This window comes from Cellulomonas sp. URHB0016 (genome assembly GCF_054057935.1).
Genome location: NZ_JBSRZU010000001.1, coordinates 3,088,007 through 3,202,856, shown reverse-complemented (window position 1 = coordinate 3,202,856; position 114,850 = coordinate 3,088,007). Strand labels below are relative to the sequence as shown.

101 protein-coding genes, 2 tRNA genes, 3 pseudogenes and 2 riboswitches (1 of these 108 only partly in view) are annotated in these 114,850 nt (G+C 71.7%); of the genes and pseudogenes, 44 read left to right on the top strand and 62 right to left on the bottom strand.

The annotated features are described in order from the left end of the window. Positions 1–4: 4 nt before the first annotated feature. Positions 5–1,480: a S1 family peptidase gene (locus tag ACVW07_RS14745; protein ID WP_456819985.1), complete on the bottom strand. Its 1,476-nt coding sequence runs from the start codon at positions 1,478–1,480 to the stop codon at positions 5–7. A gap of 127 nt (positions 1,481–1,607) precedes the next feature. Between ACVW07_RS14745 and sthA the strand changes: the two genes are divergently transcribed. Further along, positions 1,608–3,071, top strand: coding sequence for a Si-specific NAD(P)(+) transhydrogenase (gene sthA / locus ACVW07_RS14740; protein WP_456819984.1), 1,464 nt, complete (start codon positions 1,608–1,610; stop codon positions 3,069–3,071). Here the strand turns inward: sthA and ACVW07_RS14735 are convergent. Further along, positions 3,068–3,433 (bottom strand): VOC family protein, encoded by a 366-nt coding sequence (locus ACVW07_RS14735; protein WP_456819983.1) that lies wholly within the window; start codon positions 3,431–3,433, stop codon positions 3,068–3,070. The two genes, sthA and ACVW07_RS14735, sit on opposite strands and share 4 nt — an antisense overlap. Positions 3,434–3,638: 205 nt before the next feature. Between ACVW07_RS14735 and ACVW07_RS14730 the strand changes: the two genes are divergently transcribed. The 5 genes and pseudogenes from ACVW07_RS14730 to ACVW07_RS14710 all read left to right on the top strand — a co-directional run. Further along, positions 3,639–5,201, top strand: coding sequence for a phytoene desaturase family protein (locus ACVW07_RS14730; RefSeq protein WP_456819982.1), 1,563 nt, complete (start codon positions 3,639–3,641; stop codon positions 5,199–5,201). 64 nt (positions 5,202–5,265) lie between these two features. Beyond that, positions 5,266–5,350 (top strand) — tRNA-Ser (locus ACVW07_RS14725). Positions 5,351–5,563: 213 nt separating this feature from the next. Then, positions 5,564–6,655 carry a hypothetical protein gene (locus ACVW07_RS14720; protein ID WP_456819981.1) on the top strand — a complete coding sequence of 364 codons (1,092 nt, stop codon included), beginning with the start codon at positions 5,564–5,566 and terminating at the stop codon, positions 6,653–6,655. 185 nt (positions 6,656–6,840) lie between these two features. Beyond that, complete coding sequence (locus ACVW07_RS14715; RefSeq protein WP_456819980.1) at positions 6,841–7,059, top strand: hypothetical protein; 219 nt, start codon at positions 6,841–6,843, stop codon at positions 7,057–7,059. Between the two features lie 32 nt (positions 7,060–7,091). Next, a pseudogene (locus ACVW07_RS14710) lies at positions 7,092–7,598 on the top strand (DUF6584 family protein); the annotation flags it as partial. A gap of 94 nt (positions 7,599–7,692) precedes the next feature. Here ACVW07_RS14710 and ACVW07_RS14705 read toward each other — a convergent pair. From ACVW07_RS14705 to ACVW07_RS14685, 5 genes and pseudogenes are all read right to left on the bottom strand, one after another. Next, positions 7,693–8,163 carry a nuclear transport factor 2 family protein gene (locus ACVW07_RS14705; RefSeq protein WP_456819979.1) on the bottom strand — a complete coding sequence of 157 codons (471 nt, stop codon included), beginning with the start codon at positions 8,161–8,163 and terminating at the stop codon, positions 7,693–7,695. A gap of 135 nt (positions 8,164–8,298) precedes the next feature. Continuing rightward, positions 8,299–9,285: an NAD(P)/FAD-dependent oxidoreductase gene (locus ACVW07_RS14700; RefSeq protein WP_456821088.1), complete on the bottom strand. Its 987-nt coding sequence runs from the start codon at positions 9,283–9,285 to the stop codon at positions 8,299–8,301. A gap of 94 nt (positions 9,286–9,379) precedes the next feature. Continuing rightward, positions 9,380–9,529 (bottom strand): annotated as a pseudogene (locus tag ACVW07_RS14695) (FAD-dependent monooxygenase); the annotation flags it as partial. A gap of 106 nt (positions 9,530–9,635) precedes the next feature. Continuing rightward, complete coding sequence (locus ACVW07_RS14690; protein ID WP_456819978.1) at positions 9,636–10,676, bottom strand: hypothetical protein; 1,041 nt, start codon at positions 10,674–10,676, stop codon at positions 9,636–9,638. A gap of 43 nt (positions 10,677–10,719) precedes the next feature. Further along, complete coding sequence (locus ACVW07_RS14685) at positions 10,720–11,238, bottom strand: flavodoxin family protein (RefSeq protein ID WP_456819977.1); 519 nt, start codon at positions 11,236–11,238, stop codon at positions 10,720–10,722. A gap of 296 nt (positions 11,239–11,534) precedes the next feature. Between ACVW07_RS14685 and ACVW07_RS14680 the strand changes: the two genes are divergently transcribed. Beyond that, positions 11,535–12,116, top strand: a complete 582-nt coding sequence (locus ACVW07_RS14680; protein ID WP_456819976.1) for a DoxX family protein — start codon at positions 11,535–11,537, stop codon at positions 12,114–12,116. A gap of 100 nt (positions 12,117–12,216) precedes the next feature. On the opposite strand, the gene ACVW07_RS14675 is transcribed toward ACVW07_RS14680, so the two are convergent. Beyond that, a complete protein-coding gene (locus ACVW07_RS14675) occupies positions 12,217–13,752 on the bottom strand; it encodes an ATP-dependent DNA ligase (RefSeq protein WP_456819975.1) in 1,536 nt (511 codons plus the stop codon). A 570-nt stretch (positions 13,753–14,322) separates the two neighbouring features. On the opposite strand from ACVW07_RS14675, the gene ACVW07_RS14670 reads away from it, so the two are divergent. After that, complete coding sequence (locus tag ACVW07_RS14670) at positions 14,323–15,345, top strand: hypothetical protein (RefSeq protein WP_456819974.1); 1,023 nt, start codon at positions 14,323–14,325, stop codon at positions 15,343–15,345. A 62-nt stretch (positions 15,346–15,407) separates the two neighbouring features. Here ACVW07_RS14670 and ACVW07_RS14665 read toward each other — a convergent pair whose 3' ends face one another. From ACVW07_RS14665 to ACVW07_RS14635, 7 genes are all read right to left on the bottom strand, one after another. Continuing rightward, positions 15,408–16,244 carry an ABC transporter permease gene (locus tag ACVW07_RS14665; protein WP_456819973.1) on the bottom strand — a complete coding sequence of 279 codons (837 nt, stop codon included), beginning with the start codon at positions 16,242–16,244 and terminating at the stop codon, positions 15,408–15,410. Continuing rightward, positions 16,241–17,119 carry an ABC transporter ATP-binding protein gene (locus ACVW07_RS14660; RefSeq protein ID WP_456819972.1) on the bottom strand — a complete coding sequence of 293 codons (879 nt, stop codon included), beginning with the start codon at positions 17,117–17,119 and terminating at the stop codon, positions 16,241–16,243. The genes ACVW07_RS14665 and ACVW07_RS14660 overlap by 4 nt, the downstream gene beginning before the upstream one ends. Positions 17,120–17,172: 53 nt before the next feature. Further along, positions 17,173–17,553, bottom strand: a complete 381-nt coding sequence (locus ACVW07_RS14655) for a YchJ family protein (RefSeq protein ID WP_456819971.1) — start codon at positions 17,551–17,553, stop codon at positions 17,173–17,175. Between the two features lie 76 nt (positions 17,554–17,629). Then, positions 17,630–19,267 (bottom strand): ABC transporter permease, encoded by a 1,638-nt coding sequence (locus ACVW07_RS14650; protein ID WP_456819970.1) that lies wholly within the window; start codon positions 19,265–19,267, stop codon positions 17,630–17,632. Next, a complete protein-coding gene (locus ACVW07_RS14645; protein WP_456819969.1) occupies positions 19,264–20,208 on the bottom strand; it encodes an ABC transporter ATP-binding protein in 945 nt (314 codons plus the stop codon). The genes ACVW07_RS14650 and ACVW07_RS14645 overlap by 4 nt, the downstream gene beginning before the upstream one ends. A 79-nt stretch (positions 20,209–20,287) precedes the next feature. Further along, the gene (locus ACVW07_RS14640; RefSeq protein ID WP_456819968.1) at positions 20,288–20,986 is read right to left on the bottom strand and encodes a TetR family transcriptional regulator; all 699 of its coding nucleotides are present in this window, start codon (positions 20,984–20,986) and stop codon (positions 20,288–20,290) included. A 206-nt stretch (positions 20,987–21,192) separates the two neighbouring features. After that, positions 21,193–21,765 (bottom strand): isochorismatase family protein, encoded by a 573-nt coding sequence (locus ACVW07_RS14635; RefSeq protein ID WP_456819967.1) that lies wholly within the window; start codon positions 21,763–21,765, stop codon positions 21,193–21,195. Positions 21,766–21,877: 112 nt separating this feature from the next. On the opposite strand from ACVW07_RS14635, the gene ACVW07_RS14630 reads away from it, so the two are divergent. The 3 genes from ACVW07_RS14630 (at position 21,878) to ACVW07_RS14620 (ending at position 24,091) form a co-directional block, all read left to right on the top strand. Then, a complete protein-coding gene (locus ACVW07_RS14630) occupies positions 21,878–22,324 on the top strand; it encodes a MarR family winged helix-turn-helix transcriptional regulator (protein WP_456819966.1) in 447 nt (148 codons plus the stop codon). Between the two features lie 341 nt (positions 22,325–22,665). Next, complete coding sequence (locus ACVW07_RS14625) at positions 22,666–22,869, top strand: cold-shock protein (RefSeq protein ID WP_456819965.1); 204 nt, start codon at positions 22,666–22,668, stop codon at positions 22,867–22,869. Between the two features lie 142 nt (positions 22,870–23,011). Beyond that, positions 23,012–24,091, top strand: coding sequence for a fatty acid desaturase family protein (locus tag ACVW07_RS14620; protein WP_456819964.1), 1,080 nt, complete (start codon positions 23,012–23,014; stop codon positions 24,089–24,091). Between the two features lie 175 nt (positions 24,092–24,266). Here the strand turns inward: ACVW07_RS14620 and ACVW07_RS14615 are convergent, their stop codons facing one another. Further along, entirely contained in the window at positions 24,267–24,731 is a 465-nt protein-coding gene (locus ACVW07_RS14615; protein ID WP_456819963.1) for a hypothetical protein, read from the bottom strand. Between the two features lie 203 nt (positions 24,732–24,934). Between ACVW07_RS14615 and ACVW07_RS14610 the strand changes: the two genes are divergently transcribed. From ACVW07_RS14610 to ACVW07_RS14590, 5 genes are all read left to right on the top strand, one after another. Beyond that, positions 24,935–25,408 carry a hypothetical protein gene (locus tag ACVW07_RS14610; protein ID WP_456819962.1) on the top strand — a complete coding sequence of 158 codons (474 nt, stop codon included), beginning with the start codon at positions 24,935–24,937 and terminating at the stop codon, positions 25,406–25,408. Positions 25,409–25,481: 73 nt separating this feature from the next. After that, entirely contained in the window at positions 25,482–25,778 is a 297-nt protein-coding gene (locus tag ACVW07_RS14605; protein ID WP_456819961.1) for a type II toxin-antitoxin system VapB family antitoxin, read from the top strand. Next, the gene (locus tag ACVW07_RS14600; protein WP_456819960.1) at positions 25,775–26,410 is read left to right on the top strand and encodes a LytR C-terminal domain-containing protein; all 636 of its coding nucleotides are present in this window, start codon (positions 25,775–25,777) and stop codon (positions 26,408–26,410) included. The genes ACVW07_RS14605 and ACVW07_RS14600 overlap by 4 nt, the downstream gene beginning before the upstream one ends. Before the next feature lie 216 nt (positions 26,411–26,626). Then, complete coding sequence (locus tag ACVW07_RS14595) at positions 26,627–26,821, top strand: hypothetical protein (RefSeq protein WP_456819959.1); 195 nt, start codon at positions 26,627–26,629, stop codon at positions 26,819–26,821. Positions 26,822–27,008: 187 nt separating this feature from the next. After that, positions 27,009–28,316, top strand: coding sequence for a glycosyltransferase 87 family protein (locus ACVW07_RS14590; protein ID WP_456819958.1), 1,308 nt, complete (start codon positions 27,009–27,011; stop codon positions 28,314–28,316). Positions 28,317–28,502: 186 nt separating this feature from the next. On the opposite strand, the gene ACVW07_RS14585 is transcribed toward ACVW07_RS14590, so the two are convergent. The 7 genes from ACVW07_RS14585 to ACVW07_RS14555 all read right to left on the bottom strand — a co-directional run bounded on the left by ACVW07_RS14585 (position 28,503) and on the right by ACVW07_RS14555 (position 36,943). After that, entirely contained in the window at positions 28,503–29,723 is a 1,221-nt protein-coding gene (locus ACVW07_RS14585) for a hypothetical protein (RefSeq protein WP_456819957.1), read from the bottom strand. Between the two features lie 131 nt (positions 29,724–29,854). Continuing rightward, the gene (locus tag ACVW07_RS14580) at positions 29,855–30,571 is read right to left on the bottom strand and encodes an HAD family hydrolase (RefSeq protein ID WP_456819956.1); all 717 of its coding nucleotides are present in this window, start codon (positions 30,569–30,571) and stop codon (positions 29,855–29,857) included. Between the two features lie 9 nt (positions 30,572–30,580). Further along, on the bottom strand, positions 30,581–30,841 hold the full coding sequence (locus ACVW07_RS14575) for a hypothetical protein (RefSeq protein ID WP_456819955.1): 261 nt from the start codon (positions 30,839–30,841) through the stop codon (positions 30,581–30,583). A gap of 224 nt (positions 30,842–31,065) precedes the next feature. Continuing rightward, the gene (locus tag ACVW07_RS14570; RefSeq protein ID WP_456819954.1) at positions 31,066–33,219 is read right to left on the bottom strand and encodes a glycosyl hydrolase; all 2,154 of its coding nucleotides are present in this window, start codon (positions 33,217–33,219) and stop codon (positions 31,066–31,068) included. Then, complete coding sequence (locus tag ACVW07_RS14565; RefSeq protein WP_456819953.1) at positions 33,216–33,947, bottom strand: HlyD family efflux transporter periplasmic adaptor subunit; 732 nt, start codon at positions 33,945–33,947, stop codon at positions 33,216–33,218. The genes ACVW07_RS14570 and ACVW07_RS14565 overlap by 4 nt, the downstream gene beginning before the upstream one ends. Then, a complete protein-coding gene (locus ACVW07_RS14560; protein WP_456819952.1) occupies positions 33,944–35,644 on the bottom strand; it encodes a glycosyltransferase family 2 protein in 1,701 nt (566 codons plus the stop codon). The genes ACVW07_RS14565 and ACVW07_RS14560 overlap by 4 nt, the downstream gene beginning before the upstream one ends. Before the next feature lie 354 nt (positions 35,645–35,998). Next, a complete protein-coding gene (locus tag ACVW07_RS14555; protein WP_456819951.1) occupies positions 35,999–36,943 on the bottom strand; it encodes an LLM class F420-dependent oxidoreductase in 945 nt (314 codons plus the stop codon). A 175-nt stretch (positions 36,944–37,118) separates the two neighbouring features. On the opposite strand from ACVW07_RS14555, the gene ACVW07_RS14550 reads away from it, so the two are divergent. Further along, the gene (locus tag ACVW07_RS14550) at positions 37,119–37,772 is read left to right on the top strand and encodes a DUF1684 domain-containing protein (protein ID WP_456819950.1); all 654 of its coding nucleotides are present in this window, start codon (positions 37,119–37,121) and stop codon (positions 37,770–37,772) included. 23 nt (positions 37,773–37,795) lie between these two features. On the opposite strand, the gene ACVW07_RS14545 is transcribed toward ACVW07_RS14550, so the two are convergent. Next, positions 37,796–38,725 (bottom strand): Fpg/Nei family DNA glycosylase, encoded by a 930-nt coding sequence (locus tag ACVW07_RS14545; RefSeq protein ID WP_456819949.1) that lies wholly within the window; start codon positions 38,723–38,725, stop codon positions 37,796–37,798. A 9-nt stretch (positions 38,726–38,734) separates the two neighbouring features. Further along, positions 38,735–40,642: an AAA family ATPase gene (locus ACVW07_RS14540; protein ID WP_456819948.1), complete on the bottom strand. Its 1,908-nt coding sequence runs from the start codon at positions 40,640–40,642 to the stop codon at positions 38,735–38,737. Between the two features lie 252 nt (positions 40,643–40,894). Beyond that, a riboswitch (SAM riboswitch) is annotated at positions 40,895–41,008 on the top strand. Between the two features lie 15 nt (positions 41,009–41,023). On the opposite strand from ACVW07_RS14540, the gene ACVW07_RS14535 reads away from it, so the two are divergent. Both ACVW07_RS14535 and ACVW07_RS14530 read left to right on the top strand, forming a co-directional pair. Next, on the top strand, positions 41,024–41,596 hold the full coding sequence (locus ACVW07_RS14535) for an NADPH-dependent FMN reductase (protein ID WP_456819947.1): 573 nt from the start codon (positions 41,024–41,026) through the stop codon (positions 41,594–41,596). Continuing rightward, entirely contained in the window at positions 41,593–42,183 is a 591-nt protein-coding gene (locus ACVW07_RS14530; protein ID WP_456819946.1) for a flavin reductase family protein, read from the top strand. Before ACVW07_RS14535 ends, ACVW07_RS14530 begins: the two co-directional genes overlap by 4 nt. A gap of 295 nt (positions 42,184–42,478) precedes the next feature. Here the strand turns inward: ACVW07_RS14530 and ACVW07_RS14525 are convergent, their stop codons facing one another. The 7 genes from ACVW07_RS14525 to ACVW07_RS14495 form a co-directional block, all read right to left on the bottom strand. Beyond that, positions 42,479–43,675 (bottom strand): LLM class flavin-dependent oxidoreductase, encoded by a 1,197-nt coding sequence (locus ACVW07_RS14525; RefSeq protein ID WP_456819945.1) that lies wholly within the window; start codon positions 43,673–43,675, stop codon positions 42,479–42,481. Beyond that, positions 43,672–44,805, bottom strand: coding sequence for an FAD-dependent oxidoreductase (locus ACVW07_RS14520; protein WP_456819944.1), 1,134 nt, complete (start codon positions 44,803–44,805; stop codon positions 43,672–43,674). The genes ACVW07_RS14525 and ACVW07_RS14520 overlap by 4 nt, the downstream gene beginning before the upstream one ends. A gap of 171 nt (positions 44,806–44,976) precedes the next feature. Continuing rightward, a complete protein-coding gene (locus ACVW07_RS14515) occupies positions 44,977–45,978 on the bottom strand; it encodes an ABC transporter substrate-binding protein (protein WP_456819943.1) in 1,002 nt (333 codons plus the stop codon). A 54-nt stretch (positions 45,979–46,032) separates the two neighbouring features. Further along, complete coding sequence (locus tag ACVW07_RS14510; RefSeq protein WP_456819942.1) at positions 46,033–46,800, bottom strand: amino acid ABC transporter ATP-binding protein; 768 nt, start codon at positions 46,798–46,800, stop codon at positions 46,033–46,035. Beyond that, on the bottom strand, positions 46,797–47,861 hold the full coding sequence (locus tag ACVW07_RS14505) for an amino acid ABC transporter permease (protein ID WP_456819941.1): 1,065 nt from the start codon (positions 47,859–47,861) through the stop codon (positions 46,797–46,799). The genes ACVW07_RS14510 and ACVW07_RS14505 overlap by 4 nt, the downstream gene beginning before the upstream one ends. A 5-nt stretch (positions 47,862–47,866) precedes the next feature. Then, the gene (locus tag ACVW07_RS14500) at positions 47,867–48,493 is read right to left on the bottom strand and encodes a GNAT family N-acetyltransferase (RefSeq protein ID WP_456819940.1); all 627 of its coding nucleotides are present in this window, start codon (positions 48,491–48,493) and stop codon (positions 47,867–47,869) included. Then, positions 48,490–49,665, bottom strand: a complete 1,176-nt coding sequence (locus ACVW07_RS14495; protein WP_456819939.1) for an LLM class flavin-dependent oxidoreductase — start codon at positions 49,663–49,665, stop codon at positions 48,490–48,492. Before ACVW07_RS14495 ends, ACVW07_RS14500 begins: the two co-directional genes overlap by 4 nt. Positions 49,666–49,913: 248 nt before the next feature. Beyond that, positions 49,914–50,037, bottom strand: a riboswitch (SAM riboswitch). A gap of 199 nt (positions 50,038–50,236) precedes the next feature. On the opposite strand from ACVW07_RS14495, the gene ACVW07_RS14490 reads away from it, so the two are divergent. Next, the gene (locus ACVW07_RS14490) at positions 50,237–50,860 is read left to right on the top strand and encodes a class I SAM-dependent methyltransferase (protein ID WP_456819938.1); all 624 of its coding nucleotides are present in this window, start codon (positions 50,237–50,239) and stop codon (positions 50,858–50,860) included. 15 nt (positions 50,861–50,875) lie between these two features. Here ACVW07_RS14490 and ACVW07_RS14485 read toward each other — a convergent pair whose 3' ends face one another. From ACVW07_RS14485 to ACVW07_RS14475, 3 genes are all read right to left on the bottom strand, one after another. Further along, positions 50,876–51,031, bottom strand: a complete 156-nt coding sequence (locus ACVW07_RS14485; protein ID WP_456819937.1) for a hypothetical protein — start codon at positions 51,029–51,031, stop codon at positions 50,876–50,878. Positions 51,032–51,129: 98 nt separating this feature from the next. Next, entirely contained in the window at positions 51,130–54,516 is a 3,387-nt protein-coding gene (locus ACVW07_RS14480; protein WP_456819936.1) for a hypothetical protein, read from the bottom strand. A gap of 213 nt (positions 54,517–54,729) precedes the next feature. After that, complete coding sequence (locus tag ACVW07_RS14475; RefSeq protein WP_456819935.1) at positions 54,730–55,275, bottom strand: SRPBCC family protein; 546 nt, start codon at positions 55,273–55,275, stop codon at positions 54,730–54,732. A gap of 122 nt (positions 55,276–55,397) precedes the next feature. Between ACVW07_RS14475 and ACVW07_RS14470 the strand changes: the two genes are divergently transcribed. Further along, a complete protein-coding gene (locus ACVW07_RS14470; protein WP_456819934.1) occupies positions 55,398–56,270 on the top strand; it encodes a L,D-transpeptidase family protein in 873 nt (290 codons plus the stop codon). A 5-nt stretch (positions 56,271–56,275) separates the two neighbouring features. After that, entirely contained in the window at positions 56,276–56,704 is a 429-nt protein-coding gene (locus ACVW07_RS14465; protein WP_456819933.1) for a TIGR03668 family PPOX class F420-dependent oxidoreductase, read from the top strand. Here the strand turns inward: ACVW07_RS14465 and ACVW07_RS14460 are convergent. Beyond that, entirely contained in the window at positions 56,682–57,515 is an 834-nt protein-coding gene (locus tag ACVW07_RS14460) for a hypothetical protein (RefSeq protein ID WP_456819932.1), read from the bottom strand. The two genes, ACVW07_RS14465 and ACVW07_RS14460, sit on opposite strands and share 23 nt — an antisense overlap. A gap of 499 nt (positions 57,516–58,014) precedes the next feature. Here ACVW07_RS14460 and ACVW07_RS14455 point away from each other — a divergent pair, with 499 nt between their 5' ends. The 3 genes from ACVW07_RS14455 (at position 58,015) to ACVW07_RS14445 (ending at position 65,112) form a co-directional block, all read left to right on the top strand. Further along, a complete protein-coding gene (locus ACVW07_RS14455) occupies positions 58,015–60,654 on the top strand; it encodes an alpha/beta hydrolase (protein WP_456819931.1) in 2,640 nt (879 codons plus the stop codon). 71 nt (positions 60,655–60,725) lie between these two features. Next, positions 60,726–62,048: a COG1470 family protein gene (locus ACVW07_RS14450; RefSeq protein WP_456819930.1), complete on the top strand. Its 1,323-nt coding sequence runs from the start codon at positions 60,726–60,728 to the stop codon at positions 62,046–62,048. 319 nt (positions 62,049–62,367) lie between these two features. Continuing rightward, positions 62,368–65,112: an Ig-like domain repeat protein gene (locus ACVW07_RS14445; protein WP_456819929.1), complete on the top strand. Its 2,745-nt coding sequence runs from the start codon at positions 62,368–62,370 to the stop codon at positions 65,110–65,112. A gap of 94 nt (positions 65,113–65,206) precedes the next feature. On the opposite strand, the gene ACVW07_RS14440 is transcribed toward ACVW07_RS14445, so the two are convergent. Next, complete coding sequence (locus ACVW07_RS14440; RefSeq protein ID WP_456819928.1) at positions 65,207–65,392, bottom strand: hypothetical protein; 186 nt, start codon at positions 65,390–65,392, stop codon at positions 65,207–65,209. Positions 65,393–66,442: 1,050 nt separating this feature from the next. On the opposite strand from ACVW07_RS14440, the gene ACVW07_RS14435 reads away from it, so the two are divergent. After that, on the top strand, positions 66,443–67,744 hold the full coding sequence (locus ACVW07_RS14435; RefSeq protein WP_456819927.1) for a DNA sulfur modification protein DndB: 1,302 nt from the start codon (positions 66,443–66,445) through the stop codon (positions 67,742–67,744). Positions 67,745–68,061: 317 nt separating this feature from the next. On the opposite strand, the gene ACVW07_RS14430 is transcribed toward ACVW07_RS14435, so the two are convergent. Beyond that, complete coding sequence (locus ACVW07_RS14430) at positions 68,062–69,600, bottom strand: DNA cytosine methyltransferase (protein WP_456819926.1); 1,539 nt, start codon at positions 69,598–69,600, stop codon at positions 68,062–68,064. A 102-nt stretch (positions 69,601–69,702) separates the two neighbouring features. Here ACVW07_RS14430 and ACVW07_RS14425 point away from each other — a divergent pair, with 102 nt between their 5' ends. The 4 genes from ACVW07_RS14425 (at position 69,703) to ACVW07_RS14410 (ending at position 74,070) form a co-directional block, all read left to right on the top strand. Next, entirely contained in the window at positions 69,703–70,131 is a 429-nt protein-coding gene (locus ACVW07_RS14425; protein WP_456819925.1) for a very short patch repair endonuclease, read from the top strand. A 258-nt stretch (positions 70,132–70,389) separates the two neighbouring features. Beyond that, positions 70,390–72,258 carry a hypothetical protein gene (locus ACVW07_RS14420; protein WP_456819924.1) on the top strand — a complete coding sequence of 623 codons (1,869 nt, stop codon included), beginning with the start codon at positions 70,390–70,392 and terminating at the stop codon, positions 72,256–72,258. Further along, positions 72,255–73,196, top strand: a complete 942-nt coding sequence (locus ACVW07_RS14415; RefSeq protein ID WP_456819923.1) for a hypothetical protein — start codon at positions 72,255–72,257, stop codon at positions 73,194–73,196. Before ACVW07_RS14420 ends, ACVW07_RS14415 begins: the two co-directional genes overlap by 4 nt. Then, a complete protein-coding gene (locus ACVW07_RS14410) occupies positions 73,189–74,070 on the top strand; it encodes a hypothetical protein (RefSeq protein ID WP_456819922.1) in 882 nt (293 codons plus the stop codon). Before ACVW07_RS14415 ends, ACVW07_RS14410 begins: the two co-directional genes overlap by 8 nt. Positions 74,071–74,166: 96 nt before the next feature. Here the strand turns inward: ACVW07_RS14410 and ACVW07_RS14405 are convergent, their stop codons facing one another. From ACVW07_RS14405 to ACVW07_RS14365, 9 genes are all read right to left on the bottom strand, one after another. Continuing rightward, positions 74,167–74,553 (bottom strand): hypothetical protein, encoded by a 387-nt coding sequence (locus ACVW07_RS14405; RefSeq protein ID WP_456819921.1) that lies wholly within the window; start codon positions 74,551–74,553, stop codon positions 74,167–74,169. Continuing rightward, complete coding sequence (locus ACVW07_RS14400; RefSeq protein ID WP_456819920.1) at positions 74,550–76,538, bottom strand: hypothetical protein; 1,989 nt, start codon at positions 76,536–76,538, stop codon at positions 74,550–74,552. Before ACVW07_RS14400 ends, ACVW07_RS14405 begins: the two co-directional genes overlap by 4 nt. Before the next feature lie 596 nt (positions 76,539–77,134). Further along, positions 77,135–78,166 (bottom strand): PfkB family carbohydrate kinase, encoded by a 1,032-nt coding sequence (locus ACVW07_RS14395; protein WP_456819919.1) that lies wholly within the window; start codon positions 78,164–78,166, stop codon positions 77,135–77,137. Between the two features lies 1 nt (position 78,167). After that, a complete protein-coding gene (locus ACVW07_RS14390; RefSeq protein WP_456819918.1) occupies positions 78,168–78,674 on the bottom strand; it encodes a hypothetical protein in 507 nt (168 codons plus the stop codon). 75 nt (positions 78,675–78,749) lie between these two features. Continuing rightward, positions 78,750–79,256 (bottom strand): hypothetical protein, encoded by a 507-nt coding sequence (locus ACVW07_RS14385; protein WP_456819917.1) that lies wholly within the window; start codon positions 79,254–79,256, stop codon positions 78,750–78,752. A 25-nt stretch (positions 79,257–79,281) separates the two neighbouring features. Continuing rightward, positions 79,282–81,165: a hypothetical protein gene (locus ACVW07_RS14380; protein ID WP_456819916.1), complete on the bottom strand. Its 1,884-nt coding sequence runs from the start codon at positions 81,163–81,165 to the stop codon at positions 79,282–79,284. Beyond that, positions 81,165–82,286, bottom strand: coding sequence for a phosphoribosyltransferase-like protein (locus tag ACVW07_RS14375; protein ID WP_456819915.1), 1,122 nt, complete (start codon positions 82,284–82,286; stop codon positions 81,165–81,167). The genes ACVW07_RS14380 and ACVW07_RS14375 overlap by 1 nt, the downstream gene beginning before the upstream one ends. Continuing rightward, positions 82,283–84,199: a hypothetical protein gene (locus tag ACVW07_RS14370; protein WP_456819914.1), complete on the bottom strand. Its 1,917-nt coding sequence runs from the start codon at positions 84,197–84,199 to the stop codon at positions 82,283–82,285. The genes ACVW07_RS14375 and ACVW07_RS14370 overlap by 4 nt, the downstream gene beginning before the upstream one ends. Before the next feature lie 439 nt (positions 84,200–84,638). Continuing rightward, the gene (locus tag ACVW07_RS14365) at positions 84,639–85,085 is read right to left on the bottom strand and encodes an NUDIX hydrolase (RefSeq protein WP_456819913.1); all 447 of its coding nucleotides are present in this window, start codon (positions 85,083–85,085) and stop codon (positions 84,639–84,641) included. Between the two features lie 59 nt (positions 85,086–85,144). Here ACVW07_RS14365 and ACVW07_RS14360 point away from each other — a divergent pair, with 59 nt between their 5' ends. The 6 genes and pseudogenes from ACVW07_RS14360 (at position 85,145) to ACVW07_RS14335 (ending at position 89,751) form a co-directional block, all read left to right on the top strand. Beyond that, positions 85,145–85,963 (top strand): GntR family transcriptional regulator, encoded by an 819-nt coding sequence (locus ACVW07_RS14360; protein WP_456819912.1) that lies wholly within the window; start codon positions 85,145–85,147, stop codon positions 85,961–85,963. 85 nt (positions 85,964–86,048) lie between these two features. Further along, positions 86,049–86,474 carry a plasmid replication, integration and excision activator gene (locus tag ACVW07_RS14355; RefSeq protein WP_456819911.1) on the top strand — a complete coding sequence of 142 codons (426 nt, stop codon included), beginning with the start codon at positions 86,049–86,051 and terminating at the stop codon, positions 86,472–86,474. Continuing rightward, entirely contained in the window at positions 86,474–86,860 is a 387-nt protein-coding gene (locus ACVW07_RS14350; protein ID WP_456819910.1) for a hypothetical protein, read from the top strand. Before ACVW07_RS14355 ends, ACVW07_RS14350 begins: the two co-directional genes overlap by 1 nt. Positions 86,861–86,922: 62 nt before the next feature. After that, complete coding sequence (locus tag ACVW07_RS14345; protein WP_456819909.1) at positions 86,923–88,140, top strand: FtsK/SpoIIIE domain-containing protein; 1,218 nt, start codon at positions 86,923–86,925, stop codon at positions 88,138–88,140. 48 nt (positions 88,141–88,188) lie between these two features. After that, positions 88,189–88,533 (top strand): annotated as a pseudogene (locus ACVW07_RS14340) (tyrosine-type recombinase/integrase); the annotation flags it as partial. A 48-nt stretch (positions 88,534–88,581) separates the two neighbouring features. Next, positions 88,582–89,751, top strand: coding sequence for an IS481 family transposase (locus ACVW07_RS14335; RefSeq protein ID WP_456818611.1), 1,170 nt, complete (start codon positions 88,582–88,584; stop codon positions 89,749–89,751). 36 nt (positions 89,752–89,787) lie between these two features. Here ACVW07_RS14335 and ACVW07_RS14330 read toward each other — a convergent pair. The 5 genes from ACVW07_RS14330 to ACVW07_RS14310 all read right to left on the bottom strand — a co-directional run bounded on the left by ACVW07_RS14330 (position 89,788) and on the right by ACVW07_RS14310 (position 93,355). Next, a tRNA-Ser gene (locus tag ACVW07_RS14330) sits at positions 89,788–89,877 on the bottom strand. A 64-nt stretch (positions 89,878–89,941) separates the two neighbouring features. Continuing rightward, positions 89,942–91,072, bottom strand: coding sequence for a hypothetical protein (locus tag ACVW07_RS14325; RefSeq protein ID WP_456819908.1), 1,131 nt, complete (start codon positions 91,070–91,072; stop codon positions 89,942–89,944). After that, positions 91,069–91,644: an ABC transporter ATP-binding protein gene (locus ACVW07_RS14320; protein WP_456819907.1), complete on the bottom strand. Its 576-nt coding sequence runs from the start codon at positions 91,642–91,644 to the stop codon at positions 91,069–91,071. The genes ACVW07_RS14325 and ACVW07_RS14320 overlap by 4 nt, the downstream gene beginning before the upstream one ends. 41 nt (positions 91,645–91,685) lie before the next feature. Beyond that, positions 91,686–92,759 carry a peptidoglycan-binding domain-containing protein gene (locus ACVW07_RS14315; protein ID WP_456819906.1) on the bottom strand — a complete coding sequence of 358 codons (1,074 nt, stop codon included), beginning with the start codon at positions 92,757–92,759 and terminating at the stop codon, positions 91,686–91,688. Further along, positions 92,747–93,355, bottom strand: coding sequence for a hypothetical protein (locus tag ACVW07_RS14310; protein WP_456819905.1), 609 nt, complete (start codon positions 93,353–93,355; stop codon positions 92,747–92,749). Before ACVW07_RS14310 ends, ACVW07_RS14315 begins: the two co-directional genes overlap by 13 nt. 446 nt (positions 93,356–93,801) lie before the next feature. On the opposite strand from ACVW07_RS14310, the gene ACVW07_RS14305 reads away from it, so the two are divergent. Further along, positions 93,802–94,680, top strand: a complete 879-nt coding sequence (locus ACVW07_RS14305; RefSeq protein WP_456819904.1) for an NAD-dependent protein deacetylase — start codon at positions 93,802–93,804, stop codon at positions 94,678–94,680. Positions 94,681–94,955: 275 nt separating this feature from the next. Here ACVW07_RS14305 and ACVW07_RS14300 read toward each other — a convergent pair whose 3' ends face one another. After that, the gene (locus tag ACVW07_RS14300) at positions 94,956–95,459 is read right to left on the bottom strand and encodes a nucleoside deaminase (protein ID WP_456819903.1); all 504 of its coding nucleotides are present in this window, start codon (positions 95,457–95,459) and stop codon (positions 94,956–94,958) included. Between the two features lie 62 nt (positions 95,460–95,521). Here ACVW07_RS14300 and upp point away from each other — a divergent pair, with 62 nt between their 5' ends. From upp to ACVW07_RS14285, 3 genes are all read left to right on the top strand, one after another. Continuing rightward, positions 95,522–96,157 (top strand): uracil phosphoribosyltransferase, encoded by a 636-nt coding sequence (upp, locus tag ACVW07_RS14295; RefSeq protein ID WP_456819902.1) that lies wholly within the window; start codon positions 95,522–95,524, stop codon positions 96,155–96,157. 295 nt (positions 96,158–96,452) lie between these two features. Further along, positions 96,453–96,728 carry a hypothetical protein gene (locus ACVW07_RS14290; RefSeq protein WP_456819901.1) on the top strand — a complete coding sequence of 92 codons (276 nt, stop codon included), beginning with the start codon at positions 96,453–96,455 and terminating at the stop codon, positions 96,726–96,728. 95 nt (positions 96,729–96,823) lie between these two features. Next, entirely contained in the window at positions 96,824–97,489 is a 666-nt protein-coding gene (locus tag ACVW07_RS14285; protein WP_456819900.1) for an NAD(P)H-binding protein, read from the top strand. Positions 97,490–97,547: 58 nt separating this feature from the next. Here the strand turns inward: ACVW07_RS14285 and ACVW07_RS14280 are convergent, their stop codons facing one another. Then, positions 97,548–101,579, bottom strand: a complete 4,032-nt coding sequence (locus ACVW07_RS14280; protein WP_456819899.1) for a sigma-70 family RNA polymerase sigma factor — start codon at positions 101,577–101,579, stop codon at positions 97,548–97,550. Between the two features lie 202 nt (positions 101,580–101,781). On the opposite strand from ACVW07_RS14280, the gene ACVW07_RS14275 reads away from it, so the two are divergent. After that, positions 101,782–102,546 carry a hypothetical protein gene (locus ACVW07_RS14275; protein WP_456821087.1) on the top strand — a complete coding sequence of 255 codons (765 nt, stop codon included), beginning with the start codon at positions 101,782–101,784 and terminating at the stop codon, positions 102,544–102,546. Between the two features lie 219 nt (positions 102,547–102,765). Next, positions 102,766–103,536 carry a phosphotransferase gene (locus ACVW07_RS14270; RefSeq protein WP_456819898.1) on the top strand — a complete coding sequence of 257 codons (771 nt, stop codon included), beginning with the start codon at positions 102,766–102,768 and terminating at the stop codon, positions 103,534–103,536. A 174-nt stretch (positions 103,537–103,710) separates the two neighbouring features. Here ACVW07_RS14270 and ACVW07_RS14265 read toward each other — a convergent pair whose 3' ends face one another. The 6 genes from ACVW07_RS14265 to nrdH form a co-directional block, all read right to left on the bottom strand. Next, positions 103,711–104,139: a ChaB family protein gene (locus ACVW07_RS14265; protein WP_456819897.1), complete on the bottom strand. Its 429-nt coding sequence runs from the start codon at positions 104,137–104,139 to the stop codon at positions 103,711–103,713. A 5-nt stretch (positions 104,140–104,144) separates the two neighbouring features. After that, positions 104,145–104,453 carry a DUF1540 domain-containing protein gene (locus ACVW07_RS14260; protein WP_456819896.1) on the bottom strand — a complete coding sequence of 103 codons (309 nt, stop codon included), beginning with the start codon at positions 104,451–104,453 and terminating at the stop codon, positions 104,145–104,147. A 359-nt stretch (positions 104,454–104,812) separates the two neighbouring features. Beyond that, positions 104,813–105,793: a class 1b ribonucleoside-diphosphate reductase subunit beta gene (nrdF, locus tag ACVW07_RS14255; RefSeq protein ID WP_456819895.1), complete on the bottom strand. Its 981-nt coding sequence runs from the start codon at positions 105,791–105,793 to the stop codon at positions 104,813–104,815. A 59-nt stretch (positions 105,794–105,852) separates the two neighbouring features. Beyond that, the gene (nrdE, locus tag ACVW07_RS14250; RefSeq protein WP_456819894.1) at positions 105,853–108,000 is read right to left on the bottom strand and encodes a class 1b ribonucleoside-diphosphate reductase subunit alpha; all 2,148 of its coding nucleotides are present in this window, start codon (positions 107,998–108,000) and stop codon (positions 105,853–105,855) included. After that, positions 107,970–108,386 (bottom strand): class Ib ribonucleoside-diphosphate reductase assembly flavoprotein NrdI, encoded by a 417-nt coding sequence (gene nrdI, locus ACVW07_RS14245; RefSeq protein ID WP_456819893.1) that lies wholly within the window; start codon positions 108,384–108,386, stop codon positions 107,970–107,972. The genes nrdE and nrdI overlap by 31 nt, the downstream gene beginning before the upstream one ends. 180 nt (positions 108,387–108,566) lie before the next feature. Further along, a complete protein-coding gene (gene nrdH, locus ACVW07_RS14240; RefSeq protein ID WP_456819892.1) occupies positions 108,567–108,812 on the bottom strand; it encodes a glutaredoxin-like protein NrdH in 246 nt (81 codons plus the stop codon). Positions 108,813–109,291: 479 nt separating this feature from the next. Here nrdH and ACVW07_RS14235 point away from each other — a divergent pair, with 479 nt between their 5' ends. After that, on the top strand, positions 109,292–109,699 hold the full coding sequence (locus ACVW07_RS14235) for a DUF5684 domain-containing protein (RefSeq protein ID WP_456819891.1): 408 nt from the start codon (positions 109,292–109,294) through the stop codon (positions 109,697–109,699). A gap of 119 nt (positions 109,700–109,818) precedes the next feature. Next, complete coding sequence (locus tag ACVW07_RS14230; RefSeq protein ID WP_456819890.1) at positions 109,819–113,052, top strand: BTAD domain-containing putative transcriptional regulator; 3,234 nt, start codon at positions 109,819–109,821, stop codon at positions 113,050–113,052. 102 nt (positions 113,053–113,154) lie between these two features. Here ACVW07_RS14230 and ACVW07_RS14225 read toward each other — a convergent pair whose 3' ends face one another. Together ACVW07_RS14225 and ACVW07_RS14220 are read right to left on the bottom strand one after the other, a co-directional pair. After that, positions 113,155–114,000 (bottom strand): ABC transporter permease, encoded by an 846-nt coding sequence (locus ACVW07_RS14225; protein ID WP_456819889.1) that lies wholly within the window; start codon positions 113,998–114,000, stop codon positions 113,155–113,157. Then, positions 113,997–114,850, bottom strand: the 3' portion of a protein-coding gene (locus ACVW07_RS14220) for an ATP-binding cassette domain-containing protein (RefSeq protein WP_456819888.1). It continues 124 nt past the right edge of the window; the window shows 854 of its 978 coding nt (coding positions 125–978); its start codon lies beyond the right edge, outside the window — the gene reads right to left on this strand; its stop codon occupies positions 113,997–113,999. Before ACVW07_RS14220 ends, ACVW07_RS14225 begins: the two co-directional genes overlap by 4 nt.

Genomic DNA, 114,850 nt, shown 5'->3' with positions numbered 1-114,850 from the left:
GGCGTCAGGGCGTCGTGGCACCGAGGGTGTAGGCGCCGGAGCCCGCGTAGGCGTAGACGGTGTACCGGTACTGGCCGGCCGTCCCGTTGTAGCTGAGCGTCTCGTCGGCGCTCGCCGACGTGGCCGACGCGACGCTCACCCACGACGACCCGTTCCACCTCTGCAGGTACAGGTCGAAGTCCGTGCCGCTCGGGCCGTCGAGGCACACCCGGATCGTGCCGCTCGCGTTGACGGTCACGTAGCTGCCGGTCGGCTGGACCGCCTGCTGACGGGCGCCGAGCGAGCCCGTGTAGGTCCGGGCGTAGCCGGTGCACCCGGTCGGCGTGCCGCCACCCCCGCTCGAGGTGAGGAGGGTCAGCCCGAACGCACCGAGGGCCTCGTTGACCGGCTGGAAGTACGTGGTGCCACCGGACGTGCAGCTGCCGGACCCACCCGACGTCATGCCCTGCGCCTGGTTGCCGGCCAGCAGCGAGCCGCCGGAGTCGCCGGGCTCGGCGCACACGTTGGTCCGGATCAGGCCGGAGACGCTGCCCTCCGCGTAGTTGACCGTGGCGTTGAACGCCTGGATGGTGCCGCAGTGCCACCCGCTCGTGGAGCCCGACCGGCACACCGAGGCCCCGACGGCCGCCGGCGTGGAGCCGGCGACGGCGACCGTGCCGCCGCTGTAGTTGTTGACGGCACCGACCGGGGTGCTGCCGGTGGCGACGCGCACCCAGGCGTAGTCGTTCCCCGGGAAGCTGGAGCCGGCGAAGACCCCGGACGGTGTGGTGGTCGTCGCTCCCGTGGCCCCGCAGTGCCCGGCGGTGACGAAGCCGCCGCTGACCGCGAAGCCGACCGAGCAGCGGAACTGGCTGTTGATCCGGTAGGCGTTCCCACCGACCACGTCGGCGAGCGTGCGGGGCGCCTCGGTGGTCTCGACGACCTGCACGGCGTCGTCCGGCACGCCGGCCGCGAGCGCGAGGTCCCGCGCCTGCGCGGCCGCTCCGACGGTGGCGTTGACGACGACCGTGTTCGTGGTGACGTCGACGTACCAGGAGGGCACCGCCGACGCGACGGTGCCGAGCGCGCCGTCGAGGGCCGCCTTCCAGGCGTCCAGGTCGGCGAGCGAGTGCCGGGCGGCCACCGGGTGCGCGCCGGCTGCCTGCACGGCGGCGGCGCCCGCCGCGTCGACGACCCCCACGTGCAGCACGTTCTTCGTGGTGTCGAACCAGGCCCCGGCGTAGCCGGTGCCCAGCCGTGCGGCGAGGTTCCGCTCGACGTCGGTCGCGCCCGCCTGGAAGGCCAGGCGCTCGCCGGCCGCGGCCTTCGAGAGGCCGAGGTCGCGCTGGAGCGCGCCGAGCACGCCGGCGGGGACCTTGGCGGCGGTGGTGGGACCGGGTGCACTGACATCGGGGTCGGACGTCGCCCAGCCCGCCGTGGGGGTGAGGGCCAGTGCTGCGGCCAGTCCGATCGTGACGAGGGCGCTCCCGCGTGCGCTCATGTCGCCTCCCCGTCAGTCTGACGATGACTCGTGTCATCAGTTGAGTCACGGATGCTACCCGCGGGTAGGCCCTCCCGGAAAGAGGCAAACGGCTGCCAGGTCCGACCGGCCGCGCCAGACTGCGAGCATGGCCACCACAGCCGTCCCCGACCCGCAGCCCACGGCACCGGGCGCTCCCGAGCCGCGGTACGACTACGACCTCGTCGTGATCGGCTCAGGGCCCGGCGGGCAGAAGGCCGCCATCGCCGCGGCCAAGCTGGGCCGCCGCGTCGCGGTCGTCGAGCGCCGGCACATGATGGGCGGCGTGTCGGTGAACTCCGGGACGATCCCCAGCAAGACCCTGCGCGAGGCCGTCCTGTACCTCACCGGCATGGCGCAGCGGGACATGTACGGGGCGAGCTACCGCGTGAAGAGCGACATCACGGTCGACGACCTGTTCGCCCGCACCCAGCACGTCGTGGGCCGCGAGATCGAGGTGGTCCGCGCCCAGCTGCTGCGCAACCACGTCGACATCCTCCAGGGCACCGGTCGCTTCCTCGACCCGCACACCATCGAGGTGCTCGACGACGACGGCCGCCGCGCCACCGTCACCGCCCTGTTCGTCGTCGTCGCCACGGGCAGCACCCCGCACCGGCCCGACACCGTGCAGTTCGACGAGCGCACCGTGGTCGACTCCGACGGAGTGCTCGCGCTCGACCGGGTGCCCGGCTCGATGGTGGTGGTCGGCGCGGGCATCATCGGCATCGAGTACGCCTCCATGTTCGCCGCCCTCGGCACGCGCGTCACGATCATCGACAAGCGGCCCACGATGCTCGAGATGTGCGACCCCGAGGTCGTGGAGTCGCTGAAGTTCCACCTGCGCGACCTGTCCGTGTCCTTCCGGCTGGGCGAGGAGGTCGCCGGTGTCGACTCCGGCGCGCACGGCACAGTGACCCGGCTGGCCTCCGGGAAGAAGATCGCCGCGGACACCGTCATGTACTCGGCCGGCCGGCAGGGCCAGACCACGGCCCTGGCCCTCGAGGCCGCCGGGCTGTCCGCGGACGCACGCGGCCGCATCACGGTCGACGCGGACTACCGCACCCAGCAGCCGCACATCTTCGCCGTCGGCGACGTCATCGGCTTCCCCGCCCTCGCCGCGACCAGCATGGACCAGGGCCGCCTCGCCGCGTACCGCGCGTTCGAGGAGCCCGCCCGCGAGCTGGCGTCCGTGCAGCCCATCGGCATCTACACGATCCCCGAGATCTCCTACTGCGGGCGCACCGAGGACGAGCTCACCCGCGACGTCGTCCCCTACGAGGTCGGCGTCGCGCGGTACCGCGAGCTCGCCCGCGGCCAGATCGTCGGCGACTCCTACGGCATGCTCAAGCTCCTCGTCCACACCGAGACGCGCGCGCTGCTCGGCGTCCACATCTTCGGGACCTCCGCCACGGATCTCGTGCACATCGGGCAGGCGATCATGGCCTGCGGCGGCACCGTCGACTACCTGGTCGACACCGTCCTCAACTACCCGACGTTGTCCGAGGCGTACAAGGTCGCGGCCCTCGACGCGACGAACAAGATCCGGGCGGTGGCCCGGTTCAGCGAGCTCTAGCCCGCGTCCGTGGAGCCCTCGTACAGGCCGATCTGGTTTCCCTCGGAGTCCTCGAACGAGGCCCACCAGCTCGTCGGCGAGATCTCCACCTTCTCCTGGACCGTCCTGCCGCCCAGCTCCGCGACCTTCTTCAGGGTGTCGTCGATCGAGTCGACCTCGACGTAGCTGCGGGTGACCTGGAGGTTCCCGTCCCGCTGCCCCAGGCCGCCGCCGCTGATGCCGTTGGGGGCGCGCCACATGGGGTAGCCCTCGTAGCCGGGCGTCTCGTGGATCTCCCAGCCGAACAGCTGCGAGTAGAACCCCACGGCCCGCTGGAGGTCGTCCGCGGGGATGTCGATGTGCGTGATGTCGCCGTGTGCCATGACTCGCTCCTCGTTCGCGTGGTGGCCCGCCGCCGTCGGGCGAGCCCGGACCTTCGCAGGCTAGGACCGACCACCCACAGAGGCACCCGACGGGGTCGACGGTCCGGTCCCGGCAGGACGTCGGCGGCAGCATGGGGTCGCCGAGCTGCGTGAGGACTCCGTCCGGACTCAGAGCAACGGGACACCGGACGGTTAGCGTGACCCCGTGGAACGGAACCGCTACGACGCGGTCGTCGTCGGCGGCGGCCACAACGGGCTGACCGCCGCGGCCTACCTGGCCAGGGCCGGCCGCAGCGTTCTGGTGCTGGAGCGCGCGGACCGGCTCGGCGGCGCCACCGGGTCGTACCACGCTTTCCGGGGGGTCGACGCCCGGCTGTCCCGGTACTCCTACCTCGTCTCCCTGCTGCCGCGCGCTGTCAGGGACGAGCTCGGGCTCTCGCTGGAGCTCCGGCGCCGGCGCGTCGCCTCGTACACGCCGCTGCCCGGTGACCCGGCCCGCGCTCTGCTCGTCGACACCGGAGACACCGGCGCGACGCAGCGGTCGTTCGGCACCGTCGGCGCAGCGGCGGACCATCGCGCCTGGCAGGAGCTCGGCGCCCGGACGCACGCGCTGGCACGCTCCGTGTTCCCGAGCGTCACCGGGCCGCTGCCGACCCGCGCAGAGGCTCGCGCGGCCATCGGCGAGCGGTGGTGGGCGGACCTGCACGCGCCCGTCGGGGAGCTCGTCGAGCGCTCGTTCGGCCACGACCTCGTCCGCGGCATCGTCCTCACGGACGCGCTGATCGGGACCTTCGCCGGCGCCCACGACGCGTCCCTGGCGCAGAACCGCTGCTTCCTCTACCACGTGATCGGCGGCGGGACGGGCGACTGGGACGTCCCCGTCGGCGGCATGGGAGCCGTCGTCGACGCGCTCGCGGACGCGGCCAGCTCGGCGGGCGCGGAGCTGCGGACCAGGGCCACCGTGCACGCCATCGACCCGGACGGCGGGGAGGTCGCGTGGACCGACGGCGACGGCACCCGCCGCTGCGTCGCCGCGACCCACGTGCTGGTCAACGCCGCGCCGCACGTGCTCGACCAGCTCCTGGGTCTCGAGCCCGACCAGGGACCCGAGGGCAGCCAGCTCAAGGTCAACATGGTCCTGCGCCGGCTGCCCCGCCTCCGGGACACGACGGTGGACCGGAGGACGGCCTTCGCCGGAACGTTCCACGTCAACGAGTCCGCCGAGCAGCTCGCCGCGGCACACGCGGAGGCCGCCGCCGGCCGGATCCCGACGCTGCCGCCCGCCGAGATCTACTGCCACACCCTGACCGACCCGTCGATCCTGGGCGCCGACCTCCGGGCGACGGGCCATCACACCCTCACGCTGTTCGGCCTGCACATGCCGGCCCGCCTCTTCCGCGCCGATTCCGACGGGTCGCGGGCCGCCGCACTGGCGGCCACGCTGCGGTCGCTGGACTCCGTGCTCGCCGAGCCGGTCGAGGACTGCCTCGCGCTGGACGCGGACGGCCACCCGTGCCTGGAAGTCCGCACGCCCGTCGACCTCGAGCAGGAGATCGCGCTGCCCGGGGGCCACATCTTCCACCGCGACCTGCAGTGGCCGTGGCGGGAGGACGACGGGCCGACGACCCCGGCCCGTCGATGGGGTGTCGCCACCGCGCACGAGCGCGTCCTGCTGTGCGGTGCGGGCGCCCGACGGGGCGGCGGCGTGAGCGGGATCCCCGGGAGGTCTGCCGCCATGGCGGTGCTCGAGTCGACGCGGGGCCGCTGAACCCGGTTTCAGGATGGCTCCCGGGGTCCGGTACTCTTGTGCGGCCCCCCAGGGGGCACGGCCTGGAGGATTCGCCTAGTGGCCTATGGCGCACGCTTGGAAAGCGTGTTGGGTGAAAGCCCTCGGGGGTTCGAATCCCCCATCCTCCGCCGGTGAAGGGCCCGTGACCTGCAGCGATGTGGGTGGCGGGCCCTTCGACATGCACCCGTCGCCAGCCGCTTTCACCCGGCTCCATCGCGACATATCGGAGTAAACCGGGCATGGTGGGACAGGTCGAGGGTGCGACTTCGCGGGCCACCCGTGGACCTCCGGTTTCCTCGCCACCTTCCGACACTCGTCCGAACCTCACCGTGGAGGACCACGTGCGCGTCCCGGTCGTTCTCTCCTGCCTGGCGCTCGCGAGCGCCTCCGTCCTGGTCGCCGGGCCCGCGAGCGCGGCACCCACCCCTCCTGCGTGCGGGTCGACGCTCACCGTCGACACCGTGCTGCGGGCCGACCTGGTGTGCGCCGGTCCAGGCCTGGTCCTGGGTCCTGACGTCAGTCTCGACCTGCACGGTCACACGCTGCGGGGCACGGCCGGCGGCGTCGGGCTGGCGGTCACGAGCACCGGTGAGGCGACCGTCCGGAACGGGACGATCACCGGGTGGGACACCGCGGTGCGCACGCTCGTGGACTGGGACGGTCCCGGGAGCGGACCGCTGCACGTCGACCGTCTGGCGGTCGACGGCAACGGCACGGGGATCGACGGTACGGGCGACGGCGGCATCGGAGCCAAGAGCGTCACGGTCACCCGTTCGACGTTCACGAACAACCACGTCCTCGCTCTGAGCGCCCAGTCCATCACGGTCGACCTCGACCACACGATGTTCGCCGACAACGCGGTCGGCTACTGGGGGGACACCGGTTCGAGCGCGTCCGTGACCGACGTGCGGTTCGTGCGCAACGACCGCGCGCTCATCGTCACCGAGGGGAGCGCCACGGTCGACCGGTCGACGTTCGTCGACAACCCCGCCGCCGTGTCCAGCGGCGGCATGATCAGCGGGCTCGAGCTCACGAACAGCCGGATCACCGGTTCGGACCTGGCGGTGGACGGCATCGCAGCGGTGAGCCGGATCAGCGGCTCGACGTTCGTCGGGAACACGACGGCGGTGCAGGTCGGCCAGTGGGGCGCGACGATCACCGCGAACACGTTCCGGGCGAACCAGACCACGGTGTCGTTCGCCGTTGCCCCGGCGGAGAGCGACGGCGGCTCGGTCGTGCAGGACAACACCTTCCGTCTCAACGGTGACGGCCTGCGGCTCGAGAACGCGGACGCTGCCGTCAGCATCGGCGGCAACGACGCCCGGAACAACACCGGCTGGGGAATCTACGCCCCGGGTGCCACCGACCTGGGCGGGAACACGGCCAGGCACAACGGCAACGAGCCGCAGTGCGTGGGGGTCGTCTGCCCCTGACCGTCGGGCCCTCGCCGACGCCGCGCACGGGCCGGTATCGGGACGATGCGCGCGCCGGACCGTGAGGTGCCTGGTCGCCGAGAACGGCCGCACCGGCCGGCGTCTGGCGGGGGCCGGCACGCCGCGCGACACTCGACCTGCACGATGCCGGAGCCACCCGACGTCGCCGCTCATCGGAGGTGCCCGTGCGGAACGGAGCCCGCATCGCGCTCGGGGTGCTGCTCGCGGTCATCGGGTCGATCTGGACGCTCCAGGGACTGGGGTACGTCGCCGGCAGCGCGATGACCGGGGTGACGGTGTGGGCGATCATCGGCCCGGTCGTCGCCATCGCCGGGGTGATCCTGGTCGTGCGGTCGTTCCGGGAGCGCCGGCGCGGTCGACGTCCGGCGGACGACCTCAGCTGAGGTCGCCTTCGTTCGGCGCCCTCGGTCGTCCGATGCGCCTCGACGGCAACTGGCGGGGGCCGCCTAGGGTGACCGGCGTGACTGTGGAGCAAACTCTGGCGCGGGTCGACGAGGACCTTCTCAAGGGCGACGTCACGATGGCGCGGCGACGTCTCACGAGCCTCGTCGGAAGCCTGCCGCACGCGCTGGCCGCTCGTGAGCGTCTCGCCGACGTCTGCCGTCTCGAGGGGGATCGCGTCGAGGCCGGGCGCTGGTCGTATCTCGGCGAACGGCGCGAGCCGGACGAGGTGGCGGCGTTCGAGCGTGCCTGCGGCCATGACCCGGTCAGGATCATGCGTGGACTTCGTTGGCTGGGGTCCGAGGACGAGGCGGCGACGGAGGTTGCTCGGCAGCGACTTCTGGACGTCCGAACGCGCGCCGAGGCAGCTGCCGGCAGGACGCTCGACTGGTCGGCTCGCGGACGCGACGTCGGCGGGCCCTGGTGGGAAGACGCATTCGCGGTCGGCTGTCTCTTCGGAAGCCTGGTGCTGGTCGCCTTGGCGGTCGCGGGCGGCAACGAGCCGCAATGCGTCGGGGTCGTCTGCCCCTGGCCGACGAGAACCGCAGCCTCGACCCGGCCGCGACGACGCGGCCTCAGACCAGGTCCCCGTCCTGCGGCCCCCGCGCGAGCGCCGCCGCCCCGTCCAGGCCGACGAACCGCACGATCGGGTCTGCGTGCCTGTGCACCAGCACCCAGCCGCGACCGTCGCGCCGGTACACCTCGGTGACGCGCACGGACCAGTCCTGGTCGGGGAGCCCGCCGACCTCCCCGTGCTGCCGCTCGACCATCGCGATGACCACCGTGTCGCCCCACGCCTGGGTCTCGACGGATTCCAGCGTCGCCTCGCCGCGGGTGAAGTAGCCCGCCGCCGCCCGCACCCCCTCCGCGCGGTCCTCGAACCGGACCGGAGGGCCGCCGAACGGCGGGACCAGCGTGTATCCCGGCGCGTGGTCGACGAGCTCGAGGTAACGGTCCATGTCGCCCCTCACGTACGCCGCCGCTGCGGCACGTACCCGGTCGACCAGCGCGGCGACCTCGCCCTGCGTGACGCTCCCGTCGTCCACGGCGGCCTCCTCGGTCTCGAGACAGATGCCTGGTGCCGGATCCAGCATCCCCGGTGACCTCGGACCCGTCCAGCGCGACAATGCCGCTGACGTGCGGGGACGCACCCGAGCTCGGCCGCATCCGCGGTGCGGCGGTCAGCGCTCGCCGTCGCCCTGGAGCCGCGCGAGAGCGCCCCGCGCCGCCAGCACACCGGTGCTGAACGTCGCCTGGAGCAGGTAGCCGCCGGTGGGCGCCTCCCAGTCGAGCATCTCGCCCGCGACGAACGTGCCCGGCAGGCGCCGGAGCATCAGCGACTCGTCGACCTCGGACCACGCGATCCCCCCGGCCGTCGAGATCGCGCGCTCGATCGGCATCGTCCCGGTCACCACGACCGGCACCGCCTTGACCAGGTCGGCGACGTCCGTGGGCTCGTCCGGCAGTGCGCCGCCCAGCGACTCCCACAGCAGCGCGACGGCGACGGGGTCCAGGCCGATCGAGCGCCGCAGCCAGCTGGAACGGGTGTCCTTCGGCCGTCGGCGCCGCAGCCGCTCCGCGAGGTGGTCGACGGTCAGGCCGGGCCGGAGGTCGACCTCGAGCACGCACCGCCCGTCGGCGTCGAGGGCGTCGCGGATCGCGGCGCCGATCGCGTAGACCGGACCGCCCTCGATGCCGGACCGGGTCACCATCGCGTCGCCGCGTGCCGGCCCGCCGTGCCCGCCACGGACGCTCAGCCCGATGTTCTTCAGCGGGGTCCCCTGGAACCGGTCGGCGAAGACGTCGGTCCACGGCACCCGCGCGCCGACGTTCGCCGACCGCAGGGGAACGACCTCCACACCCCGGTCGGCGAACATCTCGACCCATCCACCGTCCGAGCCGAGCCGGGGCCACGACGCACCGCCGAGCGCGAAGACGGCCACGTCGCTCGCGACGACGTTCGTGACACCGTCGGTCCCGACGAACCGCAGGGCATCCTGCGCCTCCCACCCGGTCCACCGCTGCCGGCGCTCGACGCGCACCCCGAGCTCGGTCAGCCGCGCCAGCCAGGCCCGGACCAGCGGCGTCGCCCGGAACGACTGCGGGAACACCCGCCCGCTGGAGCCGACGACCGTCGGCTCGCCGAGTCCCGCGCACCAGTCGCGCAGGTGGTCCTGACCGAACGCGTCGAGGGCGGGGTCGGAGCCTGTCCGTCGCGCGGCCGTACCGTTCCGCGAAGGCGTCGACGGCTTCGGTGTGGGTGATGTTAAGCCCGCCGTGGCCTGCCAGGAGGAGCTTGCGGGCGGGCGACGGCATCCGGTCGTACACCGTGACGTCGACGCCGCCCCGGGCCAGCACCTCCGCGGCGATCAGCCCGGCCGGCCCACCACCGACCACGCTCGCGGTGCTCATCTGCGGGCCCGGGTGGGCTGCGCGGTGCGTGTCGGCACCGGGCGAAGATACCCGACGGCCGCGCGCAGGGCGGCGGCCGAAGCCGCGCAGCAGGATGCGGCGCGGCTCACGAGGCCGTGGCCGCGGTGGGGCCGGGCGCGGCTGCGACGCGTTCCCGCAGGTCATCGAGGGCCGAGCCGGGGAACAGCTGCGCGGGATACACGACCCAGGTCCGCGTCGCGCGCTGCTGGAGGAACAGGAACCCGCCGCGGACGCGCACCCTGGTGATCTCGCTGTACCGCTTCTCGGTCGTCACCACGGGCCCGGCCAGCCAGAGACCGTCGTCGTCGGCGGCGGCGAGGTAGGTCGAGCCGGCGGGCACGTCGGCGGCGACACGCCGCCGCAGCCCCACGTAGGCGCGCCACCACATGGCGGCCATCGCCAGGGGCAGCAACAGCACGACGGTCATGACGGCGACCACGCCCTTCGTGCCCGCCACGGCGGTACCGACCAGGGCGACGGCACCCAGCACCCCCAGCTTCACCGGGGTGAGGACCAGCTCGCGGAACGTCGCGCGCGTGAGCCGCTGCGCGAACCCCTCGTCCGTCGTGTACGTGGCGATCCGTCGTCCCTCCCTCGCCCGGGAACCGGACCTTGCCGCACGAGCCGCCGAGGGCACCCCGGGGGCCTGCGAGGTCCGGACCCGCCGCCGGAGCTCGTCGAGCACCGGACCCGGGAACAGCACCAGCGGGAGGACCATGACCTGTCCCCCGCTCCGCAGCTCCAGGACCACGAGCCGACCGCGCACGGTGACGTCCTTGAACGCGGAGTAGTGCACCTCGGCTTCCTTGACGACCGGCCCTCGCACGTGGAGGTGGTGCGTGCCGATCGCCGCGCTGATGACCGTGCCGGTCGGCACCTGGCGGACCGCCCGGACGTACCCGAGGACCACGAGCCCGGCGACGACGACCACCGCGCCCGCGAGGAACAGGCTGGGCCCGCCGGGGTCGACGACGAGCGCGGCGACGACCACCGCGAGCAGCGCGGTGAGCAGCCACACCCGCCTCCCGGCGAGGTGCCGGTACTGGGTGCGGGTGACGGCACCCACGTAGCCCGGCTCGGTCCGGCACGTGTGCCACTCCAGCGACGGGGGCGACGCGATGTCCACGGGTGGAGCGTAGGGGCACGGCGCACCGCACGGGGGTCGGACGTCAGTCGGACGGCCGGGCCGCGGCCTCCGCCAGGTGGATCCCCCACTCGCGCGCCCGCTCGAGCTCGCCGGCGGCCAGCGGACCCTTGGTCCCGGTGACCCAGAAGCTCTCCACGTCGTCCACGTCGTAGCCCGCCCGGCGCAGGCGCTTTCCTGCGCCGGAGGCCGCGGAGCCGGGCACGTGCGGGTTCTGGATGCGCGTGTCGAACGCGGCGGCATGCACGGTGCGCCCAGGCCGGTCGAGGTGCCAGAGCCACTCGCGCACGCCCGTCGTGCTGGGCTCCGGCGGCCGGCCGGCCTGCACGGCGGCGTCGGCGCGCGTCCGCGGACGGCTCAGGCCGAACGCGTGCGTGGGCGCGCCCACCACGAGCAGGTCGACCGCGTCGGGAAGGTGCTCCGGTGCCGCGCGGACCTCGACGAGCTCGACGTCGGGCCGTCGGGCGAACATCCCCGCCCACACGGCCCTGGCGAGCTCGGCGGTGTTCCCGAACGACGACTCGTAGACCACCAGCGCGGTCACCGCTCTGCCCTCGTGCCCCGTGCCGGTCCGTCGGTACGCATCTCGGGAGCCTCCTCGATCCCTCGGCAGGCACCGTCCGCCGTCTGAGGACGAGCTGTCCGATGCGCCCAGCCTCCTCCTCGACGCGCCGGCGCGTCGAGGGACCTCCGTCCCGAACGTCCGGCCCGGATCCCCGGCCCGGGGCCCCGGGACCTTCGACCCTGGGAGCGGCCGATGTGAGGGAGTTGTGTAGGGATCGTCAACAGCTCCACACACACAGGGCCCGACGACGAGCCCGCTGACGAGGGAAGACAGTCATGGCCATCCACCCTGAGGTCTCGACAAGCACCCAGCCCGCGACGTTGGTCGAGGACGACCTCGTCACCACCGGCACCGGCCGGCGCGTCCTGGCCGCCACCCGCCTCGCGACGGGCTTCATCTTCCTGTGGGCCTTCCTCGACAAGACGTTCGGCCTGCACTACAGCACAGGCGCACCCGTCGCCGAGGGGGCACCGAGCCTCGCCTGGATCAACGGCGGCACCCCCAGCCAGGGGTTCATGAAGTTCGCCGCCATCGGCCCCTTCAAGGACCTGTTCGCCTCGATGGCCGGGCCGGTCACGGACTGGCTGTTCATGCTCGCGATGCTCGGCGTCGGGGTGGCGGTGATGCTCGGCATCGGCCTGCGGGTCTCCGCCGTCGCCGGATCGTTGGTCATGCTGCTCATGTGGGTCGCCGAGTGGCCCCTCATCCAGGGGTCGAACAACCCGCTGGTCGACTACCACGTCATCTACGCGCTGGTCCTCGTGCTGTGCGCGACGCTGCTCGCCGGAGACACCTGGGGCCTCGGCCGCCGGTGGGCGAGGCTGCCGATCGTCCAGCGGAACGGCTGGCTGCGCTGAGCCGGACCGCACCCACCCGCGCGAGCGGGCCGACCGCCGACGGGCCCATTCCCGTCGGCGGTCGCATGCGTCAGCCGGTCCGCCGCGGGTCGGCCGCCGGTCAGGCGCCCGCGAGCGCGCGCACGGTCTCGATGGTGTCCGCCTCGGCGGCGGTCTTGTCGTCGCGGTACCGGACCACCCGCGCGAACCGCAGCGCCAGGCCGCCCGGGTAGCGCGTCGAGCGCTGCAGCCCGTCGAACGCGATCTCCACGACCTGCTCGGGCCGCACGTGCACCACGTACCCGTCGCTCGGGCCGTCGGCGAGCTCGGTGAACCGCTCGGTCTGCCACCGGAGCATCTCGTCGGTCATGCCCTTGAACGTCTTGCCCAGCATGACGAACCCGCCGCTGCCGTCCCGGGCGCCCAGGTGGATGTTCGACAGCAGCCCCTGCCTGCGCCCCGACCCCCGCTCGACGGCCAGCACCACGAGGTCGAGCGTCTGCCGTGGCTTGACCTTGAGCCAGGCCGCGCCACGACGACCGGCCTCGTACGGGGCGTCGACCGCCTTCACGACGGCCCCCTCCTGGCCGGCTCCGACGACGGCGTCGAACCTGGCCTGCGCGGCCGCGGGGTCGTCGGTCACCAGCCGGTCGACGGCGAACGCGCCGGCCACCGCGTCGAGCGCCTCCAGACGGCACAGCAGCGGTGCGTCGAGCAGGTCCTTGCCGTCCACGTGCAGGCAGTCGAAGAAGAAGGGCGTCAGGGTCGTGACCGCCGCGACGTCCGCGTCGCGGGTCGCGCTGCGGGCGGACGTCTCCTGGAACGGGCGCGGTCGGCCGTCCGGTCCCACGGCCAGCGCCTCGCCGTCGAGCACCACGTCCGTGGCGGGCAGGCCGCGGACCACGGTCACGATCTCCGGCACCCGGACCGTGATGTCGTCGAGGCTGCGGGTGAACACCCGCACGTCGTCGGCCGAGCGGTGCACCTGGATGCGGATGCCGTCGAGCTTGGTGTCCACCACGACGGGACCGCCTCCCAGGGCCGTCAGCGCGGCGGCGACGTCGGGTGCGGACTGCGCGAGCATCGGCCGGACGGGACGACCGACCACGAGCCCGAACTCGCCGAGCGCGCGGAGCGCGAGGTCCGGCGTCGACGCCCCCAGCGCCGCGACGGCCACGGGCTCCGTCGCGCCCGCCATCATCGCCGCCCGGCGCACGGCCTCGGGCGGCACGCCGGCCGCCTCTGCCACGGCGTCGAGCAGCAGCGCGTCGAGCGACCCCTGCCGGAGCTCGCCGGAGACCAGGCCGGCGAGCAGCCGCTGCTCGTCGGCCGTGGCGGCCCCGAACAACGCGTCCGCCTGGGCCGCCCGGGCGGTCCCGGACCCCGACCCGGCGAGCCGTGACATCCGCTCGAACGCGGCGTCGACCTCCGCCACGGTCAGCGTCGGCTCCTCGGCCGGCGGCGGCAGGCTGCTCAGCGAGCGCCAGCCGAGCCCGGTGCGTCGCTGCCGGAGCTCGCCCCCCAGATAGCGGGAGACGACGGCGACGTCCTCGGGCGGCGTGCGCCGCAGCACGTCGACGAGCAGTGCGCGCTTGGCCAGCCGCGAGCGCGTCGTGGCGAGCGCGGACGATGTCGCCGCGAGGTCGGCCAGCAGCATGCCCGCATCCTGCCGCGCCCCACCGACACCCGCCCGTCGGCACCTGCCCCTCGGCACCCGCCCGTCGGCACCTGCCCCTCGGCACCTGCCCGTCGGCACCTGCCCGTCGGCACCTGCCGCCGCCGGGCCGGCTCTCCGAAACGGTCGGTGCGCCGGAGCCGCCAGGACCTTCGTCGCCGGAGCCGGACATCGCCCGAAACTACCGGGTGCTCGCCGCTCCATCGGCTGCCCGTCCGGCCGCCCGATCGGGCACAGACCCCCTCTGACCTGCTGCGTACCGTGTCAACGCACCCCCGACCGACCCCCGACAGCCCCGTGACACCCACGCCACCCATGACGTCCGGGAGGGCCGCCATGCCGAGGACCGCGGGCTCGTCTCACGACGCGGCGCACGACGGACATGACCCGAGGTCGGTCCCGCCCGCCGTCGCCCGTCCCCAGGACCGAGCCGCTGCGACGCCGGGCCCAGCGCGGACGGATCCGGCGCTGACGGCGACCCCCGGACGCTCAGCCCCCGGGTTGACGGCGCCCCGCTTGACGGCACTGCAACGGTCCGCCGGAAATCGTGCCGTGACCCAGCTGCTCACCGCGCAGCGCCACGGACCGCCGCCGGTGCAGCGCGCCATCGAGAACGCGACCTACGCCGCCGACATGTCCGCCGCCGACCGCGCAGCCGTCGATGCGTTCTACAACGAGTTCGAGCGGTTGACGCGCGAGGCGTACGAGTCCGTCCTGGCGGTCCCGTCGCTCGCGAACGCGCTGGCGCTCAGCTCGAACGGGACCCTGCCGCACTGGGTGAGGGTGTGGAACCAGTACCTGTCCGGCCAGGTGACGGGACAGATGGCAGCGGCGTTCGGGTACGCCGTCGAGACGATCGCGTGCGAGGTGCTCCCGCAGGTCGCACCCGCGGGCTGCTACCTGTCCTACCAGGTCTCCACCGGGGGAACGCGTCCCGACGTGGTCCTCCGTCGCACCTCCGACTCGAAGATGCTGGCGTGGATCGACCTCACCGCACAGGCCAGCGCCGGCCACATCTTCACGAAGGACAGCTGGCACACCAAGGTCGCGTCGTTCGCGGAGATCACGTACCCGTCGCTCGACGCGGGCACGCTCGCGGTGATGAAGGCGAACGCCGCGAACACCGGCCCGATCAGCACGACGGCCCTGGCCGCGCAGAAGGCGGCGGCGGACGCGGCGTACCGCCAGAAGAAGGAGGAGTGGCACGGGTGGGGCGAGCAGTACACGCGCAGGAGGAACAGCGAGTACCTGCGCAACGTGCCCGAGTACATGCGACCGTGGTTCGTGCAGGAGGCCCTGAAGAAGGACTTCGGCACGGAGGCCCCGGAAGATCTCGTGCCCAGCATCCTCAGGGCGATGGGCGTCGACCCGGGTCCCTGGGGCTACACCACCGGCACCACCGAGAGCATGAGCGCGGGCGACGCATGGCTCGACACCCACCGACGGGTGACGCAGAGCCGCGCGTGGGTCCGGGAGTGGCGTGACCTCTACGTCCCCAGGCCCGAGCCCGCCGGCTCGGGCGGCGGCCCGATCCGCCGGGGCGCCGACCGCAGCAACCGGGGTAAGCCGTACTGACCCCAGCAACCGGGGTAAGCCGTACTGACCGCCGCGTGCCCGGACCAGGCCACGGACCGCGCTCAGCCGTCGTCGCGCCGCATCCACCGGAACGTGCGCGTCCCCCACACCAGCCCGACCACGAGCCACGCCACGAGCACGGCCGCCGTGGCCGCGTGCTGCCACGACCCCGACACCTCCCAGCTCTCGGCCGAGGGCGGCAGGAACACGGACCGCATGCCCTGCGCCATCCACTTGAGCGGGAACACCGACGCGACGGACTGCATCCACGGCGGCAGGTCTTGGAACACGAAGAACACGCCGGAGATGAACTGGAGCACCAGCACGACGGGGATGACGACGGCGCTGGAGGACCGCCCGGAGCGCGGCACCGACGAGAACGCCACGCCGAGCACCGACCCCGTGGCCGCACCGAGCACGAACACCCAGGCGAACGTCCCCCACGCGGCCGCCGTCGCCGGCATCGGCACCGAGAACAGCACCGCCGCGACCACCAGCAGCAGCGCCGTCTGCAGCAGCGACGACATCAGCACCCCGCCGGCCTTGCCGAGGAAGTACGAGATGGCGGGCAACGGCGTGCCGCGCAGCCGCTTGAGCCCGCCCTCGTCACGCTCGACGGTGATCGCGATGGCCAGCGACTGGAAGCTCGACAGCATCAGACCGGTCGCCACCATGCCGGGCAGGAAGTACTGCGCGAACGGGATGCCTGGCTCCGGCCCGACGGTGGCGCCGTCCTGCCCGAACACGGTCGCGAAGATCCCCAGCATGATCACCGGGTAGGCGAAGCCGAACACGACGGCGTCGCGCTCGCGGAAGTACAGGCGCAGCTCGAGGCCCGCACGGGCGGCCCCGAGGTGCAGCGCCCCGGGCAGGGTGGACCGGACCGCGGGGGCGGTCACCCCGCGACCTCCAGGAGGTCGGCGTCGCCCACGTCGCCGATCAGGTCCAGGTACACGTCCTCGAGCGTCGGCCGGACCACCTCGAGGCCCGCGACCTCCCCGCCCGCGGTGGCGGCGAGACGGGTGACGACCGCGGTCGGCGTGTCCGTGCGTTCCTCGTGCCGCGTCCCGTCGCTGCTCCACCGCACCACGGCCTGACGGGCGGACCGGCCGCCGAGCTCGGCGGGGGCGCCCTCCGCGACGACCCGACCGTCCCGCACCACGACGACGCGGTCGGCGAGCGCCTCCGCCTCCTCGAGGTAGTGGGTGGTCAGCAGGATCGTCGTGCCGTCGGTGCGCAGTCCGCGGACCAGATCCCAGAACGCGCGGCGCGCCTCGGGGTCGAACCCGGTGGTCGGCTCGTCGAGGAACAGCAGCTCGGGCCGCCCGATGATGCCGAGCGCCACGTCGAGCCGCCGCCGCTGGCCGCCGGACAGCTGCCGCACCCGGGTCCGCGCCTTGTCCCGCAGGCCGACGGCGTCGATGACCTCGTCGGCGTCGCGCGCCGTCGGGTAGTACCGGGCGAAGTGCCGCACGAGCTCGCTGACGGTCGCCTCGGCCAGGTCGTTGGCGCTCTGCAGCACCACGCCCACGCGTGCCCGCCACGCACGCCCTGCGGCCTCCGGGTCCTCGCCGAGCACCCGGACGTGCCCGTCGTCACGGCGGCGGTAGCCCTCGAGGATCTCGATGGTCGTGGTCTTGCCGGCTCCGTTGGGCCCGAGGACGGCGACGATCTCGCCGTCGGCCACCGTCAGGTCGAGCCCGTCGACCGCCTGCTTGGTGCCGTAGCGCTTGCGCAGGCCGCGGACGTCGATGGCCGCATCTGTCGCGTTCATGGCGACATGCTCCCCTATGCCCCGCTTCGCCGGAAGGGACCAAAGGGCACGCTCTACGCGTCCACCACACCGTCGACGTACAGCCACCGGCCGTGCTCACGGACGAAGCGGCTCGTCTCGTGCAGGCGTCCCCGACCTGCGGGTTCGGCGTAGTGGGCGACGAACTCGACGAGCCCGGCGTCGTCCCACGGGCCGCCTGCGTCGGTGCGGAGCACCACGAGGCGGCGCCAGGTCACCTGCTCGTCGAGGTCGAGGGTCTCCGGGCGGGTGCTGTCGTGCCACGTCGCGAGCAGGTACTCGGCGTCCCGGACGGCGAAGCCGCTGTACCGGGCGCGCATGAGCGCCTCGGCCGTGGGAGCAGGGTGGCGGCCGGCGTGCAGGGCACCGCAGCAGGCGTCGTAGTCGTCGCCGGAACCGCACGGGCAGTCGCTCATGGCCGTCCTCCTGGTCGCCCGGACCTGCGTCGCCCCCTGTGGCATCACGGTAACAACGCGGCGCCGGCGGGACGGCTCAGGCGACGACGTCGCGACGCCGGAACCCGAGGACCCCGAACGCGGCGAGCACCACGGCGATGCCGGCGAGCACGAGCAGCGGTCCAGCCGTGACGTCCTCCAGCGGGTACCCGGGCACGTGCGCGAACGGGGAGAGCTGCTGGAGCCAGGACGGCAGCCCGAGCAGCTCGCCCAGCAGGCCGACGAGCACGGACCAGACGACCAGCGCCCAGCCGAGCACGACGAGCCGCGGCACCCAGCCGTACAGCGCGGTCATGAACCCCACGACGACGAGCACGGCCGGCACCTGCACGAGCCCCGCACCGACGATCGGCCAGAACGACGACCCCCACGTCCCGGCGACGATCCCGTACCCGGTCCCCATCGCGAGACCGGCGGCGAGCGCGAGCACGACGGTGCCGACGGCGACCACGACCACGTTGACCAGCAGGTACGTGGCCCGTGGGACCGCACGGCCGAGCAGCAGCTCGGTCCGTCCGGCGGACTCCTCCCCGTGCAGCCGGGCGAGCGCGGCGACCACGTAGGCGGCGGCGGCCAGCCCGACGAAGCTCATGATCGTCACCACGAACACGTCCTGGAGGGCGCCCTTCCCGCCGATCTGCTCGACGATCTGCTGCATCTGCGGGCTGTCGCCGGCGATGTCGTCGACCGAGTCGAGGATGAAGCCGACGAGCAGGGTGTACGCCGCGACGGGCGCGACCCACGTGCCGAGCGTCGTGCCCTGCAGCCTCCAGGTCAGCGCCGAGACGGAGCCGAGGCGCGGGTCGCCGGCCGGGCCCGGACGATCCGCGATCAGACCCGCGCCCAGGTCGCGGTGCAGGGCGATCCGGTAGGCCACGCCCGCACCGACCAGCAGCGTCGCGACGCCGAGCAGCACGAGACCGAGGCGGTTCTCGCCGAACGGGTCGATCTTCTGGCCCCACCCGATCGGGCTGAGCCACGCCATCCACGAGAGCGGGTCGGAGAGGTCGGCGACGGCCCGCAGCACGTACGTCAGGGTGAGCACCGAGACGGCGATGCTGCTCGCGGTCCGTGCCACGGACGCCACCTGGACCGCGACCGCGGCGACGGCGACCCCCGCCAGGCCGGACACGAGGTTCTGAAACGCGAACGCCAGCGCGCCCTGCGCCCCCTCGCCGAGCACCGGGACGGCGACGGCGAACGAGGTCACCGTGACGAGCACGAGGGCGGTCAGCAGCCCGGCGGTGAGGGCGGCGAGCCGGCCCACCCGCAACGCCCCGACGAGCTCCAGCCGGCCGGCCTCCTCCTCCCGGCGGGTGTGCCGCACCGTGGTCATCGCACCGAGGATGCCGACGACGAGCGCGAGGAACGCACCGATCCGCCAGCACGCCATCGCGGCGAGGGACTCCGGGTGCAGTGCGGGGCCGAGCAGGGCCAGGAACGCCGTGTTGGTGCTCACCGTCGCGGCGAGCGCCTGACGCTGCTCGGCCGTCGGGTAGGCGGTCTCGATGGCCGAGACGGTCGCCGCCATCATCAGCACGAGGATCGCGACCGTGACCGGCAGCCGGACCCGGTCACGGCGCAGCGCGAGCCGGAGCAGGAGGCCCGTCCCGGTGAGCAGGCCGCCGGACCTGCCGGGTGCCGCGGCCGTCGGCGCGAGCGCGGTGGCGGTCATCGGGACGTCGCCGTCGCGTCCGGCGCCGGCTCGCCCTCCAGCGCCGCCAGCTCGTCGCCGTACTCGCGCAGGAACAGCTCCTCCAGGGACGGCGGCGTGATGGTCAGGGCGGAGGGCGCCAGGTCGGCCAGGGCCCGCGTGACCTGCGGGAGCGCGTCGTTGTCGACGTGGAACGTGACGTGGCCGTCGCCCGTCGCGAGGTCGTGCACGCCGGCGAGGGCAGCCAGGGCGTCCGTCGGGCCCGCGACCACGGCGCTGACCCGCGCCCGGGTGAGGTGGCGCAGCTCGGCGAGCGTGCCGTGCTGGACCGCCTTGCCCTGCCGGATGATCGTCACGGTGTCGCACAGCTCCTCCACCTCGGCGAGGATGTGGCTGCTGAGCAGCACGGACGCCCCCTCGGCGGTCGCCTCCCGCACGCACCGCTGGAACACCGCCTCCATGAGCGGGTCGAGACCCGACGTCGGCTCGTCGAGCACCAGCAGCTCGACGCCGGGGGTCGCCAGCGCGGCGACGAGCGCGACCTTCTGCCGGTTCCCCTTCGAGTAGGTGCGCGCCCGTTTGGTGGGGTCGAGCTCGAAACGCTGCAGGAGCTGGTCCTTGCGACGCTGGTCGAGCGGGCGGCCGGACAGCCGCACCAGCAGGTCGATCGCCTCGCCGCCGGTGAGGTTCGGCCACAGGGTGACGTCGCCCGGCACGTAGGCGAGGCGGCTGTGCAGCGCGACCGCGTCGGCCCACGGGTCGCCGCCGAGCAGGCGGACGGTGCCGCTGTCGGCCTTGAGCAGGCCGAGGAGCACGCGGATGGTGGTCGACTTGCCCGCGCCGTTCGGGCCGAGGAAGCCGGCGACCTGGCCGGCGGGCACGACGAGGTCGAGCCCGTCGAGGGCGTGCGTGGTGCCGAACGACTTGTGCAGCCCGGCGACCTCGATGGCGAGGGTGGTCATGGTCGGTTCCTTCGGTGGACGGCTCGGGGTGGCGGGATGGTGGTGACCGCTCACGGTGGCGAGGTGCGGCGCTCCGCCCTCACGGTGGCGCAGGCCGGGCCGCGCGCGGGTCGGTGGCCGTCGCCGGCGCCCGTCCGTCGACGGCCGCGCGGTACTCGTCGAGCAGGTCGCTCGAGGTCAGGAGGCCGTACGTCATCATCTCGAGGGCGGGCACGAGGGTCGTCCGCCAGATCTCCTGCAGCGCCCCCGCCGGGTCCACGGTCGGCGAGACACCACGGCCCGCCTCGGCCTCCAGCTGCGCGACGAGCAGCATGCCGACGCTCGTGGCGATGAGATAGCGCGCACGTCCGGCCGGGTCGGTGGTGGGCCGGACGGTGCCGCTCACGACGGCCTCCTCGAGGTACGACTCGGCGTCGGCGACCAGCCCCTCGACGAACGTCGCCGCGACCGCACCGCCCTCGAGCAGCGCGCGGACCACGTAGCCGAAGATCGTCGCGTACCGACCCGGGTCGTCGATCGCCCCGACGACCTGCATCGGCGACCACTGCGTCATCGCCTCGGCCTTCTGCTCCCGGATGGTCCGGAGCACGTAGGCGTCGCACTCGGCGCGCAGGGCGTCCTTCGAGCCGAAGTGGTGGATGACGAGCGCGGGGCTCACGCCGGCGTCTGCCGCGACCGCGCGCAGCCCGGCGCGGAAGCCGTCCCGCCCGAAGCGGGCGATCGCGGCGTCGCGGATGCGGGCGCGGGTGGTCAGGTCGTCGGTGTCGACTGAACGCACGTTCACCACTCTAAACGCGCGTTCAGCCGACTGCCAAGGGATGCGCGAGGCCGGTCGTCATCGATGAGACGAGGTGTTGCCCTGTCTACCGGGAAGGGACGCGCGGCTACACCCACGCAGGCAGCCGCCGATGTTCACACATTCCGTGCCGGCGACCGTCCGGAGCCGGTCTGCACCGGACGGTCGCCGTCGCGGCCCGGCGGGCCTCACCCCGCGAGCAGCGCCGCCAGCACGTCCGCGGACTCCAGCCGGGCGATCCTCGGAAGGATCACGTCCAGGCTGCGGGCGTGCGCCGAGGCGACGAGGTCGGTCACGGCGTCGTGCGCGACCACCACCTCGTACCCGAGCTCGCGGGCCGTCCGTGCGGTGGACTCCACCCCGATGCTCGTCGCGATACCTCCGACGACCACCGACCGCACGCCACGCCTGCGCAGCCGCGAGTCGAGCTCGGTGCCGGTGAACGCGTCCCACCCGCGCTTGATGACCTGCAGGTCGCCGGCCGCCTCGGGGACGCGCGGATCGAGGTCGGCGAAGTCCGCACCGGGCGTGATCGCCGGCCCCGGCGAGTCGGTGCGCCCGCGGAGCAGGTCTCCCCCGTCCGGGGAGAACTGGACGCGGACACGCACGACAGGGCGGCCGCCGCGGTGAGCGGCGTCGGCGAGAGAGGCCGCGCGAGCGACCACGGCTGCGGCGTCGTGGACGGTCGGAAGCGCGGTGATGCCCTTCTGGAGGTCGACGAGCACGAGGGCGGTGGCGGGGTCGAGGGTGTCGACGGGCATGGGGGGCTCCTGGCTCGGGGCGGTGAATGACAGCAAGACTGTCTATTCGTCGCGGTCTTGATGTCAAGCCAGCCTGCACAGTTCTGCTGTGCACCGGGCTAGGCTTCGCCTCATGGACGACGCCGCGCTCGCCGCCGACCTCCGGCTCCAGCTGGGTCGGCTCGTCCGGCGCGGGCGGGCCGAGGACCCTCGACCGCAGGCGGTCACCGCCGTGCTCGGGCTGCTCGGGCGAGACGGCGCTCTGACCACCAGCGAGCTCGCCGCCGCTCAGCGGGTCCGACCCCAGTCCATGGCCCGCACGGTCGGCCTGCTGGAGACGGAGGGGCTCGTCGAGCGCTCCGCGGATCCGCGGGACGCCCGCAAGTCGCCGCTGGCGCTGACGGCCCAGGGTCGAGCCGCGCTGGAGCAGGAACGGCGACGGCGGACGGACTGGCTCACCCTCGCGCTCGCGGAGGCGCTCGACCCACCGGAGAAGGAGACGGTCGCGGCCGCCGTGCCGCTGCTCGCCCGCATCGTCGCCTGGGACGAGCGTCGCTCGGAGCGGCGCCCCGGAGCCTGACGGTCGGGCCCCGGAGCGGTCGCGGCGCGGTCGCCCTGCCCCCGCGCGCCTCGCGGACTCGTTGGTCCTGGTGGCAGGGCCGCATCAAAGCAGGACATATCGGGCGACCAGGCGTCGAAAGTGCCCTCCGCGGCGAACTGATCTGCGGAGGATCTTTCCCATCTGGGGCATCCGTGCCGTAGGCTCAGTTCCGTAGTCGCTGTGCATCGCTTGTCATGACCGCCGCGGGAGACCCGGCACGACGTTCTCGAGGTTTCCTCGTTGGACGGACGACGACCACCGTGATCACCGGTCCCGGTCAGACGGGGTTGTCAGTACGCATCCTGAGAGAAGAGAGCATCATGCCTGTTGGCACCGTGAAGTGGTTCAACGCCGAGAAGGGCTTCGGCTTCATCGCCCCGGAGGACGGCGGCCCCGACGTCTTCGCGCACTACTCGGCCATTTCGACGAGCGGCTACCGCACGCTCGAGGAGAACCAGAAGGTTCAGTTCGACGTCACGCAGGGCCCCAAGGGCCCGCAGGCCTCGAACATCACGCCTCTGTGATCCACGCTCACCACTGAGCATCCGTACGAGACCCCGGCCCGCGCGGCCGGGGTCTCGTCGTATTCAACCGGACGACGAGGCTCGCACGTCACGAAGTCCACACCTCCCAGGGCCCTCACCAGGGACGACAGGACGGACAGCTATGACGATCGACACCACCGTCGAAGCACCGATGCGGCCTCGTGACCGCGCGGTCAGCGACTTCACCGAGCTCACCCGCTCCGTCCAGGCTGCAGGCCTCATGCGCCGCCGGCCGGGTCACTACACCGCGCGGATCAGCGCAGCCGTCCTCGCGATGGCAGCCCTCATCACCGGGATCGTCCTCGTGGGCGACTCCTGGTGGCAGGTGGCTCTCGCGGCCGGCGCCGCCGTGGTCCTGACGCAGGTCGCGTTTCTCGGGCACGACGCCGCGCACCGGCAGATCTTCACGAACGGCAAGGCCAACACGTGGACGAGCCTGGTGCTCGCCGACCTGTTCGTCGGCCTGAGCTACGGGTGGTGGCAGCACAAGCACACGCGGCACCACGCCAAGCCGAACCAGATCGGCGCCGACCCCGACATCGACCTCGAGGTCATCGCCTTCACGCCGGACGACATCTCTCGGCACCGCAGCCCGCTGTCCCGGTGGTTCCTCAGCAAGCAGGGCTGGTTCTTCTTCCCGCTGCTGTTCCTCGAGGGCCTCGCGCTGCACGTCGCGGCCATCAAGCGCGTGGTCTCGCGTGAGCCGATGGAGCGCCGCGGCGTCGAGATGTCGATGCTCGCCGTCCGCCTGCTCGGTGGCCTCGCCCTGGTGCTGCTCGTCATGTCGCCCGTCAAGGCCCTGGTGTTCCTCACCGTGCAGATGGCCCTGTTCGGCTTCTACATGGGAGCCTCGTTCGCCCCGAACCACAAGGGCATGCCGCTGATCCCCAAGGACGCGCGCATCGACTTCCTGCGCCGCCAGGTGCTGACCAGCCGCAACATCGGCGGTGGCCGTTGGGTCGACGTCCTCATGGGCGGCCTCAACCACCAGGTGGAGCACCACCTGTTCCCGTCGATGCCGCGGCCGAGCCTGCGCAAGGCGCAGCCCCTGGTGAAGGCGTACTGCGCGGCGCACAACATCCCGTACGCGTCGGTGTCCCTGCCGAAGTCGTACGCGATCATCGTCCGGCACCTCAACAGCGTCGGTCGCCCGGACCGCGACCTGTTCGCGTGCCCGATCACCGCCGCCTACCGCGTCTGACGAACCACCGAGGCGACTGCCGGCCAGCACCGTGCCGATCGCCGCGCCTGGCGGTCCGCCGAGGCTGACGGTCGGCCCAGACGTGCCGCACCGTGGAACGGCCGAGCCGCGTGGTCACTCACCAGACCGCGCGGCTCGGCCGTTCCTCGCGCTCCGGGGCGAGCCGCGCCGTCACTCACCAGACCGCGTGGCTCGGCCGTTCCTCGTGCTCCGGCGCGAGCCGCGCCGACACCCGCATCGTGAGCACCGAGCCGCCGACGACCGCCGCACCGAGCGCGACGAGCGACATGAGCGCGAGCAGGACGGCCCCCGTCGGACGCCCGTCCAGGCCCCCGACGCCCTCCGCCACCGCGGTGACGGTCGCGGACCAGCCGAGCAGCAGCACCGAGGCCGTGGCCCCGACGACACGCGACGTCCACCGGCCGAGCGCCCCGCCCACGGCGGCCGGTCCCATCCCCACCACGAAGAACAGCACGATGAACGCCGACGCGAGCACGCTGAACGTCGGCCGCTCGCCGAGCGCCACGGCGAGCACTCGCATGAGGGCCCGCGCGACGACGCCCGTGGCGGCGCCGACCACGACCGCCGCGCCGGCGGCCGCGCCCAGCCGTGCACCCAGCCGTGCACCCAGCCCGTGCATGACGTCGCCCCCTCGGTCCTGCTGCTCGTCGCCTGTCGGTCGACCACTGCCTGGGAGGAGCCGCGCGACCCCGGCCGGATACGCGGGCCGGAGGACGTGCGCCGTATCAGGGCCGCCTTCGCCGACCTCCTGGGGCATGGGCGCCGACCGGTGCCCCGTGGTCCGGGCACCGGCCCGGACCTGCTGGGACGAGGAGGACGACGATGGCGTTGACCAAGGCGGCGATCAGTCTGATCGGCCGCATCCACCCGGAGATCTTCGACATCCTGGGCAACCCGTACGGACCGTACGGCCACGTCGGCGGGCTCCACGCCGGGCTCCAGCTCCATGCGGCGCACGCGGCCACCGAGCTCAACCCGCAGCCGCTCCCGCCGCTCGCGGTCGGCTTCCAGGCCGGTCAGGACCTGTTCCGGCTGGCCCGGACGGCGAGCCAGCTGCGGGTCGCCTTCGACCCGGACCTCGACGACTGGTGCCCCACGCCGCCGCGGCCGCCCGGCGGCTGGGGCCCGTGGCCGATCGGCCCGCGACCCGAGCCGTGGCTCGCCGAGTACAACCTCGGCCTGGCGCTGTTCCTGGAGGCGTCCCAGTCGGCATGGGAGCAGACCGACGCCGCGCGCGCCCTCGAGAAGGCTCACGACATCGCGTTCGACGCTGCGCAGCAGGGCCTGGCCGGGTGAACCCGGGCACCCGTCGGTCGGCTCACCCTGGAGCGGGCCGACCGACGGGTGCCCGTCCCCCTAGACTCCCCCCGTGATCTTCAAGGCGGTGGGCGAGGGCAGGCCCTATCCGGACCACGGGCTCGAGACCCCCAAGCAGTGGGCCGAGGTCGCTCCCAGGGTGGTGCGCCTCGACGAGCTCGTGACCACCAAGCGCACGCTCGACCTCACGGCGCTGCTGGCGGAGGACTCCACGTTCTACGGCGACCTGTTCGCGCACGTCGTGCAGTACAAGGGCGTGATGTACCTCGAGGACGGTCTGCACCGGGCCGTCCGCGCCGCGCTCCAGCAGCGCCCGGTCCTGCACGCACGGGTCCTGGTGGTCGAGTGAGCGAGCAGGACCGCGGGCGCGCCCTGCGCCGCCGACACATGCACGAGCGGCAGGCGGTGATCTTCGGCGTGCTCCTCGCGGGGCTCGCCGTCGCCGCGCTCGGTGCGGCCGCGGTGTACACCGGCAAGCTCGACCTGCCCGTCGTCGGCCGCGGTTTCAGCACGGCACCCGCGACCGCCACGGTGGCGAACGCGGCCGGCCCGTGCCCCCCGGAAGGTGCGGCGCCGGTGCCCTACGACCAGATCACCGTCAACGTCTACAACGCCACCAGCCGCGTGCGCCTCGCGGCCGCCACGGCCGAGGCGCTCGCGGAGCGGGGCTTCCACGTGGGGACGGCGCAGAACGGGACGCCCTACTCGGGGGTCGCGCAGATCTCGTTCGGCCCGGCCGGCGTCGCTCAGGCGTACACGCTCGCCGCGCACGTCGAGGGAGCGACCCTGCTCCTCGTCGCCAAGGACCCCGCCGACCCCAGCGTCGACCTGGCGCTCGGCAAGGAGTACGGCGAGCTCAAGCCGATCGACACGGTGCTGCTCGACCCGGCGGTGCCGTTCATCCCGCCGCCGGGCTGCACCCCGCTCAGCGAGGCCACGCCCGCGGCGCCGCCCACGCCCACCGCCGCACCGGCCGGCTGAGCGCGCGGTCCGGGACACGTCCCGGGAAGCGAGCATGCTCGCCAGCCGAAGCACGCACGCTCGCCGGGCGCAGCACGCGCACGTCGGGCGCAGCACACGCTCGTCGGTGCAGCACGGGCGCTCGTCGGGCGCGCGCCGGGTCGTCGTGCCACGGTGTCCTTGAGGGCGGCGCCCGACCAGCGGTGCCGGCGACCCGCGACACGAGGAGGACCGATCGTGACCGACGACCAGATGCGACCGCCGCCACGCGAGGTGGTCCCGGGCGGAGCACCCGATCCCGTCAGCGACACGGCACCGAGCGCACCGCCACCGCCTGCCCAGGAGGTGCACGGGTCTGTGCTCAGCGACGAGGAGAACTCCGAAGGCCTGCCTCCCGCCTTCCCGCCCGTGGCCGGCAACAGGGTCACGTAGCCGCGCACGCAGGCGGCACGACCCCGTGCGGTCACGCCCGTCGGTCCGCCCACGGGCGTGACCGCCAGGTCACAGGCGCGCGGGCTACTCTGACGTCTCCTGATGCCCGCCGCGTCGACCCGGCGGCCCTTCCCGCCGGAGGCGCACCCTGTTCTTCCGACTGTCACGCTCGCTCACCGCCGTGTGGGTGGCCTTCCTCCTCGTGCACGGCTGGCTCATGTACGTGGGCGTGGTGCTGATCCCCCAGCGCGCGTTCTGGGACCTCGAGCTGTACCGCTACTGGGTCTACCTGGGCGTGCACGACGGCCAGTGGCCGGTGCTCTCGGGCTCCTGGGTGTACCCGGCGGGCGCGGTCGTCCCGCTGCTCGTGGCCGGGGTCGGTGGCATCGGCGACGGGTCCGGGTACATGGTGGCGTGGTCCGTCATGGTGACAGCCCTGGACGCCGCCGCGCTCGGCGTCCTGCTGCACGCGCCGCGGATCGCCCGGCCGGTCGGCGCGCCCTCGGGCCGCGGCGCCGGCGCTCGGGGTCCCTCCGCTCACGAGCCCCGGACCACGGCGGGCGCGTGGTGGTGGATCGGGTTCCTCCTGCTGCTCGGACCGATCGCGATGGGCCGGCTCGACGCCGTCGTCGCCCCGGTCGTGGTGGCGGCGCTCGCCGTGACGCTGCGGCACCCGAAGGTGTCGGCCGCCCTGCTGACGGCAGCCGCCTGGGTCAAGGTCGCGCCGGGTGCGCTGCTCCTCGCGGTCGTCGTGGCGGTGCGCAGGCCGTGGCGGGACGTGGTGGTGCCTGCGGCGCTCGTCTCGGTCGGCGTCGTCGTGGCGGTGGCCGTGGGCGGCGGGCTCTCGCACGTCGCCTCGTTCCTCCTGGAGCAGGGCGAGCGCGGCCTGCAGATCGAGTCTCCCGGCGCCACGCCGTGGCTCGTGGCAGGGCTGGGCACCGACGACGTGGTGCGCTACCTCAACGAACCGATCGTCTCGTGGGAGATCCGTGGACCCGGCACGGTCGTCGCGGCCGACGTGCTCGGCACCCTGTTCCCGTTCGGGCTCGTCGCGGTGACGGTCCTGCTGTGGTGGCGGCGGCGGTCGCTCGGGTCGGGGTTCTGGTCGGACCCGGTCGCGCAGCGCGAGCTCGTGGTGCGCGGAGCGCTGCTGCTGACCCTCACCATGCTCGTGCTCAACAAGGTCGGCTCGCCGCAGTACATGGGGTGGCTGGCACCGCCCGTGGCGGTCGCGCTCGCGCTGCGGCTGCCCGGGTGGCGGGCCACGGCCTGGTGGGTGGCCGGCGTCGCCGCCGCGACGCAGGTGGTGTTCCCGTGGGGGTACGACGAGGTGCTGAACGCGGGCCCCGGCGTCACTCTCGTGCTCGCCGCGCGCAACGTGGCCCTCGTCGTCCTGGTCGTGATCACCGTCCGGGCGCTGCTGCGGCACCCGGTCCGCGTGCCGGACGAGGCACCGGTCGTGACCTCCGGCGTCGAGGCGTCGGTCGTCCCCTAGGGCGCCTCCCCACCGTTGTCGGCTCACATCGGCCGGTCCCGATCCACGTCAGCGTGTCCGAGTTCTGTCCGCTGGCCGTTTCCGGGGAGCAGGTCGCCGTTCAGGTCACGCCCACGACGGTACGGGGCTCGCCTGACAGCGCCTTCGGACGCGCCCGGAAACGGTCGCCTCACGTCGCCCTTGCAGCTAGGCCGGGCCGTGGGCGACCGTGACCTGCGGGAAGCGACGGGCGACGGCGGCCGGGTCCACGCTCCCGTCGTCGTGCACCGCGCGCTCCAGGAAGCTCGTCACGATCGCCGTGGTGATGTCCAGGACCTGCCCTCGGGGCAGCGAGCCGACCGGGAGCAGGGCTCGCAGCGGCCAGGCGAGCCGGTAGACGGAGTAGTCGCTGAAGTCGAAGTGGCGGGCGTCGCCCAGGGTGACGGTCCAGGCAGGGCCGGTGCCGGCGGCCAGCAGCGCCCGGCCGGTGCGCTCGTCGCTGCGATCCGCGTCCGACGCCGGTGTGCACGTCCCGGTGAGGCAGCCGCGCTCGCTCGCCATCAGCAGGTACGGGTGCGTCAGGCCGGTGGTGACGACGTCGCCGAACTGGGTGCCGTCGAGATCGACGGCACCTGCGCACGACGGGTCGCGCCGGCACGCCTCGAGCGCGGTGGCGCCGCCGAACGAGTGCCCGACGTAGGCCGTGACGTCCGGGGCGACGTGGTCACCCAGCGTCGCGTCGTTCCGTACCGTGCCGGCGGCGAACAGGGCGTCGTCCGCCCACACGTCGAGCAGGTGGTCCGCCGCGCGCTGGGGGCCGGGGGCGTGCAGGTCGGTTGCGTCGAAGGCGGCGGGGTTCCCCGCGGGCGACGCCGTGACCACTTGGTCGCCGACGACCGCGGTGTTCGCGCTGTAGGTCGGCGTCACGCCCACGACGACGTACCCCCGGCTCGCGATCGCCTCGGCCAGGACCGTGTACTGCGGCGCCGCGAGCCCGAGCCCCGGTTCGAGCACGACGACCGGGAACGTCCCGTCGGCGGGGGTGGCGTCGGCGCGCGAGCGGGTGGTGATCGCGGTGAAGGCCGTCTCGCCGCCACCGATCGGCAAGGGCAGGTGCTGCTGCTGCCATGCTCCGGGTGCGTAGGCGGCGACGTCCCCGGTGGACCCCTCGGCCGGGTACCAGAGCCACACCGGCAGCGAGCGGTGGCCGGTGGGCGTGGGGGCGAGCTCCTCGGCGCGGGCCGTGTCGGTCCAGGTGGTCGTGCTCCGGCCGACGGCGAACGGCCCCTCGGGCTCGGGCAGTGCGACGGCTCGGCGCCCGGTCTCGGCGACGTAGGCCGCGTACGCGCCGACGACCAGGACGCCCACCAGCGCGACGACGCCGACGACCCGCCACCGGCGCCGCCGCCGGGACCGCTTGTCGCTCACGTCCACGACTGTGGGGGACCCTCGCTGAGGGGACCCTGAGAACCGCGGGTTGCGCACGTCGTCGCCACCATGGCGGTGAGCGCTCTGCGTCCCGTCGACCGGGGTAGTCCGCTCACCGCCGCAACCGCCGCTCAGTCGCGTCCGAGCAGTCCGTACAGCTCCCGCAGGTCGGTCACGACGGTCTCGGGGCGCTCGGACGGCTGCTCCGCCGCGGTACCACGGTCGATCCAGACGGGGCGCAGTCCGGCCGCGCGTGCTCCGTGGACGTCGGCGACGAGGTTGTCGCCCACGTGCAGCGTCTCCGACGCCGTCGACCGCAGCCCGGAGAGTGCCAGCGCGAAGATCGCGGGATCGGGCTTGGACACCCCGTGCTCTCCCGACACGATCACCACGTCGAAGGCGTCGTCGATGCCCGTCGCGACCAGCTTGGCACGCTGCAGCCCGCTCGGGCCGTTGGTGATGAGGGCGGTCGGGACACCCCGCTCGCCGAGCCGCCGGAGCACCTCGGCGGACTCGTCGTACAGGCGCAGCGCCGCGGTCTCGGTCGCAGTGTGCAGTGCGTGCGCCGCTGAGGCAGCAGCTCCATCAGTGATCCCCACCGTGGCGAGCGCACGCCGCCAGACCTCCGTCGGCAGCGACTCGGGATCGATCTGTCCCCGCATCCAGGAGTCGCCGACCTCAGGCCAGTACTCCCACCAGGCCGTCTCGTTCGCGGCGGCGAGCGCCTCGGCGTCGACCCCGAAGCGTTCGGCCAGGCGCTCGGACACCGCCCGCACGACACCGTCAGCATGGTCGTCGCGCAGCAGCGTGCCGTCGAGATCGAGGCAGACCGCTCGCGGCAGGCTCATGCCCTCGACCTAGGCACGTGCCCGGTCCGACCGGCGCGCAGCACCCAGAGCGCCGCACACGACGACGCCGAGGACCCCCGCCAGGAACACGACCCAGGGCAGCACGTCCTCGGCGGTCGACTGCGTCACCTCCGGGTTGTCCGCCCGGTAGCCGGTGACCGTCAACGCGACGACGCCGACGAGCAGCAGCCCGGCGAACACCGCACCCACCACCCGCAGCCGGCGTCCCGCTGGATCCGGCCGGGCCCCTGTCGTCACGTTCTCCGTCATGTCGCTCCTCCGAGCCTGGCCGGCCATCACCCGCACGGGCGGCTCCGCTCGGACCGCGGCCCTGCCAGGCGTCAAGGTTCCACGTGGCCTCGAGATGCGCGAACCGGTCCCGGTCCGTGGTGCGGCCGAGGGTGGCGTGCTCGTCCGTCCCGAGACACGGCGACGCCCGCTCCCGGGGGCGGTGGGAGCGGGCGTCGCTTCGTGCAGCCGGTCGTTGCTGCTGGTCAGCGACCGGCGGTCGGGTGTGCCTGCGCCGAGGCGATGAACGCGAGCGTCGCGGACCGCGAGGTCCCGTCGTCGATCGCCGTGTCGGGCAGACCCGTCGCCTCCGTCCAGGCAGCCGCCGCGTCGTCCGCGCCGGCCAGTGCCTGGTACATCGCCAGGTACCCGCCGAACTGGACGTCGAAGCCCTGCGGCGTGGCCTCCTTCACGGACGCCCGGATCTGCTCCGGGTCCACGCCGGCAGCCAGGTACGTCTGCACCGGGCCCATGGGGATGAGCTGGATGCCGAGGATGGCGCTGGGCTCGGGACTGAACCACGTGGCGTAGTCCCGCTTGCCGCCCCAGTTCAGCGACACCATCGTGTGGTCGAACCCCTCGAACTCGCTCAGGTCAGGGTCCGTCCAGTAGGTCCGAGCCGTCGAGGCCTCGGTCGACGCGAGCCACGTGGCCTCGGTCGAGAGGGCCTTCTGCCCCGATGCCTGCGCCCACAGGCCCAGGCCGTTCCAGGCGTTGACCGCCTCGGACGACGACTCCTGGTTGTTCCCGTCGGCGAACGGGGACGTGCCCGACGCCCACGAGTGGCCGGCGTACGGGTCGAACGACCGCAGCTGCGGCAGCTCGTCCGTCGCCTTCGCGGCGGCGATGTCCTGACCGAGCAGGTTCATCACGGGCGCCAGCTTCTTGGCGAGCGACGCGTCGTCCTTCGCCAGCAGACCCGCCGCGGCCAGCAGGTAGCCGTAGTGGAAGTGGTGGTCGTTGAGCTCGTCCGACCCGAAGGACGGCGTGAGCCCGATGGCGGAGGCGGCGGCCGCGTCGTAGACGACGCACCGGGCGTCGCGCTGCGTGCACCCGTCCGTCTCGGTCCACTCCACGAGCGCGTCGACCGTCTTCTTCTTGAGGTCGGCCACCTCGTCCGGCACCCCGAGCTGCTCGCCGAGCACCACCAGCGACGCCGCGCGGTTGAGCGCCTTGCCACCGAAGTACGTGTCGGACGGGAACGCGGGGGTCGCCGCGACGTCGGCCTTCAGGGCGTCGACGATCGCCGACTTCTGGTCGGCCGAGATGCCCTCCAGGTTCAGCTCGCCGGCCGCCGGCAGCGCCGGCGCGAACGACGTCAGCTGCGAGCCGGTGCAGAGCTCCAGGTCCCCGTACACGCTCGGGTACGCGCCCAGGTCGCAGCCCTCGCGGTCCGGCTGGTCGCCGGTGCGGTGGTGCGGCATGGTCACGTACGCCGTGGGCGAGCCGCCGGCCGTCTTGTACGTGAGGGTGGTGCGGGCGACGTCGTCGCCCACGCCGTAGGTCACGTCCACTCCGGTGACCGGGTCGGCCGCCGCCGTGGCGAGGGCCTTCTCCGCCGCGGCGGACGCCTTCGGCGGCAGGGCGTACCAGGAGGCCGACTCGCCCTTGCCGAGCGACGTCGAGCCCCCGTCGGTCTTCCCGCCGACGAGACCCCACTGCGACGTGCCGGCGTCGGCCGTGGCCGCACCGTCCGAGCCCGCCGAGAAGGAGCCGCCGGTGACGGCCGACGAGAGCGTCACGTCCTGCTCGGCCGTGAAGCTGACGAAGGGCGAGCCCTCCGCGAGCACCACGTGGCCGAGCACCGCGCCGGACGCGTCGAGCAGGTCGACGGTCACGCTCACCGGGTCCGCGGCACTCACCTGGGCCGAGGCGGCCCCGGCGTCCACGGTCACGGCCGGCACGTGCGGCGCGATGATCGTCTTCTCGCTCACCGTCGGTGCGGGGAGCCCGAGCGTGAAGCCCGAGCCCGTGAGGCCGAACGAGAGCGGCTCGGCGAACACCGGCTGCGGCTCGTCGCCGAACACCAGGCCGCTGTACCAGCGGTTGGTGGGCGGGACGACGCCCTCGGCGAGGCGCACCGGCGCGATCTTGGCGACCTGCTCGGCCGGCACCGCCGCGACGAGCGCGGCGGTGTCGACCTTCGGCGGTGTGGCGTCCTGCGGCCCGGCGACGTCGCCCGCGGGGGCGGAGCCGTCGCCGTCGGACGCGGTGTCGTCCGCGGCCCAGGGGGCCCAGAGAAGGACGACCGCACCGAGGACCAGCACGAGCCCTGCGGCCACCGCGGCGACGAACCAGCGCCGCCGGGAAGCGGGCGGGGGACGCACCTCTGTCGTAGGTTCCGTCAGGCGTGTCGTCATCCGAAGATTCCTCCCAGGTAGCCCTTCACGTCAGCGGCCGTGCGGGTCACGAACCCGTCGTTCTGCAGCTGCAGCTCGGCCGTGACGGGGGTGCCGGCCGAGACGAGCCCGTTCTGGGCGCCGTCCTTCAGCGCGTCACCCGTGAGGGTCATGACCGCCTGCGCCTCGCCGGCGACCGTCTCGACCTTCACCTTGTCCACGTGGGCCGTGACGGCCCGCTGGTTCGGGAGCACCACCTTCACGGCGGCGTCGTCCTTCACCCGTGCGTACTCCTTGGCCGTGAGCGTGTACTCGGCCTGGACGTAGAGCGTGTTCGCCTTCTGCACGGTCGCGAGCTCCGTGGCGGACTGGACGAACGTGCCGCGCTCCGAGGCGATCTTGGTGACGGTGCCGTCACCGGTGGCCAGGACCACGAGCCGGCCCTGGTCGTCGATCTGCGTGGCCTCGGTCGCCGGCTTGGCGAACCCGTTCTTCACGTCGTACTGCAGGGTGGCCGAGTCGATCACGAACAGCGGCTGACCCGTGGTCACCTTGTCGCCGACGTCGACCTTCTGGTCCACGACGAGGCCGGCGTACGGCGTGCCGACGGTGTACTCCTTCGCGAGGATCTGCGCGGAGTCGCTGGCCGCGACCCCCTTCGTCTCGTTGAGCTTGTAGGTCGCCAGTGCGGCGAGGACGAGCACGAGGATCGTGCCCACGATCAGTCGGATTCGGCTGGCCCAGGTCATGCGGCACCTCCGGTCAGTGCGGTCTCGATCTCGGGGACGGCGTCAGGGCGCGGTGCGCGCTCGGCCTTGGCGGTGGCACGGGCCTTGCGGCCCTCCCGCCAGGCGGTGACGACGAAGCTGCCGAGGATGACGGTGTTGGTCGCGTTCCAGGCGACGGCCAGGCTCGGATACCCGTTCCCCATGTCCTTCCACACCCCGACGACGGTCGTGATGAGGAGGAACTGGAAGAACAGGATCTGCGGGAGCATGAACGCGAACGGTGATCGGTACGCGCCCTTCTGCCCCGTCACGTGCCACTTCTGCTCCTTCTTGAAGATGGCGTTGATGAGTGCCCGGGTGTAGATCGGGAACGACACCGCCGCCAGCAGGAGCACCTGCCACCGGAACGAGCCGAGGGTGTAGAACGCCACGAGGATCTGCATCACGTAGAAGCCTGCGTAGTACAGGAACCACTGGAGCGGCGTGATCGTGAGGTTCATCGGCGTGAGGTTGAAGTAGATCTGCAGCGGCGGCACCAGGATCAGCAGCAGTGGTGCGATACCCGTGAGGTAGTGCGTGGCCGTCACGAGGTACTGCAGCCGCTGGTCCATCGTGAGCGTGCGCTTCCGGGACAGCGGGTTGTGGGTGAGCATGATCTCGAACCCGCCCGTGGCCCAGCGCAGCTGCTGCTTGGTGTACGCCTCGACCGTCTCCGGGGTGTCTCCCACGGCGAGCTCGGTCGGGATGTAGACGGTCCGCCAGCCCTTCTCGTGCAGCATCAGGGACGTCCACACGTCCTCCGACTTGGAGTCGGAGTAGATGCCGCCGATCGAGTCGGCCGCCGTCCGCCGGTAGATGACGTTGGTGCCCACGGAGAACGCCGCGTTGAACCGGTTACGACCCGGCTGGACGAACTTGTAGAACACCGACTGCATGTACCCGGCACCCTTGGAGATGACGGAGTGCAGGTTGCCGTACACCTGCGGCGTCTGCACGAACGCGACGTCCTCGCTGGCGAAGAACGGCACGGTCTCGTGCAGGAAGTTCGGCTTGGGCACGAAGTCCGCGTCGAAGATGACGAAGAAGTCACCCTTCGCGAGCGTCAGCGCGTGGTTGATGTTGCCCGCCTTGGCGCCGTTGCTCGACAGCCGGCGGACGTACCGGGCGCCCAGCTCGGCCGAGAGGTCACGGACCTCGTCGGACCGGCCGTCGTCGAGCACCCAGGTCTCGTGCTTGCCCTGCATGGCGACAGCTGCGGAGACGGTCTTGCGGATGGTGTCCAGGTCCTCGCCGTACGTCGTGATGAACACGTCGACGGTGATCGGCCACTCCTGCAGGTACATCCGCCAGTCCGACGGCGTCTTCTCGTTGCCGTCGCGGAGGATCTCGCCGACGTCGTACAGCCGGTCCTGCGCGTGGTGGAACACGAACCCGCGCGGGTTGTGGCCGCTCGACAGCACGGTCCACATCGCCAGCAGCGCGTGGGCCACGAGCACGGACTCCGCCAGCATGACCAGCACGTACGGCAGCCAGTCGCCCCGGTTGGCCGGGTTGAGGAGGAACACCGCGTAGATGATGACCCCAGCGCAGGCCAGCAGGACCAGCAGCATGAGTGACGGGCTCTGGGACGACTCGTTCTCGTTCATCCCGGTCGACTTGATCTTGACTTGCTCGGTTCTTCTCGGCTCCATGACGAGCCTGTCGAACGTGGTTGCCACGTCCAGCCCCCTTCGGTCGTCCGGTCGGACGGCCGGGCGGCCCAGAGAGGGGCCACCTGACCGATGCGACGGCGACGTTGGCGCCGGGCGCACAAAAGGCGACGGGCCGCGAGGACCTTGGGGCGCGGTCTGCGTCCCTGTCCTCGACGGGCGTCGCCGCCCCTGTGGGATGCCTCTAACCTACGAACCCCTCCTCGGGGGAGTCGAGGCCCACGTGGAGTGCGTCCCGTCACACCGGGACGGAGGTCCCGGGTGAGAGGCCTGTCTTCGCAGGTGGGGGCACACGGCGGGACCGCTCCCATGGACGGCGAAAGTCTCGAACTGCACGGCCGTCCATCTCGCGATATGGGCGCTTTACCTGATCTGGGGGGCTACCTGACTCGCCACCAGCTCGAGGTGATCCAGGTCACCCAGATCGAGAACCTGCAGGTAGACGCGGGAAACGCCCTGAGCGGCCAGCTCGCCGAGCCGGTCGACCGCCTGCGCCACCGAACCCGCGATCCCCTGCCCGCGGACCTCCTGCGGGTCGCGTCCGATGGCCCCGGCACGACGGGCCACCTCGGCGTCGTCCCGCCCCACGCACACGACCAGCGCCACCGACAGCGTGAGGCTCGCGGGATCCCGGCCCGCCTCGTCGCACGCCCGCCGTGCGTTCGCCAGCTTCTCCCCCACCACGTCGAACGACGGGAACGAGAGGTTGAGCTCGGCGGCGAACCGGGCCGCGAGCGCAGGGGTCCGTCGCGGCCCCAGGCCACCGATGATCAGGGGCACGCCGGGCTTCGTCGGGTCGAGCGGCGAGCGCTGCACCGGCTTGGGGAGCGCCGGCGAGTCGACGAGCGTGTACTCCGCGCCGCTGTGGCTGAACGTGCCACCGACGGGGGTCCCCCACAGGCCGGTCACGACCTCGAGCTGCTCCTCGAGGAGCCCGAACCGCTTCTCGGGGAACGGGATCCCGTACGCCTCGTGCTCGCGGGCGAACCAGCCGGTGCCCAGCCCGAGCTCCACCCGCCCGCCCGACATCTGGTCGACCTGCGCCACCTGCACCGCGAGCACCCCCGGGTGCCGGAAGGTCGCCGACGACACGAGCGTCCCCAGCCGGATCCGGCTCGTCTCACGCGCCAGGCCCGCGAGCGTCGTCCAGGCGTCGGTGGGCCCGGGCAGACCGTCCCCGCTCATCGCGAGGTAGTGGTCGGACCGGAAGAAGGCGTCGAACTCGAGGTCCTCGGCGGCCCTCGCGACGGTGAGCAGCTGGTCGTAGGTGGCGCCCTGCTGGGGCTCGGTGAAGATGCGCAGATCCATGCGGCACACCCTCGCACGAACCCGCACGGCACGTGCGCGGTCGGCAGGGGACGACGCAGCGTGCCGGCATCCGGCCCCGGATGCGCTGCGACGGCGGGTACCCGCCGACGGGCCGGGCCCGTCCGCGCGTACCCGCTGACGGGCCCGGCCCGGCCGTCCGTGGCACGGTGGGCCTGTGCCCCACCGACCTCGCACGTTGCCCGGGCCTGCCGCCGACGCCCTGGCGGTCGCCGACTGGCGGCGCCGGGTCGCGGAGGCGTACGCGGACGTGCGGCACCTGGCGTCCCACGACCCCGCGCAGGCCCACGCCGTGTGGGTGCAGCGCCGGGACGAGCTCTTCGCCGAGCACCCCGCGTCGCCGCTCGACGCCGCCGCGCGGGCGTTCTTCGCCGGTCTCGACGTGGCCCCCTACGACCCGGCGTACCGGTTCGAGGTGGAGGTGCGGCCGGCCGAGCCCCAGCGCCTCGAGATCAGCACCGAGACGGACGGCCTGATCTCCTACGAGCGCATCGGCACGGTCGAGCTCGGCGACCTGGGGCATCTGGCGGTGTGGGCGCTGCACGGCTACGCCGGCGGCCTCTTCCTGCCCGTGCGGGACGGGCTGGCCGGGCACGACGGCGGCACGTTCGGCGGCGGCCGCTACCTCCTCGACACCGTCAAGGGTGCCGACCTCGGCCTGTCGCACGGGCTGCTGGTCGTCGACCTCAACTTCGCGTTCAACCCGTCGTGCGCCTACGACCCCTCGTGGAGCTGCCCGCTGGCCACGCGCGCCAACACGATCGCCGCACCGCTGCCGGTCGGCGAGCGGGTGTTCGCAGCCGCGGTGTGAGCGGCGCGCGCTCCTGACACGGGTCAGCGCTGGCACACCGGGCAGCGGTACAGCTTGCGCCCGGCCATCTCCTCGACGACCACCGGCGTCCCGCACACCCGGCACGGCTCGCCGCCGCGCCCGTACACCCAGTGCCGCAGCGCCGGGTCGACGACCGCCGCCACCCGGCCCTCGTCGTCGAGGTCCTCCCGCGTGAGCATCACCCCGGTGCGGATGCCGTCCGCGAGCAGCACCGCCCAGTCCTCCCACAGGGCCCGCCCGACCTCCCGAGGGACGAGCCGGCCAGGCGTGTGCGGGTCGAGGCGGGCGCGGAAGAGCAGCTCGGCGCGGTAGATGTTGCCGATCCCGGCGACCACCGACTGGTCCATGAGCAGCTGGCCCACGGCGACGGACCTCGACGTGAGCCGGTCGACGACGACCTCGCCCGCCGCCGCGAGGTCCGTCGCCGTCGCCGGGTCCGGACCGAGGCGATCGACCGCGGCGCGGGCCGCGTCGGGGTCCAGCACCTCGCAGGCCGACGGCCCCCGCAGGTCGGCGACCGTCTCCGTGGTGGCCAGCCGGACACGCACCTGCCCCACCGGGTCCGGCGGGAAGTGCGCGAGCAGACCGCCCTCGGCGGACGGCTGCTCGCGCTCGTCCTCGCCCATCCGGACCGCCCGGCGCAGGCGCGGGGCGCCCATGCTCCCGGAGGAGTCGCCGTCGCCGACCGACGAGACCGTGCCGTAGAAGTCCCACGCGCCGTACAGGCCCAGGTGCACCCGCAGCACGTCGCCGGACGCGAACGCGCAGAACAGCTGCTTGCCCACGGCCGACGCCCGCACGAGCTGCTGCCCGTCGAGCCGTCGTGCGCCCGCAGCGAACCGGCCCTGCGGCGAGGAGACGGCGACCTGCCGGCCGACGAGGTCGCGCGTGAAGCGGTGGGCGATGCGGTGGACGGTATGACCCTCGGGCACGCCCGCAGGCTAGTTCACGAGCGAGCCGCGCAGCCCTCCGGCGGTCGGCGCGGCCGACGAGGCCGCCACCCGGACCCGCTCGAAGGACGACGCCTCCTCGAGCTGCGGCACCGGCGGCAGGTCGCCGCCCGTGAGGTGCGCCGCGAGCAGCACGTCCGTGATCTCGTCGCCCAGCAGCTCGTGACGCTCCAGGAGCGCGTCACGCAGCGCCTCGACGAGGTGGCGGTTGCGGGACAGGAGCCGGCGGACGCTGGACCGGGCGTCGTCGAGCACGGTCTCGAGCTGCTCGCGTGCCTTGCCGTCCGCCAGGACGGCGTTGACGAGCGGGCGGTCCGTCGCGAGGAACGACACGAGCGAGCCCGTCATCCCCGCGGCGCCGACCATCTGCGCCGCCGTGCGGGTCGCCGCGGCGAGGTCGCTGGCCGGGCCGGTCGTGGTCTGACCGAAGAACAGCTCCTCGGCGACCCAGCCGCCCATCGCGATCTGCACGAGCCCGCGCAGGTCGCCCTCGGACCGGGTCCACACCTCCTCGCAGTCACCGTGCGCGAGCAGCCCGAGGGCCTCGCCGCGGCGGACGATCGTCAGGACCTCGAGGTGCCGGTTCGGCGCCACGAGCCACGCGGTCACCGCGTGCCCGGCCTCGTGCGTGGCGATGAGGCGTCGCTCGCCCTCCGTGTAGCGGACGGGCTGCCCGATGCCGACCATCTCGGTGATCCGTGCCGTCTCGACGTCCGCGAACGACATGGTCAGCGAGCCGCGGCGCAGCGAGTTCACCAGGGCCTCGTCGAGCAGGTGCTCGATCATCACCGGCGTCCAGCCGTTCGTCGCGGCCGCCACCCGGTCGCGCGCGACCGGGTCGTCGAGCTCGGCGTCGTGCGAGCGGCGGGACAGGAAGTGGTCCACGAGGGCCCGGCGACCGTGCGCGTCGGGCGACACGAACGTGAGGTGGCGGTCGAACCGGCCGGGACGCAGCAGCGCCGGGTCGAGCGAGTCGGCGCGGTTGGTCGCGGCGATGAGCAGGATCGGTGCCTTCGAGGGGCGGCTGCGCGGGATCTGCCGGTGGGCCGGGAGCAGCAGGTTGATGCGGGCCACCAGCTTGTCGCCGAGCTTGGCGGCACCGGTGGGCTCGTCGAACGACTGCATCTGCACGAGCAGCTCGTTGACGACGCCGCCGGTGCCCTCGCTCGTCATCAGGTTCAGGACGGACCCGCGGTGGGGGTCGGAGCCGCTGGCCGACACGCCGGCCGACGAGCTCGCCGACTGCATCCCGCCACGCCGCAGGCCGATCGCGTCGATCTCCTCGATGAAGCCGATGGCACCGCCCTCCGCACGGGCCGCCTTGCGGAGCGCCTTGAAGTACGCGCGGATCTTCTTGGCGGTCGCGCCGTAGTACATGGACTGGAACGACGTCGCCGACACGAAGAGGAACGGCACCCCCGCCTCGGCCGCCATGGCCTTCGCGGTCATCGTCTTGCCGGTGCCGGGCGCTCCCTCGAACAGCAGCCCACGACGCGGGGTGCCGCCCATCTGGTCCGCGAACTGGCGGTGCGTCTGGAACAGGTCGATCGAGCGGCGCACGTCCTCCAGCACCGGGTCGATGCCGATGACGTCGTCGAGCCGCACGTCCACCTGCTCCGGCCGGTACATGACGTGCGGTGAGCGCGACGTGCCGACGGTCGTCAGGAGCATCACCCCGAGCAGGCCCGCGAAGAACAGCGCCGGGACCAGCACCAACGGGTCGACCGCGGGAACGGCCGGCACGATCGAGCGGCCCATGAGGGCGCTGACGATGACGTAGGCCTCCGCGGCGATCAGGACGGCGGCGAGCCGGTACACCCGGCGGCGGCGCATCCGTTCACGGTCGACGGCGATGTCGTGGGCGCCACGGCGGATCGGGGAGACGAGCTCTTCGTTCACGGGGGCGCCTTTCACGGTCCGGCACGCATGAGCGGTCGCGCATGCGGGTCGCCGCACGACGAGCGCGGCCAGCCCATGGTGGAACCGGGCGAACCGGACAGCAATGCGGGAGGAAACGGACCACTCGAACGGCTCAACGCCCCATGCGGTGCCGCGCACCGTCCGCTCGGACGGCCTTCCGGGTGTCCGCACTGCGAGACATCCCGCACAAGCCCTTGCCGCCGCCGCAACCGCTGGTACAAACCGCGGCGAGGTCACGAGCACCAGCGCGAAGCCCCGGCTCGCTGGTCAGCAACCCCTGTCACGACGGGGTGCTCCGGGAGATGACCTGGTCGTACCCCACCCGGGGTGCGGCAATCGTGATCGTGAAGGAGCTGCACCGTGGTCCACCCCCATCCGTCCGTCGTGGCGCTGGTCGGCAACCCCCGACCGGGGTCGCGCACTCGCGCCGCCGCCGAGCACCTCGCCCGGCGGCTGGGTCCGGCGCTCGCCCCCGACCCGTCGGACCTGTCCGGCCCGGCGGTGCCGTTCGCGACCGTCGACCTGGCCGACCTCGCACCGGAGCTCTTCGCCGCCGACCGGCCGCGCGTCGACGAGGCGCTGCGCCTCGTCGCGTCCGCCGACGTGCTGCTGGTCGCGACGCCCGTGTACAAGGCCTCGTACACCGGGCTCCTCAAGTCCTTCCTCGACCTCTACGGCCCCGACGGGCTCGCCGGGGTCGCCGCCGTGCCCGTCGTGGTGTCCGGCAACCCCGCGCACGCGCTCGTCGGGGAGGTGCACCTGCGCCCCCTGCTCGTGGAGCTCGGCGCGACCGTCCCGGCCCGCTCGTTCACCGTCACCGAGGCCGACCTGGCCGACCTCGACCCGGCCGTCGACCGGTGGATCGACCGCGCCGGCGAACCCCTGCGCCGCTCCCTGGGCGGTGTCGCGACCCTCGCGGAGGTGCTCCGATGACCACCGAGATCCTGCGTGCCCTCGACGCCGACCTGGCCGAGCAGGACGAGCCGCAGCTCACGCCCGACGAGTACAAGGACGTGTTCCGCCGGCATCCCGCGGGCGTCGCGGTGGTGGCGCTCGTCGACACCTCGCCCGAGTCCGACGACGGCCGTGACTCGTTCGAGGGCGTCGACGGTCCCGGCCGGCTCGTGGGCTTCACCGCCACCTCCGTGATCTCGGTGTCGGCCGAGCCGCCGCTGCTCGCCTTCTCGCTCGCGTCCACGTCGTCCTCCTGGCCTGCGGTGTCCCGGGCCCGGACGCTCACGATCAGCTTCCTGTCCGGGTCCCAGGACGACGTGTCCGCCCGGTTCGCCACCCACGGCATCGACCGGTTCGCCGCCGGCGGCTGGACCGCCCTCGACACCGGGGAGCCCGTCATCGACGGGGCCGTGTCGTGGGTCCGCGGCCGGGTCGTGCAGCGCACGCCCGTCGGCGGGTCGTACCTGGTGTCCGTGCGGGCCCTGTCCCACGGGACCCACGACGTCAGGCCGCTCGTCTACCACGACCGGACGTACCACCAGATCGGCGACGACTACTCGATCTGACCGCCCGACCCACGACGCCCGCCCCCTGGCCGCACGGCCGGAGGGCGGGCGTCCCGCTTCCCACCAGCCACCCGCACCCGGCCGCCCGGCCACCGGGCCACCCGGCCGCCCGGCCACCGGCCGCCCGGCCCACCGCCCGCCCGGCCCACCGGCCGCCCGGCCCACCGGCCGGCCGTGACACCGGTGCTTGGTGGTGAAGGGCGGCAGGAACTGCCGGTCTTGCCCCCCTGTGCCGTTCTCACCAGCGACGTGCCGCGGCCGGCCCAGGGCACGCGCGGGTCCGCGGAAGCTGGCGTCAGGCGGTCGTGGTGGCCAGCGGGCGGGTCGACGTGGCCGGCCAGGCGGCGGCGAGGAGCTCGTACGAGCGTGCCGTGTCGGCCGGGTCATGGGTGATGGTGGTGAGCAGGAGCTCGTCGGCGGCGGTCACGCGGGCCAGCGTGGCCAGTCCGGCAGCGACCTCGTCGGGCGTCCCGACGAAACGGGTGTCGACGCGGTCACGGACGAGGTCCTGCTCGGCCGCGGGGCGGTCCGCCCACCGGGTCGTGGTGCCGGGTGCCGGGTACGGGATCGCGCCCTCGCCGCGCCGGATCGACAGGACCCACTCGGCGAACGGGTCGGCGAGCGCGTGGGCCCGCGCCGCGGTGCCGGCGGCCAGCACGTCCGCCGAGACAACCACGTAGGGCTCGTCGAGCACGCCGGGCCGGAACGCGGCACGGTACTGCTCGACGGTCTCCAGGACCGTCGACGGGGACACGTGGTAGTTCGCCGCGAGCGGCAGGCCCAGCTCACCGGCGACCCGGGCGCTCTCGCCGCCGCTCGACGCGAGGACCCACAGGGCGAGGTCCGAACCCTGGGCGGCGGGGACGGTGGCGGGGCGGCCGACGTCCGTCCGGGCGGCGCCGCGCACCACGTCGAGCACGGTCGAGAGCTCGGCGGTGAACGACCCGGCGGCGCGACCCGCCCCGACGAACCGGACCTGCGCGAGGATCCGCTCGAGCAGCGGACCTTCGTCGAACGCGACGGGCGGTGTCGCGGGGACCAGGAGGCCGTCGACCACGCGCTCGGGCGTGGGTGCCGGTCGGGTTCTGCGGGCGGTCGGTGCCGCACCCGCACCGTCCGCGGTGCCGGCCGGGGCCGGCGGCGGGAACGACGACCGGCCGAGGCCCAGGTCCACGCGGCCGGGGTGCAACGCCGCGACGGTCCCGAACTGCTCCGCGGCGACGACAGGGCTCGTCGAGCCCAGCAGCACGGCCGCGGACCCGACCCGGATCGTCGACGTGGCACCCGCCACGAGCGCCGCGAGCACGGCCGGCGCGGCGGACGCCACCCCGGCCGCCAGGTGGTGCTCGGCGAACCACACGCGGCGGTAGCCGAGCCGTTCGACGAGCCGCGCCCGGTCGACGGCGGCCCGGAGCGCCTCGGCACCGGTGCCGCCCGCCCGGACAGGGGCGAGGTCGAGCACGGACAGCGGGACGGGGCGGTGGCCGGTCATCGGTTCTCCAGGGGGGCGGTGCTGAGCGAGCGGACGGCGCCGGCGGTGCTGACGCGGCGGACAGGGCCCGCGAGGCGGGCGGGGCGGACGGCGCCGGCGAGGCGGGCGAGGGCGAACGCGGGGTGTGCGGCGTGCGCGGGCTCGTCGGCCGGTTCCGTCGCGAGGTCGGCCAGCAGCCGGCCGACGGCGGGTGCGAACTTGAACCCGTGGCCGGAGAACCCGGCGGCGACCACCACGGGCCCGCGGCGGTCGAGCACGAAGTCGCTGTCCGGTGTGGTGGTGTACGTGCAGGAGACGGGCGCAGGGACGGTCGGGTCGACGCCGGGCAGCCACAGCTCGGCATACCTCTGCAGGTCGGCAAGCTGAGCGGGCTCGGCCGTGAACGACCGGTGGTCGGGGTCCGTGACGGGTCCCACGCCGTGGAAGCCCACCTTGATGCCCTCACCCGGCGTGGCGAGCCCGTAGGTGCCGCTCGGCCAGGGCGCGGGGTCGAGGGGCTGATGGGTGAACGACGGCCACGCGCCCTCGTCGGGTGCGCCGGGCAGCAGCGGGAAGTGCGCGGGCTGCTCCTGGGTGACGATCAGCGACGGGGCCAGGTCGAGCCCGAGCAGCGGCCCCACGAGCCCCGCCGTCCACGCGCCCACCGCGACGACGGCCGAGCGTGCCCGGACCGCTCCGGCGGACGTCTCGAGCAGCACGCCGGACCCGTCGGCGACGACCCGGTGCACCTGGACGCCGTGCCGGACGTCGGCGCCGTGCGCGCGCGCGGAGGACTGCAGCGAGGTGACGGCACGGTCCGCGTGGAGCCGTCCGGCGGTGGCCGTCTCGTGCAGCACGGACCCCTCGAACCGCAGGCCGGGCCAGCGTTCCTGCGCCGCCGCCGGTGTCAGCCACTCGTGCGGCACGCGTCGGGCCGCGAAGGACGCCGCGATGCCGTCGTGCCGCACGCCGTGGCTCACGCCGCCGGTCAGGGTGAGGACGGTGGGATCGTCGAGCGTGCGCCACAGGTGGAGCGCCTCGACGGCGAGGTCCACGTACTCGGGCCGGTCGTAGGTGGTGCGGTAGATGCGCGACGCCCCGTGCGAGGCACCCCGCACGTGGCCCGGCTCGAACCGTTCGAGCAGCAGCACGTCCCGCCCCGCGCGCGGCGAGCTGCCAGGCGGCGGCGGATCCCATGACACCGCCGCCGACGACGACGTGATCCACGACGTGCACGAGCTCCTCCGGGCGTTCGCGAGAGAGAAAGGTGGTCGGCCGGGTGTCCCCCGACTCCGGCCGACCACCGCGAGCGACCGGTCGGGTCACTCGGTCTTGGGGAGCCCCGGCGGGTTCGTCTCGGGCTTCTCGATGGCCTCGGCGGTGAGACCCCAGCGCGCGAGGACGTCGGCGTACGTGCCGTCGTCGAACGCGTGCTGCAGGGCCGCCGTGACCGCCGGTGCGAGCTCCGAGCCCTTGAGCGTGGCGACGGCGATCTGCGCCGTCAGGGGCCAGCCGCCGTTGAGCGTGCCGACCACCTTGTACTGGTCCGGCGCGGTCGCGGCGCTGTAGGCGAGGCTCGCATTGGGCCCGACGTAGGTGTCGAGGCGGCCCGACTGCACCGCCAGCAGCACGTCCGAGTAGGCCTCGTAGTACTCGGGCTCGCCGCCCTTGATCGGGTCGAGGCCGTTCTTGATGTTCTCCTCGTTCCAGGCGAGCAGGATCTTCTCCTGGTTGGTGCCCGAGCCGACACCCACCGTGAGACCGGCGATGTCCTTCGGCTCCTTGATCTCCTTGATCTTGCTGTTCGCCGCCGTGATCCAGCCGAGCTGGTCGTTGCGGTAGGAGGAGAAGTCGTACAGCTCCTTGCGCTCCTCGGTGACGGTGACGTTGGAGACCACCGCGTCGACGTCGCCCGACTGCAGGGCCAGCGGCCAGTCGGCCCACGCCTTCTGCTCGAGCTCGAGCTCGAGCCCGAGCGCGTCGGCGACGAGGCTCGCGATGTCCGTCTCGTTGCCGATCGGCGTCTTCTCGTCGTCCGCGAGGAACCCGAGGGGCGGCGCGGCACCGGCCGTCGTCGCGACCTTGAGGACGCCGGACGCCTTGACGTCGGCGGGCAGCAGCGCGACGGCGTCGTCCGCGACCGTGGTGTGGATGCGGTCCTGGTCGGGGCTGGTGTCGACCTGGAGGCCGCCGGCGGCGGCCGGGCTCGCGGACGAGCCGGCGGGCTCCTCGGCAGCGCTCGATCCCGCGCACGCGGCGAGCGCCAGCAGGGGCACGACCGCGAGCGCGGTCAGGAGCCTGGTGCGTCGGAAGGGGGCAGTCACGGGGGTGTCTCGCTTTCCTGGGGTCGATCGGGGGGCGATCGGGGGTGGGGGCGGTCAGAGGACCTTGTCGAGGAACGCGCGGGTGCGGTCCTCCTGCGGGTCGTCGAGCACCTGGGCGGGGCTGCCCTGCTCGACGATCCGTCCTTCGTCCATGAAGACGACGGTGGTGGCGACCTCGCGGGCGAAGCCGATCTCGTGGGTGACGACGACGAGGGTGGTGCCGGTCGCCGCGAGGTCGCGGATCACGTCGAGCACCTCGCCGACGAGCTCGGGGTCGAGCGCGGACGTCGGCTCGTCGAACAGCACGACCGACGGCTTGACGGCGAGCGCGCGGGCGATGGCGACGCGCTGCTGCTGCCCGCCGGACAGCTGGCGCGGGTAGGCGTCGACCTTGTCGCCGAGCCCGACCCGGACGAGCAGGTCACGGGCCTCGACCTCGACCTCGGACCGCCGCCTGCCCTGCGCGGACACCGGCGCCTCGACGACGTTCTCCAGGGCCGTGAGGTGCGGGAACAGGTTGAAGGACTGGAACACGAACCCGATGCGGGTCCGCTGCCGGAGGATCTCCTTCTCCTTGAGCTCCTGGAGCGCACCGTCGGACCGCGTGCGGTACCCGATGAGCTCGCCGTCGATCTCGATGAACCCGCGGTCCACCTTCTCGAGGTGGTTGATGGCCCGCAGCAGGGTCGACTTGCCGGAGCCCGACGGCCCGAGGATCACGGTCACCTCGCCGGGACGGACCACCAGGTCGATGCCGTCGAGCACCTCGAGCGTGCCGTAGGCCTTGTGGACGCCGCGGACCTCGACGAGCCCGGCGCTCATCGCGCACCCCCGACCTGCGCGGAGCGGCGGGTCCGGACGAGCGCGCTGCGGGCGGACCGCGAGCCGTAGCCCGGCGGGAGGCCGGCGGGCAGCGGCGCACCGGTGACCCGGGACCAGCCGACGCCGAGCCCCCACCGGGCACGCTGCAGCGGGGTCGGCGGGAGCTGCCGCAGCGCCCCCTTCGCGTAGTGCCGTTCCACGTAGAACTGGATCACCGTGAGCACGGTCGTGATGACGAGGTACCAGATGCCCGCGACGACGAGCAGCGGGACGACGCGCTGGTTGCGGCCGTAGATCACGCCGACGATGTAGAACAGCTCGTTGTACGCGAGGACGTAGACGACGGACGTGCCCTTGACCAGGCCGATGATCTCGTTCACGGCGGTCGGCACGATGGTCCGCATGGCCTGCGGCAGGATGATCCGCCGCTGCTGCACGGACCGCGGCAGGCCCAGCGCGGCGGCGGCCTCGTGCTGGCCCTGGTCGACGCCGAGGATGCCGGCCCGCACGATCTCCGCGGAGTAGGCGGCCTGGGACAGCCCGAGGCCGAGGATCGCGGCGCCGAACTTGTCGATCACGTCGAGCGTGTCGAAGCCGGTGAACGACGGGCCGAAGGGGACACCGAGCGTGATCGTCGGGTAGAGGTACGCGAGGTTGTACCAGAGCAGCAGCTGGAGGATCAGCGGCACCGACCGGAACACCCAGGTGTACGCCCAGGACACGCCGCGCAGCAGCGGCGACCGGGACAGCCGCATGAGCGCCAGCACGGTGCCGAGGCCGAACCCGATCACGGCCGCGGCGGCGGTCAGGCGCAGGGTGCCCCACAGCCCTTCGAGCACGGAGGGCCAGGTGAGGTACTGCCCGACCACGCCCCACTCCCACTTCGAGTTGGTGAGGAGCGAGCTCAGGACCATCGCGAGCAGCACACCGACGACGGCGGTGGCGACCCAGCGGCCGGGGTGGCGGGCGCCGACGACGCGGGGCTGGTCCGTCGTCGGGCGGGCGGGGGTGCGGTCGACGACCGTGCGCGGCTCGTCGTGCGGCAGGGAGACCGTGGACACGGCGGTCACCTCTCGGTGGGCTGGGGGTCGGGGACGAGCCACTTCTCGAACGGGAGGGGGCCGATCTGCTCCGGGTCGGCCGCGGTGTCGAACAGCGGCGTGTAGCCGGCGCGGACGTACAGCGCCGCCGCCTCGGGCTGCCGTGGCCCGGTGGTGAGGTAGAGGCGCGGGTAGCCGGCCGCGAGCGCCCGGCGCTCCAGCTCGGCCAGCACCCGCCGGGCGAGGCCACGCCGCCGGTGCGCGGAGTGGGTCCAGATCCGCTTGAGCTCCGCGGTCGGCACGACCGGGACGCCACGCTCGTCACGTCCCCCGGGCCGGGCGGACCGGGCGATGTCCCCCAGCTCGGGCTCGGTGCGACGGCGGAACGCCCCACCGGCGACCGCGCCGCCGTCCTCGACGAGCAGCACCAGCTCCCCGCGCGGCGGGGCGAACTCGTGGGCGGGGTACCGCTCCAGCTCGGCACGCAGGTCCGCGACGCGCAGCCGGTCCGCGTACCTCGACGCGTACTCGACGGCGAGCTCGTCGAGCATGGGGCGCACGCTCGGGTGGTGCAGGGGCACCGACCGGAACTCGGGCGCGGTGCCAGCGTCACGGGCGATCTCGGTCGCGGTCGCCCTGGTCAGGGTGCTCATCGGGCGGCCGCCGAGCGACCGGCGCCGACCCGCGTACCCGCACCGGACGCGGCGGCAGGCCGCGCGGTCCTGGACGCCCGCTGCACGGTCACGCCCGCACGGACACCGGCGCGACGCACCGGCCGGGGCAACCCGAGGGTCCCGCGCAGGGTGCCGCCCCGGGGGTACCTGTCGCGGAACACGCCCGCACCGCGCAGCCGCGGCACGACGGCGTCGACCAGCCCCGGCAGGTCGGTGTGCACCGAGGCCGGCCGGAACGTGAACCCGTCGGCGGCACCGAGCGCGAACCACTCGGTGACGAGCGACGCGACGTCGACCGCCGTGCCGAGGGCCACGAGCACGCCCGCCTCGGGCCGCACGTCGCCGATCTCGGCGAGCAGCTCCAGCCGGGCGCGGGCGCTCGCGGCGTCCGGTGCCAGCAGCAGGAACGCGTCGACGAGCACACGCACGGCGTCGGGGTCGCGGCCGTGCGCGACGGCGGCGTCACGGACCCGCCGCCGCACGGCCGCCGCGACGCCGCGGTCGTCGACCCGGACGCGGACCACGTCGGCCACCCGCCCCGCGATGTCGACGGCGTGCGCGTCGATCCCGTCGGTCGCGTCGAGACGGACCACGACGGGTGGCCGTCCCTGCGGCGACCGCGACGCGCGCTCGGCCTGCGGGGCCGCGAAGTGCACACCGTCCACGTCCACGAACCGGGTGCCCCGCCCGTCGACGGGCTGCGGCACCTCGCGGACGGGGCCGTCCCACTCGCCGCCGACCGCGTCGACGGCGACGTCGTCGAGCGCCCCGATGCCGACCTGCCACGCCGCCCGCCCACCGCTCGCGCGGTCGATGGTCGCGACGGCCTGGGCGACGTGGCCCGGCTCCGTGCGGGTCGCGTCGAGCTGGGCGACGAGGCCGATCCCCGAGCTGCGCGGGGCGAGCCGCGCCGCGACGAGCGCTGCGTCGAGGCGCCCCTGCAGCGTCGTGTTCCGGCTGGGGTGCAGCGCGAAGGACTCGTCGAACACGACGAAGTCGAGGGTGCCGCGCTCGGCGACGGCCACGTGGTCCGTGAGCTTGTCGAGGTCGAAGAGGCGCTGGCCCTGCGAGCCGTGGTCGCGCCAGGCGGCGGCGCGGGCGCCGGTGTCGCTGAGGTCGATACCGATGTGGGCGTGTCGGGAGAAGGGCACGGCGAGGGTCCGTTTCGCTGCATGGGGGTGCGTGGGGTGCGCGAGGTCGCTGGAGCGGCGCACGTCGGTGCGCTCAGGTGCGCCGCGCCGAAGGAAGCGGGCGCGGCGTCAGGGGGCCGGCGGCGGTGCCGGCGCGCTGCTCAGGTCAGCGGCGACAACAGGACGGGCACGCGAGCGTGCGGGTGCTGCTCACGGAGCGGGGAACGCTCATGGTCCGTCCTCTCGTGCACCGGCGCTGCCGGTGCGATTCGCGTCGCTTGCCGCGGTCCGGGCGTCACCGCCCGTCCACGACCAGGTCCTCACCCGGGGCACCCCGCCGCGCGGGAGGGTTGCCGTCCAGCAAGCCGGGGCTTCGCGCTGGAAATCTTGACCTTGTTAGTCGGAATTAAACGCCGGACGTCCTCACTGGTCAAACCGGCGTTCGCATGATGAGACGGCATGATGGACCGATGCCCGACGCCGGCTACTTCGACACCTGGTACTCGAACATCGAGCAGTTCCCCACCCGCGACCGCCTCCAGGCCCAAGCCCTGGGCCTGCCGCCGGGCGTCCAGACCGACGGCGTCCTCACGTGGTCCGCGGTGCCGACGGTCGCGGACGCGCTCGCCCTGCGACCGGGCGACACGCTGCTCGACCTGGCCTGCGGGCGCGGGGCGCCTGGGGTGTCGAGCTCGCCGCCCGCTCGGGAGCGGACCTGGTCGGTGTGGACTTCTCCCGCGTCGCCCTGTCCGTCGCCTCGCGGCGCGCTGCCGACCGCGGCGTCGCGGCGCGCTTCGTCCTCGGGGGCCTCGACGCCACCGGGCTGCCCGACGCCTCCGTCACGGCCGCCGTCAGCGTCGACTCCGTCCAGTTCGCGGAGCCGCTCTCCGCGGGTCTCGCCGAGCTCCGCCGCGTCGTCGCACCGGGCGGCCGCATGGTGCTCACGGGCTGGGTCGCACACGACCTCGACGACGAGCGGGTGTCGCCGCGCCTGCGCCAGGACGTGCGCGCGGAGCTCGTCGCGACCGGGTTCACCGACGTCGTGGAGCGGGACGAGCCCGGGTGGCGGCGCTTCGAGCAGGCGATGTGGCAGGCCGCCGCGGCGCACCCCGAGGACCCGGCGGACCCGGCGCTCGTCTCGATGCAGGGCGAGGCACGTCGCTCGCTCGACGTGTTCGACCGGATCCGCCGGTCCTGGTGGGTCGCGCGGGCCTGACGCCCACGCTCCCTCTCAGACCCGGGTACGTCCGCGGTTCACCAGCGACATGATCAGGCTGACGACGAGCAGGACGATGCCGATCCACAGGAGGACCTTCGCTGCGGTCACCGCGACGCCGATCACGATCATCACGACGCCGACGATGATGAGAATGAGCCAGAGACCCATCAGGGCCACCTCCTCGGGGGGACGGCCGACGGGGTGACGACCGTCCCCGCATCGTCCCAAGACCGTCCGGGTCCGGCATGTCGACCGCAGCGGGCTCCTCAGGCGGGCAGCTCGACCTCGATCCGCACGACGTCACCCGTCCGGCGGAACACCTGCCCGCTGACCTCGCCGTCGAGCGCCCCACCGGTACCGGCGACCTGCGACCCGTCCGCGAGGTTGGCCACCACCCGCAGCACGGCACCGCGCCGGTACACGACGGGCACCTGGCAGAACGTGAACGCCAGCGACCCGGCCGGCAGCACCACCGACTGCCGCCGCTGCGCCACGTCGAGGTACCGGAACACCTCCCGCCCAGCCGTCCACTCGGAGGCCCGCAGGAGCACGGGCCGCACGACGACCCGACCGTGCTCCACGCGCAGGCCGAGCTCGCCGAGCCGGGTGAGGACCTCCTCCTTGACCTGGCCGGTCATGCCCGGCTGCCGCGCCCCCCGGCCCGCCGGGGTGTGCGAGTACGGGTCCACCGGGAAGGCGCCGTACACCTCGGGCGTCTTGCAGTACCCGAGCCCGAGCCGCACGTCCTCGTAGGCGTCGCGCAGGCCCTGGACGACGTCGGGACCGGCCCCTGCGGCCACCGCCCGCTCGACGTTCTCCTGCACCGCGAGCAGCAGCTTCGACACCATGTGCCAGTAGATGCTGCCCAGCCCCTCGTAGGCGAAGAACGACCCCGACCGCCCGGTGAACTCGGCATGCCGGAACACCTGCTCCCACACGTCGAGCAGGGCGGCCCGCCCCTGGTCCACGGCGTCCGACGGCGGGAGCGCGTCGAGCCCCGCCTCGACGTCGCGAGCGTTGTGCAGCCCGGGCGCGAACCGGTGGTCGCCGCGCACGTCACGCAGCACGAGCGACGTGTCGCCGGCGCGCACGAGCGCGTCGACCAGAGGGCACGCCGCTGCCTGCTCGGCGGTGATCCGGTTCCGCTCCAGGAACGTCGGCAGCACCTTGTCGGGGTACAGCGTGTAGCTGTGCTGGTCGGCCCGGTAGAGCCGGCTGCGGCGCACCGCCTGCACCAGGTCGAGCGCCTCCTCCGGCGACAGGAGCCCCGCGGACAGCACCGCGACCTGGCCCTCGATCATCTCCTGCAGCCGCCCGACGGCGGCGCGGCCGTCACGCAGGTCGAGCAGGTTGTACGAGTGGTACAGCCCGTCCTCACGGCGGTTGGCGCGCAGCGCGGCGTCGACGTACCTCTGCGCGACGTCGAGGAACGCCTGCACCGTCCCGGCGTCGACCGTCGTGCGCCGGCCGTCGAACCCGGCGTACACCCGCGTCCGGTACTCCGTGCCGGCGGCGCCGAGCGCGTCCATCACCCGGCGGCGCCCGTGGTCGTCGAACCCGTGGTCCACGGCTCCGACGTGCGCCTCCAGCGCGGCGTGCACGTCGTTCAGGAGGCCGGCGAGCTCGGTGGTCACCGTCAGGTCGTCGCCGAGCAGGTCCCGGGCCAGGGCCAGGAAGCGCCGCACGTACCCGAGGGTGACGACCGAGAGGCCCTTGCCGACGAGCGCGTTGTTCGCGTCGTTCCACTCCGGGCGCTGGGTGTTCATCCAGATGCCGCCGTCGGGCACGAGGTTGACGACCTTCGCCAGGAGGAGGAGCAGCAGCTTCTCGCCGAGCGTGACGCGCACGAGGTCGCCGTCGAACCCGTGCACGAGGCGGCCGTCGGCGCCCTCCGTGACGATCCGGGCCTCGACGCGCTCCTCGGTCACCGTGTCGAACGCGATGGTGTCGACCGGGTCGCGCAGCGTGTCGGTGTAGGACGCGATGCGGTACGGCACGTCGGCGTGCGTGAAGACCGCACTGTCCACGAGCGCCTCCAGCCGGCCCGGGTGGAACCGGCGCGACGCCTCCAGGAGCTTGACCAGGTAGATGACCTGGTGGTCGCTCCAGTAGCCGATGTTCGCCCACGGGTTCGACGGCTCGGGAACCTCCCAGTCGATGCCCGACCGCGAGATGCGGTAGGGGTTGTAGCCGTCGGCCGTGGTGGCGTCGAGGAACACCGCGGCCATCGACTCGACGTACTCGGGGAACGACCAGGCGAGCGCCTCCCAGTTCTGGAAGATGTCCCGCCAGTTGCCCTGGAAGTCGACCCGGGGGCTGCCGTGCTCGTCGGTCAGCGCGATGCGGAACTTGTTCCAGGGCCGGCTCGGGTCGCCGTGCCGGCGGCTGAACGTGAGCGGCAGGTACTCGCGCACGAGCCGCAGCAGGTCCGGGTCGCCCGTGCCCTCGGCCCGCTCGACGAGCGCGTCGATCTGCTCGGTCTCCGGCAGCGCGGCGAGCGCGGCGGCGCAGCGGGCGGCGGTCCTCGGGCTGCGCTGCGCCACGAACGCGCGCAGGTCCGCCGTCTGCACGGTGTACCCGTCGACCGGGACTCCCCCGCGCATGATGTTGAAGAGCACGTTCGCACCGTGGTGCGCGGCAGCCAGCTCCTCGCCGGTGAGCTGCGCGGCGTCGGCGGTCGCGACCAGGCCCTCGAGGTCCTCCCGGGTGCGGTCGACGTCGGCGGTCAGCCGCGCGGCGAGCTCGTCGCGGTCGGCCAGCTCGACCTGGAGCCGCACCACGTCGGCGGCGCTGTGGTCGACGTCCGCCACCACCCGCCAGCGCCGCTGCTCGCCCGCCGCCAGGGTGAGGCGCGCGTGCACCAGGTGGGCGCCCTTCTCCCCCCGGACCTCGCGCTCACCGGTCACCGGGCGGCCCGCCGTGAAGGCGCCGACCTGACGCGTGGACAGGAGGTGCTCGACGGGGGCGAGCCCGACGTGCCAGGAGACCGTCGCGGCGAGCGACTCGCTCGGGTCGGACTTGTCGGTCAGCGAGGAGTTCATGTACAGGATGCCGAGGCCGGTCGCAGGGTCGATCTCGGCCCGCTTGTAGGCGTCGATGAGCACGCTGAACTCGTTCTGCGTCTGCGCCGTGACGCCCGAGGGCAGCAGGTCGACGAAGCCGTCGAGCACGTCCACGTCCACCGGGCCGTCCGTCAGCGACGTCAGCTCGACGCCCCGGACCACGCCGTACCGCGCGCTGGTCTGCCATGACACCCGCGCGCGCAGGCCGAGGTCGGCACGCTGCTCCTCGAACACGAGCGTGCTGCCGAGGAAGTCCTTGTAGAGATGGCGCTCGACGTCCGGGTCGCCCGGGCGGCGCTCCGCGAAAGGCTGCCAGAGCAGGGTCTGCCCGGCGGGCGTGGACACCCGCAGCAGCGTGAGGCCGCCCGTGCGGCCGGCGCCGTGCGCGACCTTGTCCTCGGTCGTGTACGGGAACAGCGCCCGGTCGGACTCCTCACGGCCCGCCGTCACACCACCGGTGCTCGAGATGAACAGCCACAGGTCGCTCGCGCCGATGAGGGTCATGAAGAACGGCGGCAGCTCGTCGTACGCCGTGATCCGGTAGAACCGGCGCCCGTCGAGGTCCACGGGCCCGCTCATCGGGAGATCCATGCCCTCAGCGTGCACCTCCGCTCCCGGAGCAGAGTGGGCGGACGTCATTGTCTGCGACGACATGCGGTGTCCTTCGCTCGGGGACGTCGCTGCGCTGGTCCGTCCCGGCCGGGCGCGCGGCCGCCGGTGGACGCGCTCCCACACCTTTGCACGGTTGGGTGTCACGTGTCACCTGTTCTGGCTTGCCGCTCCTGGCGCCCACCGGCGACCCCGTCAGCCGGCGGCTGGCCGGGCCTCCTCCTCGGCGAGCGCTGCCAGCGTCAGCAGCTGCTTGCGCATCATGACGAGATCACCCCACGCCAGCACCGGCCTGGTCCACCGCCTCCAGCGCTGCCCGCCGTCGGCCCCCCGCAACGCGGCGACGAGCCGCGAGCGCCCGCCAGGCTCGTCCTCCACCTGGTACGTCACGACGACCTCCCCGAACACCCTCAGCGCCCGCGGGTCGTCGATCCGCACGGTCAGGTCGCGGCCGGGCACAAACGAGTCGAGCACGAAGATCTGCATGAACCGCTGCCCGACGGCCAGGTCCTCGCAGTGCGGGTCCCGGGTCCGCGGGCTGCGCCGCCCACCGTTGTCCACCAGGTCGTAGCTGTACGGGGCGAGCCGCAGCTGGCACAGCCAGCGGTAGACGGCCGGCGCCGGCGCGTCCGCGTCGACCGCCCGGAACCACCGCACTGGCGAGCCGGGCAGCACGTCGTCGCACGGGTAGGTGCGCGCGACCTCATCAGGCCGCGCTCCCCACGACGTCGGCACCCCCATCCCGGCGACGCTAGCGACGGGGACACCGGGCCACCCGCGTCCCTCAGGCCGCTCTCAGGTGGACAGCGCTGTGCAGACTCCCCTGGGCGGCGCACGATGGAGCGGACGGAGGGAGGTGAGCGGTGCGACGCCAGGCTTCCGCGACCCTCGGGCTTGCCGCCGTCCTCGCGCTCGGGACCTCGCTGCTCGGCGGGTGTGCCGGCGACGTCGACCCGGCACCACCCGCCGCGGTCGTCGTGCACGCACCCGTCGCGGTGGCGAAGGCGGCCGCGCCCGCACCTCCGCCGGACCTCGCGACACTGCCCGTCGTCGACCCGCTGAGCGTGGTCGCCGGGCTGCCCGGCACCGACGGCCTGCAGCCGCGACGCAACGCGGACCCGGCGCTCGGCCTCTGGCAGACCGCCGTGGTCGCCCGGCCCACGGCCGCCTACGACCGGCCCGACGGGACGCCCGTCGGCGTCCTGCCGACGACGACCCTGTCGGAGCCGACCACGCTGCCCGTCCTCGACGAGCGCGACGGCTGGCTGCGGGTCCTCGTCGCCACCCGCGGCGCCCTGCCCAGCGAGGACCGCGCCCAGGTCAACGGCCGCACCGCGTGGGTCCGCGCCGCCGACACCACGCCGTCGGGCACGGACTGGAGCATCCACGTCGACACCGCCGCCCAGACCATCACCGTCACGAACCCGACCGGCTCCCAGTCCTTCCCGGTGAAGGCCACCGGGAGCACCGGCACGCCCACCCCGGCGGGGCTCTCGTTCCTGCTGGGGGTGCGCTGGCTCGAGCCCGGCACCACGACGCCCCGGGTCCTGCCGCTGTCGACGCAGAGCGAGACCATCGACCACTACGACAAGCCGACCGGCACCGCCGTCACCGCGATCCACACCACGACCCTGCGCGGCACGGGCCCGGTGTCCAACGGCTGCGTGCGGGTCGACGACGAGGTGCTGGACCTCGTCTGGCAGGCACCGGCCGGCACCGTCGTCACCGTCGGCTGACGTCGGTGGAGCCCGGCGAGTGCCGTGCCCGCTTCGCGGCCTCCCGCCGGGCCGTTCTCGGCACCGCCGGCAGCGACCAGGTCCCGCACCTCGTGCCGGTCACGTTCGCGCTGCTGGACGACGGCGTCGTCGTCCACGCCGTCGACCACAAGCCCAAGCGGACGACCGCCCTGCGCCGGCTGCGGAACATCGCCGAGAACCCGCAGGTCACGTTCCTCGTCGACGGGTACGACGACGACTGGACCGCCCTCTGGTGGGTGCGCGCGGACGCCGACGCGGTCGTGGTCACCGACGGTCCACGGCACGCGTCGGCCGTTGCCGCCCTCGTCGGGCGGTACCCGCAGTACGACAGGACCGAGCCCACCGGCGCAATCGTGTGGGCGACCGTGCGCCGGTGGTCGGGGTGGAACGTCAGCCCTGGGTCGTGCGGGTGATCGTCGCGAGGAACGCGCCGCTGTTGTTGTCCACCCCGCGGTCGTTCACCCCGAGGTACAGCCCGCCGTCCCGCGGGCAGATGTAGCTCGTGCCGTCGCCCACCACGAAGAACGTGTTCGGGTCCTGGTCGAGGCTGCCGATGACGGTCATCGTGTTGGCGTCGGGGAAGCCCTCGACGTTGTACTGGTGGAAGACCGGGTCGAGCAGCCCGCTCGGCCCCACCGTCCCGCTCGGGGTCTGGTCGTGCGAGGCCGACCCGCTCATGGCGATGCGCAGCACGTCGCCCTGGGCGCACGTCACGCCCATCGCCGTCCACACCTGCGTGGCGGGCAGCGTCCGGTCGACGTTCGTCACCACCGGCGGGACCGCCGTCGGCGCGGCCGAGGTCGCGGTCGACGTCGCGGACGTGGTGACGGCGGCGTCGGCACCCGAGTCGCCGCCTCGGTCCGGCCACAGGGCGAACAGGACCGCACCGAGCACGACGACCGCGCCGGCGCCGCCGGCGATCCCGATCAGCAGGGACCGGCGGTCGGTGGGCGGCGGTGGCATGGCGGGCCCGGACCAGCCGCTCCCGGATGCGCCGTCCTGCCACTCACCGGAAGCGGCACCCGTGCCCGTGCCCGTGGCCGTGCCCGTGCCCGTGCCGGTGCCCGTGCCCGACGAGCCGACGGGGGGCGGCGGCGGGGGCATGGCGGGGCGGACGTCGTCAGCTGTGGGCCCGTTCCCCGCCGCGGCAGCACCGGGGAGCGGCGCCGTCGGGTCCTCGGGACCACGTCCGGCACCGTCGTCGGGGTCGTTCGTCGTGTTCACAGCGTGCCTCCCGGTCACGGGCGCACCGCGCACCGCACGCGGCGCCAACAGGAAGGAGGCCGGCCGGACGGGTCCTGATACGTCCCCGGCGGCCGGTCAGGCCGCTCCCTGCCGAGCGGCCGTCCGGCCCGCCGTTCCTCGGGCGCTCCGTCCCGGTCCTGGACGACGGCTTGACGCGAGCCGCACGCACCGCCACGATGCCGACATCCCACTCCGGCTTCGGCGCACAGGACCGGACGATACGTCTACATCGGTGTAGAAGCGTCCGATCCGGTGTCCGAGATCGGCGTCTACATCGATGTAGGCGGGGACGCACGTCGTGGACGCCGCCTGGCGCCCACGTTCTTCCGGGGGGACGGTTGGCGTGGCTCCGGCCTCGTGCCGGGGCGGGACCGCGCGCGTCGCATCCCCGGGTCGGCGACCGAGGAGAGCACGTATGCGGACCACTCGCAGGGGGGCGCGCAGCCCGCGCGCAGGACAGCGACGGACGGTGGCGGTGATGACAGGAGCGGCACTCGTGGTAGGGACAGCCCTGGCGGGCTCACCGGCGGCGGCCGACGACGGGCCGGGGCCCGACCCGTGGGTGTCGACCATCCCGGAGGGCTACCACCGGTTCACCGCACCTCAGGCCGAGGTCGACGGGATCGTCGGCTCGCGGCCTGCGGTCGTCGAGCTGCAGGGCAACATCGGCCCCAGCGGCACGTGGTCCAACCTCGCCATGGACCCCAGCGGCACGAGCTACCAGACGACCGTCGGCCCCCTCGCCGCCGGCCTGTACTACTACCAGTACATCGCCACGTCGGCCGACCGGACCGTCCACGCCTTCAAGGAACCGAGCAGCCCGGTCGCGGTGACCTCCCACCCCACGTGGAACACCCTGTTCGTGCCGGGACCGTCGGTCCAGTGGATGTCCGACGTCCCCTCGGGTGGCGCGGTCGACGAGCTCACCTACGACAGCCCCGTCACCGACGACCAGCGGACGACGCTCGTCTGGACCCCTCCCGGCTACGACGCCGACCGCGCCGAGCCGTACCCCGTGCTGTACCTGCTCGCCGACGGTGACCAGTCGTACCGCGAGTGGGCCGAGCTCGGGCGGGCACCCCAGGTGCTCGACAACCTCGCCGCCGAGGGCCGCCTCGAGCCGATGGTCGTCGTCATGGCCGAGGCGGGCGGGTCCGACCCGCGCACCGAGCTGCTCGACGGCATCCTGCCCGCCACCCGGGACGCGTACCACGTGTCCGACGACAGCCACCGGCAGGCAGTGGCCGGCATCGGCGACGGCGGTCAGCAGGCCCTCACCGTGCTGCGCAGCGACCCCGGCACGTTCGGAGCCGTCGGGTCCTTCTCGGGGCGCCTCAGCGGCTCCATCAGCGCCTCCACCGCCGAGGACATCAACGAGGGCACCGACCTCCTGCGCATCTACGTCGGCAACGTCCTCGACCCGGCGTACAACCAGAACCACGCCCTGCTGCGCACGCTCGACCGCGCCGGCGTCGACCACGACTTCGACGGCGTCGACCCCGCCTCGGGCGGCACGTGGGACACCTGGCGCTCCGGGCTGCGCGACTTCGCGTCCCGCGCGTTCCACGAGGACGCCGAGCACGGCCCCCGCGACGGGCACCTGCCCCTCGACGCGCCGTACACACCGCCGGCCGCCGGGTCCATCACCACGCCGCACATCGGCGAGCACGGCATCGTCACCTTCGAGACCGGCACGCAGTGGGCCGACGCGAAGGACGTCACCGTCTGGGCCAACTGGGCACCCAACGGCGCCTGGTTCCGCGTGCCGATGACGAAGGTCGGCGACCGCTGGCGCGTCTCGATGGGCCCGCTCGACGGCTTCTACTACTACCGGTACGTCGTCGACGGGGTGGACCAGAAGGACCCCGAGGACAAGGTCAACACCCTCACCGGCGTCAGCCCGCTGTTCGTGCCGGGCACGACGGACCGGATGCTCAGCGACGTCCCCGAGGGCAAGGGCGGCACGCTGTCCGTGCTCACCTACGACAGCGCCGTCGCGAACGAGGAGCGGTCCGCCTACGTGTGGACTCCCCCGGGCTACGACGCCGACCGCGCCGAGCCGTACCCCGTCCTCTACCTCAACCACGGTGGCGGCCAGAGCTGGGGCGACTGGGTCGAGGTCGGCCGCGCCAAGCAGATCCTCGACCACCACTCCCTGGACGGCGCGATCGTCCCGATGGTCGTCGTGATGGGCAACGGCAACGTCTCCGACTACCCCGCCGAGCTGCTCGACAACCTCGCACCCGCCGCTCGGGCGAAGTACAACATCGCCTCCGACGCGGACCACCAGGCGCTCGCGGGCCTGTCCCTGGGGGCGATGCGGACGCTCGTCACGTGGCTCACCCACCCCGGCGAGTTCGGGTGGATCGGCACGTTCTCCGGCGGCCTGTTCTTCGGCACCCCGGAGTTCGACGCCGCCGCCGTCAACGAGCACACCCGGCTGGCCCGGATCTACAACGGTGACGTCAGCGACTTCGCGTACCAGTCGGTCATGGACACGCTGGGCATCCTCGACAAGGCGGGGGTCAAGCACGAGTTCGCGGGCCTGACCGCCGGTCCGCACGGGTTCGACACCTGGCAGCAGAACCTCATCGACTTCCTGCCGCGCCTGTTCCGGACCGAGCCGCCTGAGGGCATCTCGCTCACGGCGGTCGTCCCGGAGCAGGCCGACGGGGTGCTCGCGCTCTCCGTCGCCGCGCACGACGTCACGCTCGCGCCGGCCCAGAACGCCGGCGACCGGCTGCGGTTCACCGGCGCACTTCCCGCCGTCACCGTGACGGACTCCCGGTCGGTGTCCCAGGCCGGTGCCAGCGGCTGGGCCGTGGCCGGGCAGGCGTACAGGTTCTCCTCCGGCACCCGCATCCTCGGGGCCGAGCACCTCGGGTGGTCGCCGCGCGTGGAGACCCCACGCGCCGGGCTGGTCGCCGGTGCGGTGCGGGCGACCACGCTCGGTGGCGGTGAGGGGCTCGTGGTCCCGGGCCGGCTGGCCTGGGCCACCCCCGAAGGCCGGTTCGGCTCGGCCACGCTCGGCGCGGACCTCGCGCTCGAGGTGCCCGTCGACACCACGCCGGGCAGCTACCAGGGCACCTTGACCCTCTCGCTGTTCCCCGTCGACTGACCCCGACCCTCCGAGGACCGGAGCCGGCGCGCGGCGGGGCGACCCGCCGCGCGCCGGCCTGGGGAGACACCATGCACATCGCTTCGTCGCGGCCCGCTCGGGTCGCCGTCCTGCTCGCGCTCGGCGCGTCGGGGCTCGTCGTGCCTGCCCTCGCTCTGCCTGTGCTCGCTCTACCTGCGGTCGCAGCGCCTGCGCTCGCTGTGCCTGCGGTCGCCGTGCCTGCGGTCGCGGTGCCTGCGGTCGCCGCGCCTGCGGTCGCCGCGCCCGCACGTGCCGTGCCTGCGCTCGCTCTCCCCGCGGTCGCCGCAGCCGCGGTCCCGGCGAATGCGGGCTCAGTGCCGTCGGTGTCGGTCCGCACCGGCGCCGCTTCCCCGCCCCCGGCTCCGCAGCCGGCCGCGGCCGATCCGGCCGGCACGGTCACGTGGACCGTCCAGCCCGCCACGGCCGACGGGCCCGACGGGCGGGTCTCGCTCCGGCACTCGCTCGACCCCGGCGCCTCGGCGACGGACCACGTCACGGTGACGAACTTCAGCGACCACGACGCCACGTTCGTCGTGTACGCCGGCGACGGCACCGTGAACGACACCGGCGACTTCGACGTGCCTCCCGGCGAGGACCGCCGCAAGGACGGTGGCGCGTGGATCGAGCTCGGCCAGCCGGACGGCACCGAACGGCTCGACGACGGTCGCCTGCAGCTCACCCTCGGGCCGGCCGCGACCGCGACGATCCCGCTGACGATCACGGTGCCCACCGACGCCACACCCGGCGACCACCCGGCGGGCGTCGTCGCCGAACTCGTCGACGACGGCGCGTCGGTGCGGCTCGCCGCCCGCGTCGGCACCCGCGTGCACCTCCGGGTCACGGGCGACCTCAAGGCCCGGCTCGTCCCCGCGGACGTCCGTCCCCGGTGGGAGCCCTCGTGGAACCCGTTCGCCCCCGGGACGGTGCACGTCCGCTACGTCGTGCGCAACGCGGGCAACGTGCGGCTCGGCGCCCGGTCGACGGTGTCCCTCGCCGGGCCCGCCGGCGCGGGCGCGGTCGAGGCCACGACCGAGGTGCGCGAGGTGCTGCCCGACCGATCCGCTGTCGTCGAGGCGACCCTGCCGGCCTGGCCGCTGCTGCGCTTGGCCGGACGAGTCGACGCCACGCCCGTCGTCGTGGGTGAGGACATCGTCGACGCTCCCCTGCGCCACACCTCGGCGGCCGTCACCGTGTGGACACCGCCCTGGTCCCAGCTGCTGCTCGTGCTCGTGCTGGCCGGTGTGGCCGTGCTCGTTCCCTGGCAGCGCCGACGATCCGCGCGGCGCGTCCAGGCCCAGGTCGACGCGGCCCTCGCGGCGGCGGGCGTCGCCCGGGAGACGCCGAGCGAGACGGTGGACGCGGGCGGGACCTGACCGGCCTCGCCCCGCAGCGGGCGCCTGCTCCAAGTGTCTGCCCCCCGCTGTCGCGGAGGCAGACGGCTCGAAGACGGCCGGAGCGACTGACGTCCGACCGCGCCCCGCTCCAGAACGCCTCCGCCGTCCACCCACGCGACGAGAAACGGTCCAAGCGGCACTCAATGCCCACGCGAACTACGCCGACCGGGTACGGCTCCGTCACACGCTGAACATCGGCGCAGCTCCTGACGATGAGGCAGGCGTGACCCCGAGTGAGCTGTCTGACGAGCAATGGACGCGGTGCGAGCCCGTCCCCCACCGACCGGGGAAGCGGCCGGTGCGCAGCGCGGTCGCGCACCGCGCTGTCGGCGGGGCCCTCGCAGCCGCGCTCGTCGCCGCCGCGCTGACCGTCCCGCTCGCAGGTCCCGCCAGCGCAGCCACCGACGGAACGCTCGACCAGACCCTGACCGGGACGCTGCTGGTCGTGCAGGCGGACGGCTCCGCCGTGGACTCGTTGCAGTACGCCATCCGCACCGACGACGGGGCGATCGTTCCCGTCGACCCTGCCGGTCAGCAGGCGACGTTCGACGCCGCACAGTCCGGCGACTCGGTGGTCGCCGTCGTCCAGGGTGACGTCGACGCGGCCGCCCAAGGCGACCCGGCACAGGTCGTCGCTGCGTCCGTGGCGCCGCAGGTCCAGGCGACCGGCGGGGTGACCCCGCTGAAGCTGTACGTGGTCGCCGACAACGACTCGTCCGCGACCGGTGACGTGACTCTGGCACAGGCCCTGACCAGCGTGCAGCACTCGTTGGACTACTGGGACCGTGACGGCCAAGGTGTGTTCGCCACCGGCACGATCGCAGCCTCGGCGACCTGGAACTCCTCCAACGTGTGCTCCCTGGACTACTGGGGCCTGTGGAACGCGACCGACGACCTCTTCCCCGGCGTCGACTTCCAGAGCGGCCTGGGCAATCACCTCGTCGTGTTCACCCCCAGCTCCTGCACGAAGCCGTACGCCGGCATCGCGACCGTCGGCGGTGGAGCGGCGACGGGCGGCACCGTCGAGATCGTCGGGAACCTGCCCGCAGCCGTCACCCACGAGCTCGGGCACAACTTCGGCCTGGGTCACTCCGACCTGCAGTACTCGAACGCCAGCAACGTGTGGACCACCGCGGCCTACTACGGCACGTTCGGTCCGATGGGTCCCGTCATCGCCAACGAGGAGCCGAGCTCGTTGGACGTGGCCTTCCAGGAGAAGCTGAACGTCACCGGCGCCGCCGCCGCCGTCCGGACCGCGACCGCGGACACGTCAGTGACGCTCACGCCGTCGAACGCCTCCACCGGCACCCGTGCGCTGAAGTTCGTGGACCCGGGCACCAACGAGGTGTACTTCGTCGAGTACCGGGCCGGTACCGGCTCCGACGTGCCGTCGTTCTACACCGGCCCCTACGCGAGCGGCGGGCTGTCCCAGGGCGGGCTGCCCATCTACTACAACCCGGGCGTGCGCATCTACAAGCACGACGGGTACGCCGTCACGACGCAGAGCCAGCGTCAGGGCTCGACCGTGCGTACGACGTTCCAGGCGGGGCAGTCGTTCACGCCGGCGTCGGGCAGGTTCACCGTCACGGTGAGCTCGACGAACGGTTCGGTTGCGGGCGTGGACCTGAAGTTCAACGGTGGCATCACGCCGCCGCCGGCTGGTCCGAAGGCATCGACCACGACCGCGACCGTGACCGCCAACCCGTACGGGACCGCGTCGATCGTGAACGTCAAGGTGACGGCGACGGGTGCGACCGCCACCGGAAGCGTCGGGGTGTACTCCGGTGCGACCCTGCTCGGGACCGGTGCACTGTCGGCCACCGGAACGGCGTCGATCAGCCTGTCGCCGACGTTGGCAGCCGGCTCGTACGCGCTGACGCTGAAGTACGCCGGTGACGGAAGCGTCGCGGCGTCGACCGGGTCGGTGAGCCTGGCGGTCCGCAAGTCGGGCTCGACGACCACGCTGGCGCTCGCGGGCTCGACCGCCACCGTCGCCGTGAGCACCGAGACCGGCGTACCGGCCAGTGGCACCATCGAGGTCTACGAGGGCTCGACGAGGCTCGCGTCGGGCTCGGTCGCGTCGCCGGCCACCCTCGCGCTGCCGGAGCTGGCGGCCGGGTCGCACACCCTGACCGCGAAGTACCTGGGCACGGCGAACATCGCCGGGTCGCAGGCGTCCGCGTCCCTGTCGACCTCGAAGGTGGCCACGACCACAGCAGCGACGGCCTCGGACACCACGTACGGCACCGCAGGCGGCGTCGACGTCACGGTCACGGCCGCCGACGGCCGGCCGGTCACGGGCACGGTCACCGTCCTGAACGGGACCGCCAGCATGGCGTCCGGCACGTTGACCGCAGGTTCGGGCCGCATCAAGCTGCCGACGACGCTCGCAGCGGGCACGTACAACCTGAGCGTCCAGTACGCGGGCACCGCCTACCTGTCCCCCTCGAGCGCCACGGTGTCCCTGACGGTCACGGCCGCCGCATCGAGCCTGGCGCCGAGCACCACCACCTGGAAGTTCGGTCAGCCGACGCCGATCAAGGTGCCCGTCACCAGCGCGACCGGTGGGCCGGCCACCGGCAAGGTCGGCATCTACGACGCCGGCGGGAACCTGCTCGGAGAGGCGAACGTCCTGTCCGGCGCGGCGAACGTCAACCTGCCGGCTTCGACTCCTGTCGGGACGTACGCGCTCGAGGCCCGGTACTCCGGCAACGCGACCATCGCCCCCGCGACGACGTCGGTCACCGCGGTGGTGACGGCAGCGAAGTCCACGCTGTCCGCGTCGATCAAGTCGAGCGTGATCGGTGCCGCCGCCATCGACGTCGTCGTCGACGTCGACACCCGGATCCTGGCGAACCAGGGCACCGCGGAGATCTGGTCGGGCGGGGTCCTGCTCGGCTCGGCACCCGTGGTGAACGGTAGGGCGCTGGTCAGCCTGGCGAACCTGCCGCTCGGGACGTACGCGTGGTCGGCGGTGTTCACCGGGGCGCCCGACATCGCTACTGGGACGTTTGCCAGCACCATCGCGCTCAGGGTCCACTGAGTCGCACGGCGACGACGCCGGCCCTGGACGGGGCAGAGGGCCCCACTCGCATGATGATGCGGGTGGGGCCTTCGGCTTGCTGGCGGACGAACCGTCAGAACCAGTCCGAGAACAGTCGGCCCAGCCCCCGAACCACCAATGCGATCCCCCGCCCGATGTTGACGATCAGGCTGACGAAATCGATAAATTCCCCGGCGCGGGTGATGCCGCGGCCGACAGCGCGGAACGGCCGAGTGACCAGCTGCCAGAAGCCGGTCTGGGGGCCCTCGCCTGTCGTCACGGCCGAAGAGTCGCACCTCGACCCGGCGGGATCAACGAGGGATAGGCCACTCGGAGGCATCGGACCGATCGTGGAGCTCACCGGGTTGTCGCTTGGCTGGGCCGTTACTGCGGCCCTCGACCGAGCCGCTGACCTTCCAACGCCGGGCATCCGACACCGGCGTCGTGACGGTACCCGGCCAGCGGGCCGCCCTCGGCGGGTCTCACGCCACTGCTGCCGGGTCCGGGCCTCCCACGCTTGCCACTAGATGAAGCAATGCCGAGCCAAATCGGAGCAGCGGGAACGACGAAGGGCCCCACTTCCGCATGATCATGCGGGTGGGGCCCTTCGACTGGCGGTAGCGGTGGGGTTGATTGGCAGTAGTTGGATGGGGTCGACGGGGGTCGATGAGGTGTCACTGACCTGGGCTTACGTGTTGTCTGGCCGTGTAATGCGTTGCACGATCTCGGGCTTGCTGGGGCTCGAAAGCGGAGAGCAACGGCGACCAATTCAGCGGCTGCGGCAGTTCGAGGTCATGAACCGATAGCGGAGCAACCTCGGTTGTCGGAGGTCCGGGTCAAGGGTGGCGCCAGCCATCGCGGAGCGACGCCGTAGGCGCCCTTGACGTGGGCCGGAGACGGCCGGACGATCGGCGGTCGGTGCGGGGCCGGGCGGTCAGGACAGTGCAACTCGGCGGTGGTAGCGGCGGTTCCGGGGATGACCTCGGGGCCGCCTTCGTCGTGTGTGGGAGGCCGTACGGGTGGGGTGCGCGCAGCGAGCTTGCGAGCGCAGCGCGGGGCCCCGCCCGGGAGGCCGACCGCGCGCGGCGGAGCCGCGCGCCTTGAGTCAGTAAGGAAAGTTCTCACGAGCGCGCGGGCATCCCGAGGCACGAGCCGCCTGGCAGAGCGAGCGCGAGAGGCGGCTCGTACCGTTACGGCGCGTGTGAGCGTCTGCTGGCAGTTACTCCGATGGGGTGAAGCTTCAGGGATTTAATCTTAATCTATGTCGATCTAGCTAGTTGCCTGGTTAGCTACCTCCATCGCCAGTTCAGCTCACACCCAGGAGGTTCCGATGAACGACTCGCCCATCCTTCCCACGGGGTACGACCCCTTCGAGCGGTTCTTCGCCAGCCGGTACAAGCAGGGCAGCCGGACCGTCTACTCGGTGGACTTCTCGGTGCGTGAGCTCGTGACGTTCCTGCCGAAGCCCGACCCGGACAAGCCGCTCGACAGCAAGTCCACGCAGCGGCGCATCGTGCCGAAGCACGCCCAGGACTTTGCCGAGTACCTGCTGGAGCAGCCGGAGTGGGTCTCGCCCGCTCTGCTCCTGCGGGCTCCCGCAGACATCTTCAAGTTCGAGTCCTACGACGCAATCGCGACCAGCACCACGCAGTTCGGCATCCTCGCGGTTCCGAAGGACGCCAAGAACGAGATCCAGATCGTCGACGGCCAGCACCGCACCCTCGGGTTCCACCTTGCGTGGGAGCTCCTGGGTCGCCGGATCGAGGAGGCTCGCGCGAACCTGGCGGCGGCAAAGCAGCAGGGCGAGCCGGCTCTCGTGGAGCACCACCAGAAGCACCTGGACCGCATCCTGGCCGTGCGGGACCGCCTCGGCTCGGAGCGTGTGTCCGTCCAGATCGTGCTGGTGGAGACGCCGGAGGTCGCGCGACGCATTTTCGTCGACATCAACGACAACGCCAAGGGCATCACGGGCTCGGTGCGGGACCGCTTCAACGACCGGACGGCCGTCGGCAAGGCCCTCAACGTGGTCCTGGACACCTCCGAGCTGCTGCAGGGGCGGGTTGACCTCGAGCAGGACCGTGTGGGCGGGTCCTCGCCCTACCTGCTCGGCGCCAAGCACGTCGCAGACGTCATCCGTGCCCTAGCCGTGGGTAACGGCCGGATCGGCAGCGTCGTGGCGAAGTCGCTCAAGGAGATCGACCTCGTCAAGTCCTTCGACGCCTTCGAGGACGCGATCGTGGAGGCGTTCCCGCTGCTCGCCGACGTCATCGACGGCGACCTCGCGGCCGGTGAGCTCCGTCAGCAGCACCTCATCGGCTCCAACGTCATCGTCCGCGCCTTCGCAGCGGCGTGGCACGAGCTGCGCCTCGCCGGTATGACGCCGGAGCAGATCACCAAGGCCTGGGCGAACTTCGATGAGCACATGGCGCTCCCCGTCTTCGCGAACACGTCGGACAGCTGGTTCGCTCTCGGTGTCATCGAGCCGCGCGAGGGCGGGTCCTTCGCCACTCGCTCGCGTGCCCAGGACTTCAAGGTGCTGACCAAGTTCATCGTCGGCCAGAGCCACGCCGGCGACGCCGCGACCTGGCACCGAGCTGACTCGGAGGACAAGGCCATCATCCCGGCTAAGTGAGCGAACCTCGTTGGGCAGCCCGGGCTCGGAGGGGTCACCTCTGAGCCCGGGCGCCTTGGCGTCGCACCAATTTCGACGCACCTGTGCCGGTCGGCGCCCCCCCAGGCTGCCCCCTAGACGCGTTCCGCCCGGGCGCAGCACGTCGTTGCTGGTGGATCGGACGGGCGTCATCGCGGAGTCCTCGATGGCGTCGTCGTAGGCGGTGGCCGTGGGGCCGCGTGACGCAGGCGGAGGTTCCTGAGGATCCCGAGAACGATCCGAGTCAGCCGCCTCTGTTCGAGATCGAGCCCTTTCGAGGCCTCGGCTTGCACGACGGTTTAGCTCGTCACGCCATCCGGCGACTGGTTCAGGTATTCGTAGATCGACTCCGCAATCTTGCGGCCGAGCGGGACCGGCACCGCGTTGCCGATCTGCTTCGCGATGTCGAGCTTCGACCCACACCACTTGAAGTCGTCGGGGAACCCCTGGAGTCGCGCCGCCTCGAAATGGGTGATGGGGCGATGCTCGGTCGGGTGGAGATATCGCCCCTTCTCGGGCTTGAAGAACTCCGTGCGGATCGTCACCGAGGGCTCTCCGCACCGGAGCCGGCCCATGACGTCCCCAGCACCTGCGTCGTGCGCGTCCCAGGCTTCCGTCGAGAGGTACTCGAGCTCAGCATTGCGGTCGACATCCCCGTCGCTGACGACGGCCCGGAACTTCTCGGACTTGCTGCGGCGAGTGCGGGTCTCGGCTGCCCATTCGAACGCGGCGATGGACGTCACCACGATCCGTCGGTTTGTGGTCGCCCCAGCGTCAACAACGAAGTGCGCACCAAGGACGTTCAGCTCACCTTCACTGCCACGAGGCTCGCCATCCTTTTCGATGATGATCTCTGCCCCGTCGTCAAACCTGCATGCATACCTACCTCGCAGGTTCTTTCGGTTCCCGCTCGTTGGGATCGCCTGGTAGCGCGAGACCGAAATCGTCTCCGGTCGTCGTCCGATGTGCAAGTCAGTCGTCAGGAACGGGCCGGCGAACTTGCCGTCGACACCTTGGACCGGCTTCCGATCGGAGGTCGGCAGGTCTGCGGCAATCGCCATGCGAGCACTGTCGGCGAAGACTCCGTCAACGCTCTCCCATGCCGTCTCCGCGCCAAGAGGGAGGTCGAGTCCCTTGAGCGCCACCTTGTGGCGCAGAACGTCCTTTGAGTGCGTCGGCTTGGGGTAGCGCAGCAGGTCGACGCGGAGGTCGACGTCAGTGCGAACTCCGATCACGATGGCCCGACGTCGAGCCTGGGCAGCTCCATAGTTGGCTGCGTTCAGCAAGTAGCGACGGTCGTGCTCCCACTCGGTCTCGCCAGGCTTTGAGCCCGGGTCGACCAGGCGGTAGTTCGTGAGGTCGGCTCCCCCGATGCGCTCCTTCAGGTCCTTGAACTCCACGGACCGCAGGAACCTGTCGACGTTCTCGATGACGAAGACCTTTGGCTGGAGTGCGACCACGACGCGGATGAACTCCTGCCACAGGGTGTTTCGCGTGGCGCGCACCTTCTCGCGGTTCAGTCCCGAGAATCCCTGGCAGGGCGGACCGCCCACGACGACGTCGACGTCGCCGGGTATCCACTTGGGTTCCCAGCCGTCGATGTCGCGGCAGACGATCTCCGGGGGGTCGAAGTTGCCGCAGCGCGTCGATCCGCCACCGAAGTTGGCCGCATATGAGGCGGCTGCAGCTGGCTCCCACTCCACGGCACCGACGGTCCGGAACACGGGTCCGGCGCCACCTTCGGGCCGGTACTGGTGGAACCCCTCGGTCAGGCCCCCACAGCCCGCAAACAGGTCCAGGACCGTGACGGGGTTGGGGCGGAGTTCCACGCTTGTCATTCGCCGATTCTAGCTGCTGCCAGCCTGTCTCTGACCAGGGGAAACGCGGTTCTCTCTCTTGCGCACACAAGCTGGTCGTGCACTGTGGGTACCGTGGCAGCCATGGCGTACGTCGGTCCCCATCCGGGGGCGTCCAGCCCCTCGGTTGGCCGCCGCATGAGCACAGCACGGCGTCGTGACACGAAGCCCGAGCTCGACGTTCGGAGGCTCCTGCATGCCCACGGTTTTCGGTACCGCGTCGCCTACCCCGTACCCGGGGCGGCCCGACGGAGTATCGACATCGCGTTCACCAAGGTGAAGGTCGCGGTGTTCCTCGACGGCTGCTTCTGGCACGGTTGCCCCGAGCACGGCACGCAGCCACGGGCTAACGCCGACTGGTGGGTCGTCAAGCTCCGTCGAAACATGGCGAGGGATGCCGAGACGGACGACATGCTCGAGGCGGCCGGATGGCGGGTGATGCGATTTTGGGAGCACGAGAGCCCGGAAGTGGTCGCCGACCGAATCTGCTCAGTTGTCCGGACGCCTGGCTGAACGCCAGCGCGGAAGCCAGTCGAGTCCCGCCGCCCAGCCCGGGCCACGCGGCGCCCGAGGCGGCACCCAGGCTGCGCGCGGCGTGCAGAACTCTTCCGGCACAACCGGGGCAACCACGGCAAGGCCCACGTTGGCCCGGCCTTGTGTGGAATCCTGACGTGGGTCCTCGACGACGAAGGGTGCTGTGCGCTGATGCGGTGGCAGTGGGGAGAGCAGGGCCGGGCGTACGCAAACTACGGGAACGCGAACCAATGGACAGTGAGCGCAGGGCTCGGTTCATTGGCTCGCGAGGCCACACAGAACACCAACGACGCGCGGCGTCCAGGCGAAGCGGCCGAACTCGTGTACACGTTCATCCGACTGACGGGTGAAGCCCGGCGCGATTTCGAGCATGCGGCGGACTGGGACGAACTCGATCGTCACCTCGAAAGCATGGGGCAGTCGGCAGACGGCGCGATCTCAGCGGGTCAGATTGCGGAGGGCCGCACGGCGGTGCGAGATCGGGAGGACCTGGTCCTTCTTCGTATCGCCGACTACGGCTGCGGGGGCCTTACGGGACCGGAGTTTGAGGACGAAGCCGCCAGCCCCGAAGAGTTCGGCAACTTCATCAAGCTCTGTCGTATGGACCTGTACAGCGGAAAGGCAGAGGCGGCGGGCGGCAGCTTCGGGCTGGGCAAGGCGGTCTACTGGCGTTTCTCTGCACTTCAGACGGTGTTGTTCAACTCCACTGTGGCAACGGTTGACGCAGTAGGCGGACGCGCGAGCACACGCATTTTCGGCGTGCAGCAGGGCGTCGTTCATATCGTCAACGGCACCCGTTACCAAGGACGGGGGTACTTCGGAGTCGCGGCGCTCAGCCCGGGCGAGGGGGACGATGTGACGTCTAGCTGGGGCGACATCGAGCTGGCTCGACGCTTGCGTCTTGAGCGTCAGGACGCACGGCCGGGCACCTCGGCCCTCCTGCTCGGGTTCTACGATCCGGACGGCGAGTTGGATGAGGATCCCGACACACGGATGACCCGCTACGTCGAGCACCTGCGCCAGGGTGTGGAGGAGAACTTCTGGCCGCTGATCACCCGCGGCCGCCTCTCGGTTCGCATCGAGTCATTCGACAACGACGCACTCGTGGTGTCGAAGACCATCGATCCCGAAGAGACCTTCGCCGAGCTGTCACGGGCGCTCACGAGATACGACGCCGGGGATGTCGACGCTTCACTGGAGCAGGTCGGCGATGTCGTGGTGCGGGATATCCCGATCGAGATCTCGAGCCGGAAGGACGGCCACGAGGCGTTCACCCACACGGCAAAGCTCGTCGTGACCTTGTCGGACGAGTCGCCCGACTCGCTCGAGGATCAGGTTTGCCTGCTTCGACGCTCCGAGATGGTCGTCGAGACCATCGAGCGCAAGTACGAGGGACACAAGTACCACGCCTTTCTTCTCGCGGGCGCCGCGGTCGCGAAGGACAGCCCAACGACGCATCAGATGCATGCAGACGACTTCCTCCGTTTCGCGGAGCCGCCGGCGCACGATCAGTGGATCCCGCGTTCGGGGCGCGCTCAGGCGTCGCAGGTCAACGTCAGCACTCGGTACTTCCAGCCGTGGAGGAAGAACCTGACGGACATCCCGGAGTCGATCCGCAAGGAGCTTCGAGCGCTGTTTGGTCCGCCGCCTGTCGAAGCCGGTCAGCCGCCCGAGTCGGTCCTCCGCAACATGCGCTTCCTTCGCGGTGGACCCGGGACGGGCGGCGGGACAGGTGGCGCTTCTCATGCAAGCCCGAAGATCGAGATCCTCAAGGAACAGATCGTCGACGGGCGATGGGAGCTTGATTTCAGAGTCAGCGCCCCGAACCGAGAGGCAGGATGGTCGGTCCGTCCCGTGTTCGTGGCGTTGGGTGCTGACGGTTCGCACACAGAGATTCCATGGGATCGAGATCTGAGGATCGTCGAGGGCGGACGGACGGTCGACGGCTGCGTTCAACTCGACCACATCCCCAGGAAGCGCCGCCTGAGCGCGGTCGTCAGTGCACGCGGAGGATCGCTGCCGCTCCGCGCGACGGAGGTCGTCGTCGACGTCTTGGTCAAGGACGTTCGGACAGCTCAAGCGCATCTCACGGAGGTCGACGCATGAGCCCGCTTTACCCGTGGCCGACGTATCGCGAACCCTGGGATCTCGAGATCGAGGCTGTTGAGATCGACGGCCAGGACTCCACCGCCCTCGCAGATGCCGCGAGGTACCGGATCGAACTTGACGGCCGCGAGTGGACGAACGCTGCACTCCGTGTCCGTGCACACGCCCGTGATTCGGTCGACGGGCTCGTACCGACGGCCGGGTACGTGATGGTCTCGACACGGCAGAGCGCGTCGCGCGCCTCGTTCGTTCTGACACCTGATGGCTCAGGCTGGGTCGGGACCGTCCATCTCACCAAGGACACCCTCGCAGGTAAGTCCGTCGTCGAGGCGCACCTAACTGCGCGCATTGGCGACAGGCTGCGGGTCATCGCGAGATCTCACTCTTGGGACGTGGTGGCCGACGCCGGAAGCGCTCCGAGGCCACCGGGCGCTCCGCCGCTCGACTTCACGTGGGTCGACTTCCGGAAGCCTGACGCGCCAGAGCTCGCACGGTTGGATCCCGCCGCCTACTGCGTTGTTGACGTAACCGACGGAGGGGCGACTCTCCTGCTCAACGAAGGCATCGAGGGATTCAAGGAGATCCTCTATCTCAAGAGCCCAAAACTCGAGAAGCGGCGTCTCCAGGACCTCCTGGGCGCGGACGTCGCACGTCAGGCGACGACGGCGCTGCTCCGAGCCGCGGTCGACGAAGTGGCTTCGACCGCGGACGACGATGACGCGCAGCTGCCCGGGAACTCCCGTCTGGTGGAGGTGCTCGACGCGGTGTCGAGCGGCATGGGCTTGAATTCCACTCACGACCTAGTTGCACGCATTGCGACGGCCCGCACGATCGACGAACGAAACCGACTATGGGCCGACATGGACACGACCGTTGCGCGCCTGACGGGCGTCTCGTCTGCCCTCGCCCTCGCCTGCAAGGGAGCTATCGATGCCTAGGTCACTGGGCACTTACAGCAGGGACCTGACGACCGACGAGCGGAATCGCGCCCGGGCAGACCATGGCTCCGCGAACCCGTACGAGACGGACGTCATACGTTCCGATGCATCCAGGATCTCCCTCGCGTCGTTCGAGTCACTCATGCAGTCGTTCTGGACCCTCGAGGAAGAAGGTTCGTGGTCAGATGCTCCGTCGAGCGATCGTTGGCTCGCGCCGCGACTGCATGCAGCCTTGCGACTCACTCGCCGGGAGGCATCGGATCAGCTCACGTGGCTGTGGCTCGCTCTGCACAACGACCGGTACGTCACGTGGCGTTGGGGCCAGGATGCACCGGCCAACCGCTGGAAGGGTGCGATTCACAAGCAGGCATTCGCGCGACTGTGGTGGAGTGCGGAACTGCTTCGCGTCGGCTCCGACTACCGCCCTGTCGAGCGAGCGCTCGTGAAGCAAGACTTTGTAAACTCGTATCTGCATCGTCCGGCGATACGGAACCGCCCACTCGCAACCGAGCTCGTAGCCCTAACGGACGGCTCGCGCCCGGGCTTTGGACCCATGTCGGCGGATGACATCAATCTTCTGGCCGTCACCGTGAATCTTGCTCTGGCCGGCACGCCCCCAGAGGTCGAAATCGGCCCGCAAGACGACGACACGGGCAGCTATGCCGAATGGGTCCGCTCGGGCGCCGCGATCGGCGACTGGGCGACGCTACCTCCAGGGCCGCCCACGCAGGACGTGACCGAGCAGCAGCTCAGCGCCGCACGGACGGTAGTGGACCGCTGCTGGTCCTATCGTTCCGACCTAGTGGAGGCGCACGCCAGCCGCGCGGCTCAGCGTGCCCGGGACTCCGACGAGCGCGAGGCCTCTTCCACCTGAGAACGTCGCGGACGCTCGGCACCGGCGGACCGCTTCTCGGGCAGGGCGAGCGGGGTGGGGAAGCAATCGGCCACCTCCCCACCCCGCGTTGCGCCCCTACCGCCCGCGACCGCCGGGCACCCGCTGACACCAGCGGGGCACACCCAGCGCCCTGGCGACTACACCCTCGAGCCGACGCACCTCGGCCGGGTCGAGCGTCGGCCTGAGGGGCAGAACGACCTGGCAAGTGAAGACCTGCCGCTTGGCCGGCACGTCGAGGTGGGAACGGATCCGTGCCGACACGTCGGTCTTCAGCCGCACTGCGCTTCCGACATAGTCCGCGAGGAACACTCCCGACGCCGGGTGCCGGTGCCCCAGAACGTAGATCGCCACGGGCCACTTGACGAGGGCGCCGACCTCGGCGAGCTGCGGGCGAGGATGGTCGAGTGCCTCACCCACGAGAGCACAGAGGTCGCGGTATCGGCTGGCGGTCAACTGGCTCACTTGTTGACCTCGTCCTCGTCCTCGAACTCGTCCTCGAGCTCGTCCTCGAACTCGTCGTCGCGCTCGTCCTCGTCGCCGGAACCTACGTCGCCGTCCGGCAGCTCGTCCTCGTCGAACGCCGAGAGCACGTCGTCCTCGTTGCCGAAGCGCGCGTAGATCTTCGACAGCTGGCTGGGCAACGTCTCATAGACCGCTGCGCTAGTGAGACCGAGCTTCTCGATGAGCTTCGCACCGTGCTCGTCCTTGGCTGCCACGAGGTCCATGAGCGTGGTCTGCGCCGCGAGGAGCCTCTCCAGCAGCTCGACCTCGTCGCTCTTGTACCGCTCCTCCGGAGTCTGCTTGACCACGGTCGGCGTGGTCCGCTTGGCCTTGGGCTCAGGGATCTCTCCGTCATCGGTGAAGGCGAGCGCGCGCACGCCCTTGTTGCCTCTCTGCCAGGTGGGCGGAAAGTGCAGCGGGTCTCCATGCGGGTCCAGCTTGACCGTGCCGTCGATGTCGAACTGGCGCGGCTTCTCGCGCCGCTCACCATCCGCCCAGGCGATGGCGTCGGCGAGCAGGTGAACGCCACCGACGCGCTTCGCCAGCGCTTCCACCACCTTCTCCACGCTGCCACGGAGCTCCGTGATCCCGTCGACGGTGGACCCCTGGTCACCCAGGAGCAGACCGGAGGCGCACAAAGCCGGACCACCGCGGGCCACCAGCTCAGCCAGCGCCGAACTGTCGGAGTTGCCCGCCAGGACGTCCGCGACGCAGTCCTTCCGCAGCTCGTCGCTGGAGACACCGGTCAAGTTCCACGTCGACATCAGGATGTCGGGCGTGAACGCTCGCATCAGCGCGCGCTCGGCCGAATCCGCCGCCTGGTCGAACTGCCGGACAACGAGGGGGGCGATGAGCGTGGCCCGCTTAGCCTTCGTCAGCCTGGCACCGGGCTCTGTGATGAGGAACTCACGTAGCACGGGGTCGTTCTTGGCGTCGCAGGCGGCCCGCACCAGGGTGGCCGCCCGCACCGAGGGCTTACCCGCGACGTTCGGGTCGCGGCCGAGGATGGCCGCCGCGTCGTTCTCCGCCAGCCGACCCGCGGTTTGCAGACGAAGCACGAAGCGCTCCCCGATGACATTGCTCTGAGCCACCTCGGTGAACGGCCGGGGCTGCACGTGGACGCTCTCGACGTAGTCGTTGACGATCATCGGGAAGTTGGCCGTGATCGGCGTGACCATGTCGTCCTCGACGGCACCAACGACGATCAGCGCCGGCATGTGCGCGCCCCGGGCGGCGGCCAGCGTCTTCGACGAGGTCGGCGTGGTCGAGAACCGGTCCGTGAGCGTCTGGTGCGACTGGCGGAGGTACGCCAGCGGCTCGTGGCTGTGCTCCAGCGGATCGGCAGCGTCGACTTCCGTGAGCTCATGACAGGCTTCGACACGGGTGCTGCCCTCGATGGTGTGGAGGAACCAACGCTCCTCGAGCGTGCCATCGGTGTGGGAGACCCGAGCGCGCGCGAGCACCACGACCGGCGGGTTCCAGACTCCGCGAGGGTTCGTTGCGATCTGGATCAGCAGGTCGTGCGAACGGATCTCCGACGCACTGAGGCGCACTGCTGTGGCCAGGTCGGCCAGCGACGGCGTGTGGTAGTCGACGACCGCCGGCATGTGGTGGCGGCCGATAGGCCAGGGGCGCGGGCGCGCACCGGCGCCGGTAGCCGTCTGGATCTTGTAGCGGCTACGACCATTACCACCGTCACCCGAGATCATGGACGTCCACACCCGGGTCTGCTGCGCGAGCAGGAAGTACCCCGCAGGGGTCTGGATCGCCTGGAGGTGGCCGAAGGGCGACTTGGCGTCGATCTGGTTGCGAACCTCGGACGGGTCCACCGTCGCCGTTGCCATTGCGAAAGCGGCGTCAGCGGGCAGTCCGAACGCCGTCTCGAGACGCCTAGCAGCGTTCTTGATGGCCTGGCCGGCGGCGAGGTCGGGGAAGTCGACCGACACGCCTCCGAGGATGAAGTTTGTCGTGGAGTGCGACATGAAGAAACGAGTCCTCTCGAACGGAACTATTCGGCGCCAAATCAGGGGCGCAGTCCCGTGAGACTCGTCCCAGGTGGCCCTTCCATCGCGTGGCGTGGGTCCGATCTGGCGATCGAGCTGACTCGGTGAACATCCTCGGATACTCGGGCTGACGACCGAGCGGCGACACGACAGTCCCTAGGACTTCTTGACGCTGCCCGACCCAAGGCCCACCGATGATGTCCCGAACAGGTCGATCACCTGCAGGGTAGCAGGCGACAGGCATTCGGTACGGAGTCGAGGAACTCCGTCTTACAGGCGAGACGAACCGGACTGGAAGGCGCGCCAGCTTCCGGACGCTGCGCTATCGGGACGACAGCCTGTGTGGTGGTTCCCGCAACCCGCCGACGTCGCGCGACGGAAGCCGCCCCGCGGAGACAGGGCGAGGTAGGAGGCCCATCCGCATGATCGGGCTCGCGGGCCGGAACCTTGTGAGGCACGCGACTGTACGGGGAACCGACTCAGGCACCTGCCATGCGCTGGTTTAGAGAGGGTCGGAGGCCCGTGCGGCGTTTCCCGAACTAGGCCTCGAGGGTGGTGCATGCCGGGCACGACACGTTGCCGTTGTCGGAGACCTCTTCGCGTGTAGCACTCGCCCCGTGCTGCAGGTGGACGTCCAGGATGCCCGGACCGTGCTCGACGTACATACCGCCTCGGGCGCCCTCGAAGCCGCAGTTCCAGGCCGCTAGCTCCTGGCCGTACTGAAGCGCGTCGGCGACGCGCTCCAGGCTCGAGGCCTCTAGGCCTTCGCGACCGTTGGTCGCCAACCTCGACAGGAGTCCGGCGGTGCACCAGTCACCCGACCCACATGTATCGACGATGTCGTCGCGGTCGACGGCACTCAGTGCGCTCCACCCGGAAGCGCGCCCGTTGATCTTGCGGCGGAATCTCAACCCATCCGAGCCGAGGGTCTGTACCTCCAAGAGGGTCGCGGTGTCATCGCCCATCGTGCCGCCTGCGTCGCTCAGGCGCTGGTCCGCGTACTTAACAACGTGCGCTAGACGCAACGCCTCGGCGAACAACTTCGGGTCGGACCGGCCAGATGGTTCGAACATCACGACCGCGCCGCGGTTGCTCGCGATCTGGGCGAGGGTGAGCGTCGCGCGCGAAAGTCGATCGAGGAAGAAGACGTCCACGGCTCCCATGGACCGCTCGACGTCGGGAACGACAGTCCGGGTAATGGCACTGAAACGTGGTAGCCAGCTGCCACATCGACGGCACTCCCACTTGAACCGGTGCTTCCGGGAGCCGTCGGGGCGCACCTGGTTCTCCTGGATGATGATCGGCGTGCTGACCTGCGGACCGCTATGCAGGAAATCGAGCTTGACGCCCCATCGGTGCATGTCGGCGGCGACTCGAGCCGCGGCAGAGTCGGAGTTTAGGCGTGCAATCGGATAGGAGTTCCATCCGACGTACGACAGGATCGACAGGACATTGCCGCAGGTTCCTCCCGCCCACGATCGGACGGGCCGGTCGAGGTCGGCACTAACCACGAGGTCGAGCGCGACCAGTCCTGCACCGAAGACGGTGGGGCATCCCGTCGTGGCCGGCATGCTATTCCTCTGCAATCCGTGTCGCGGTCGTCTGTTGATCCTTGTATGGCTCACCTTCGAGCCATACGTGGGCGAGCGTCGGACCGGATTCCGGCCGGTCCTTCTCGTTGTACTCATAACTGAAATCTTCGCGATACATCACGGCCAGGTTGAGCTCGATGGCGGCGAGCAGGACCCCGACGGCCATGATCTTACTCCCCAGCGGTGACACGACCAGTCGGGACCCACCCATTTCGTCAAACACTTGAACTCGCAAACCGTTTAAACGCACGATCGCGCGGTACAGGTCGAGAGGGTCACCTTCGTCAGCATAAACGATAGAGCGCGGCTCGACGTCCGGGATCGGCGCGTCACTTCCAAGCAGTTCATGGAGGAGATTGTCGCCCGTTCGTGGGTCGCGTGCCGGAAAAGGAAACACAGGGCACACCTCATCTGGCCGAATGTACTCGTTCAGAGAGGCGAGAACGGCTTTTCGGCCCGGCGCGATCAAGGGCATCCACAACGTCACCGGATCAGGTGACGCGGTGAGGAACGAGTCGGGCCTAAATCCATGCACGGCAGTCACGCGATCTGACGCGGTCACCTATATCTGCGCGTCAAGGTCAGGCTGGTGCGCGACCACGAGGTGCAGGTTTGCCGGTCTTCCGCTATCGCAGTGCATCGTCCTAAGTAGCCGCACCAACGGGTAGCTGATCCCGACCGACATTGCCGATAGATCGACGACCACGTCGGTGTAGTCGTGAAGGTCCAGGCGGCTGATGGCATCTGCGACGACACGGCCTCCTTGCACAGCGCCATCTTCTTCGAACACGTCGATCTGAATATCACGGTGCGACTGAACGGCCGCCTTCAGTCGAGCGTAGTTGTCCTCGGCCAACGGCAGCAGTGACAGGTTAGGCGGAGCGGAGCGCTCCTCCCGCACGAAGACGCCGTCGAGCGTTCCGGTGTTCACCTCGGCAAGCTTCTCGCAAAGCAGACTCGTGCGCGGGTCGAACCCGACGCCTGCGATGACCAGAGTGCGCCTATTTGACGCGCCGAAGTACTCAACAGCGAACTGATCGAAGGCCGCTTCGTAATGTGTGACGGCCAAGTCCCACCGTGGGTCGACACGCATTTTAGCGCTCCACCATGGTTAACAAGTCCGCAACTGTGCCTTCGACGGACCCGCCTCGCCGGAACGTCAGCCGAGATTTGAGAAGCGCGTTCCCACCGAGTTCCAGGAGGCACCACTCGCGGTTCTTGGTCTTGTGATGCTGCTGGACGGTGATGGCGTTATATGCGATCGCGAACTGGATGACCTCGGCCAGTAGTCGGTCGCGATGGATCAGACCGTCGTACTGGTGCTGCGGGACGCCAAACGCGATCGCACCGCCGCCCAGGGGCGCGTTTGGCTCGAGGCTGCGTTCGACGCAAAGCGCGCCGATCTGCTCGGTCAGCCGACGGACCGCACCGGCGTGCGGAAAGTCCCACTCGTCGATCGTCTGCGTTGCGCGCGCGTGCAGGATCCGATCCTGCTCACGCGCCGTCAGGCTGGGCGCATGGCCTCGGATCATCTTTGTCTCTATCTGACTGAGCAGGGCCGCCGCCAGATGTAAGAATTGCTCCGCGTTCTGACCGGCAGCATCGCAGACCTTCGTCATGCCGAAGTAGTACGGACGATTGAACTGATGCATCAGGTGGATCCGCGCCCCGTCGATCACCTCTGCGTTGACGCTAAGCGGCACGCTCGGGGTGAGATCAAGCTCGAGAGGGTGGGTATCGAACAAGTCCAACTCCGGCACCTGCGCCTTGGTGCGCAGCCGATACCGCTCCATGGTGATCGCCAGCGCCGCAAGACGCAGATCCGGCTCAATGACCTGGTCGTTTACGAGCTTCTCCAGCTCACGCCGGCGCCGGTCGACGAGTCCGATCCGGTCCTGTAGCGCATCGACACGACCACGCAACTCGGTGAGCTGAGCCGCGGGGAGGCTCACCTCGCGTGTCTGGAGCATCGCTGACAGGTCGTGAGCACCCCGATTTGCGAACGTGTCCCACCGGCGCAGATAGCGCTGGCTCATGTTCATGGCCAGCTCGCGGAACGCTTTGCGTTCAGCACCCCGGTCGGAAGCGCTCTGCATCGGGATTTCGGTGATGTCACGGCCGACTGTAGGACCGGTCTCCTGCAAGACCTGATCCGGTGTGAGGGCATCCAGCCTGGTAATGACCCATCTGCCGATCTTCGGTTCGCGGCGCCCTAGCCACTGCCGCAGCCGAGCGAACTGGTCGCGGTGCAGCGTGTGTGCGTCGTCGAGGATGATCAGCGGCCGCAACTGCAGGTAGGCGCCGTCGAGTCGCACATCGATGCGCTCGATGACGTCGAACGGCTGATACGCGGACACTGCGGCTTCCGGCAGATCGCGAACGGATGGCGGAACGAGCGCCGCGGACACGCTGTACAACGCACGCTCCAGCTCGCGCGCCCGGGTGGCGATGCCATCCGTTTCGGGCCCGCCGATCGCCTCAGCGCCGGCGAAGACTCCCTCTCTCGCGACTACCTTCACATCCTCGAGGTCGGCTCCCGCTGCCTGGAGACTGCGCATCCATCCCAGGACGGCGCGCGCCTGGACGAGTGCCGTCATCAGTCCGAACTTAAGGTCGTCGTCGTAGGGCAGTTGCCAAAACTCGCGGTACTCAGACTCCAGCGGGATGCGATATCCGAGCACGGCGGGCTCGCCAGCGCGTACTGCGCCGCATTGGCGCAGCGCGTCCAGGATGGCGCGGTAACCATCCGAGGAAGGGCTGCGCCGAAGCGCAGTGATCGCGGAGAACTGAAACAATCGGCTCAGCGTGGTCTTGCCACTTCCAGGAGTGCCATAGATGACCACGAGCCGGTCGAGCAGCGTGCCGTTACGCGCGTGGCCGCCGAAGTAAGTCGTCAACGGTTCGGGCGAGACGACGGAAAGGAACGCCTCGTCGTCCCGCAGGTACTCACTCGCCCGCTTCTCGAACGGGTTGACCACTAGATTTGTCCCTTCACATGGCGCTGGCGTCGACGGAACAATGCTCGCATTGCCGCGCCCCCGTTTTGCCCGTCAGTCTCGGCCCAAAGCAGCGCCACGGAGTTGTTCGGGGTATTGTGCTCCAAAACAATTGGCAGGGCGCATCCGCCGTAACCGAGATCGACCTTCTCGGTGCCGCCTTTGATCGTGTGCTCATCTTCGAGATCTCGGTCATAGTACTTTTCCGCAAGTCGAATGAATGGCTCATCTGAAGGCGATTCGACTGACAGCTTCGTCTTTGCGGGCAGTCGCATGCCATAGGTCGAGCGGGGCTTTGACCAACCCTTCCCCTGAATCCAGCCGTCGGCCTCCGTAAGGCTTTCTTCCAAACGACACGTTGCGTCGTGAGACGCGATGTAATGGTGGATCACTAGCTTTGCATCGTCCGAGAATAGGTCGACATGCCGGCTTCCAATGGATTTAAAGAACTTTGAAAGCTTGCCGGTCCACTCATCGGAGTCTTCTTTGGGACGCAAGAAAGTGGTGCCAGTGCCGACAAAGTCGTCGATGAGGTATACGATCTCGAAGCGTGCGTCCGGACCTTCGACCTTGCGCAAGTCGTCGAGGACATCTTGCCACTTGTGCTCGTCGAGTTGCGTGGTCGGTGCGACCTGCTCATTCGTGATCCGACCGACGTTGTGGTGTCGGAACACGTCGATGCGGGCGCCGTCGCTTAGACCAAGGAACAATGTCTTTCGGCGCAACGACGCCACGTCGTCCCGGAACTGTGGGGTGGTCATTGTCTGCCAAGCGGGAATGTCATTTCGGGCCGCGATCTCATTGACGATCGTCGGATGCGCAAACTTTGGGTAGAACTGGTCGATAAGACGGTGCATCTCCCGCGGTCCGATGAAGAGCAGACGATGGCGCACGAACTCATACGCTGCCTGGCGCTCGGCTTTCTCGAACTGCTGAATCCACCGTGCCAGGCTCTCCATAAACCGCATGCCAGCTTCGAAGTCGCGGTAGGTGTCGTACTTTATGCTCGCGATCAATTCGAGCCAGGCGTATTCTCGGTGGGCCTCGTCCTGGTCCCAATCCATGACGTGTCCGAGCAGCCGGAGGGTCACGTCGCGGTTCATCGGAGGCCACCGCTGGTGAAGAAGGCCCGACCGGTATCGTCCACCGTCAAGGCGCGCAGGTACTCCAGCGTCACCGCGGTGCCTCGTTGTCCAGGGGAGCCTAGATTCCAGCAAGAACTCGGGTCGGTTGAGCACTCGTCGGCACTCAACGCGATCGGCACCGACAGCAGCTCGTGGTCGTTGCCGGGCCGTTCACCCCGATCCCCGATCGCGAGAACGTCACCCGTCCCCAGTGAGCGCAGACGGTCGACCACATGCAGCTTCGACGCCTGCGGCGTCACCACATCGATCGAGTGGCTGGAGCGGATGACTCTGAGCTTGGGCACGCGCGAGGCGATGAGCGTGTCGACGATCCGCCAAAGTCGCGTCTCGTCGTAGGCCTGTCTCATCGTTACGGTCAGCTGGTTTGCGCGGGTCTCCGGGTCGGCGATACCTGCAAGATCTGGGTGAGCTCGCAGCAACTGTTCGGCTTCGACGAGGTCCGGATGGCGCGGCGCGTTCGAATCGGGACAGCTGGTGACGGTGAGGTCGCTGATCTCGGAGCCGTTGTAGTACCCGACGAGGACCAGGTGGTGCAGCTCGCGCGGCAGCACCTCTCGCAGGTCCTTGCTAACCGACCCGCCGCGACCGGTCGCGATTCCGACGCGAACACCGCCACGCAAGAGTCGGACAAGTTCCGCGACGATCTCGGGCCGCGGTGGCTGGTAGCGCGCGGACGTGTCGACGAGCGTTCCGTCGTAGTCGAACACCACGCTGGTGAATCTCGACCGAAGCAACGCTCGACGGAACGCCTTGTACGCCTGAGTCCAATTCGGCAGCGTTCCAGCCGTCGCCAGATGCTGGAGCGGCTGGCCGGCCTTCCGTTCGATCGCGGCCGCAACGTGCGCATTGACATGCGGGCGGGTCGCGGTTCCCGGGCGCCCGGGCGCCAGATGGAACAAGCGCCGACCGAACGGGGGCACGCCAGGATCCCCGGGGTCGATGCCACGTGCCTGACCCGCCCATCTCGTTAGGTGGAAGGCTGCGAGCAAGGACAGCAGCGCCGCTCGGCCACCGCTGCCCGGCAAGGACAGCTTCACGACAGGGACCGAACTCGGCAGCAGCCGCAATGTCCGGTCGGCGATGTCGGCATCAGCGTCGGCAACCAGCGCGAGGACCGCTGTCGTGTCGGGATGCTTGGCGATCCAATGGTGACGTCCGTGCGCGAAGTTGCGATAGTCCGCTACCTGCACCTGCCCGAGCGCCGCTTCCGTGAACTTGGATTCCAGATCCACGGCGCCCACTGCGGAGTCCGCGCCGTGGAGCACAATCAGGGTTCCTGCATCCCAGAGCGTGGCGCTGTCTTGGCGCCATTGCCCTACGAGCGCGGACTCAACATCCGCGGCCTGCATCAGCAGACCGCGTACCCCGGAGCTGCTGAGCGCGTCGGTCGCACCATCAGTCGTATAGGCGCGGGTCAGGAGGGTCACGGCCCCAAGCAATGAGTTGGTCGCCAGGAACCCGTCCTTGCCTGCAGGCCCGCTGTAGGTGAGCACGTCAGCGTAGGGATGCTGCGCGAGTAGGTTGCCGACCTTGCTGTTCTCGCGGCCGACGAGCGCTGCCATCTGGCGGTGCTCGCGAGTCACGACAGCCTTGATGGCGTTGACGATGTCGACGTTGTTGCCGCTCGCGCTAAGCAGCCAAACGGCATTTGCACGTTGCAGTGGGGTACTCGCTGCCTCGTAGGGCGTCAGCACCGCCGCCAGGTGCCCGGTGCGCGAACGGTGCAGGTAAGCCAGGGCGTGTGCCGTGGAAAGGGATCCGCCGGAGCCGATAGCGGCCAGCGGACCCGTACTCGCCCGGCCGACAGCGGCGGCGAGCGGAGCCAGCTCAGCGTCGAGCGCCCATGACAAGGTGTCCGCGAGAAGCGCCATCTCCTGTCGGTACGGCCTAGCCATCTCGTGTCCGTCCCCCTAGCCTTTCGGCGAGTTGCGCGACCTGGCGGTTCGCACGCTAGTCCCTGCCGGGTGTCGTCGTGTACAGCGACGCTCGCCCTTGCTGACGATGTCGGTAATTACACGCAGCAGCTCAAGTCGTCCGGCGATTGAGCCGCCGACGGATCGATGTAGGGTCTCACCGCGCAAGGATGAGGACCCTGGCGGGCACCGAGGAAGTATCCGGACGAGCTTCGGCGACATCCCAGCATCCGAGCGCGAAGCTAGCTACTGCCGTCGAAACCCGGTAGCTGAGACGGTCAACTCAGCACAACCGAACCTGCACTGAACCCGGGCGGTTCAAAGTGCGGTCGCGAGGTCGAGGTTCAAGTTCGCGCACAGCGGTCGGCGCCACGCCTGGCGTAAGAGCCAGTCTCTATCAGGTGAACGTGATCGCACCGTCAGGAAGAATGTCCACGCCGTCATGGGCTCGGACGTGCACATCCTTACCCAGGGCGTCAAGCACCCGAGCAGAGTACGCCGGTGTCATGAGGCGAGGGACGTCGTCGATGTCGTGCCAAGCGACAGTGGTCGCTTCGTCGGTCTGCGATAGCGGGTCGGACACTAGTCGGCAGCGGAACACGAGGGCGACAATTCCCTGGCGCATGTTCTTGTAGACGCCGGTGAGTCGCTCGACCTCGACTCTGGCACCGGTCTCCTCTTCAACCTCGCGGCGGACTGCGTCTTCGATTGTCTCGCCGAGCTCGAGCACGCCCCCGGGTGGTTCCCATCGGCCGTTGTCGCGGCGGTGGATCAGCAGGACGCGCTTGCCGCTGGCGTCGAACACGATCCCCGCTGCGCTGACTGAGTGCTGGGGCGTTGGCATCTGTGGTCCACCTCCCGTCTGTGCCAGTGTAGGAACTACACACGTCTACAGGAGTCTGAGTGAGCAGCCAAGAGAGTCGGGCGACGCGCCTGCACGTCGTAGGTTCCTCCGGCACGGCCCTCGACAAGGACTCCGACCGCCCGCTGTTCAAGCAGATCGCCGATTCGCTGCGTGCTCAGATCATCGCGGGACAGCTCGGGCCCGGCGACAAGGTGCCCTCAGAGACGCAACTGATGGAGTCGTACCAGGTTGCGCGCATGACCGTGCGCCAGGCGCTTGCGCTCCTGAAAGCCGAAGGGCTGCTGGTCGCTGAGCATGGCCGCGGCGTGTTCGTCCGCGCGCGGCCCGTCGTCCGGCGCGTTGCGTCGGACCGATTCGCACGCCGCCAGCGCGAGGCCGGCCAAGCGGCGTTCATCGCGGAGGCGCAGGGAGTGGGTGCTCCGAGCGTCGACGAGCTCGAAGTGGGGTACGAGACTGCGCTCCCCCATGTCCGCGAGGCTCTGACTCTCGGACCGCGCGCCAAAGTGCTCGCCCGGCGCCGGCGGTACCTGCTCGACGGTGAACCCGTTGAACTGGCGCAGACCTTCGTGCCGGCTGACCTGGCCAAGGGGACCGCGATCGAGGAACGCCACACCGGTCCCGGCGGCGTGTACGCGCGGCTCGAGGAGAACGGGCACCACCTCGCAGAATTCACCGAGGAGGTTGCCGCGCGGATGCCGACGCCGGAGGAGCGGCAACGTCTCCGGCTTCCTGACGGCACGCCTGTGCTCACCGTCCGGCGAATAGCCTTCCGCAAGGACGGGGTACCCGTGGAGACCACGGACACCGTGAAGGCCGCTCCGGCTTACGTCCTGGAGTACCGGTTCCCCGCTAAGTGATCCCCAACCCTTGCCACTCCTCTAGATGAGTGGTTCTCTGGAGTCGAGCAGAGAACTGCTCTAGTCGAGTGAAGGAGTTGGGATCATGGCCATTGCCAAGCGTTTCGGGATCGCCCACGAGACGGTGTTCCCCAACGGGGCCTACCTGCGCGGGCTGGTGGAGCCAGTGACGGACTTCCAGGCCGAGCAGCGTCCGGACGGGTCGCGGCCCCAGCAGCACGACAAGGAGACCGGCCTGCGGCTCTGGCAGTGCACGGTCATCGACGGCGACAACGAGGCCGGCCGACGGGAGATCGGCGTGACCGTGAAGTTCGCCGCGGAGGTCCAGCCGGTGCCGCCGAAGAACACTTCGCCGCTTCCGTGGACGCCGGTGGAGTTCGTCGGATTGACGGCGCTGCCGTACGTCGACGACTCGGGCAAGCGGCCCCGGATCGCGTGGTCGTTCCGCGCGCAGGGCTTCGCCACGCCTGGCCAGCAGGTCAAGCTCGGGGAGCCGAAGGCGGCGGCGTGATGTCCGAGCTGGCCGCTGCTGGACGGACCGAGAGCACGTCGGTCGAGGTAGGGCCGGCGATCCTCGAGCTGCTGACCATGGCCTCCGACGTGGTGGCGATGGTCGACGGTCACGTGCGATCGACCGACGTCGGGCACGGGATCGTGTCGGTGCACGTCACCTGCCAGGCAGCCGCGGAGTACCTGGCGTGGCGGCTCGCGCTCGACCACGTCACTACCTACGAGGCGACCAGGACCTGCCACGGGTTCGCGGTCTGGAGCGGCGGGAGCTGGCCCGAGGCGGAGTTCAAGGTGTTCTGCCGGGGCGACCTCGTGCCGCCGCTGCGAACGTTCCCGTCCCTCGAGCTCCAGGCAGGTGCGGTGACAATCGCTGGCCGGGCTGCGTGATGGCTGGCTTCCGGGTCGCCTGGCTCGTGCTGAGGCGGTTGTGCCGAGCGTGCCGGCGCTTCGTGTCCTGGACCGTCCAGTCATGGCGCGCGGTGCTCGTCTGCCTCGTGATCGGCAACGTGCTGGTGATCGCCGATCACGAGGCGGCGGGGCTCGTCGCCTTCTGGCTGGTCCCGGCGTGGAGCCTCATCCGGGCGGTCTGGGAGGCCGTGAGCCCGCTGACGTACGAGGCGGTGCTCGGTGGCCCGCTCCGTCGGCGTGCGTGGCGGCGTCGGGTCCGGAAGGGATGGGATCGGGTTGCTGAGCGGTGCGGTCTGGCGTCGCGCCGGACCATCGAGGAGCCTCCGACGATCTCCCGACTGCTGAAGGTGCAGACGAGCGGGAACACGCTGACGCTGCGGGTTCGTGCCGCTGTCGGTCAGACCGTGGACGACGTGGATGGCGCGGTCCAGGCTATCGCCACGGCGTTCGGGACGGAGTCTGCGGACTCACGTCGGGTAGGGCCCGGCGTCGTGGAGATGGTCCTGGCGATGCGCGAGCTGCTGCACGAGCCAACGACCGCGCCGGTTCCCTCCGAGCTCGAGACGGAGGCCGTGACTCTCGGCCGGCGCTCGGACGGCTCACCGTGGCGGCTCGAGCTGAACGGCCTCCACACGCTCGTGGTCAGTCGGTCGGGCGCCGGCAAGGGGTCGATCCTCTGGGGCATCGCCGGGAACCTCGCGCCGGCCGCACACGCGGGCCTGGTGAGGCTGTGGGGCATCGACCTCAAGGGAGGTGTCGAGGTGGCGGTCGGTGCCGGCATGTTCTCGTCGGTCGCGATGGACGAGCAGACAGCGCTGCGGCTGCTGCACTCCTTGCATCAGGTGATCGTCGAGCGGCAGACGGTCATGCGCGGTCTGTCGCGCCAGTTCACGCCGTCCCAGGGCGATCCAGTGCACCTGCTCCTGATCGACGAGCTCGCTGTCCTGACCGCGTACGCCTCGCGGGACGTCGTGAACGAGGCGAGCTCCCTGCTCAAGCGGATCCTCACGCAGGGGCGCGCACTGGGCGTGATGGTCGTGGCGTTCGTGCAGGACCCGCGAAAGGAGACCGTGGGCATGCGCGAGTTGTTCACCCAGACGATCGCGCTGCGGCTGGCGTCGTCCTCCGAGACACGGATGGTGCTGGGCGACGGCTACGGCGACCTGGCCCCGGCTCATCGGATCGACCGGACGATGCCGGGCGCCGGCTATGTCGTGAGGGACGACGGCGCCGTCGAGCGGGTCCGTGCCGACTTCTGACCTGGTCTTCCCGACGACGAGGCCACGCCGCGCGCTCCGAGTCATGTCCGCGACCACCTCAAGCAGGCGCTTGAGGACGTCGACCTCGATGTCACACCCCACGACTTCCGCCGCACCGTAGCGACCCAGGTAGCGCGTGCCACCACCCTCGCGAACGCGACGACCCTCCTCGGGCACGCCGACGAGACGACGACGGCACGGCACTACGTGCAGCGAATCAGCGTCGCTCCGAACCTACGCGTCGTCATCGACCAGCTGGTGTCGCAGGCGTCCCAGAGCACATCGGGGGTGAAGAGGGAGTGGCCCCAACGACGAAGGACCCCACTTCCGCATGATCGTGCGGGTGGGGCCCTTCGACTGGCGGTAGCGGTGGTGTGCTGTTTCAGGACATAGGCAACGGATGTCTCAGGACATAGGAAACGTCGACCGGGATGCTCGGGCATGTCGCGTGCCCAGTTGGTCATCACCGCTGTCGTGCTCGAGGGCCGTCCGCAGGCCGAGGTCGCCCGGGCCTACGGGGTCTCACCGAGCTGGGTCTCGCGCCTCGTGGCCCGCTACCGCCAGGACGGGGAAGCCGCGTTCGAAGCCCGCTCCCGGCGCCCGCGGACCAGCCCGACCCGCACCCCGGACGCGACCCTCGCGCTGATCGTCCACCTGCGCGCCAAGCTGACCGCCGACGGCCTGGACGCCGGCCCGCACACCATCGCCTGGCACCTGACCCACCAGCACGACCTGACCGTGGCCCCCGCCACGATCTGGCGGCACCTCAAGGCCGCCGGCCTGGTCGAACCGACCCCGTCCAAACGCCCCCGCTCGTCCTACGTCCGCTTCGAGGCCGACCTGCCCAACCAGCTCTGGCAGAGCGACTTCACCCACGTGCGCCTCGCCGACGGCACCGACACCGAGGTCCTGACCTTCCTCGACGACCACTCCCGGCTCGTGCTGGCCTGCACCGCTCACCACCGGGTCGGCGGCCACGACGTCGTGACCACGTTCCGCGCCGCGATCAGCGAGCACGGCGTCCCGGCCGCCGTGCTGTCCGACAACGGGATGGTCTTCACCACCCGCCTGGCCGGCGGCCGCGGCGGACGCAACGCCTTCGAGTCAGAGCTGGCCCGCCTCGGCATCGAGCAACGCAACTCCCGACCCAACCACCCCACCACCTGCGGCAAGGTCGAACGCGTCCAGCAGACCCTCAAGAAGTGGCTCACCGGACGACCCCGAGCCGCCGACCTGAACCAGCTGCAGACCCTGCTCGACACCTGGCGCGAGCACTACAACAACGCCCGTCCACACAGCTCTCTGCACGGACGCACACCCACCGCCGCCTACACCGCCAAAGCCAAGGCGCACCCCGTCGGCGGCGCCGGGACCCACCAGCGCGTCCGCCACGACCGCATCGACGACAACGGCAAGCTCACCTTGCGGATCGCCGGCCGGCTGCACCACATCGGCATCGGACGAACCCACGCCCGAACCCCCGTGATCATGCTCATCGCCGACCTCCAGGTCCGCATCGTGCACGCCATCACCGGCGAGCTCCTGCGCGAGCTCACCATCGACCCCACCCGCGACTACCAGCCCCAGAAACAACAAGACCCCGAACCCTGAGGGTTCGGGGTCTTGCTGATGTCTTGCAACATCACATGGCGGTAGCGGTGGGATTTGAACCCACGGTGGACTTTCACCCACACACGCTTTCGAGGCGTGCTCCTTAGGCCGCTCGGACACGCTACCTCGCGGAGAAGAGTACCCGGTCGGAGGGGGTGCTCCGCCACTCGGGCCTGCGGTGTGGCCGCAGTCAACGGTCCTTGAGCGCCGCCAGAGTGGGCGGACGCCAGAGCCCTACCAGCACGACGGCGAAGAGCGCCACGGTCAGGGCAAGCAACCCTCCACGCAGCACGATGTCCACGCCGACGCCCAACGGCAGGTCGACGAACGATGCGGCCACGCTGAGGGCCAGGGCAGCTCCCCAGAGTGTGCCGAGCGTGACGACGCCGGCGCCCTCGGTCCACCGGATCAGCACCCCAGCGCTGTACGGCACTCCGACGGACGCGTACAGGGCGGAGCGCCCCCGACGTGTCCAGGCCACGACCGCCCAGAGCAGCCCGACGACGAGCCCTGCCGCCGCGGACGCCCAGCGCGTCGCGCGGCCGTCCCAGGCGGCGCGCGGGTCCTGCGCGAACGCGCCCGCCGGAAGTCGGTCGGACACGTTGACCGCGGCGTTGCCGGTCTCGCCGAGGACGGCCGGGAGGGTGTCCCGCAGCACCTTGCCGTACTGCGGCTCGATCCGCACGAAACACTGGTCGATGTCACCCGCCGGCTGTCGCACGAGCAGGACACCGGTCGACGCGCCTTCGGAGAGGAGCCCGAGGTCGCGGACGGCGGCGACGGTGAGGACGCCGTGCGGCACCCCGGGGGCGTCCGCGAGCTGGAGATGGGACCCGGGCGCCCACTGCCATCGATCGGCGATGACGGTGGACACGACGACCTCGTCCGTGCCGAGGTCGGGGAGGCCGAGCAGGTCGACGATCCCCGCGGTGGCCTGGACGACGGTCTGCGCGCTGTCGGGCCGGCCGGTCAGCGCACCGGCGGCCGGCGTGATGCTGACGCCCGCTGCGGCGACAACCCCCTGCACACCTGACAGCATGTCGCACCGGGCTGCGTCCAACGGCCGGTCGGTCGTGGGCTGGGCGACGAGCAGATCGCCGCCCGCGTGGAGATAGGCGCGCTCGGCGGCCAGGACGTGACCGGCGGCCGTGACGTCGGCGAGCAGCGCCCCGCCGACGACGAGCGTGGCGATCGCCACGAGTGCCGCGCTTGACCAGGCGCCGTCGCGGAGGTTCGCGAAGCCCTCGCCGAGGGATGCACGTGCCCGCCACCGGCTGCCGACGGACGTCGTCGTGGCAGCACGGGTCACGGTGGCGGTCATGCGGCGACCACGACGCCGTCCTGGATCTGCACGGTCCGTGTGCAGCGGGCGGCCACCGCGGGGTCGTGCGTGACGATGACGACCGCGGCTCCGCCGGCGGAGGTGAACAGCGCGTCGAGGACGACGTCCGACGTCGAGTGGTCGAGCTGGCCCGTGGGCTCGTCGGCGAGGACGAACGGCCTTCGCGTCGCGAGGGCACGGGCGATGACGACGCGCTGGACCTCACCGCCGGAGAGCAGCCGGACGGGGTCGGCCAGCCGATCGCCGAGACCGACGAGGGCCAGGCGTTCGGCGGCCTCAGCCTCGGCCTGCCGCCGTGTCACGCCGCGGACGAGCGCCCCGATCGCGACGTTGTCGAGCGCAGTGCGCTCGGGGAGCACGTTGACGGTCTGCAGCACCCACGCCGAGACGTCACGCAGCGATGCGTCGGCGCCGTCCACGCGTGCGGACCCACCAGTTGGGGACACGAGGCCACCGAGCACGGAGAGCAACGTGGACTTGCCCGACCCGGATGGCCCGAGGATCGCGATGGTCTCGCTCTGCTCGACGGTCAGCCGCGCGCCGTCGAGCACACACCGGGTTGTGTGCGGGTAGCGAACCACGACGTCGTCAGCTACGAGCCGCACGGTGTTCCCAGCGCGACACGGCCCGGGTTGGCCAGCACATGGTCGAGCGCGAGGTCGGCGGGCAGCTGCACACTGCCGACTCCGCCTCCGACGGGCGCCACGACGACCGGGGAGGCGTCCGGTGACGCGTAGAGGCACAAAGTGCCGTCCGGGCCCTGCACCAGTGCCGACGCGGGGACCACAGCCACGGGCAGCGCTGCAGCGGCCCGCACCTGAGCCGTCCCGTCCATGGCCGGGGCGAGCGCAGCCCTCACCGCCTCGACCGCAGCCGGGTCCGACACCGCACCCGATCCTGGCGCGTACGCCACCGCGGCGGACCCGACGACGAGCTTGGCCTGCTCCCCGAACTCCCCGACCGTCCGGATGCCTCCCTGCGGCTCGGTCACTGCGATCACGTCGTGCCGCGCGGGGCCGCGCAGCACAGGGGAGCCGGGCGAGACCGCCGCCCCCTCCGGCGCGAGCACTTCCGCGACGGTGAGCGCCTGAGGACCGACCCAGACGACGGTCGCGGGATCGAACGACCCGACGCCCTTGCCCAGACCGGCGGCCACGTTGAACTTCTCGACCGCCACCCGCACCGCCGTCGAGAACACCCCGTCGAGCTTCCCGCGGTAGTAGCCGGTCGTCGTGAGGAACTCCTGCAGCCGGACGACGTCGGGGCCCTTGTCACCGGCGGCCAGAGACCGCCACGGGGGTGCCGTCGCCACCATGGCGCGCAGCGGCCGGTCGTCCACGCGTAGCACCTCGACCCCGTTGTCGAGCACGGTCCTGGGGACAGCCGCGACGGTCACGGTACCGCTCGCCCCGACCCCGACGTCTCGCCCGGGCGCGTCCCCCACCTTCACGGCGACGCTCGTCTCCGCGCGTACGTCCTGACGCGTCACCGGCGCCACGACCGCGTCGACCGGTGCCGCTGCGCGGGTCGGGTTGTCCGCATCCGCGACGACCCACCACGCGCCGAGCACCAGCACCGGTACGACGAAGAGCACTCCGAGTACCAGCCACGGGGCGGTCGACCCGCTGTCGGAACCGTCACGCACCCCTGGGCTCAACCGTTCCACGTCATGTACCCCGACTCCGTCACGCAGTCGATCGCGGGATGGCCCACGGAGTACGTGCTTGCGGTAACCAGCAGGTCGTCCATCGACGCGTCTGCGGTGAAGTCCACGCCGTTGCGTCGCAGGCACTCCTCCAGCGCGGGGCGCGTGGCGGCGTCACGGCGCTCGTCCCAGTCCGCCTGGCCCGGCTGCAAGGTCTGCCACGCCTGGTCCACGAGGACGGCGTACTTCTGATAGCACCCGTCGGCCGCTCCGTTGCTGTCGAGCTCGTAGGTGTACATCAGGCGTGTCGTGCCGTTGACGACCGACGTCCCCTCGACGTTCACGTCGATGCCGGCGTCACGCATGCAGTCCAGTGCCCGGTTGATGGCGCCCTCGTACTCCTCGTAGTCGACAGCCCCGTCCGCGAGGGCCTGCTGCTGGCTCGCGTCGTACTTCCCGGTGTCCTGCGCGTCGTCGCTCAGCGCACCGGCCCGGGCCTCCCGCGAGTCCTGCGTGGCGGACGCAGCCGATGGCGCGGTCGCACTGCATCCTGACATCGCGACGGCGCCGACCACGCCTATCACGAGCGCCAGCGTGAGCCTGGTCGTCGGTCTCATGGGTCCTCCTGTCCTCATCACAACCCCACGGCGTGGCGCGCCAGGCGCGCCACGCCGTCCTCGGTCAGCTGATACGAGGGCGGCTCCGCCGCTGTACCGGACAAGATGGTCAACCGTTCGCGGCTCCGGTCAGGTCACCGTCGAAGCAGCCCTGAGGCCAGGCGTCCGAGTCACCGGAGCATCCGGCGAGCACCGCCATGGCAGCCATCACCCCGCAGAGATAGGCAAGGCCTCGGGCCCGGTCGAGCCCGATCCGGGGGACGGTCCGCGCCGCCTCCGCGCGCTCGCGGGGAGACCGAAGTCGGCGCCGGCCGGCAACGATCCTCCCGATGTTCGCAGGTCAGAGGACCCTATCGGCGCGCACGGCGCACGTGCTGGCGTTTCCACAGGGCCGCGGCACCGAGTTCCGACGGCCCGACCCGCCGCACCGCAACTACCGTGAGGAGATGAGCACCGCCGACGCCCGCCCCCTGACCGCAGGCTCCCTGGGAGACGTGCTCGACGTCCTCCACGGCCACCGCCTTGCGGTCCTCACGGGCGCGGGCGTCTCGACGGACTCGGGCATCCCCGACTACCGCGGCCCGGACTCCCCGCCGCGCACCCCGATGACGTTCCAGCAGTTCACGGGCGACCAGGGCTTCCGCCGGCACTACTGGGCCCGCAACCACGTCGGTTGGCGGCACGTGCACCGCACCCTGCCGAACGCGGGCCACCGGGCGCTCGCCGACATGGAGCACCGCGGCGTGGTGCACGGCGTGATCACGCAGAACGTGGACCTCCTGCACGAGGCGGCCGGCTCGAAGCACGTCATCGACCTGCACGGACGGTACGACCGCGTGGTCTGCCTGAGCTGCAAGGCGGTCATCTCCCGCGGCGAGCTCGCGGCACGGCTGGACCAGCTCAACCCGCACTTCGTCGACGACGTGGTCGCCGACGTCGAGATCGCCCCGGACGCGGACGCCGTGATCGAGCGGACCAGCCACTTCGTCATAGCGGACTGCGCCGTGTGCGGGGGCATGCTCAAGCCGGACATCGTCTACTTCGGCGAGAACGTGCCCAAGGAGCGGGTGGAGCGGGCGTACGCGCTGGTCGACGAGGGCGACGCGCTGCTCGTCGCCGGGTCGTCGCTCACCGTGCAGTCGGGGCTGCGGTTCGTCCGGCACGCGGCACAGACGGGCAAGCCGGTGGTCGTCGTGAACCGGGGGGCGACGCGTGGGGACAAGTACGCGACGGTCACCCTCGACGCGGGCACGTCCGAGACGCTCACCGAGCTGTCCGAGTCCTTGCCCACGCCGCGGCCCCGCTCCGCAGGCCCCACCCCGTAGACCCCGCTCCGCAGGCCCCACCCCGTAGACCCCGCTCCGCAGGCCCCACCCCGTAGACCCCGCTCCGCAGGCCCCACCCCCTAGACCCCGCTCCGCAGGCCCCACCCCCTAGACCCCGCTCCGCAGGCCCGACCCGTAGACCCGCTCCGTAGGCCTCGCTCCGTAGGCCCCGCCCCGCAGGCCCACCCCGTAGGTCCCGCGCCGTCGGCGGACAGGGACGCCGGACCCGCAGTCCTCACCCCGCGGGCCGGACGCGTACACCCGGTTACCAGGACTCAGAACGTCCCGTCCCGCTGCGCGTCGAAGAACGCCCGCAGCAGCCATCCCGCCTCGTCGGCCCGCACGCCGCCCACCACCTCCACCTGGTGGTTGAGCCGCCGGTCGCGGACCACGTCGAACTGCGACCCGCACGCCCCTGCCTTCGGGTCCCACGCGCCGAGCACGAGCCGAGGGACGCGCGCAAGGACGGTCGCCCCGGCGCACATGAGGCACGGCTCGAGCGTCACGACGAGCGTGCAGTCGTCGAGCCGCCACCGGCCGAGCCGGTCCGCTGCGGTCCGCAGCGCGACGATCTCCGCGTGCCCGGTGGGGTCCGCAGCGGCCTCCCGGACGTTGTGCCCGCGCCCGACGACCGTCCCGTCCGACCCGAGCACGACCGCGCCGACCGGCACGTCTCCGGCGAGCGACGCCTTCCGCGCCTCGTCGAGCGCGAGCCCCATCGCCCACCCGTCCTGCTCCAGCACGACCCGTCGTGGCTCGCCGTCCGTCATGCGCGCCATGATCCCCCACGCACTCCAGATGGGAAGGGGGGCGGCGAGCCGAGCACCGATAGGTTGTGGCCATGCGCCTGCATGTCGCGGACCACCCGCTGGTCGCCCACAAGCTCACGGTCCTGCGGGACAAGAACACCCCGTCCCCCACGTTCCGGCTCCTCGTCGACGAGCTCGTGACGCTTCTCGCGTACGAGGCGACGCGGGAGGTGCACACCCGCACGGTCGACATCGAGACGCCCGTGACCGCCGCGCAGGGCGTCAAGCTGGCGTACCCCCGCCCCATCGTCGTGCCCATCCTGCGCGCGGGCCTCGGGATGCTGGACGGCATGACGCGGCTGCTGCCCACGGCCGAGGTCGGCTTCCTCGGCATGCAGCGCGACGAGACGACGCTGGAAGCCATCACCTACGCCAACCGGCTCCCCGAGGACCTGTCCGGCCGGCAGTGCTTCCTCCTCGACCCGATGCTCGCCACCGGCGGGACATTGGTCGCCGCCATCGACTACCTGCTGGTGCGGGGGGCCCGCGACGTCACCGCGGTGTGCCTCCTGGCCGCTCCGGAGGGGCTGAAGGTGGTCGAGGAGTTCGTGGGCGACCGTGCGGACGTCTCCGTCGTCGTCGCCGCGGTCGACGAGCGCCTCAACGACAAGGCGTACATCGTCCCGGGCCTGGGAGACGCGGGCGACCGCCTGTACGGCATCGTCTGACGGCCACACTGCCTGACGGGCCGCACTGCCTGACGGACCACAGCACCCGAAGGACGGCCGAGGGCGCACGCCTCCGGATCCGGTCCACGCCGTGAGACCTTCACGAATCTCCTTGGCGACCCGTCGCGTGCGTGCCACGATGCCCGCGTGACTCCCCCCGCATGCACGACGAGCGCCCGATGGCTGCTCGTCGCCGTATGCGCGCGCTATGCGTGTCATCGGTCCTGACCGCACCCGGACCGATTCCACCCCCACGGCACCACCGCCGTCCGCAGCGCCTTCCCCGGAGACCACCATGACCGTTCCTGCCGAGCTGACCGCACCGAACCACGAACCCGCCGCCCGCGCCGGCCTGGTCCTGCACGTGAGCCTGCCCCCCGAGGGCGGTCCGCACCCGTCGAGCGCCCAGCTCGCCGAGGTCGCGGACCTGCTCCGCGAGATCGCGGAGGACCTGCTCCCGGGCGCGCAGACGTCGACGGCGCTGTCGTTCGTGCCCGGCGGCTCGGGCGACGTCCGACGCGTGGGCGAGCGCCTGACCCACCTGCGCCTCCTCGACCCGCCCTGCGACTGACCCGTCGCGCGACTGACTCGTCCTGCGACTGATCCGTCCTGCGACTGACCCGCCCCGGGTCGCCGCGCGGGAGCGTCCTGCCTACCGTGGACGACATGCGGATCGCGATCGCGGGCGGGCACGGCAAGGTGGCCCGACTCCTGTCGCGCGCCCTGAGCGACCGGGGAGACGTGCCGGTGGCACTCGTGCGCCGGCTGGAGCACGTCGAGGACGTCGAGGCGGACGGTGCGGAGCCGGTGGTCCTCGACCTCGAGCGCGCCAACGCCCGGGACGTCGCCGAGGCGGTCTCCGGTGCCGACGCGGTGGTGTTCGCCGCGGGTGCCGGCCCGGGCAGCGGGGCCGAGCGCAAGGACACCGTGGACCGCGCAGCGGCGGGACTGCTCGCGGACGGTGCGGCGCAGGCGGGGGTGCGGCGCTACGTGCTGATCTCGTCGATGGGTGCCGACGCGGAACCGCCGGACGGGACGGACGGGGTGTTCGCCGCGTACCTGCGGGCCAAGGCGGCGAGCGAGGCCGACGTCCGCGCACGTGACCTGGACTGGACGGTCGTGCGGCCGGGCCGGCTGACGGACGACGAACCGACGGGGACCGTCCGCCTGGACTCGACGGTGCCGCACGGCGCCGTGCCGCGCGGGGACGTGGCGGCGGTGCTGGCGACGGTCCTGCACCAGCCGGACACGGCGGGACTCGTCCTCGAGCTGACGTCGGGCGTCGTGCCGGTCGAGGCGGCCGTCGCGGCCGTGCTCGAGCCGGCCGACTGACCCGTGAGGCCGTCGCGGCGGTGCTCGACCCGGCCGACCGACCCGTCGGGACGACGCGTCAGCGCTGCGGGCTGGTCCGCAGCGTGATCACGCCGATGAGGTACTGGTCCCCCGTGGTCCGCGCCTGCAGGGTGCTCACGTCCTGACCGAGGACGGCCGGGAGGAACCCCTTGGCGTCGGTGCCGAGCGAGCTCGCGGCCCGCCACCCCGTCGCGGTCGAGTCGAACGCGTTCTCGGCCACGCCCCCGCCGGCCGGGCCAGTGCCGCCCCATCGCTGCGGCACGAGTGCCGTGCCGTCGAGCTCCAGGCGGTCGCCGACGTTCGTCCGGTCCCCCTCCCAGCCGACCACGCCGACGCGCGCGGACGTCCCGGCCTCGGCGGCGAACTGGAACGCCGGCGGCTCGGCGGACGTGCCGATCCAGGCGCCGCCGTCGTACACCGTGACGGAAGCGTCCGAGCCGGGGTCGGCGTACACGACCACGAGCGCCCAGCCCGCGTAGTATGTGCGGTCCGCATCTCGCCGGGACGCGCTCACGGCGACGTCCGCGACGGACCACGCACCGGACCCGCCGGCGGCGACCTGCGCCGTGACGTCGGCGAACGACTGGTAGTACTGCCGCCCGGCGTTGTCCTTGGGCGTCGCGACGAGTGCACCCTGCACGTCGACGTAGGAGCCCGACGGGCCACGGAGCCGGGCCGTCTCCCGTGCGCTGCTCCACGTGTCGTACGGACCGATGTTCGCCGACCAGTACAGGCCCGCGAACGCGATCTCGCGGCCGGCCGGGACGGTGAGCTGCGTGGTCGACGACACGGCGACGGCCGGGTTCGGCGGGACGAGTCCGTACGGGCGGGCCTCGTCGAGCGGCACCATGTCGAGGTTGTTGTTGTCGCGGTCACCCTTGTCCAGCGCCGACCTGCACGCCGGGTCGGTGACCTTGCAGGTGAGCAGCGGCGCGCCGACCTCGGTGACGGCCCAGCCGCCGTCGAACCGCACGCGCGGGCTCAGGCCGCCGGACGACGTGACGACCTCGGTGCTCGCGGCCACCGGGTCGCTGCCCGCCGCCCGTGCCTCCACGGTCACGGCGCCGCGTGCGCTGCCCGCCGCGAGGACGTCGACGAGCGCCTGGACGGAGCCGCCCGCCTCGACACGACCGAGGTCGCACCGGAGCGTGCGGGCGGTGAGCACCGCGCACGCGGACGTGTCGGGGCCCCCGACGGGCGGCGTGGCGGTGAGCTGAGGGGGGAGGGTCACGGTCGCGACGACGTCCGCCGCGTCGGCCGCACCCGCGCCCCCGTCGACGAACACCGAGAACGACACGGTCCCGGGCGCGTCGTCCACGACGTGCACCTCGGGGTCGTCGGCGGCGAGGTGCAGCACGGGTCGCGTCCCCGTCAGGACGACGGCGTGCGGGCCCACGACGTCGGCGTCGTCGGCACCGACGGCGGCCGAGAGCGCACCGAGGTCGTCCACCGACCCGGGGACCGCCCCGAGCGGGACCGTCAGGTCACGGGACTCTCCGGGAACGAGCGGGCCGGTCGCGCAGTCCACGGAGGTCTGGCCCCGGGTTCCGGAGCACGTCCACCCAGCCGTCACGTCGCCGGGCTCCCAGGTCACGGTGTCAGGCCGGAGGAGTGTGACGTGCACGCCGGTCGCGTCCAGGTCCCCGTCGTTCGCGACGGTGAGGGCCACGGTGGTCGCCGTGCCGAGCGCGACCGCGGCTCCCGCGTCGCCCGTCACGGTCAGGCGGGCCGGCCGCACCACCGAGAACGGCACCACGAACGACTCCACCGGACGGGTGCCGCTGGGGGCGAGCGTGACCGCGAGCTCACGGGTGACGACCTGCTCCGGAGCCGCGGCACCCAGGGCGAGGGAGAGCGGTGCGGGCGCGCGGGCGGCCAGCGTCGACATCTCGCAGCGCACGGTGGTGGCCACGGTCGCGACCGACGTCGGCTCGGCGCGGAGCAGGCCGCGCGCAGGCTCCGCCGCGGCACAGGTCCAGGGCGCCGACCCCGCGGCGACCTGCCACGTGACGCCGTACGGCACCTGGATGGTCGCGCTCGCCGGCGTGTCACCGACCGCCGAGCCGCCCGCGTTGGCGAGCGGCAGGGTGAGCACCCGGTCCCGGCCCGACACGAGGGTCAGCTGCGGCGCGGCGGCCGCCAGGGTCAGCCGGGCGGCCGACGGGCTGATCCTGACCGGGATCGGTGGGGCGACGTAGTCGATGCCGCCGCCCGTGAGGTGCAGGCCGATCTGGCCGTCGATCGCGTCGAAGGACTCGTCGATCGACACCGACAGCACGAGCTGCGTCGCGGTCTTGGGAGCGAGCGACGGCAGGGTGCACCGTGCGAGGCCCGTGTCCGCACCGTCGGTGCAGATCCAGCCCACGGCCGAGACCGGCGCGAACCGGCCCGTCGTGAGGTTCTCGATCGCCGCGGGCATGGCCGCGTCCACCGTGACGCCCTGGGGCAGCGTCACCTCGGCGAGGAGGTTCGCGACGGCCGTCCCACCGGTGTTGCGCACGGCCAGCGCGAGCTGCTGCCCGGTGACCCCCGCGGCCAGCACGAGGCCGCCGTCGGGGACGTCCACCGCGACCTGCGCCGGTCCTGGCTCCGGGTCGACCGGGGGGGCCGTCGGCTCGACCGGGGGCGTCGTCGGCTCCACCGGCGGGGTGGTCGGCTCCACCGGCGGGGTCGTCTCCGGGCTCGTCCGCGGCTCGACGGCGCCGTCGTCGTCCTCGTCGTCCGCCGTCGCCGACAGGCTGCCCTTCGTGCTCTTCGACGTCACGCCGTCGGTGTCGTCCTCCGACGGCAGGGTCGGGAGGTCGGTGGGTGACGGGCCGGTGGCCGTGGCGGAGCTCCGGGTCGGCGTCGGCGTGGGCGTCGCCGGCGCGCTCGAGGACGCGCTGGACGTGGGGCCGGGGTTCGCTGCCGGGTCGTCGCCGCTGGTGAGCGCCAGGATGCCGGCCGTCGCGGCCACCGCGACGGCGACCGCTCCGGCGGCGATCGCCGCGGTCGCGAGCGGGATGGATCCCAGGAACCCGGCGACGCCACCGGCCGCCGCCGCGCCCGCACCGGCGGCACCCGCACCGACGGCCGCCGTCGTACCGGTCGCGGCAGCACCCGCCCCTGCCGCCGCACCGGCCTCACCGGCCGTCGCCGCCGCGACACCACCCGCGGCACCACCCGCCGTCCCGCCCGCGGCACCGGCGGACGTGCCCGCCGAGGTGCCCGCCGCGTGGCCGGCGCCCAGGGCAGCCGCCCCGGCCGCGAGGCCGCCGCCCACGGGAAGCAGGGTGGCGAGCGCACCGACGCCGGCGAGCCCGAGCACGAGCGGGGCGATCACGGCACGCATGCCGTGGTTGACGTCGCTGAGCTCCAGCACCAGCGCCCGGCACTCGCCGCAGCTCTCGAGGTGCTTCTCGACCTGCGTGGTCTCCCGCGTGCCCAGGCCCCCGCGCACGTAGGAGCCCAGCTTGCCCGCGACCACGCGGCAGCCCTCGTCCATCGGGTCCTGCAGATGCTGCTGGAGGTACCCCTGCCGCAGACCCTCCCGCGCCCGGTACGCGAGCGCCGCGACGCCGTTCGCGGTCAGCCCGAGCATCGGGGCGATCTCCGCAGGGCTCAGGCCCTCCACCTCGGTGTGCCACAGCACCGCCTGCCAGCGTTCGGGCAGCGAGTGGAACGCGCGCGCGACGACCCCGCGCTCGAACCCGTCGAGGGCGGGGTCCTCCGCGGTGCCGGCGAGCGCCGTGCCGGCCTCGAGCGTGGCGAGGTCGTCGGTGGGCTCGACGCGGCGGGCCGAGGTCCGCCGTGCCGCGGCGACGCGGCGGACGACGGTGAACAGGTAGGCGCGGAAGGCCGCGTCGGGCCCGTTGCCACGCTGCAGCGCGTTGAGGACGGCGGTGAACGAGTCGGCGACCACGTCGTCGGCGTCGGCCGACGAGTCCGTGTACTGGCGGGCGACCACCAGGGCAGCCCCGGCGTGCCGCTCGTACAGGGCGCTGAACGCCGAGGAGTCCCCTGCCCGCACGGCCGCGAGGAGCTCGGCGTCTGCGACGACGCCGCTCTCGAGGTCTGCGCTGGAACTCACACCCGCTCCTGTCAGCGGCCCGTCGACCCGGCCAGAATCATCCGTCACTGTTCGGGTGAATCAGCATGAAACGCCCCGTGCACACTAACCGACAACTTTCGCAACGAAACCGTTGCCCGTGCAACCGATCGGGTGAACGCGGGTGAAAAATCGTCGACCCGCGTCACACCTGCGCATCTGCGCTCTCTCATCCGGCGTGACGATGAACATCGGCCTCGACTCCGCCGTGCCAACGGCACTCCGCGACCGCTGGCGCGACGAGAGCGTCGCGTCGGTCTGGCTGCGCCCCGCGGACTGGTACCACCCGGCCGTCGACGCGCTCGCGCTCGCGCTCCTCACGGACCAGGACGCCACCGCTGCCGCGGAGCAGCTCGGCCGGGCTCGGGGGCACGACGGCGTGGGCGTCGGCGAGACGATCGACGACCTCACCTGCCTCTACCGCACCACCGGGCGGTCCCAGCCGCCGCGCGCAGTCCTGCGCGCGCTCTGCGAGGGCTGGGCCGACGCCCAGGCTGGTGCCGTCGCGTTCGGCACCAGCCTCGACCCGGAGTCCGGCCTGCCGACCCGGCAGTACCTGGCCGTCCGCCTCGCCGAGGTGTACCGCGACGCCGAGACCCGTCAGGACGAGCACCTGGGCCACCACCTCCTGCTCGTCGACGTCGCGAACGGGTACGTCGACCCGTTCGCGCGGGCCGCCCGGTCCGCCGCCGTCGGCGCCGCGATGACCAGCACCTTCGGTCACGGCCACCCGATGGCGACCCTCGGCGGCGGGGTGTTCGCCGTGCTGTCGCGCCCCGAGGACGACCTCGGCGCCCACCTGGACGACCTCCACGCGGAGATCGGCCGCAGGGTGGCGACGCTCGACGTCGGGCACGCCACCCGACGTCCCGTGCGTGTGTGGGTGGAGCTGCTGCCGTCCACGCACGAGCAGGCCGTGGAGACGCTCACGCGCGTCGCGCGGTCCTGACGGGCGCGTCCGGCCGCCCATCAGGTCAAGCGTCCGTGTGTCTCTGTTCATGGACACCCCTGTCCCAGGTCAGGGACCGATCGGTACGGGACGGGGGACACATCGGGTCAAACCGTCTACCGTCGTTCTATGACCCCTGCGGAACTGGCTCCGAGCGACCCCGCGAGGCACCCCTCGCCGACCGGAGGGACGGCGCCCGCAGGAGCCGATGCTCCCGACGTGCCGACCCAGACGGAGCACGCCCCGCACACCACCCCGACCGGCGGCGTCGCCGCAGACCAGCCCGGTCCCCTGCTCGCCTCCGGCACCGCAGCCGACGTGTTCGCGCTCGACGACGCGACCGTGCTTCGTCGCTACCGGTCCGGGCGTGACGCCGCCCCGGAGGCCGAGCTCCTCCGGCACGTCGTCGCCCACGGCTTCCCCGCTCCCGCCGTGCTCGGCGTGGACGGTGCGGACCTGCTGCTCGAACGGCTCCACGGCCCCACCCTGCTCCAGGCGCTCGCCGCGGAGGAGGTGTCGCTGGCCGACGGCGCCGCCATCCTCGCGGACCTGCACGGGCACCTCCACACGATCCCCGCCCCGGAGGGCTGGGCCGAGCGCGTCCACGTGCCGTGGCCCCGGGTTCCCGCAGGACCGACGGTGGTCCACCTGGACCTGCACCCCGGGAACGTGATCCTCTCGGACACCCGCGGGCCCACCGTCGTCGACTGGTCCAACGCCCGCACGGGGACGGCCGAGCTGGACGTCGCGCTCACCGCGCTGATCCTCGCCGAGGTCGTGGTCGACGCCGGCGGCATCTACTCCCAGGCCGCGCGCGTGCTGCTCGTCGACTTCCTCGCCGCCACCGACGTCGACCCCACCAGCGCGGTCTCCGACGCCGCCGGCGTGCGCGCGCTCGACCCCTCGCTCGTACCCGGCGAACGCGACCTCGTGCCCGACGCCGCCGTGCTCGTGGGGCAGCTCATCGAGATCGCCCGCCACCCGGCCTGACCTCGGCTCGTTCGACGCTCGCCGGGCGCTTGCTCGGCGTCCACTCGGCCGCGGCGCCCACTCGGCTCACTGGGCCGCGGCGCCCACTCGGCTCACTCGGCCGCGGCGCCCACTCGGCTCACTGGGCCGCGGCGCCCACTCGGCTCACACTGGGCTGCGGCGCTCGGTCGGCGCTCACTCGGCCGCGAGCGCCTGCCGGCTGCGGCGGTCGTTCTCCTTCTGGATGGCCTCGACGAGCTGGTCCTTCGACATCCGGCTGCGGCCACGGACGTCGAGCTCGCGGGCGACGTCGAGCAGGTGCGCCTTGCTCGCGTTCGCGTCCACCCCGCCCGCCGTCGGCGCGTCCGTGCCCAGTCCGCCCTCGGCGCGCGCGTCGGACGGCCCGTACTCGGCCTTGGGTCGCCAGCTGTCGCCGACCTTCTCGTGCGTGTGCTTGAGCGCGGCGAACGCGACACGGGCGGCCCGCTCCGCGTCCCCGTACTGGTCCATCGCCGCGTCGTAGGCGTGGGCGAACGTGACCTGCGCCTTCTCGTCCGACCGGCGCAGGGTGCTCGGGAGCTCGGACTGCTTCGGGGCGCCCGACCGGGCCGTCTTGGGCGTCATGGCCCTCAGTGCGGCTCGGGCGCGAACGTCAGGCAGTCGGCGATGTCGTGGCCCGCGCCGACCCGGACCGACGCCGCCGTGCACTCCAGGTGCGAGTTGTGCGTGCAGTCCTGCCGCTGGCAGGCGCCGACGTGCGTGATGACCTTGTCGAGGCCGCCCTTCACGCCGAGCGGGATGAAGGTGGCGCACTGCGCGTCGCCACCTGCCACCCCTCCGATGGTCACGGCGGCGGCGTGGCAGTGCGAGTGGTCGTTGTACGAGCAGCCCGCGACCGAACACTCGGACACGGTGGGCAGCTCCATCAGCTCCGTCATGACGACCTCCGGGATGGCATGGGCACACAGGCACGTGCTGCGACGTTCCCTCCCGACGGTAGACCCGGCGAACGGCCCGTGCCTACCCGTGCGGCGCGTGAAAGCGCAGGTCAGAGGGCACATGAGGTGAGGCAACCCTCACCTGGCAGCCACCCCGCCGACGCCTGCGAGACGTCGTCGCAGGTCACCGGCCGACCCGCGGGTCACATCTGCGGATCTCCTGCACGGCTAGCCCGCCGCGCCGGCGGATCTGCTGGCCGGCCCGCCGCCGGTGTCGTCGCTCCGCCTGCGACGACCGGACGACCGAACGGCCGACCCCTGCAGGGATCGGCCGTTCGCTGCTCGTGGTCGAGCGCCGGTCAGAAGTCCCAGTCGGCGTCCTCGGTGTTGACGGCCTTGCCGATGACGTAGGACGAGCCCGACCCCGAGAAGAAGTCGTGGTTCTCGTCGGCGTTGGGCGACAGGGCGGACAGGATCGCCGGGTTGACGTCCGTCTCGTCGCGCGGGAACAGCGCCTCGTAGCCGAGGTTCATCAGGGCCTTGTTGGCGTTGTAGCGCAGGAACTTCTTGACGTCCTCGGTGAGCCCGACCCCGTCGTAGAGGTCCTGGGTGTACTCCACCTCGTTGTCGTACAGCTCGAAGAGCAGCTCGAACGTGTAGTCCTTGAGCTCGGCGCGCTCCTCGGGCGAGAGCTTCTCGAGGCCCTTCTGGTACTTGTAGCCGATGTAGTACCCGTGCACGGCCTCGTCGCGGATGATCAGGCGGATCAGGTCGGCCGTGTTCGTCAGCTTGGCGCGGCTCGACCAGTACATGGGCAGGTAGAAGCCCGAGTAGAAGAGGAACGACTCGAGCAGCGTGCTCGCGACCTTCCGCTTCAGCGGCGAGTCGCCCTTGTAGTAGTCCATGACGATCTCGGCCTTGCGCTGGAGGTTGGGGTTCTCCTCCGACCAGCGGAACGCCTCGTCGATCTCCTTGGTGGAGCACAGCGTCGAGAAGATCGAGCTGTACGACTTGGCGTGCACCGACTCCATGAACGCGATGTTCGTGTAGACGGCCTCCTCGTGCGGCGTGATCGCGTCCGGGATGAGGCTGACGGCGCCCACCGTGCCCTGGATCGTGTCGAGCAGCGTCAGGCCGGTGAAGACGCGCATGGTGAGCGTCTTCTCCTGCTCGGTGAGGGTCGCCCACGACTGGATGTCGTTGGAGACCGGCACCTTCTCCGGCAGCCAGAAGTTGCCGACGAGACGGTCCCAGACGTCGGCGTCCTTGTCGTCCTCGAGCCGGTTCCAGTTGATCGCCGACACACGGTCGATCAGCTTCAGCTTCCCCGTGGGGGTCATCTGCCTTGTCCTTCGTCTTTCGTGAGCATGAGTGGGGCGAGACGATCAGTTGCCTAGGGCTACAACATGCAGCTGACGCAGCCGTCCACTTCCGTCCCCTCCAGGGCGAGCTGGCGGAGGCGGATGTAGTAGATCGTCTTGATGCCCTTGCGCCAGGCGTAGATCTGCGCCTTGTTGAGGTCGCGGGTGGTGGCGGTGTCCTTGAAGAACAGCGTCAGCGACAGGCCCTGGTCCACGTGCTGCGTGGCCTCGGCGTAGGTGTCGATGACCTTCTCGTAGCCGATCTCGTACGCGTCCTGGTAATACTCCAGGTTGTCGTTCGTCATGAACGGCGCCGGGTAGTAGACGCGGCCGATCTTGCCTTCCTTGCGGATCTCGATCTTCGACGCGATCGGGTGGATCGACGACGTCGAGTGGTTGATGTACGAGATCGAGCCGGTCGGCGGGACCGCCTGCAGGTTCTGGTTGTAGATGCCGTGCTCCTTGACGAGCTCGGCCAGCGCACGCCAGTCGTCCTGCGTCGGGATGTGCACGCCGGCGTCGGCGAAGAGCGTGCGGATGCGCTCGGTGCGGGGCTCCCACGCCTTGTCGATGTACTTCTCGAAGTACTCGCCCGTCGCGTACTTCGACTCGTCGAACGTGTAGAACGCCTGCTTGCGCTCCTGCGCGAGGAGGTTCGACGCCCTGATGGCGTGGTACGCCACCGTGTAGAAGTAGATGTTCGTGAAGTCGAGGCCCTCGTCGGAGCCGTAGAAGATCCGCTCGCGCGCCAGGTACCCGTGCAGGTTCATCTGGCCGAGACCGATGGCGTGGCCCCCGGCGTTCGCCTTCTTCACCGACGGGACCGACTCGATGTCCGTCTGGTCGGAGACCGCCGTCAGGGCGCGGATGGCCGTCTCGACCGACTTGCCGAAGTCCGGCGAGTCCATCGACAGCGCGATGTTCATGGAGCCGAGGTTGCAGGAGATGTCGCGGCCGACCTCGGCGTAGGAGAGGTCCTCGTTGTACGTGGACGGCGTGGAGACCTGCAGGATCTCCGAGCACAGGTTCGAGTGCGTGATCTTGCCCTTGACCGGGTTCGCACGGTTGACCGTGTCCTCGAACATCACGTACGGGTAGCCGGACTCGAACTGCAGCTCGGCGAGGGTCTGGAAGAACTCGCGGGCGCTGATCTTCGACTTCTTGATCCGCGCGTCGTCGACCATCTCGTAGTACTTCTCGGTCACGTCGATGTCCGCGAACGGCACCCCGTACACGCGCTCCACGTCGTACGGGGAGAACAGGTACATCGGCTCGTTCTTCTTGGCGAGCTCGAACGTGATGTCGGGGATGACGACGCCCAGCGACAGGGTCTTGATGCGGATCTTCTCGTCGGCGTTCTCGCGCTTGGTGTCGAGGAACCGGTAGATGTCCGGGTGGTGCGCGTGCAGGTACACGGCACCGGCACCCTGGCGGGCGCCGAGCTGGTTGGCGTACGAGAACGAGTCCTCGAGCAGCTTCATCACGGGGATGACGCCGGAGCTCTGGTTCTCGATGTGCTTGATCGGCGCACCGTGCTCGCGGATGTTGCTGAGCAGGAGCGCCACGCCGCCGCCGCGCTTGGACAGCTGCAGGGCGGAGTTGATGCCGCGCGCGATGGACTCCATGTTGTCCTCGATGCGCAGCAGGAAGCAGGAGACAGGCTCACCGCGCTGCGCCTTGCCGAGGTTGAGGAACGTCGGCGTCGCCGGCTGGAACCGGCCGCTGACGATCTCGTCGACGAGGTTGATCGCGAAGTCCTGGTTCCCCTCGGCGAGCGAGAGGGCCACCATGCAGACACGGTCCTCGAAGCGCTCCAGGTACCGCTTCCCGTCGAACGTCTTCAGCGTGTACGACGTGTAGTACTTGAACGCGCCGAGGAACGTCTGGAACCGGAACTTCTTCGAGTACGCGTACTGGAACAGCGTCTTGATGAACGTCCGGTCGTACTGCGCCAGGACCTCGGGGTCGTAGTACTTGTTCTCGACGAGGTAGTCGAGCTTCTCGTCGAGGTCGTGGAAGAAGACCGTGTTCTGGTTGACGTGCTGCAGGAAGTACTGGCGCGCGGCCTCACGGTCCTTGTCGAACTGGATCTCGCCGTCCGGACCGTAGAGGTTCAGCATCGCGTTGAGGGCGTGGTAGTCCAGCCCCGTCAGGTCTACGCGGGTATCTGCGACTGTCGAAGCCAAAATGTCCTCAATCCCTCACGGACGCGGGTGACGTCCTCGTTCGTTCCCATGAGCTCGAACCCGTACAGGTAGGGGACCCGGCACTTGGCCGCGATGATGTCCCCCGCGATGCAGTAGGCCTCGCCGAAGTTGGTGTTCCCTGCCGCGATGACGCCGCGGATCAGAGCACGGTTGTCCTCGTCGTTGAGGAACTTGATGACCTGCCGGGGTACTGCGCCACCCTCGACACCTCCGCCGTAGGTCGGGACGACCAGGACGTACGGCTCGGTGACGCGCAGGAACGGGTCGGTCGGTCGCAGCGGGATGCGCTGTGCCGGCAGGCCGAGCTTCTGCACGAAGCGGTGGGTGTTGTCCGAGGCGGAGGAGAAGTAGACGAGCGAGCTCATCGCGCTGCTCCCTCACTCGGGTCGAACGTCGGCACGGCCGTCCGGGCGTGCCGGAGGATGCCCGCCGGGCCGGCGCGGTGGTGGCCTGCGCCGGCCCGGGGCGTCCGTGGGTGCGGCTCGCGCCGCCCTCTGTGTGCTGCTCGGTGTGCTGCTGCGGTGTGCTGCGCTGTCGGACGAAGGTCAGGCGACCGCGGTCGCCAGGCGCTCGCCGAGCGCCTTGATGCGGTCCGGCCGATAGCCCGACCAGTGCTCGCCGTCGACGATCACGACGGGCGCCTGCAGGTGGCCGAGCGACATGACGTAGTCACGGGCGTCGGCGTCCTCGCTGATGTCCACGACCGTGTACTCGGCATCGAGCTTGTCGAGCGCGCGGTAGGTGGCATTGCACTGCACGCACGCCGGCTTGCTGTACACCGTGATCGACATCGTGGCTCCCTCTTGCCTGTCTGCGCGGCGCTCCACGAGGGTGCTCACGCGAGTTCTCTGGGCCCTCCCCGGGCCGATCACGGCTCCCCCGCCGCGTCGTCCGCAACACTACACCTGGTGGTCCGGCCCGCAAACGACCACTAGGGCTTGTGTTACATCCGTGTCGTTCTTCACCCTGTGCGTAAGTTTCGAGGGTACCGTCCACCTCTGACACGGCCGCTGGCCTGCACCTTCGCGGCCGTCCACATCCGGCCCACAGGACGGTGCACACCGACGTCCACAAGAGCACGGTCCGCCCGTTCCCGACGCGCCGGGCGACGACACGCCGGACCGCCGTCGACCTGCTCGCCGGGTCCCCCGGACGGACGCACCGGCAGGGTCCTCCGTCCGGGGGACCGCAGGCTCACCATCACCGGCCGTGACCGAACTGATGCACGAAACGCCCCACTTCGCACCTCGGGGACCGCTACGTTCCGCGCATGCACACACTTCTCGCGGTCGCGGCGGACGCGACCCCCAGCATCGGCCCGGGCGCCTACATCGGCGGCCTCATCGGCTACCTGATCGGCACGCTGCCGCTCTTCGGCATCTTCAACAAGGCGGGCGAGGCCGGCTGGAAGGCGTTCGTCCCGATCCTGAACGCGCTCGTGCTGCTCAAGATCACCGGCAAGCCGATCTGGTGGATCATCCTGCTGCTCATCCCGTTCGTGAACATCGTGTTCGGGATCATCGTCCTGCACGCGCTCTCCGTGTCCTTCGGCCACGGCGCCGGGTTCACGGCCGGTCTCTTCTTCCTGAGCCTGATCTTCCTGTACATCCTCTGGCTCGACGGCAGCACGTACCGCGGCGCCGACAGCAACGCCGCGCCGGCCCGCGCCTACGCCTGACACACCCCTCCCCTCCCCGCGGAAACGCGGGCACCGGGCCGGTCGCCTCGCGCGACCGGCCCGGTGCGTCGTCCGGCCACGGCACCCCCGCCGCATCTCTCGTGAGGGATGCTGTCCCGGTGCAGATCACGACCCTCGGGACGCTGGCCGTCGACGGCCGGGCCGTCCGGGGCGACCGGCTTGTCGCCGTGGTCCGTGCGCTCCTCGACGCCCGCGGCCGCACGGTCTCGTCCGCGGCTCTCGTCGAGGACGTGTGGGAGGGCGACCCGCCCGACGACGCGACAGGCGCCGTCCAGGCGCTCGTCTCCCGAGCCCGCCGGCTCGGGCTGCCCGTCACGGCGGCCTCCGGCGGCTACCGGATGCCCCGGGACGACCTGCAGGTGGACACCGACGAGGTGGCCGAGCTCGTCGCCCGCGCCCGCACCGCCCTCCGGTCGGACGACCCGCGCCCGGCCCGCCCGCTCGCCGACCAGGCGCGGGCCCTCGTGCCACCGGTGCCGGACCTGACGGACCACGCCACCGCTCGGCTCCTGGCCGACGTCGCCACGGTCCGGGCCGATGTCGGCCTCGCGCTCGGCGACACCACGGGAACCGTCGACGACCTGCGCGCCGTCGCGCTGCGCACCCCGCCCGACGAGCCGCTCGTCGCCCTCCTCGTGCGGGTGCTCGCCGCCCAGGGCCGGGACGCGGAGGCCGTCGAGGTCGTCGACCACCTGCGCACCGACCTCGCCGAGCGGTACGGCACCGACCCGTCGCCCGTGGTCGCCCAGGCCCACCTGGCCCTGCTCCGCGGCGAGCTCGCACCGACCGCCCCGGCCCGCCCGCGCACCGGGCCGCCCCTGCCCCCGGCGACCGTCGCGCTGCCCTCGTCGTGGCGGCGGCCGGCGACCGTGCTCGTGGGGCGCGACGCCGACGTCGGCGCCGTCGAGACCGCGCTGACGGAGGCACCGCTCGTCACCGTGGTGGCCACGGGGGGTGCGGGCAAGACGAGGCTGGCCACCGAGGTCGCCCGGCGGGCGGCCGCGCTCGGCACCTCCGTGCGGGCCGTGGAGCTCGCGGGCGTGCACGACCCGGCCGAGGTGCTGCCCACCGTGCTGGCGGCGATCGGCGGCGGGGAGACGGCGGCCACGCGCCCCGACCTCGCTCCCGGACGACGGCTGCTCACGCCGCAGGAGCGGCTGGGGTTCGCCGCCCAGGACCTCGACGGACTCGTGGTGCTCGACAACTGCGAGCACGTGCTCGACGCAGCGGCGGCCGTCGTCACCGACCTGCTGGCCTCGGCGCCGCCCGACGTCGTGGTGCTCGCCACCAGCCGGGCACCGCTCGGGATCGTCGGCGAGGCCGTGCACCGGCTGCGGGCGCTGCCCGACGACGACGCCCTCGCCCTGCTCGAGTCCCGGGCACGCGCCGGCCGCGACACGCTGGGCTGGGACCGCGAACGCGCCCGGGAGCTGTGCCACCGCCTCGACAACCTGCCGCTCGCCCTCGAGCTCGCGGCGGCGCGGCTGCGGGCGATGCCGGTCGACGACGTCCTGGCCGGCCTGTCGGACCGCTTCGCGCTGCTCGACGACGCCCTGCGCGGCCTGCCGGAACGGCACGCCAGCCTCTGGGCGATGGTCGACTGGAGCCGTGAGCTGCTCGACCCGCAGGACCGTGACCTGCTGGAACGGCTCGCGGTGATCCCCGCGCCGTTCACGGCCGACACCGCGCTGGCGGTCTCCGGGCAGGGCACCCGGGCCGTCCGCCGGGGGCTCGCGATGCTCGTCGAGCAGTCGCTGCTCACGCTCGACGAGAGCGACGACGGGCCCGCCAGGTACCGGATGCTCGAGACCGTCCGGGAGTACGGCAGCGCACGGCTCGACGCCGTCGGGCACCGGCCCGACGCGATGACCGGTCTGGTGCGCTGGTCGGCGGCCGAGTGCGCCCGGCTGCGGGACGACTTCATCGGGCACAGCCAGCTCGCCGCGTTCACGGCGTGCGCGACCGAGCAGGACACGTTCCTCACGGCGCTGCGGTGGGCCGTGGCGCACGGCGACGAGCCGCCCGCCGTCGACATCGCGGCGGCGCTGTTCCAGCTCTGGACCGTGCGGGGGCTGCACCTCGAGGTCGTCGCCTGGTCGGGACAGCTGCTGCACGCCGACGACCCGTCCGCCCGGCGGTCGTCGAGCATCCTGCAGGGCCGCGCTGCCGGCGGCCCCCTGCCCCACGGCGACCGGCTCGCCGCCGTGTGCCTGTTCGCCGCCGTGAACGCGGGCGCCATCGAGTCCGTGCGGCTCATGGCGCTCGCCTGGCGCGGCGCGCGCCTGGTGATGGCTGATCGCCGGCACGAGGTGAGCGGCCGGACGGCAGCGCTCGTCGCCGCCCTCCCGGGGCTCGACTGGACGCGGGCCGACGACGCCGAGGCGTCCCCCTTGATCGCGTCCGACGACCCGTACCTCCAAGGGCTCGGCCTGTTCCTGCGGGCGGCGATCCGCGAGAACGGCGGCAACGCCGAGCAGTCCGCCACCGACGCCCGGGAGGCCTACGCGCGGTTCGAGTCGATCGGCGACCACTGGGGCATGGGCATGGCGGCCCAGGGGGTCGGGCAGTGGGACGGCTCCCGGGGTCTGGAGGACTCGGCCCTGTGGCTGCGCCGCGGCGTCGAGCACCTCGAGCTCGTCGGGGCGATGCAGGACGCCCGGTCCGCGCGCGTGCTGCTCGACGTGCAGCGGGCCATGGGCGGCGACGTCGAGGCGCTCCGGACGCTGCAGGAGGTCGTCGACGCCCGCGGGGACGCCGTGGACGTCGCCCAGGCGCTGCTCGGGCTCGCGCACGTCGACTGGCGGCAGGGCCGGTACGACGACGCGGAGGCGCACGCGGACCAGGCCGCCGCCGCCGTAGACGGCGTGGACCTGCCGATCCCGCAGGCCCGGGCCGTGTTCCGCGTCGCGTGCGCCATGGTGCACCTCGGGGTCGCCGACAAGGTCCCCGGGCGGTCCCCCGCGGCCCAGGAGCGCGCCGCAGAGCTCATCCGGCTCGCGAGCCCGGAGGCGTCGAGCACGTCGGACATGCCCGTGATCGGGTCCGTGGCGCTCGGTGCGGCCGACCTCGCTGCGCACCAGGGCAAGGACGACGCGGCGCGCGAGCTCTGGGCGCTCGGCACGCGGCTCGGCGCGAACCTCACTGCCATGTTCCAGCTGGGCCTCAGCGGCCACCTGTCCGCGCTCCTGGGTGACGACGACGCCCGGCAGGCCTCCGTCGCAGCGCTGCGGGCGACGCCGGCGGCCGTGCTGGCCCGCCGTATCCGCACGCTCGTCGACGAGGTCGTCGGGCCGGTCCACGGGCCGCCCGGCACGTACCTCGACGGGCGCTGAAGCGGACGGGACCGACGCGGACGGGACCGACGCGGACGGGACCGACGCGGACGGGCGGCCCGGCTGCGCGCCGGACCGCCCTTCCCGTGGTGCTCGCGTGCGTCAGACCTTCTTGCGGTACGCCCGCATGGCCAGCGGCAGGAAGACCGCGACCAAGGCGACGCACCAGGCCAGCGTCCACCACACGTGGTTGCCGAGCGGTTCGCCGAGGAACAGGCCGCGCATCGACGCCACCAGGTGGGTCAACGGGTTGTACGTCACGAACGTCTGCATCCAGGACGGCAGCGAGTCGGTCGGGACGAACACGTTCGACGCGAAGCTCAGCGGCATGATGATCAGGAACATGATCCCCTGCACGGCACCGGACGTGCGGACCTTCATCCCGACGAACACCGACACCCACGACAGGCACAGGGCGAACAGGATCGCGAGCAGGCAGCCGGCCGTCGCGCTGAGCGGGTCCGTGGTGATGCGGAAGCCCATCAGGTAGCCCACGGTGAACGTCGAGACGATGACGATGACGTAGCGGACCACGTCACCGGCGACCGCGCCGACCAGTGGTGCGGACCGCGGGATGGGCAGCGACCGGAAGCGGTCGAAGATGCCCTTCTCGAGGTCGGTGTTGAGGTTCACGCCGATCGCGATCGCGCCCTGCGCGATGGTCTGGGCGAGGATGCCCGGGAGCAGGAACTGCAGGTACTGCGTCGTCCCGCCGGCGACCGCGCCGCCGAAGATGTAGACGAAGATCACCAGGAAGATCGCGGGCTGCAGCGTCACGTCGACCAGGGCCTCGGGTGTGCGCCAGGTCTTGATGAGGCTGCGCTTCGCGAGCGCCGCCGAGTGGCGGACCAGGGCGAACGGGCGCTTGGCCGGACGGGCCGTGGCGGCCTTCGGTGCGGGCGGGCGGCCGCTCGTCGGGACCGGGGCGTCGATCGTGGTGGTGCTCATGCCGCCACCTCCTTCGTGAGGGTCGTGTCGTCGGCGGACGCGGTGCGACCCGTGAGGGTGAAGAACACCTCGTCCAGGCTGGGCAGGTGCAGGGACAGCTCGGTCACCGTGATCCCCGCGGCGGCGAGCCGCGCGACGGTGGCCGTGAGGGCCTCGTCGCTGCTCACGGGCACCGCGAGGACACCCTTGCGGATCTCGTCGGCGCGGCCCGTCGACACCTGGCCGAGGATCGTCGCCGTCTCCTCGAGCCGGGTCGCGTCGGACGGGCGGACCTCGAGGGTCTGGCCGCCGACGATCCGCTTGAGTCCGTCAGGCGTGTCGTGCGCGATGACGCGACCGTGGTCGATGACCGTGATCTCGTCGGCCAGCGCGTCGGCCTCCTCGAGGTACTGGGTGGTCAGCAGCACCGTCGAGCCGTCGTCGACCAGCGAGCGGACCACGTTCCACATGTCCTCGCGCTTGCTCGGGTCGAGACCCGTGGTGGGCTCGTCGAGGAAGATGACGTCCGGCCGGCCGACGAGGCTCGCGGCCAGGTCGAGGCGGCGGCGCATGCCGCCCGAGTACGTCTTGGCGGGACGGTCGGCGGCGGCGGTGAGGTCGAACCACTCGAGCAGCTCGGCGCCGCGGGCCTTCGCCGCCGCCTTCCCGAGGTCGAGCAGGACGCCGATGAGCTGGAGGTTCTGGCGGCCCGTGAGGTCCTCGTCGACGGACGCGTACTGGCCTGTGAGGCCGATGGTCTGACGGACGCGCTCGGCGTCCTTGACGACGTCGAAGCCGCCGACGCGCGCACTTCCGCCGTCGGGGGTGAGGAGCGTGGACAGGATGCGGACCGCCGTCGTCTTGCCCGCCC

Excerpts from the sequence above, each read along its gene's own strand:
- ACVW07_RS14745 (WP_456819985.1), bottom strand. The coding sequence starts at position 1,480 with ATGAGCGCACGCGGGAGCGCCCTCGTCACGATCGGACTGGCCGCAGCA.
- sthA (WP_456819984.1), top strand. The coding sequence starts at position 1,608 with ATGGCCACCACAGCCGTCCCCGACCCGCAGCCCACGGCACCGGGCGCT.
- ACVW07_RS14735 (WP_456819983.1), bottom strand. The coding sequence starts at position 3,433 with ATGGCACACGGCGACATCACGCACATCGACATCCCCGCGGACGACCTC.
- ACVW07_RS14680 (WP_456819976.1), top strand. The coding sequence starts at position 11,535 with ATGGCCATCCACCCTGAGGTCTCGACAAGCACCCAGCCCGCGACGTTG.
- ACVW07_RS14675 (WP_456819975.1), bottom strand. The coding sequence starts at position 13,752 with ATGCTGCTGGCCGACCTCGCGGCGACATCGTCCGCGCTCGCCACGACG.
- ACVW07_RS14660 (WP_456819972.1), bottom strand. The coding sequence starts at position 17,119 with ATGAACGCGACAGATGCGGCCATCGACGTCCGCGGCCTGCGCAAGCGC.
- ACVW07_RS14655 (WP_456819971.1), bottom strand. The coding sequence starts at position 17,553 with ATGAGCGACTGCCCGTGCGGTTCCGGCGACGACTACGACGCCTGCTGC.
- ACVW07_RS14650 (WP_456819970.1), bottom strand. The coding sequence starts at position 19,267 with ATGACCGCCACCGCGCTCGCGCCGACGGCCGCGGCACCCGGCAGGTCC.
- ACVW07_RS14645 (WP_456819969.1), bottom strand. The coding sequence starts at position 20,208 with ATGACCACCCTCGCCATCGAGGTCGCCGGGCTGCACAAGTCGTTCGGC.
- ACVW07_RS14635 (WP_456819967.1), bottom strand. The coding sequence starts at position 21,765 with ATGCCCGTCGACACCCTCGACCCCGCCACCGCCCTCGTGCTCGTCGAC.
- ACVW07_RS14630 (WP_456819966.1), top strand. The coding sequence starts at position 21,878 with ATGGACGACGCCGCGCTCGCCGCCGACCTCCGGCTCCAGCTGGGTCGG.
- ACVW07_RS14625 (WP_456819965.1), top strand. The coding sequence starts at position 22,666 with ATGCCTGTTGGCACCGTGAAGTGGTTCAACGCCGAGAAGGGCTTCGGC.
- ACVW07_RS14620 (WP_456819964.1), top strand. The coding sequence starts at position 23,012 with ATGACGATCGACACCACCGTCGAAGCACCGATGCGGCCTCGTGACCGC.
- ACVW07_RS14615 (WP_456819963.1), bottom strand. The coding sequence starts at position 24,731 with ATGCACGGGCTGGGTGCACGGCTGGGTGCACGGCTGGGCGCGGCCGCC.
- ACVW07_RS14610 (WP_456819962.1), top strand. The coding sequence starts at position 24,935 with ATGGCGTTGACCAAGGCGGCGATCAGTCTGATCGGCCGCATCCACCCG.
- ACVW07_RS14580 (WP_456819956.1), bottom strand. The coding sequence starts at position 30,571 with ATGAGCCTGCCGCGAGCGGTCTGCCTCGATCTCGACGGCACGCTGCTG.
- ACVW07_RS14575 (WP_456819955.1), bottom strand. The coding sequence starts at position 30,841 with ATGACGGAGAACGTGACGACAGGGGCCCGGCCGGATCCAGCGGGACGC.
- ACVW07_RS14570 (WP_456819954.1), bottom strand. The coding sequence starts at position 33,219 with ATGACGACACGCCTGACGGAACCTACGACAGAGGTGCGTCCCCCGCCC.
- ACVW07_RS14565 (WP_456819953.1), bottom strand. The coding sequence starts at position 33,947 with ATGACCTGGGCCAGCCGAATCCGACTGATCGTGGGCACGATCCTCGTG.
- ACVW07_RS14555 (WP_456819951.1), bottom strand. The coding sequence starts at position 36,943 with ATGGATCTGCGCATCTTCACCGAGCCCCAGCAGGGCGCCACCTACGAC.
- ACVW07_RS14530 (WP_456819946.1), top strand. The coding sequence starts at position 41,593 with ATGACCACCGAGATCCTGCGTGCCCTCGACGCCGACCTGGCCGAGCAG.
- ACVW07_RS14525 (WP_456819945.1), bottom strand. The coding sequence starts at position 43,675 with ATGACCGGCCACCGCCCCGTCCCGCTGTCCGTGCTCGACCTCGCCCCT.
- ACVW07_RS14510 (WP_456819942.1), bottom strand. The coding sequence starts at position 46,800 with ATGAGCGCCGGGCTCGTCGAGGTCCGCGGCGTCCACAAGGCCTACGGC.
- ACVW07_RS14500 (WP_456819940.1), bottom strand. The coding sequence starts at position 48,493 with ATGAGCACCCTGACCAGGGCGACCGCGACCGAGATCGCCCGTGACGCT.
- ACVW07_RS14485 (WP_456819937.1), bottom strand. The coding sequence starts at position 51,031 with ATGGGTCTCTGGCTCATTCTCATCATCGTCGGCGTCGTGATGATCGTG.
- ACVW07_RS14480 (WP_456819936.1), bottom strand. The coding sequence starts at position 54,516 with ATGGATCTCCCGATGAGCGGGCCCGTGGACCTCGACGGGCGCCGGTTC.
- ACVW07_RS14475 (WP_456819935.1), bottom strand. The coding sequence starts at position 55,275 with ATGGGGGTGCCGACGTCGTGGGGAGCGCGGCCTGATGAGGTCGCGCGC.
- ACVW07_RS14455 (WP_456819931.1), top strand. The coding sequence starts at position 58,015 with ATGACAGGAGCGGCACTCGTGGTAGGGACAGCCCTGGCGGGCTCACCG.
- ACVW07_RS14450 (WP_456819930.1), top strand. The coding sequence starts at position 60,726 with ATGCACATCGCTTCGTCGCGGCCCGCTCGGGTCGCCGTCCTGCTCGCG.
- ACVW07_RS14435 (WP_456819927.1), top strand. The coding sequence starts at position 66,443 with ATGAACGACTCGCCCATCCTTCCCACGGGGTACGACCCCTTCGAGCGG.
- ACVW07_RS14430 (WP_456819926.1), bottom strand. The coding sequence starts at position 69,600 with ATGACAAGCGTGGAACTCCGCCCCAACCCCGTCACGGTCCTGGACCTG.
- ACVW07_RS14425 (WP_456819925.1), top strand. The coding sequence starts at position 69,703 with ATGGCGTACGTCGGTCCCCATCCGGGGGCGTCCAGCCCCTCGGTTGGC.
- ACVW07_RS14415 (WP_456819923.1), top strand. The coding sequence starts at position 72,255 with ATGAGCCCGCTTTACCCGTGGCCGACGTATCGCGAACCCTGGGATCTC.
- ACVW07_RS14410 (WP_456819922.1), top strand. The coding sequence starts at position 73,189 with ATGCCTAGGTCACTGGGCACTTACAGCAGGGACCTGACGACCGACGAG.
- ACVW07_RS14395 (WP_456819919.1), bottom strand. The coding sequence starts at position 78,166 with ATGCCGGCCACGACGGGATGCCCCACCGTCTTCGGTGCAGGACTGGTC.
- ACVW07_RS14375 (WP_456819915.1), bottom strand. The coding sequence starts at position 82,286 with ATGAACCGCGACGTGACCCTCCGGCTGCTCGGACACGTCATGGATTGG.
- ACVW07_RS14370 (WP_456819914.1), bottom strand. The coding sequence starts at position 84,199 with ATGGCGCTTCTCGCGGACACCTTGTCATGGGCGCTCGACGCTGAGCTG.
- ACVW07_RS14365 (WP_456819913.1), bottom strand. The coding sequence starts at position 85,085 with ATGCCAACGCCCCAGCACTCAGTCAGCGCAGCGGGGATCGTGTTCGAC.
- ACVW07_RS14355 (WP_456819911.1), top strand. The coding sequence starts at position 86,049 with ATGGCCATTGCCAAGCGTTTCGGGATCGCCCACGAGACGGTGTTCCCC.
- ACVW07_RS14350 (WP_456819910.1), top strand. The coding sequence starts at position 86,474 with ATGTCCGAGCTGGCCGCTGCTGGACGGACCGAGAGCACGTCGGTCGAG.
- ACVW07_RS14335 (WP_456818611.1), top strand. The coding sequence starts at position 88,582 with ATGTCGCGTGCCCAGTTGGTCATCACCGCTGTCGTGCTCGAGGGCCGT.
- ACVW07_RS14325 (WP_456819908.1), bottom strand. The coding sequence starts at position 91,072 with ATGACCGCCACCGTGACCCGTGCTGCCACGACGACGTCCGTCGGCAGC.
- ACVW07_RS14310 (WP_456819905.1), bottom strand. The coding sequence starts at position 93,355 with ATGAGACCGACGACCAGGCTCACGCTGGCGCTCGTGATAGGCGTGGTC.
- ACVW07_RS14305 (WP_456819904.1), top strand. The coding sequence starts at position 93,802 with ATGAGCACCGCCGACGCCCGCCCCCTGACCGCAGGCTCCCTGGGAGAC.
- ACVW07_RS14300 (WP_456819903.1), bottom strand. The coding sequence starts at position 95,459 with ATGGCGCGCATGACGGACGGCGAGCCACGACGGGTCGTGCTGGAGCAG.
- upp (WP_456819902.1), top strand. The coding sequence starts at position 95,522 with ATGCGCCTGCATGTCGCGGACCACCCGCTGGTCGCCCACAAGCTCACG.
- ACVW07_RS14290 (WP_456819901.1), top strand. The coding sequence starts at position 96,453 with ATGACCGTTCCTGCCGAGCTGACCGCACCGAACCACGAACCCGCCGCC.
- ACVW07_RS14285 (WP_456819900.1), top strand. The coding sequence starts at position 96,824 with ATGCGGATCGCGATCGCGGGCGGGCACGGCAAGGTGGCCCGACTCCTG.
- ACVW07_RS14275 (WP_456821087.1), top strand. The coding sequence starts at position 101,782 with ATGAACATCGGCCTCGACTCCGCCGTGCCAACGGCACTCCGCGACCGC.
- ACVW07_RS14265 (WP_456819897.1), bottom strand. The coding sequence starts at position 104,139 with ATGACGCCCAAGACGGCCCGGTCGGGCGCCCCGAAGCAGTCCGAGCTC.
- ACVW07_RS14260 (WP_456819896.1), bottom strand. The coding sequence starts at position 104,453 with ATGACGGAGCTGATGGAGCTGCCCACCGTGTCCGAGTGTTCGGTCGCG.
- nrdF (WP_456819895.1), bottom strand. The coding sequence starts at position 105,793 with ATGACCCCCACGGGGAAGCTGAAGCTGATCGACCGTGTGTCGGCGATC.
- nrdI (WP_456819893.1), bottom strand. The coding sequence starts at position 108,386 with ATGAGCTCGCTCGTCTACTTCTCCTCCGCCTCGGACAACACCCACCGC.
- nrdH (WP_456819892.1), bottom strand. The coding sequence starts at position 108,812 with ATGTCGATCACGGTGTACAGCAAGCCGGCGTGCGTGCAGTGCAATGCC.
- ACVW07_RS14235 (WP_456819891.1), top strand. The coding sequence starts at position 109,292 with ATGCACACACTTCTCGCGGTCGCGGCGGACGCGACCCCCAGCATCGGC.
- ACVW07_RS14225 (WP_456819889.1), bottom strand. The coding sequence starts at position 114,000 with ATGAGCACCACCACGATCGACGCCCCGGTCCCGACGAGCGGCCGCCCG.